Here is a 115,343-nt window from a genome sequence, read left to right as displayed (position 1 = left end):
AAGTAAGAAAAATCCAATCATATTCCAACTGCTCTCGTATAAAAATGTGGGATGATGATACTCTCCATCAATATTCATATTATCAATAATAAAATTAGGCAAATGTAACTTTTCTAAAAACGAACGACTCACTTCACCACCATATGCCTCTTGGTTCATAAAATTGCCCCAACGTCCAATAGACTGGGCAACTATGACACCTGGTGCTGCTACATCTAAAAATTTCCAAAAAGAAATATAACGAGAACGAGTAAAGAAATACATCACCAGTCCGCCAGCTAGCAAGCCACCATATATAGCTAAACCACCGTTTCTAATTGCTAATATTTCACTAGGGTGAGCTGCATAGTACTCCCACTCAAAAATAACATAATATAACCTTGCTCCAATAATAGAGAGCGGTAGTCCCCAGAACATAAAGTCAATAATATCGTCTTCTCTAAGACCCACACGTTTTGCTTCTCTTGTCGCTAGCCAAACAGCTAACACCATCCCTGTTACGATAATAATACCGTACCACTTGACTTCCAATCCAAATAGATTGAAAGCTACACCATTAACAGTTCCTAATATAGACATTCTTTACTCACCTTTCATTCATCCTTAGTCATTATCTGAATTATCTTGAATTAAGGCGGTTAAATTTTCTTCGAATTTTTTGGTTGCATCATATCCCATCGTTTTAGCACGGAAATTCATCGCCGCAACTTCCACGATAATTGCCACATTTCGACCAGTTTTAACTGGAATAGAAATTTTTGGAATTTCAACATTAGCAATCTCCATAGTTTCTGCCGCCCCACCAAGACGATCAAATTGTTTATCTTTTGTCCAATTTTCTAGGTAGACTACTAATTGAATTTGACCACTGGGACGAACAGCACTCGCCCCAAATAGATTCATAACATCAATAATCCCAATCCCACGAATTTCAATTAGATGTTCTAAAATTCGGGCAGGTTCTCCAATAACTGTACGTTCATCTTGTTGATAGACATCAACACGATCATCCGCAATTAAACGATGGCCTTTTTTTATTAGCTCAAGAGCTGTCTCGCTTTTACCAATCCCACTATCTCCTTGAATTAATACGCCCAAACCATAGACTTCTACTAGTACACCATGTACAGATGTTCTTGGTGCTAACTTACTTTCTAAAAAGTTAGAAACCATCCCAGAAATACGTGATGTTTTTAATGACGAACATAAGATTGGCGTATTATTTTCTTCTGCCGCTCTAATTAATTCTGATGGTGGCACTAAATCACGAGCAAAAATAATAGCTGGTGTTTCTTCATGGCACATGCGACGCATAACCATAGCGCGTTCTTCAGGCATCATTTTCTGTGAAAAGGTAGCTTCTTTTCTTCCGAATAATTGAACTCTATCTTGAGGATAATAATTGAAATATCCAGTTAACTCCAAACCAGGTCTCGAAATATCACTTGTTTCTATTTTTTTATCTAAATAGTCTTCACCTGAAACAACTTCTAGTTGTAAAGTGTTGACCAAATCTTGTACCGTTACAAATTCTGACATAATGGGCCTACTTTCCTATTTTTATGTTCTTATTTTATCATTTAAAGCGCTATATTTCTAGTTCTTAAGAAACAGAGTGACTTTTACTTCACTAATTTATTATAAATTTATACATTTTAGTTAAAGAAAAATCTTCTAAGCAGCTAACTGCTTAGAAGATTCTATTAATATCCTTTTGAACGCCATTTAATCGCGTGTTTTGTTGGATTAACAATTTCAACTACAAAGTCTTCTGCTAATGCTTTTTCAGAAGGAGCTATAGCTTCTGATTTTGTAAGTGGCATATTAGGAGCCACCTCATTTTTCAATACTTTATATTGTTTGTAAATTTTTTCTTTCCAGTTTTTCTTTGACATCATCTCTGTCTCCTCCAATCACTAAATAAACTTAATATGTTCTATTATAGCCTTTTTTAGAAATAATTTCACCTAATAACAGGAGTTTTGTATTTTTATTAACTAGAAAGTAGAAATAATTAAATTGATATTAAGTAATGTCAAAGCAATGGTCATAATCCATGCAACAGTCGTTAACAATTTGTTATTTTTAAATTCCCCCATCATTTTTTTACTACTCGTGAATAAAGTCAACGGTACCATCGATACAGGCAAAGCTACACTTAAAAACACTTGAGTATAAATTAATAATTTTTCAACTACCTCTTCTGTCCCACCAAATAATAAAATACAAATAACAACAGGAATTACTGCTAGCAATCGTGTAACCAAACGTCTTGCCCAAACTGGCATAGACATTTTTATAAAGCCTTCCATAACAATTTGACCAGTAAGTGTACCCGTAATTGTCGAATTTTGACCAGATGCTAGTAAAGCAACTGCGAACAAAACACTTAACATTGGTGAGGCAATCGATCCCACAATTGTATTATCTGACAAGGCACGATATAGAGAACCTAATGTATCTAAATGGTCACCATGTCCAAAAAACATCGATGCTCCTAATATTAGTAATAAACAGTTAATAACAAACGCAATAGATAACTGAATATTCGAATCTATTTTAGAAAAACGAATCGCTTCTTTCAATTCATCGCGGTCACTTCTATCGTATTGTCTCGCTTGTACAATTGAACTATGAAGATACAAGTTATGTGGCATAACTGTTGCTCCAACGATACCTAACGTTATAAACAAAGCATCTTTATCTAAAAAGACTTCTTTTTGTGGAATAAATCCTTTTATCATATCTCCCCATACAGGCTGAGCCAATAGCACCTCATATAAAAAGACTGCTAATATCGTAATAATTAATGCAATAACAATCGCTTCTATCTTTCTAAAGCCTAAGCGTGTCAACATTAGTAGTATAAAAACATCTAAAACAGTGATAATTACACCTAGTAACAACGGTAAACCAAAAAGTAAATTAATTGCAACAGCACTCCCGATAACCTCAGCAATATCAGTTGCCATAATAGCTAGTTCTGTAATTATCCATAAAAATATTCCCAACTTTTTACCTGACTTCATTCGTGTTGCTTGTGCTAAATCCATACCCGTCACAATACCTAGTTTAGCTGACATGTATTGTAAAATCATCGCAATAATATTTGAAACTAAAATAACTGATAATAGCAAATAACCAAATTGAGCACCACCTGCAATCGATGTTACCCAATTTCCAGGATCCATATAGCCCACTGCAACAAGAGCACCTGGCCCCGAATAAGCTATAAGTTTTTTCCAAAACCCTGCGTCTTTTGGTATCGTAACCGTATTATTAATTTCTGGTAAACTTAAACCATTTAATTTCTCTGTTAGAAAATGGTTGTGTTCATTTTTCTTTGACATCTACTGTCATCTCCTCAACCTGTAAGTCCATCTTAATTATGGCATGCCTAAACTTTATACTTATACCACCTAAAAATCAAGTGTTTTGAACAAAAAAAATAATTTATTTTTGTTCATTAAAAACCCTTTTAAAACAACCCGTTTTGCACTTTTTGTTATTTTCGTATATTAGAATAGCGTTTAAGCGGTTTGCGGCACTAAATTTTTATGCTATACTAAATTGAATTTAAAAGTTTATCCATTATTTTTAAGTATAAGGAGTTTCAAAATGAACCGTAAATTAGCCTTAATGCTTACTTTAGTACTTGCCTTTACATTTACTTTGGCTGGTTGCTCAAAAAAAGCAAATAGCATCCACGGCGAGTGGTATGCAGCAGATGCATTTAATAAAGAAATTAAAATGACCATCTCAAAAAATAGTATCGATATCAAGACAGATAAAAAAAATAAAAAAATGACTTTTCCTGACAGTCAAGTTGGTGTCGTTAGCGGCGTCCAATATTATAGTTTTGTTATTAATAAACAAAACTATTCACTAGTTTTCCCAGATATTCACGATCAAAATACCGCTCTATTCATCAAAACAACTAGTCCTGATGACCATTTTAATGGTGCATTAGTCTATACTATGAATCGAAAAGAAACACCAGATTACGAAACATACGGTCAACGTTACTTCAGTGATTAAAACAGCTAATTAAATTTAGCTGTTTTTTTTGTGGCGTTGTCTTTTTTTTTGTGATACACTGCTTAACACTATTATTTTTTTAGGAGAGAATTATGAAAACTATTAACAAAGCTACAATCATTTACAACTTGATCCAAATCATTTTTATCATTTTATTCATTTCTATCAGCACTGCACTTTTCGGACCACAGGAACAGTTAACTGCTGTCGCAGCAGTTACAGGCCTTTTGATGTTCTATTACGTTCCACTTCCTATAAATCCAAAGGCTGGCTCTTTACTAGTGAGTCTCCCTTGGCCTATAGTTGGATTAATCAGTTATCTTGCTAGTCTAAACAGTTGGATAGGTCTCGTTCTTAATTTTACAACCCTCTTTGTTCTAACTTTACTAATGGGAAAACCGTTTCATTTTAAATATTATATCGCCTACACCCTGCTTTATATATTTTCTGCTACATCAATCGAATCTAATTTTAACCTTTCAAAACGTTTAATTTACCTTAGTCTAGTCGGTATTATTAGTTTCATTACTTACTTCGTTAAACACCATCAAACACAAAATGATACACCTTTAAAAACAATGGTTACAGAGGCTCTAAACGATACAGCCCTTATTCACTTCTCAATAAAAATGTCATTGGGAATAAGTTTAGTTTTACTAATCGCTTCTTTAAACTTTTTTGACAAAAGCATGTGGATCTGTATGACAGTCATGTCTTTAACCCAATTAGATTCTAGTGTTATGAAAAAACGCATGCTTCATAGAACTTTTGGAACATTAATAGGTATCATCTGTTACTTAATACTTTTCCAATTTATAGTACCAACTCATTACGCCATATATCTAACGTTAATTTTAGGTTACGTCTACACCTTTACCGAAGCTTATTTCATACAGGTAATCTTTATCACTATGAATGCTTTATTTGCTGCTCAAACGATTTGGCCAACATCTGGTGCTGTCATTCATAGAATAAGTTTCATCCTCATTGGAGCGTGTTTAGTGGCCATTCTGCATTTTATTAGTCACAGCTTATTAAAAGTGTCTGAAAAGAAAACTATTTAACAAAAAAAGAAAGAGCAAGTCAAACTTGCCCTTTCTTTTTTAGTTTTTAGCTCTTACCATTGCATTAAATAAAGTCCGTGTTAAATCTAATGAATACTCCCAAAACATTATCCCACGCAGCTTGTTTTCTCTTACAAATTCAACCTTATCTGTAATTGACTGAACACTATCATACGAAATGAATTGATTACCGTCAAAATAATAAGAACTTTTTGCATTGTCATCAAAATAACAATTTTCTGGATACTGCTTAATCAACGTATCTAAAGCATTATAATCCATTGTTTTGTGGCCAGTTTCTCTAGCCTCTTCCATTAAACCATTATTAACCTTAGTATTAAACCCTTCCCAAATTCGTCCATAAAAAGCACTCCCTATTACCAATTTATCAGCAGGAATTCCCTTTTCCATTAAATAACGAACGGATAATTCCGCACTAACTGGAGAGTCTTCAGAATAACTCATCAAATTCGTATGATGTCCTGTTATATGGCTAAATGCTCCTCGCATATCATAAGTCATAATATTAATAAAATCCAAATACTCCGCATACTCATGTCATTTACTTGTTGCTGTTGTTTCAAGTAATTTAGGGGCTGCACCTACTGCAATAGTTAGTAAATAGTCTCGGTTATTTAAATTTCCCAAATCATTTAACTGAGCTCTTAATGATTTTAGTAATAGTAATAAGTTTTCAGAATCTTCTTCACGAGCTTTGATACCCGCTAAATCCAATTTGGGGTACTCCCAGTCTAAATCAATTCCATCAAAATCATACTGTTCAATATAATCCAACATACTGTCAATTAAAACTGTACGACTTTCCTCTGTCAAAACAGCATCAGAAAAACCATCTGCTGTCCAACCTCCAACACTGATACAAGTCCTTAAATGAGGATTTTCTTCCTTCAATTCATTTATAAGGTGTATTTTTTTTAACTGTCTGCTAATTTTACCTTCTACTATATCAGCGAAGGCGTAATTAATAATAGTTAAGTTTTTTGCATCGATGTCAGATTTTTCCCACTCACGATTGTCATCTACATAAGCTATTAGTTCCATTTTATCTCTCCTTACACATTTTAAAACGCTTTCTTAGATGATACGATACGTTTTAATGTAATGGAAGTCTTTTATAAAAATTGGATAAGATACTACATCAAAATAGACCTAAAATAAAAGATAACACATAAAAAAACACCTAAGATAACTTAGGTGTTTTAAGTAACTGGGCTAGCTGGATTCGAACCAACGAATGACAGAGTCAAAGTCTGTTGCCTTACCGCTTGGCGATAGCCCAAAAATAAAAAATGGAGGAAAGTGGATTCGAACCACTGAACCCTAAGGAACGGATTTACAGTCCGTCGCGTTTAGCCACTTCGCTATTCCTCCAAAATCAGATAACAATCCGACTTCAATATAATACTAAATATTCAGTTATATTGCAAGTCTTTTCTGAAACAATTATATGTTGTTTCAACTGGGCTAGCTGGATTCGAACCAACGAATGACAGAGTCAAAGTCTGTTGCCTTACCGCTTGGCGATAGCCCAAAAATAAAAAAATGGAGGAAAGTGGATTCGAACCACTGAACCCTAAGGAACGGATTTACAGTCCGTCGCGTTTAGCCACTTCGCTATTCCTCCAAAACCGAGTTAATTAACCCGACCTCAATATAATACAAAATTTAGCGACTCATTTCAAGTCTTTTTTGCGATTATTTTAATTTTATTGGAAAAGGTTCCAATGACTGATTAAAACTTCATACCCTTCGTCAAAAGACTTCACATATTTAGGGCCTTCGCCTTCTATTGATACCACAAATTTCTTTTCTTCTAATTTCTCAACTTCACCAATAATTTTTTTGCCAATAGCTAATTCTTGAACTTCTGCAGTTTTCCCTTGAGAGTTTTGTTTTTTCTCAGTAACTGTTACTTCAATATCTTTATTTTTTTTCAAAGTGACTTCCTCCTCATGTTTCTTATCTTATACAAGATACCATAAATTACACTAATTGTTAACTATCTTGTTGCATAAACTTCCATTTAGGATAATAATAAACTACTAGGAGGATTTTACATGCTAACTATCTTAATCAATGCCTTTGGTTTATTTTTAATTATTATTGCTGGCTTTACGATCAAACGAATCGGTTTAGTAGATAAAAAAGACGGCCAAATTTTATCAAAAATCATTTTAAACCTCACACTACCCGCTACTATTATTATCGGACTTAATCCTATTAAAGTAACAGGAGAGTTTTTAATTTTAACAGGATCTGCTATTTTTATAAATTTGATACTCGTACTATTCGCTAAAAAAATCTGGAATAAAAAAGAAGATTACCATCGTATTTTATTTATGTACTGTATCACAGGGTATAATATTGGAAACTTTACCTTACCTTTTATTCAAAGCTTCTATCCTGAAGCGAGCGCCTATCTTTTTATGTTTGATGTAGGAAACTGTATCATGCTCGCCGGTGGGACAAAAATGATTGTTACTAGCGCTATAAAGAAAGATGATGCCTCAACTGGTCTAAATACCCTTCTAACAACTTTAAAAGGGTCAGTCCCTTTCATTACCTATATCGTCATGTTACTTATTCGCTCACTTCACCTTGCGTTACCTGATGGTGCTATAAGCATCTTACAACTTTTTGCTAACGCTAATGGCTTCTTATCACTTTTAATGATTGGTATTTATCTCGAATTGGTCTTACCTAAAAAAGAATCCATCGTTGTAAGAAAAATTCTATTTTGGCGTTATAGTATTGGCGCAATTTTAGCAGCAGTTATCTTCTTTATAATACCTCTTCCTAATGAGTTGTTAAGACTTGTGTTAACTTTGATTTGTTTTGCACCTATTGCAACTTTTTCAGTTATTAATAGTGTCGAAGCAGGTGTTGAGGAAAGTGTAGCTGGTTTTATATCATCTGTTAGCATTCTAATAAGTCTAGCACTGATGACACTCGTAATGATATTAGCAACATAAAAAAAGTCTACTTAAGAAAGGGACTGACCCATAGGTTGAGACACATATAAAAACACCCCCGTTGAATTCATGTACAGTGTACAATGAAGAAAAATGGAGGTGTTTTTTGCTATGAAAAAAAGAGTTGCTTATCCAGTTGAAGTAAAAGAAGCGGCTATTCAAATGAAATTAGAAGGTAAAACAATACAAGAAATTATGGATATCCTAAACATTAAGTGTAAAACTCAAGTTAAAACGTGATGGAGATGGTATCGAAATGGAGAATCTTACCGATTCTCACAAGGAGTAGGTAAACAGTATAGTTACGGGAAAGATCACGAAGAACTCAGTCCACAAGAACAATTACGTCAAGAAAATAAGTATTTAAGACAGGAGATTGACGTTTTAAAAAAATACAAGGAATTGGAAAGGATGTGAAGAAAGAAACGTTTGTAAAATTAGTTAATACCTTTAAAAATAAATTATCTATCACATGGTTATGTGATTACTTTGGCGTAGCCAGAAGTACTTATTATCGCTGGACCAAGAGTTGCTGTAAAAAGGATGACAGAATAGATAAAATTAAACGATTGTGTGAAACCCATCGATTTACTTATGGCTATAGAAAAATTACCTATTTACTTCGTAAAGAACTTAAAATTAACCATAAAGTTGTTCAAAGAATTATGCAAACCTATGGTTTGTCTTGCAAAGTTAAAATCAAAAGAAGTAAACGTCCAGGTTCTCCTTATTTCAAAACAGATAATGTTGTTAATAGAGTATTTCAATCAGATAAGCCATTAGAGAAACTAACGACTGATATTACTTATCTTGACTATGGGCCTAAACGATTATATTTATCGAGTATTATGGACTTATTTAATGGTGAAATACTAGCCTACACAATTAGTGACAAACAAGACATTGCCTGTGTCTTAGATACATTACACCAATTACCTGACTTACCAAAAGATTGCTTATTACATTCTGATCAAGGTTCGGTCTATGCGTCATACGCTTATTATAAAGCCACAAAAGAAAAGAACATCACAGGAGTATGTCCCGCAATGGGACACCAGCTGATAATGCTCCAATAGAATCGTTTCATTCCACTCTAAAGACTGAAACGTTCGGAATACAAAGCGAGCTTGGAAGCTCTACATCTAGTGTAATTGAAACTGTACAAAATTTCATCACATATTATAATGAAAATAGAATTCAACAAAAATACGGCTACTTATCTCCGATAGATTATCGAAAACAAGTAACCGCATAGGTGTTTTTATTACTGTCTCATTTTAGGGGTTCAGTCCCGAAATTAAGTAGACTTTTTTTTAAGCTTGTTGCTGATAAAATGTGGCAACCGCACCTATTAAATTAGCATCATTATGAAACTCACACACTTTTATTACTGGGAAGAAATCCTTTATCTCATGTGCATCAAAAAGGATCTTTACACGTTTGTTAATCTCATCCAATAAACCAGGTTTAGCTGATACACCACCACCGATAACTATACATTCTGGATCCATTGTGAACTGAAGGCTAAATACACCTTGTGCCACATAATTATAAAACTTTTCTTCTTCTTCTTGAGCAATCTTATCACCAGCATCGGCAAAGGCAAATACTTCCTTACCTGAGTAGGTTCCTTTTGGTACATTGTTACGTACACAATAACGGTCAGACATCTTAACAGCCGTTCCTACGGCACTAAAACTATGTTTCTCATCCATATACATCAAACCAAATTCTCCGCCGTATAGGTGTGCTCCTGTTTGAACTTTCCCATCTTTTATGACAGCTCCACCTACACCAGTACCTAATACTAAGAAAAGAACATCTTTATACTCTTTAGCAGCGCCTTTCCATACTTCAGCAATCCCTGCTGCATTAGCATCATTTTCGAACGAAACTGGCAATTCAAAAAACGCTTCCAATTCTTTTTGAATAGGAAAATGATGAATATATGGAATTGCACTGATTCCCTCTATAATTCCTTTTTCACTATTAACTGCACCCGGCGAGCTAATCGCAACGCCTTCAAGTTCTTCATTTTTATGCGTTTCTTTAACTTCCTTCATCTTGTTTTTTAGCTCATCCCAAGTTGATGGTGTTGGGAAAATCCCTTGTTGTTCAACTTTTTCATTTTTCCAAAGAGCGTGCTTAATCCCTGTTCCGCCCCAATCAAAAACTAAAACTGACATAAAATCTCCTCATTTCATAAGTTATTTCATAAATAGTATACCTTTTCTATACCATTTTTTCTAGAATAACTTGATTTTTTAATAGAATCCCGTCTTCAAAAATAGGTTCACTATAATTTTCAATAAAATAATTTTCAATAACTTCTTTTATCTCAAACCCATTTTTTTTATAAAGTGCTAAGGCAGGCTTCGAAGTATCTCCTGTCTTAACCTGGACCTTACAGCAATCTTGAGTTGCATTTGATACAGTTGCTAAAGCCTCTTTAATCAACAGCGTACCAATTCCTTTACCTTGTTCTACTTCATCTACTGAAACATTCATAATCTCATATAAATCATCTCGCTGTTTTTTTAATACTAAAACACCGGTTAATCTACCTGAATTTTGGGACTGATAACCCCAAATAATTGCTTCTTCTAAATAATCTTCCACTAATTCTTTTTCTGGGTCTGCCTCTAAGAGTAGCTCCCATGGTAAGGCGTCATCATTTGATAATCTCTTAATCATCTCGTTTCTCCCTTTCATACGGACCAGCATATTCGCCACCTTCATTACGTCTTACTGTAAATTTTAGAGGAACATAATCTATTCCCCCCTTAACAAAAGGATGACATCTAAAAATACGGCCTATACCCATTATAAAGCCTTTAAAACCACCATGATAGTTAACAGCGTCAACCATATACTGAGAGCAGGTAGGATGATAACGACAGCGTCTAGGAAGCCCAGGTGAAATGTGCTTTTGGTAAAAATGTACGACACTTAAAATAATTTTTTTCATGATTACTCACTTTCTTTTATAAGTATGCTAAAAAAGCCATGGTTGCCCATGACTTTTTTAATTTAAAAATTTCGAGATATGAGACCAGGTTGCTTTATGAAACACATCAAACATATTTCCGTCTCCCACAACACCATAGCCAATCATTAGACCAATTGCTAATAGAACTAATGCTAACAATACAAATAACGCGATCGCTATTAATTTTCTCACAATATATCTAGTCGTACTACTCATTGTGGACTCTCCTTATTAAACAGATTTAACTGTTTCTTCTTGTGATTCTTTAGACGCAACAGGTTGGTTGATACGTTCAATATTAGCCCCTAATGCTTCTAATTTTTTATGGAAGTTATAGTAGCCACGATCTAAGTACTCTAAATGAGTTACTTTTGTTTGATCTTCAGCAACCAAACCAACTAATACTAGTGCTGCGGCTGCACGTAAATCAGTCGCTGCAACTTCCGCACCATGTAATTTAGATTTATCGTAAATATAGGCTACATTATTTTCAATCTTGAAGTTAGCGCCCATTTTTTCCATTTCCATTAAATGTTGGTAACGATTTTCAAAAACTGTTTCCGTTACAACACTTGTTCCCTCGGCAACAACTTGAAGTGCACTGATTTGCGCTTGCATGTCCGTAGGGAATCCTGGATGTGGTAATGTTTTAACATCTGTTGATTTAAGAACAGCAGGTCCAATAACACGAACACCCTCGTCTTCCTCTTTAATTAAAACACCCATCTCGCGTAATTTAGAAATTAATGGGCCATTATGTTCCATAATAGCTTCTTCAATTAAAATATCACCTTGTGTCATAGCAGCAGCTACCATAAATGTTCCCGCTTCAATACGGTCTTGAACAATACGGTGTTTTACACCATATAATTTATTAACACCTTCAATTTTCATTGTTTCAGTTCCAGCACCCGTAATTTTAGCACCCATTTTATTAAGGACCATTGCTAAATCAACAATCTCTGGTTCACGAGCAGCATTCTCAATAGTCGTTGTTCCTTCAGCTTTAACAGCAGCCATCATGATATTTTGAGTCGCTCCAACACTTGGAAAATCAAGATAGATACGCGCTCCTTTTAAGCCATTTGGAGCAGTTGCTTCAATATAACCTTCTTCTTGGTTAATAATAGCACCTAACGCTTCAAAACCTTTTAAATGAAGGTCAATCGGACGAGAACCAATCATACATCCGCCTGGCATTGCAACACGAGCGTGATGATTACGAGCTAAAAGTGGACCCATTACAACAATTGAAGCACGCATTTGACTAACATACTCATATGGCGCTTCATCTAATAATTGTTTTGTCGCATCAATAGTGACACAATTATTATCTTGATCAAATTTTATTTCTGTATTCAAATGATGAATGACTTCTTTCATCATAAATACGTCTGAAAGAATTGGAACATTATCTAATACAGATGTTCCTTCTTCCCCTAACAATCCAGCAGCTAAAATTGGTAACACAGCATTTTTAGCCCCTTCAATTTTAACTCTACCTTTTAGTTTATTTCCACCACGGACAATAATTTGATCCATCATGATACCTCCAAATATATTTTCAAGAAAATTTACATTTCAATTTTTATTTAACACTGTTATTATACTACAAACGCTACTTTATTCAACCCTTGACTTATAGAATAGTTAACATAAAGTTTCTTATTAAGGTCAAGCATTCCCAAAAGAACGTACTACTCAAATAACCTACTCCAATAGAAAAAAGGACTATAATCGTTCTGATTCTTGTTGGGTTACTGTGTTTAAAAAATACATCTATTTTTAAAGATTGGATCCCCCAAAAAGCTAAATAGACAAAGCTTAGATGACTTGCTAAACGAACTAAGGCATCTACACCAAACACTTGCATAACTTTACCTCTCTTATGACAGTATAGTTTCAATACTAGCCTAGTGTATCATAGTTAGAATATAAAAAAAAGCAAGAGAGTCAAACTCTCTTGCTTTTTACTATTTTTTAGAGACATTGATACGGTTAATTGCACGACTAAGGGCAACCTCAGCACGGCGTAAATTATCAATATTTTTCTCTTCTTTGGCTTTTGCAATTTTAGCCTCGGCACGTAATTTAGCACGTTCAGCACGAGGAACATCAATATCAGAAGATTCTTCCGCACTATCTGCTACTATGGTAACAAGATCATCACGGACTTCCATGATACCACCGTTAGTTGCTATAATGTCTTGCTCATCAGTATCACGTGCCACTTTTACTCTAACTTCATCTATAGTAAGTGGTGCAATAATTGGTGAGTGACCTGGCATGATACCCAAGTCTCCATCTACAGATCTAACAATGACTAATTTTGCTTTGTCATTTGAATAACTAAGACCATTTGGAGTAACTATCTCTACGTTTAAGTAAGTCATAGTACTACCCCCTATTCTAGTATCCTAAATTTTTAGCTTTTTCAATCACATCTTCAATACTACCTACACTACGGAAAGCTTCTTCCGGTAAATCATCATGTTTACCATCAAGAATTTCTCTGAATCCGCGAACTGTTTCTTTAACTGGTACATATGAACCTGGTTGACCAGTAAATTGTTCAGCTACGTGGAAGTTTTGTGATAAGAAGAATTGAATACGACGCGCACGTCCAACTAAAATTTTCTCTTCATCAGATAATTCATCCATCCCTAAGATAGCGATGATATCTTGTAACTCACGGTAACGTTGTAAGATATGTTGAACTTCTGTTGCCACTTTGTAGTGTCCTTCACCAACGATTTCAGGTGCTAATGCTCCTGAAGTAGATGCTAATGGATCAACGGCTGGATAGATACCCATTTCAGTTAAACGACGTTCCAAGTTAGTAGTAGCATCTAAATGGGCGAAAGCAGTTGCTGGCGCTGGATCGGTATAGTCATCCGCTGGTACATAAATCGCTTGGATAGACGTAATTGACCCTTTCTTAGTAGATGTAATACGTTCTTGTAATTGTCCCATTTCAGTAGCAAGAGTTGGTTGGTAACCAACGGCTGATGGCATACGACCTAGTAAGGCTGATACCTCTGAACCTGCTTGTGTGAAACGGAAAATGTTATCGATAAATAGTAGTACGTCTTGTCCTTCAACATCACGGAAATATTCAGCAATTGTTAAACCAGTTAAGGCAACACGCATACGCGCGCCTGGTGGCTCATTCATTTGCCCAAATACCATGGCTGTTTTCTCAATAACGCCTGATTCTTTCATTTCAAAGTAAAGGTCATTACCTTCACGAGTACGTTCACCAACACCAGAGAACACTGAAATACCACCATGCTCTTGGGCAATGTTGTTAATCAATTCTTGGATTAATACAGTTTTACCAACACCGGCACCACCGAATAGTCCAACTTTACCACCTTTTAAATAAGGGGCTAATAAATCGATTACTTTAATACCTGTTTCTAAGATTTCGGTACTTGTAGCTAATTCATCAAAAGTCGGTGCTTTTTTATGAATACTACTTTTCTCAATGTCTTCATTTAAAGGTTCGTCCAAATCAATTGTTTCACCAAGAACGTTAAATACACGTCCTAAAGTTTCTTTACCAACTGGTACAGAAATTGATGCTCCTGTATCAAGGACTTCCATCCCTCTTTGTAAGCCGTCAGTTGATTCCATAGCGATAGAGCGAATAACTCCATCACCAAGTTCTAAAGCAACTTCTAAAACAACTTTTTGTTTAGAGCCAGCTTTATAGACAACTAAGGCGTTATTAATATCTGGTAATGATTGATCTGAAGGAAATTCCACGTCGACAACGGGACCGATAACTTGAACAATCTTGCCTGAATTCATTTCACATTCCTCCCGTTATTACTCTAATGCCGCTGCTCCGCCAACAATCTCTGTAATTTCTTGAGTGATTGCTGCTTGACGGGCACGGTTATAGGAAATAGTTAAATCGTCAATAATAGTTTTAGCATTATCTGTTGCACTCTTCATTGCAGTCATACGCGCTGCGTGTTCTGCCGTTTTAGCATCTAAAATCGAACCATAAATCAAACTTTCAGCGTATTGAGGCAATAATTTATCAAGAATAGCATCTGCATTTGGTTCTAAGATGTATTCTAATTCATAAGTTTTTGCTTCACTTGAATCTAAGTCTGATACTGGTAACATTTTTTCAGCACGGAATTGAGAAGACAATGAGTTAACGTGATGGTTATAACACACGTATAATTCATCAAACACGTGATTATCATACATTTGAACAGCCGCTTTAACAATCTTACGAACTTCATCAAATGTTGGGTGATCACTTAATCCTCTTAATTCATAGGCAATTGTCATGCCACGCGTTTTGAAAAACTCAGCACCTGCACTTCCGATTGCCATCATAACATACTCGTCATCACTTTCATGATCCTCTGACAACATAGCCAGAGTTTGTTTGATAACAGAACTATTGTAACCACCAGCTAAACCTTTGTCTGCTGTAATGACAATATATCCTGTTTTCTTAACTGGACGAGAAAGTAACATACTATGGTAATCATCTGGGTTCAGGTCATCACTACCACCTGATGCAAAATCATTCTCCAAAGTTTCTAACTGAGTTGCCGCTAAATGTGTTACCATTTCACGGATTTTAGTTGAGTAACGTTGGAAATTACGTGATGATGATTCAGATTTATTTAGTTTTGAACCTGATACCATTTGCATCGCGCTCGTAATTTGACTGGTTTTCTTTGTAGAGGCAATTTTTCTTTTAATTTCAATTAATGATTCAGCCACACAAATTCACCATCCTTTTAAGCGTCAGCTGACGTCTCGCTTACAACAGAGTTTGTTGAAGCAAAGATATCTTTAAACTCATTGATTGCTTTATCCAAATCTGCTGATTCTGGTAAATTCTTAGTCTCACGAATATGAGCAAATAATTCTGGATAATTATCATCAATATGAGTGAATAATTCACTTTCAAATTTTAAGATATCATCAACAGGAATACTATCTAAGAAACCATGAGTTAAGGCATAAAGAATCGTTACTTGTTTTTCAACAGCTAACGGTTTATGTAAATCTTGTTTTAAGATTTCAACCGTACGACGACCACGGTTTAATTTTGCTTGAGTTGCCGCATCTAAATCAGAACCAAACTGAGTGAAGGCTTCTAATTCACGGTAACTTGCTAAATCAAGACGAAGTGTCCCTGCTACTTGTTTCATCGCTTTAATTTGCGCTGAACCCCCAACACGTGATACAGAAAGTCCCGCATCAACGGCTGGTCTAACACCTGAATGGAACAAGTTATCTTGTAAGAAAATTTGTCCATCTGTAATAGAAATAACGTTAGTTGGAATGTAAGCTGAGATATCTCCCGCTTGTGTTTCAACGAACGGTAACGCCGTCATAGAACCGCCACCTAAGTCTTCACTTAGTTTAGCTGAACGTTCTAATAAACGTGAATGTAAGTAGAATACATCCCCCGGATAAGCTTCACGACCTGGAGGACGTCTTAATAGTAATGATAACTCACGGTAAGCTGCTGCTTGTTTTGATAAGTCATCATAAACTACTAAAACATGTTTACCATTGTACATGAATTCTTCACCAATCGCTGCTCCCGCATAAGGCGCGATGTATAATAGCGGTGCTGGTTGAGAAGCACTTGCTGTTACAACGATAGTGTAGTCCATTGCACCATAACGTTTTAATGTTTCAACTTGGTTACGAACTGTTGATTCTTTTTGTCCAATCGCTACATAAATACAAATCATATCTTGATCTTTTTGGTTAATGATTGTATCAATCGCGATTGATGTTTTACCAGTTTTACGGTCACCGATAATTAATTCACGTTGACCACGGCCAATTGGAACTAATGCATCAATGGCTTTCAAACCCGTTTGTAATGGTTCTCCTACTGATTGACGTTGCATAACACCAGGTGCTGCCGCTTCAATCGGACGAGTGTTTGTTGTTTTAATTTCACCAAGACCATCAACAGGTTGTCCTAAAGGATTAATAACACGCCCGATCATGGCTTCCCCTACAGGAACATCCATGATTTTACCAGTACGTTTTACTTGATCTCCTTCACGAATAGTCTCAAAGTCACCAAGAATGATAATCCCAACATCGTTGGATTCCAGGTTTTGAGCCATCCCATATGAGCCATTTGAAAATTCTAATAACTCACCACTCATAGCGTTTTCTAAACCATAAGCACGCGCAATACCATCCCCAACATACGTTACAACACCGACTTCGTCTACGACAAGGGCGTCAGCATAATTGGCGATTTGTTGTTTAATGAGCGAACTAATCTCTTTTGCTTTAATGCTCATTGATTTTCACCTCTTTTTCTCATTTCCCTTACTTAAGTAGTTCTTTATGCATCGTTTCAAGTTGTTTTTTGACACTATTGTCAATCACTTTATGAGCCGCATTAACTATTAAGCCACCTAAAATATCAGGATCTACTTTGCTTCGTAAAATTACTTTTTCATAACCGAAGTTTTTAGCAATCTCAGATTCAACGTTTGTCACTTGTTCATCTGTAAGAGGAACAGCTGATGTTACGTCTGCTACTAAGATCCCTTTATTCTCGTAATATAAGAATTCAAATTCTTCGATAATTTGTGGCACTTCATCCATTCTTCCGTATTCATAAATAACACGTAAAAATTTTGAAATGGTCTCACTAAACTCTTTGTCTAATTCATGTAGAATGTCGACTTTTTCAAAAGGTTCCAAACGGTCATCACTAAGGATACGACCTAATTCGGGAACATCCTCATAAATCTCTCTAAGAGCAACTAGCTCGTCGTGAGTTTCGTCAAGATGTTTTTCTTCTTTTGCTGTTTCATAAAGAACACGACCATATCGTCTGTCAATCGTTAAATTTTCAGTCTTCATTTTGTGTTCCCAGCCCTTCAATATAAGAATTGATTAACTCTTTATGAGTATCAGCATTCAATTCTTTTTTCAATATTTTAGAAGCTATCTGAACTGATAAATCTGCTACTTCATGACGAGCAGATTCGATTAATTGTTCTCTTTCTAACGCCATGTCATGTTGCGCTTTTTCACGGTAATTAAGCGCTTCTGTACGAGCTTCTGTCACAATGCTTTGCGCACTGTTTTCTGCGTTATCTTTAGCTCGTTTAATGATGACTGCCGCTTCTTTTCTTGCAAGGGTTAATTCTTCTTCACTTTGTTGACGTAAAGCATCTGCTTCAATCTTAGCTTGTTCCGCACCGTCTAAATCACTAGAGATTTTATTAGCACGCTCGTCCATGATTGCCATGATGTTACCCCAAGCGAATTTTTTAATTAAGATAATTAAAATAAGAAAAGACAAACTGACAAAAGCCATCGTAGTAAAAACAGTAGTCGGTACACTACTTATAACTAGATTATTGATCATAATCGCTCGAACTTCCTCTCTCATTTATACTAGTTTCCTGATCTTCTTATAAAGTAACATTACTATAGAAGAAATTATTACTCACTAATCGACACACTGACTAGCATTTCTTAAAAATAGAAAGAAAGCAGAGACGGTTGTCCGATACGTTCGGCGTCCTGCCTTCGTGTATATTTTATAAGAAAATTAATAGTAAAGCGATAACCACACCTAGAATTGGCACGGCCTCGATTAAACCAACACCGATAAACATTGTTGATTTTAATTCACCAGACATTTCTGGTTGGCGAGCCATACACTCGATTGTTTTAGCGATTACTTTACCATTACCATAAGCGGCCGCGATTGCTGACCCAAAAACTGCGATAGATGCTGCGATATAATTCATATTATACTTCCTCCTAATTAATCCATATACTTTTTTTGTTACATGTTACTACATTTTTAGTGCTCTGTTGCTACTTTGTGAGATAAGTAAACCATTGACAAGGTTACAAACACATACGCTTGAATACCACCGATAAAGATTGAGAATCCTATCCAAATCATTTCTAATGGAATCGCAAGAACAAATGATACAGGACCATTAACAGCTAATTTACTTGAAATAAGTGTTAATAATACTTCACCTGCATAGATGTTACCGTATAGACGAAGACCTAACGTTAAAACGTTAGTAAATTCTTCCATCAATTTTACTGGCATTAAGAATTTAGCCGGTTGGGCAAAGCTGTGATCAAAGTAGCCTTTTCCACCAAATTTCTCAACTCCAAAATAATTGGTTAAAAGAATAACCAATGTTGCCAACGTTAGTGTTACTAACGGATCGGCTGTTGGACTCTTCCAAAAACTGATTTCTTCACCCTGAGTGTTATGAATACCGATTTTCGTCACCAAACCCAAGATGTTTGAAACAAGAACAAATAAGAACATAGTAAACGCTAATAAATGATAGTTATTCACTTCATTACCAGGCAAGTTACCTTTCAAGATCCCTTTAACGAAATCAATGATCCATTCTAAAAAGTTTTGTTTCCCTGTTGGTTTCAGTTGAAGATTTCTTGAACAGTACATCACAAATCCGAAAATTATCAGACATGTTAGCAAAACCATCATACATACCGTTGCGTCAAAATCAAAACCCGCAATAGTAACAATCCAGGATTTTTCTTCCATTTTACTTCACCTCTTTTCCAAAGAGAAGATTTAAAATAACAAAAATAATAACTGAGCAATGTGTTATAAGTAAAAAATTATAGCTCTATTACTTATTGCTATTCAACACAAATTATAATACCACCATTGATTGCAAAATACAAAGTTTTTCATGAAAATAATTGATAAAAAACGATAATTTTTAAAATTAGCAAAATAACAACTGTTTTCTACTTTCTTTTGAATCATTTGCTTTTTCAATTTTTGGTAATCTCTCAATCATTACTCTTCGAATCTTCTTTCTCCTCTCATTCAAAATAGTCTATTACATCCTCTATCCTATCAAAGTTTTCACTAATTTTAAAGGATTATGTGAATTATTTCGCCACTAACAGTTCTATACTTTAAACTAAAACAGTAAAACCTCACAAATACTGATATTTCAAGGTTTTTTTTATGCCATTTTTATAAAAAAAAGAGAAAAACTTTGGTATTTGGTATAAACGCTCACATACCTCACAAAGTTCTTCTCTTTTATCTATTCTTTAATGTCCGTTCAATCTCACGATTAATGTCACGGCGTTTTAAGTCTTCACGTTTATCATAACTTTTCTTACCTTTACATACACCAATCAATACTTTGGCGTAACCATTTTTGATATAAACTTTTAAAGGTACCAATGTTATACCCGCATTTTTAGTTTCACCAATCAATCGCTCGATTTGTTTTTTCTTCATCAGTAGCTTTCTAGTTCTCAATGGTTCGTGATTAAATAAATTCCCTTGTTCATAGGGACTGATATGGACATTATGTAAGAAAACTTCTCCATTTCTCACTCTCGCAAATCCATCTTTTAAATTCATACGACCATTTCTAATCGCTTTAATTTCAGTCCCTTGAAGCACCATACCTGCTTCAATTGTATCAATAACAGTATAATCATGACGCGCTTTTCTATTTTGAGCAATTAGTTTTCCTTCACCTTTAGGCATTTTCATTCCCCCAACTCTTAACTACTTTTTCTTTTTACCTTTTTTCTTTGCTACCTCTTTATAAAAAGGTTTTTTACTTTTTTTCTTCTTAGATTTACTATATTTTTCATCTCTATCAGTGTGTGCTTTTGGTTTGCTATTTAATTTAACCTTTAATTGTTTCGTATCTCGACCTTGCTTACGACCTGATGGTTTACCTTTACCTCTAGATTGTCTATCACGTTCTCGTCCACCACGCTCACGACCTCCGCCACGTCTCTCGCGTTTCTGTATATCGACTTTATCTTTTTCAGCTAACTCTTCAGCTGATATCAATTCAAAATCGATTTCTCGTGTGACAGGGTCAGCTTTGGTTACTTTGATGACCACTTTTTGACCAATACGGTAAGTTGTTCTAGAACGTTCTCCTACAAGCGCTAAATGACTTTCTACAAATTGGAAGTACTCTGGTAACTTACTAATGTGAATTAAACCTTCCACTGTATTAGCCAACTCAATGAACATACCGAACTTAGTAATTGAACCAATGACACCTTCGAATTCTTGACCTACTTTATCCACCATGTATTCTGCTTTCTTAAGTGAATCGGTATCGCGTTCAGCATCTACTGCACGGCGCTCCATTTGCGAGCTATGTAAGGCAATATCTGGTAAATGTTCTTGCCACTTCTCTTTTGTTTCATCAGAGATTGGTTTTGTTTGATACGACTTAATCAAACGGTGAACAATCAAATCAGGATAACGGCGAATTGGTGATGTAAAGTGAGTGTAATCATCAGCAGCTAAGCCATAATGCCCCACTGGGTCTTCACTATATTTAGCTTGTTGCATACTTCTTAGTAACATTTTATTAATAACAGCTTCTTCTGGCTTATCTTTCACCTGATTTAAAGCACTCTGTAATTCTTTCGGTGAAATATCTTCTTTTGTTCCTTTAACCATAATACCAAAATTTGTAGCAAATTCGAAGAAACGTTGCATTTTATCTTCTTTGGGTTGCTCATGAATACGGTAAATGAATGGTAATTTTTGAGAATTAAAATGTTTAGCCACTGTTTCATTAGCCATTAACATAAATGACTCAATTAAACGTTCGCCTAATCCGCGATCTCTTAGCTGGATTTCAACCGGATTTCCGATTTCATCAACTAAAATTTTAGCTTCTTTATCCTCAAATGAAATCGCACCACGCTCAGTTCTCATTCCTTCAAGAATTTTATGTAACTCTCCCATTTCCTTAAACATAGGAACTAGCTCTTTATATTGATTAATTGTTTCAGGCTTTTCTTCTTCTAAAATTTCATTAACAGCTGTATACGTCATCCGCTCAGCTGTTTGAATAACACTTTCAAAGATATCGTAACTTACAACATGCCCTGTTTCATCAATCTCCATCTCACAACTCATTGCAAGTCTTGGGACTTTAGGATTAAGTGAACAAATACCATTTGATAAACGATGAGGAATCATCGGAATCACACGGTCGGTCAAGTATACACTTGTAGCACGTTCGTAAGCTTCAATGTCCATAGGGCTACCTTCAGTAACATAATGAGAAACATCTGCAATATGGACACCTAAAAAGTAGTTGCCGTTTTGTAAACGACGTACTGTAACGGCATCATCTAAATCTTTTGCATCTGCCCCGTCAATCGTAACGAGAACTTGCTCTCGACAATCACGACGTTTTTTTATATCTTCTTCAGAAATAGTATCAGGAACGCTATCAGCATGGGTTAATACGTCATCCGGGAATTTTGTTGGAATACCATGTTGCATCACAATGCTTAAAATATCCATCCCAGGGTCATTTTTATGCCCTACTGTTTGTTTAACTAATCCTTCTAACGCTGTTGGAAATTCTGGTTCAGGATAATGTGTTACTTCAACAACTACAATCGTTCCTTCAACAGGTTTAATACCTTCTGCTGGGATGAAGATTTTATAGTTAGACATTTTTTTATCTTGCGGTTTAACATATCCATATAAATCTGTTTCTTGTGATTTTTCCTCGGTAAACGGAATAAACTCTCCGACCACTTGTGTTAAAGCACGTTCTACAATCTCAACAATTTTACCTTCTGCTGTTTTATCTTCAATATGATTAGCAGGTTGCAGGATGTCGATTTTAACTGTATCCCCATTTAACGCAAAACCAGTATGGTCTTTTGAAATGTAGACATCACTTTCTTCACCTTCAATTGATACAAAACCGAAACCACGTTCATTCGCTCTGAATAAACCTTCTACTAATACTTCTTTAGGCGGTAATTTAATTTTACCTTTTTTGGTAAACATAATCGTTTTTTCACGTTCCATAGTAGCAACGGTTTGGACAAGGACTTTAAAGTCTTCTCCTTTTGCAAAACCTAAAAGTTCTGCTAGTTCTTCCATCGAAAAACTTTTTTTATCACTTGCTTTTATAGCTGCAAGTATCTTATCTTTTATTGTTTCTTTCATGTGTTCTCCTTGGGGTGCTTCTTCAACAACCTATTCTAATTAGGTTGGCACCAATTTAAATTATTTATGAATGATAGGACATCTTCTTGTAATTGTTTTTTTTCGGGTCCTACAGTAATAACATGCCCACTTTCTGGGTACCACTTCACAACAGAAGGAGAGGCCTTAAGTTGTTTTTCAACCTCATACACATCATTCGGATTAATCATTTTATCTTTTGCTGCTTGGACGAGTAATGTTGGTTGCGTTACATAGGGTAGCTGATTGAAGACTTTAGAACTAAATTCTTTTATCTCACCAAGCTGTTTAGGTAATAGCTTTTCTATATCCATTAGACGGCGATTAATTTCTGCTTCTCCACATCCTGCTTTTTTCATAACCGTCTTAGCATAGTATAAAAATGTTGGGAAAATGTTAGTTTCATTCTCTGGGGTAATCGGCGAGCAAAATTCGCCTCCTCCAATTATCTGTTCCGTACTATCAGTTACCGCACTCATGGCAAATAATCCACCAAGCGATAAACCAAAAACAGCAACCTCATTGTAACCATTAGCTTGGAATTCTTGCAAATAATCGTTAAGTTGTCTTTTCCAGATACCTGGACCCGCTTCTAATATATCTTCTGGACGAGTTGTACCATGTCCTTCAAATAAAGGCATCAACACCGTGTAGCCTTGATTATTTAGATATCGTCCTAATGATCTAACATCATTTGGTGTACCCGTATAAGCATGCATTAAAATAACCGCACGTTTCCCCCCTCTGAAAAATACAGTTTTGGGTAATGTTTGTTTAATAGTCACTTATTCTTCACTCCGCTCATATTATCTATTAGTCATTCTTATACTACCATTGTACCTAAAAAAGCCCCCTGTTCAAAACAGGAGGCCTTCGTTTTTTTACTTAGATGATAAGTAGGCTAATACTAAAGCTAGTAAAACCCAAACAACACCTAATACAGCTGTTGCTTTTTGCATAACTGCTTCAAACCCACGCGCTTTTTGTTTCCCAAATAATTGGTCTGCGCCACCAGTAAAAGCACTTGCTGCACTATTTTGCTTACTTGGTTGCATCATTACGGCAATGATGATTAAAATTGAAACGGCGATCATAACGCCTAATAGAAAATTACTCACGTGTTGAAACCTCCCTATTCTGTCCATATTACTCTTTTATGATTTTATCACACTTTTTTATATAAAACTAGTTATTATTAACTTTAATATTTTGAAAAATAACATCTAAAAATAAAAATTATTTAGAAAACAGCTCTATTATCCGATGCTCTACTCTGATTCGACTAGACAATCTGGACGATACTCTTTAACAATTGTCTTCAGTTCATCGTGCGGCAAAGCATAATAAGTATTACCATTACGACCTACTAAATCCTCAGCTGCAAACAACGCATTTAAAATCGCTTCTTCCACCGATTGAACAACCGCATTATACAATGGATCAATCAAATCATCACCTAATACATCAGCTGTACTTGTAGATGGGGTATATGCTTTTTCATTGGCAGTAGAGAACGCTAAGAAAATATCACCAGAACCATTTTCACACCCCGCACCTAATTCTCCTAAGCCTATTGGAACTCTTTTGCATAGTTTAGTAAGCTGTGTTGGAGAAAGGGGAGCATCTGTTGCTAATACTACAATAATAGAGCCAGACCCAGGTTTTGGTGCATCTGTATTCAAGACTGCTTGATGGCCTTCAATTAATTTTCCAATTGGCAGACCATACAATTTAAATTTATCTCTTGGACCATGATTAGCTTGAACAAAAGCTCCTACTGTATAGCCCCCCTCTTCTTGTGGTAAGACACGAGAAGAGGTGCCAGATCCACCTTTGAACCCATGACACTTCATCCCAGTTCCCCCACCAACATTACCTTCTGCAGGCGTACCAGATTTAGCATTTCTTAAAGCTTCCATAACATGCTTTTCTTCTACATGGAAACCGTTCGTATCGTTTAACATTCCGTCCCACGTCTCACCTACAACGGGATAAAAGAAACTACAATTTTCAACTGGTTTGCCATTCATAATTAATGGGTAATAAAACTTATTTTGGACCATCCATTTTGCGATACTATCTCTTACGATTCCAACACTATGAGTATTTGTAATACCAATAGGACCGTGTAGAAATCCTGAATCATCAATCCAATGAGAGCCGGTCATTTCACCATTCCCATTCAAATCAAAGCGACCCGCATAAACAGCACTTCTTTTTTTACCCCTAGGTAAAATCGTCGTCACACCTGTCCTAGCAAAATCAGAGAAGTCACCTTTATAGTCAGAAGGCTCTCCCAACCAAACAGTGCTATAACCAACTTCAACACCTTTTACGTCTGTAATTGCATTATATATTCCCGGTACACCATCTAATTTGAAACCTTCTTCTCTAAATCGTTTTTTCACCAATAAAATCACTCCCACGTTAAGAATTATGTCATCAACTTTAGCACGACTCCTATCGTTTCTCTAAACAAAACGATGAATCTGTCTACCTTCAATTAGATATATAATATCACAAATCTCCGTCAAATCCTTCTCATGAGGGCTTGTCACAGCCATTGTATAGTGATTTTGCATCATTTTTATTATAAGGCTCTTTATTTCAATTTTCGAAAACGTATCTAAACCGTAAAAAGGTTCATCAAATATCACCAATTCTCTATTAAATAAAATTGCTTTAGCAATCAAAACTTTTTTCTTATTCATATCTGAATAATCGCAGAGCGGTATTAAACTGTTACCATCAAGCCCCACTTCTTCCAATACTTGAAACAAGTCCCTTGTGTTTTCCTCTTTATCTAACTCTATAATAGACTCAAAATAAGATTGAATTGTTTCTGAAGAGCTCAATTCTTCTTTCCCATCAACCAACCCAACTGATGTAGCACACTCCCTTATAATTTCACCCTCATACTCTATATCTAAACCTGCCAACATATGACATAAGACAGTTTTTCCAGCATTATTTTTCCCTAAAAAGCCTAAAATTTTTTTTTCAGGAATCTTTAAATTTATATTTATAAAATAATAACTAAATCCTACTTTTTTAGTAAGATTTCTCATCTCCAACTGAGCCATACTATTCTCCTACTCTTCTTTTATATCTTAAAGCATACCTTAACTTTGTCTTTTAAATTATTTTTTTCGCTGATTAGCTTCCTTATTTTTCTAAATTATTCCAAAAAACAAGGAATATTTGTAATTATACACCTTTTATGAACGAACGTGAATACTTTTTCATAAAAATTAAGTTTAATGCATAAAAACCAATTATATATATTTTTTTATTTCTATATTAAATTTTTGTTTAAATACAAAAAAAGCCTGCTAACAATAAAAGTTAACAGGTCTTTTTGTGTTTTATTTTAAATTACTCTTTTTTGTCTGAATGCTTTACGTGATCGATTGTATCATTTACTTTATGAGAAATATCGTCAACTAATTCCTCGCCTTTTTCTTTCAATTTTCCTAATCCTTCTTGGAGTTTACCTTCTAATTCCTTAGAACCATCATCAGTTACTTTACCGACTCCTTCTTTAGCTTTTCCTAATAATTCATCTTTATTCACCATGATATTACCTCCTTCTTAAGTATATGTCTATTATGTCATAATACGTGTTATTTGAAAAGAGAAAAGATTTTTAAATAAAACAGCTATAAAAGACCGTGTCTTTTATACTCTATGTCAAATGCTGTGAATAGCTAAGATCTTATCTATATAGTTAATAATTAAGCAGTTTTACCATATTAGGTAAAACTGCCTCTTTGTATGACGTTAAAATTAATCATAATACGATATTCTAAATTAAAAAAATTGCGATAACCGCAAGCAATTCGCTTGATAACCTTTATTTTATTAACGCTGCCTTCAAGAGGACCATAGTTATAAGCCAGATAATCAAAAGCATGTTGGATGCGTGACAAGTAACTTGAAAGTCTTTATAAAGAAATCACCATATAAGACGAAAACAAAGATTTCGACTTAAGTACACAGTCTTAAAATCAAGCGTATTAGAATCTTTTAAAAATAACCGCCAATAGCGTTTGAGTTTTCTAGACTTTTTTTGATCCTCATATTTTGAGGTCTTAAATTGAGTCATAATTTTAATTCACGTTTGATTAAGAGTGCGTGCAATTAATTGAATCAAATAAAAGCGATCGATGATAACTTTAGCATTAGCATTAGGAAAAAAACTCGCAAGCCATCATGAAAGAAGCTGCATTCATATCAACACCAAATTTTTTTACCGATAAACAACTGGTTAAAGAATAGCGTAAAAAATACTGGCGTAAGGCATCAAACGTCTATCTGGCAATATTTAACGGAAAATAGATTAGAAATAAACCACTCAGAATACTAAACTATCCTTACCAAACGGAAGCCATGATGATTGATCGTCTACTGGGTTATTCTGCACCTTTAAAGAATGTCTATCATTACGTTCAAGATATCATGGACGCTTTTAGAATAAAGGAGCACCGTCTATTTTTCGACCCTTAACAAAATTAACACAAACATTAAATTCTGAGATTCGTAAGAAGCTTCAAGACCACTTAATGTATGAAGTAGGCATTAGAGATTCGATGATTCCCCCCTATTTAAATGGGAAGATGAAAATACACATCTAAAAACTTTAAAGCGCGTATCATATGTATTTAAATCATTTGAGAATATGAAGTTAACACTATTTATGATGAATCAACTAATAAAAATAGCAAAACAAAAAACTATGAAAGAAAGGATAAGCTTTCTCTCATAGTTCATTATTAATTTAACTCATCAGTCCTTATTAACAAAGAGCCAAATTATATTGCCATCTATCATAGTCCTTTCTTTATTTAAATACTTTTTCAACAATATGTTTAGAACTATCTCCGTTATATTTCGAAGTAAATTCTTCATAATTAGGGAGAAAATTAGGCAATAACTTTTCACTATTCAAAATGGCATCACCCAATTTTTCTTGCTCTTTTACAACTTGCCCTAAAGGTTTTGCCTCTATGTCATAATAAAAACCTCGTAAATCATTTTTGTAAAGCTCTAAATCGTCCATAAATAGAATAATAGGGCGTTTCAATAGAGAAAAATCATACATAGTACTAGAATAATCAGTAATAAGAACATCACTAATTAAATACAAATCACTAGTTTCAGGATAATCTGAAACATCATAACAAAATTCTTCATAGTGACCTGTTGCAACTCTATCTCTGACCAAATAATGGAATCTTGTCAATAATACATAGTCCTCACCTAACGTTTGTCGCATTTGGTACAAACTAAATGGAAGTCTGAAATTTTTAGTGTCTCTCCATGTAGGAGCATACAAGACCACTTTTTTATTCTGTGGAATGTTAAGTTCCTCTTTAATTCGATTTATTTCATCAGGTGTATTTCTTAAAAACAAGTCATCATTTCTAGGATACCCGTACTCTAGTATCTCTGCTTTGTAATCAAAACAACTTTCAAAAATTGGTGTTGAATATTTATTTGGTGAAATCAAGTAATCCCAACGAGATGTTTCTTCTAAAAACTCAGATATGTATGTTTCTGGGTCCATATTTACAATATTTACAACTTCCATATCATTCGCTAGTCTCTTCAATGGTGTTCCATGCCATGTCTGTAAATATACTGTTTTATGTGGTTTATGCATCTCAAGAGGTAATCGAGCGTTACTTACCCAATAACCAGAGGTCAACATTGCTTTAACCCACTTAAAAGAACCTATCTTCACTTTTTCTATATGATCTGGAAAATTATCTTGATAGCCATTATGATAGCCCCAAACTACAGTATGTTCTGGATAATGCTCTTGAATATACTCTGATATTTTACGAGGACTATCACTATAATATCTCCCTGAAAAAGAACAACAGTAAACCTGCTTCTTTTTAACTGGTAAGACTAAAGACAATAGTGATGTTTTAAATTTTGAAATTTCCATCTAATCTAACTCCTGTTCATTCTTTAATAATTCCATGATCGTATGAGAGATAGAAGTCATACTTTTTGGACGATACTTATCTAATTCAGACGACTCGATTGTCGTCCTTCGATTGATCACTTCAGCTAAGTTTCTCTCATTATCGACTGAAATTTTTTCAAATGTTTTCAAATCTCCCTCATACATCCCTCTAATTTTAGAGTAGTACTCAAAATCTTTCATAATCAAATAAAACGGTTTATCAACGTTTATTGCATCGAATAATACAGATGAGTAATCTGTTACTAACAAATCACACGCAAGTACGTATTTTTCAATTGCCTCTGAACCTTCTATAAGAATATCAGGCTTATTATTGTCTCCTAATTTATCCATCGGATGTGGTTTCATAACAAAAATATAATCTTCAGGATTTTCCATATTTTCTTTCAACCTATTAAAATCAACCATATAGTCATTATTAATAGCAGCTAGATTCTTTTTAAAATTATAATCCCTCCAAGTTGGAACATATAATACCATTTTTTTATCATCACTAATACCTAACTCTGTTCGTACAGCTTGTTTGAGTTCTGCATTATCTTTATTTTCTATCATCCACTTGGTTTTGGGTTGTGGTGCACGAACTAATTTTTCCAATGGAATATTAAAAGAAGAGGCATATTTCAAATCCATATCTCTGTGTTCAGATAATAAAAAATGCCATTTAGAAATCATTTTTGACTTCTGAACTTTTTGCTTTTTGTTCCATCTGTCCACTTCAGTTTCAGGACTATCAAACAACATTTTTTTAAATGGATTACCATGCCACAATTGAATTAAATAACGGCCTTCTTTTTCGTTTAAATTAACCCATGATTCTGCAACTACAACCTTAGCTGTCGCTAGATACTTTTTATATTCTTGACTATGCGGTGTTAATGTATAAGCTTGTAACAAATGACTATCATCTTCTGGTTGCTCTTTACACGCAAATTTCAGATGATTATAGTCGTAGTATTTTGATAACTCGTTAAATAAGTGCATCGAGTTCCCATTATATTTATAGTCAAAACCTAGTAATAGGATTTTATCATCTAATTCAGGTTTCGAAGAATCTTCTACTGTAATAGCATCTGCATTAGAAGTGCGTTTAGGAGGAAATAAATTTACTCTTATTTGAGTTGCTTTATTTAACATCTTCACTATTTTTTTATTTCTTATTGTTTTATTCCATCTTGTAACTAGATTCAATGTTGGTCTAGTCATTTTATACCTCAACATCTTATTAATATTAATCATATTTTTAACTTGATTATTTTGGAAGTAACCAGATTTGAATATCATATACTCAAGATTAGTCCCAACCTTCTTAGGTACTCTAAATCGTTCAAAACTTTCCCATGATTTTATTTCATTAATAAATTCTTTAAGATATTCTATTTGTTCTTTTTTATTCAAGCTAGAGCGTTCTTCTGAATAATGAAGTGCTCTGTTTATATAATATTTAACAATCGGATAGGGATTATACTCAAACTCCATTGATTTGATTTTTTTAAAAGAAGTCAACAAGTCATCCGTATGCTTAGTCGTGTCATAGTTAGTTGCCGTCACCGAATGATCATTTAATCGAATATTATAGAAGCTATTTTGTAATACCACCACTTCATCAGCTAAAATTACATTCTTTATATAGAACTCAATGTCTTCATATAAGTAGCCTTCCCCATAAAAGATATTATTTGAGATTAAAAATTCTTTTCTATACACTTTATTAACCGTAAAGAATATGGGGTGATTTAATAGCAAATTGGTTTCTTTTCCAATTAACTTCCCTACCTCTTCTGAACCAAAATTAACATTTCTAAAATAAGGAGTATAACTTTCTCTCTTACGTTTTGTAACTTGAGAGGCATCATAACTATAATTAAAATACAGAAAATCAGCATTCGGGTTTTTTACCATATTATCGTAGCATAGTTCTAAAGTCTTGATATTTATCGAATCATCTGAATCGATAAACATCAACCACTCAGCCTTTGCTCTCATGATGCCTTGGTTTCTTCTAGTACCTTGTTTTAAATTTTGGCCATCAGCAATAATTTCAATATCGATATTTGGTTTAGATGAGAAATAATGGTCATTCAACTCTTTTAATTTTTCTAGAGTCCCATCTTGTGACCCATCATCTATAAACAAACATTCAAATCTACCTTCAAAGGTTTGTCCTGCGATAGACTGTATCAAATGTTCTATTGTATCCTCAGCATTATATACTGGTATTATTAAAGAAAAAATACATTCGCTCATATTATATTTCTCACTCTTTCTTTTTTATTTGAAATTTAATAACACTTATCTCACACAGATAAGTTTTTTCAAACTATTCATCGTCTGGACCTTTACATACCAAAGGCAACAATTACTCATACTTATCCATTATATTATTAAATTATCCAAATTACAAATATACTTATCCCAGTAATTACATAGCTTTTTAAATTAAATCATGCACTTATTTTAGACTAATTCATTACTTTTATCTACTGGATACTTTATGCCATTTTTCACGATTTTATTGCGTACTATTTCCTTCACGTCTAAATTCAAATCGTCTGCCAGCATCATTAAATAAATGTAAACATCAGCAATCTCATCCTTGATATTTTCCATATCCGCTTCTACGGCTTGCTTGTCATTCTTCCATTGAAAATTTTCTAATAATTCAGAAGCTTCTAAGCATACTGAAATAGCTAAATCTTTATGAGTATGAAATGGTCGCCAGTTCCGTTCATCTCTAAATTCATTTATTTCTTTCATTAATTCTTCCATTACGCTCATCTCCATTTTTTATAATGCTTTTATTATAACGCAGTCTCTCAAAACAACAAAACACTTCACCTATTTTAGTGAAGTGCTTTGAGTGATTACATTGTAATCGTATCGCTTTTCGTTACTTTCATGAATAATAATAACGACGCTACTGTTATAGCCGTTAAAATTGTAGAGAGTGCTGCTGCAATTCCGTAATTCCCTCTAATAACTTCTGTATATATAGCTACTGGCATTGTCTTCGTATTAACATTATACAGTAGAATAGATGTTGATAGTTCTGAAATCATGGTAATCCAACTTAAAATAGCTCCTGAAACAATTCCTGAGACCATCATCGGAACTGTTATTTTACAGAACGTATTTATCTTACTACTCCCTAAACTTGATGCCGCTTCTTCAATAGAGTCAGGAATTTGACCCAATGTCGCAACTGATGACCGTATTGTATATGGCAAACGTCTAACAGTTAACGAAATAACTATGATTAAAGCGGTCCCTGTAATAGCTAAGAAACCTGATCCACCAATTCCCGTGTTAAAGGCCGCTAAGAAAGCAATTCCTAGCACCGTTCCAGGTACAATATAAGGAACCATACTTAGAATATCAATCGCTGAAGTTAAAATATTTTTCTTTTTAACAGTCAAATAAGAAATAAATACTGCAAATATAACAACTATAACAAGAGCCATTAGCGGAATCCTAATAGTGTTAAAAATGGCTGACCCCATTCGATTAAATGCTTCTGTATAACTGTTTAATGAATAACCTGACACAAAGACCATTCCTTTTGTGTTTTGGAAAGATGTATACATTAAATAAAGCTGTGGTAAAATGGCAAGAAAAACAACGCCATAAGATACGACATAAATAATCCCACGCTTAAGTCCAGATACTTTTCTTTCTGCCACTGGATGTAAAGAACTCATCGTAAACGTATTTTTATTTGACACATATTTTTGTATCAAGAAAATAGTTAGCGCGATGATGATTGCAATAACCGCAAGTGATGAAGCAAAGGAAGCATTTCCTCCAACTTCACTCATAAATTCTGTATAAATCAAAACTGGGAAAGTTCGGTAGCCTTCACCAATCAACATCGGCGTCCCAAAATCAGAGAATGCACGCATAAAGACTAGTAATGCCCCTGCTAAGATAGTTGGGAGTAGCAATGGTAAAATAACTTTAAAGAAACGTGCCAAACCACTGCAGCCCATACTCTCTGAAGCTTCTAATAAGGAATTATCAATACTTTTAAAAGCACCACTAACATATAAGAAAATAAGTGGGAATAATTGTAAAGTAAAGACCAAAGTAATTCCTTTAAATCCATATATATCTGGCATCACAACTCCAAATGTTTGAGATAAGAATGTTGTAATAATACCACTGCGTCCCAAAAGTAATATCCATGAATAAGCCCCAACAAAAGGAGCAGACATTGACGCAATGATAATTAGGATTTGTAAAACCTTTTTTCCTTTAAATTCATACATAGCAAACAAATAAGCTAAAAGTATCCCCACGATTAAGGCACAAACCGTTGCCGTAAGAGACACTTTAAAACTATTAATCAACGTTTCAGAGTAATAGGTCTTAGAAAAGAACGTAACGAAATTTTCAAATGACACACTGCCAGAAACGATAATCGCTTGTTTTAATAGACTTCCTAGAGGATAGACTAAAAAAATTAAATATGTTGCCAATATAAACAATGAGGACCCATTCCAAATGTCCCATTTAAATTTTTTCTTTCCCATCCTACTCACCACCTAGTAAATTCTGACTGCCATCCTCATTGAAGACATTAATTTTTTGCGTATTAATTTCAAGATAAATACGGTCACCTGTTGTTAAATCTTCTTCAAATGTCGACTCTTCTGTGACTTGAATTTTTTGATTGCCACCTAAATTTAGATAGTACTCTGTATTCAACCCCAGATAAATACTATCAATAACATCCGCTGCTATACCATGATCCCCTGTTCTGACAAATTCTTCTGGACGAATACTGATTTTAACCTTCTGCTCATCTACATGACTAAGTTGAGGAAATGGCAATTCGTAGTTATTAGGAAAAATAAGAACAGCCTCTCCTCCTTTTTTCACTAATCTACCTTCAATCACGTTTGTTCTGCCAATGAATGAGGCCACAAAGATGTTACTTGGACGGTGATATAATTCTTTCGGACGACCGACTTGTTGAATTTTGCCATCTTTAAGTACAGCAATTTTATCAGATATCGCCATGGCTTCTTCTTGGTCATGCGTGACATAAACGGTTGTAATCCCAACTTCTTTTTGAATTTCACGAATAGCTTGACGCATATCAATTCGCAATTTAGCGTCCAAGTTACTTAAAGGTTCATCCATAAGTAACACATCAGGACTAATCGCAATCGCTCTGGCTAAGGCCACACGCTGTTGTTGTCCACCACTCAATTGGTCTGGTTTACGATCTTGATATTGATCGATCTGCATTAATTTTAAATAAGTATCTGTCTTTTCTTTAATTTCTGTTTTTGAAAGTTGGCGTTGTTTCAAACCAAATTCAACATTTTGACGAACTGTTAAGTTAGGGAAAATAGCATAATTTTGGAATACCATTCCGATATTACGTTTACTAGGCTCTTTATCATTAATTCGTTCATCATTGAAATAAAAGTCGCCACCTTCGATTGAATTAAAGCCAGCAATCATTCTAAGTAAGGTGGTTTTACCACATCCTGATGGGCCTAATAGAGTAAAGAGAGACCCATCTGGAATATCAACAGATAAATCTGGAATAACTTCCAATCCGTTGTATATTTTTTTAGCATGATTTATAGTAATTTTACTCATTTTGACTACTCCTCTATTTATTAGATTGGATGTCTACATAAACATCACTGTATTTTTTAACAATATCTTGTTTATTTTTAATAACATATTCTTGGTCTTCTTCGATTGTTTTAATATCAGATAACGGTTTCATATTTTCACTAGTTTTAGCATCTTTTCTAACAGGACGATTTGTTGTTGTTGTTCCTAAAATATCTTGAACTTCTTTAGAAATAACATAATCAACAAATTTCTTCGCGTTCTCTTCATGAACTGCATTTTTTATAATCGCTGCACTTGCCGGTAGGAAAACGGTTCCTTCTTCAGGATAAATGATTTCGACATCTGCACCATCATTTAACAACTTCACACTAGGATCTTCATAAGTTAAACCAATTGTCATTTCGCCGTCCGCCACTGTTTTATAAACATTACTTGAGCTTGATGAAATTTTGCCATCCACTAACGTAAAGACATCCTTAACATAATCCCAAGCTTTTTCATTCTCATAACCACCTTCTGCTAATAACATATTGGTTAACTGCGCAAACGCACTTGATGAGTTTGCTGGGTCTGCTGTAGAAATTTTTCCTTTAAATGACTCATCTAATAAATCACCATAGCCTTTTATTTTTTTATCACCAATCAGTTTTTTATTAGCTAAAATAACACTTCCATCGATAGTGTATGGTGTATAATATCCTGTTTTGTTTTGATAGTCTTCTACTACATTTTCATTCTCTTTAGATGTATACTTTTCAAATAAATCTGTGCTCTCTGCATATTGAGAATAGGCCCCACCCCAAATAACATCAGCAACAGGAGCTTCCTTCTCAGTCTCTAGTTTTTTGAATAACTCACCTGTTCCCGCTTGAACGAGTTCCACTTTAATTCCATATTTTTCCTCAAAACCTGGAATAACAGCATCACTTAGCCCTTCTGAGTTGGGTGAATAAATAACAATTTTCTTCTCATTAGACTTGCCACTTGCTTTATCCTCATTTTTAGTAGAACATCCCACTAATAAGGCCGCTGACGCAACTAAAATACCTAAACCTAAATAGATTTTTTTCATTACAATACCCCTTTTCTGTAGTTGATACACACATTGTAAGCGTATACTTAAATTAAAACTATCCAAAAATAATTTGATTTCGGGAAAAATAATCGCAAAAAAAAATGCTTCCTTACTCAATTAAGGAAGCAAAATCTGATACGCACATACCCGTATACTTATTAAACACTTTATTAAAATACTTATATTCCTTAAACCCACAGGCTGATGCAATCTCATAAACTTTATGTTTATTCTTTATCATCTCAACAGCTTTTTGAATACGATAACGGTTCACAAACTCATTGAATGTATAATGTGTCGCTTTTTTAAAACGTGCTTGCAAGACGGACTTGCTGTAATTCAACTCCTGTTCTAATTCTTCTAGCGTTATTTTTTCACCGTAATGCTTCTCAATGTAATGAATCATCTCTAACGCCAGATTATCTGACATCTCATCCTTTTTAAAAACCAATACCTCTTTGGATAGAGTACAATTTGTCGCATTCATCTGTTCTTGGTAAAGTCTCTGCATCTCTTTATGCTCTATTGCTTTTTTTATAGAGAGAGCCATTTTATCCATATCCAACGGTTTTAATAAAAACTCTGTCACTCCATATTTTATCGCTTCTTGAGCCATTTTAAACTCGTTTACACCAGAAATAATAATAGTACTATAAACCATGTCTCGTGTTGCTTCTAACATATCAAATGCATTTTTTACCGGCATATTTATATCACTAATCACAATATCTGGTTCCAATTCCCTAATCATCTCAATGCCAGCTTGACCATCTGAAGCCTCTCCAACCACAAAACAGTCATATTTAGCATAATCAAATCCATAAACAATCCCTTTACGTATTATTTTTTCATCTTCTACTACTAGAACCTTATACATGACTCTCTACCCCCTGTTTCAATAACCATTTCTACCACTGTTTGAATGCCCGCTCGGTAAATTGTAAACGTACTACCTGGATACATCAGTTCTAATCGTCTTTTACAGTTAATTAACCCATGATGATTTTGATTGTTTTGAGGCATTTTCAGATTGTGTAATAATCGCTCAATATCCTCTGGGCTCATAACCCCTCCATCATCCATATAAGTGATTTGTATTTGTTCAGTGTTCAATGCCTTAATACTAATAGAAACTGATAATTGTGATTTATCTCTGAAGCCATATTTCAAACTATTTTCTATTAAAGGTAAAACTAATAATTTAGGTACTATAAGCTTTTCGGACTTGGAATCACACGCTATCTTATATGAAAAATCATCAAATCTAATAGAAGCAATCTCTAAATACTTTTCAATATACGTTAGGTCATCCACTAATAATGGCGTCGTAATAGTCTCATCAATACTGTATCTCAAAATATCATTTAATAATAAAATCAAACGATTAGTTAAGGCTGTATCATAAAAGCAGCTACTTCTAATGACCTCAAGTGTGTTATATAAAAAATGAGGATTAAATTGTGCCTCTAATTTTTTTCGTTCAAATATCAAATTTTCGTTGGCTAATCTTATATTTTGATCATATGAGTGATTTAACCTTGCAAGCATTTTATTAATGGCTTCCGCAATATCAGAAAACTCGTCCTTTCCTTCTATTTCAATAACATGTGTAGAATCACTCATAATTTTTTCCATCTCTGATTTTAACCTATACACCGACTCTGAATTATTTTGAGAAAATCGTTTAACAAAATAAATAGCAAATAAAAGCATTATGACAAATAGCGGGGCCATATAGTAAAAAACCCGTTTTACAACAAGTCCAAAAGGCTCGTGCTCAGTAAATGTTACAACATTCATTCCTTTAGCTAAGGTTAATTTATGCGAACTATATTGGTTTCCCTGATACTCAAAATGTTCTGCTAGGAAATGAGCATTCACCTTCTTTAAACTTGATTCAATAAATTGTGTTGATGACGAAGCCAGTACATTATCAAAATCATCGTAAATAATATAATTAGCTCCTACTCGATTCAACTTATTTTCCAGCTCTCTTTGATCAATCATTTCTACTATAAACCCTTTATTTTCTAGACCTCTGATTAGTAGTAAATAACGATTTCGTTCCATATCTGTAAATGTTTTGAATCGTAGCTTTTCAGAATTTTGAGTTTTATTAAGGACTAAACTCAAATAATAACTTAAACGCGGGTCGTCTAAAAATTTGCCTGAGGTTGTAAACGCTACGTCATCATTTGACGTTAGTAAAATTAAATCACTTTTTATAGACTGATGACTTTGAAAAACTGAGAATTGATAATAAACAGCTGCATCTTCTATCTTATTAGCTAAATATTTTTGGTAAAGTCCTTTATTACCATCATACAGACGATTAAAATCTGTTTCTAATGAAGAAAACACACCTGAAATCTCTGTTTCTTGCTTCGTTAATAATTTTCTAGAAGTTGTTAAATCATAATAATAAAGTCCGATTCCTAAACCAATAGTAGAGAGTATAATCAACATTACGCTATAAATAAACATTTCTTTTTTTAATTTTTTCTGAAATGTCATGTTTTAAAAAACCTCCATTAGTAAACGTTTTCATTTTTGTAATACCTTCAAAACACTTAAACAATACCAATCTTACTCAATGATGTCAAAAAAAAAAAGCATTCCATATCGAATACTTTTATAAGACACACATTATAATATCAACTAAACCTTCTATTACCGTTAAGGATAATGCTTTTACTGTCGAATGATTTGCTTTTTTTCTCCTAAAATAATCTCTATACGACTTAAACGATAAGATGACAATGACTGGAAGTATTATTAAGGCAAGTATAAATAAACATACTGATATCATTAACCTCACTTTGTAACCTCCTCCCTAACCAATTAGGATACTTTCTTGAGGATATTTGACTTTCCCCGTTGCATTCTTATCTTCTTTTCTGACAAGTGTAAATAACACCGTATAAATCCCAACTCTTCCAATAAACATCAAAATTATCATTACAATTTTACCTACTGTTGTTAATTCCGCAGTTAAACCGCCACTCAATCCTACAGTCGCTAAAGCTGATACTACTTCAAAAATAATGTAATCCATTCCCTTATCTGCAGGAATAGTTTCCGTTAATAATAAAATAAAACTTGTAACAGCGATTAAGCTAATTCCAATAAAGAAAATAACAAAGGCTTTCCTAACGACTTGCTCTGAAATACGTCTCTCTTGAAATTCTACATCCTTACGTCCTCTTAAAATACTTCTAACAACTAGAATCAAAACACCAAAAGTCGTTGTCTTAATCCCTCCTGCAGTCGAACCCGATGTCCCACCAATAAACATTAAGAAAATTGTGACAAATAAACCAGCGTAACTCAACATGCCATAATCAATTGTTGCAAAGCCTGCTGTACGAGGGGTCACACTTAAAAAGAGATAGTTGATAAATTGAGTGAATTTATTCCCATTATTAAATACTAAAGCACCATTAGAAAGGTCTGTTAAGTAAAAGAAAACTGTTCCAAGTACTAACAAAGAAACCGTAATGATAAGCGATAATTTTGTATGAATCGTCAATTTTTTTCTCTTTGGAAAACTCAAGAGGTCTGACCACACTAGAAAGCCTAATCCCCCTGAGATAATCAAGAAACTAAACACTACTAAAATATAAGGTGATTCTTGAAAGCTCATTAAACTATCACCAAATAAATCAAATCCTGCATTACAAAAGGCTGAAACCGAGTGAAAAACACTGTAGAATCCTCCCCTTAACCAACCATATTCAGGAATCCATATAAATGAAAAAAGTATAGCTCCAATCCCTTGAATAATAAGAGCAGATTTTAAGACAAATAGCATTAAGCTAACCAAACCAGCTAAAGAGTCAACATTTAAACTATCTCGTAAGACCATTCTAGACTTAAATGATAATTTTTTTCTTAACGCTATCGCTAGCATCACGCCAACTGACATAAATCCTAAGCCACCAATTTCAATCAAACACATAATAATAAATTGGCCCAAAGTATTAAATTGATCAGCCACCGAAACTGTAGCAAGTCCTGTCACGCACACAGCCGACGTGGCAATGAACAACGCATCTAAAAATGACGTTTCATTACCAGCTCGTGTAGTTATAGGTAAAGCTAATAAACACGCTCCTAATAGGATTAACACGATAAAACCAATTGTTATTTTTTTTACTGTATCCAGTTCCTTAAACCGTTTCTTTATAGTCATTCGTACGTTCCTTTACATTTCTAATTTTAGTGTCAGTATACACCTTTTTAATAAATTCTAACAGAGAAAAAAGACTACTTAATTAATAAGCAGTCTTTTCTTTACTCTTTAAAAATTCCTCTAATGTAAGAAATACCTCATCTTCACCTAACGCTTGCGATAACTTTACCACACTTGGTGCTTCTAAATAAGCATCTTCTAAAGTCTCAGACTGACTGAAGACGATTTTGACACTATCATCTAATAAGATACGCCCTTTTTTCATCACAACAGCACGGTCAAAGGTTTCTGCAACAAAATCCATATCATGTAGAATGGCGATAACTAATTTCCCCTCTGCTTGTAAGTTCTTAATCACTTTTTTTATGAGTTGCTTGCCTTTATGGTCCTGAGCAATCGTTGGTTCATCTAGAATGACTACTTTTGTATCCATCGCTAAAATTGATGCGATACTTATCAACTTTCGTTCTGACAACCCTAAGTCATATGGATTTTTATCAGCTAATTCAGAAATGCCTAATAACGCCATTGCATCATTAGCTAACTTAGTTGTTTCCTCTTTACTTTTCCCAATATTTAGAGGCCCAAACTCTATTTCATCACGGACTTTATTTTTAAAAATTTGATCGTTAGGATTTTGAAATACCAAACCAATTTCTTTCGCAATTTCAGAAACCTTTAAATTTTTAGTTTCTTTCCCTAGTATCTCAATTGAACCTTGTTGACACTCTAGTAATCCTTTGATTAACTTAACGAGAGTTGTTTTACCTGTTCCGTTTTGACCAATGATAGCTGTTGTTCTCGTATCAAAGTCCAGAGAGATATCATGTAAAACTGGTACATCCGGTGTGTAAGAAAAGGTAACATTCTTAATCGTTAACATTTATCTCTCTCCCTTCATTAGTTGACTTAATTCATCAACTGTCACAGGATTTAGGCCATTCTCAAGTGTAATCCCCAGCCCTTTTGCCACTTGCGTATAGACTGGTTCAATCACACCATAATCTTGGATATCATCCCTAGAAAAAATCTCATGAGGTGTCGCAAAATCAATAATTTTTCCGTTAGACATTAACATCACTCTATCAGAATAAGCTGCTATTTTTTCCATTTTGTGTTCGACCATAATAATAGTCATACCACTTTCACTTAATTTTTGAACCGCTTTAAACACTTCTTCAGAGCCTTTTGGATCTAATTGAGACGTTGGCTCATCTAAAATAATGACATCTGGTTTCATCGCAATAACACCCGCTAAAGCCACACGTTGCATCTGACCACCTGATAAATCGAAAGGGTTACGATCACGATACTCTGAAATACCTAGTAATTCTAGAGCTTCTGTTACCCTTTTGGACATCTCATCTCTTGGAATCCCTAAATTTTCCAATCCAAAAGCGACTTCCTCATAGACAGTAACCTTTGCTCCAGTTACTTGAGTAAAGGGATTTTGAAAAGCTAAGCCTACATTTTCTGATAAGTCACTAACTGATGACTCTCTGACATTTTTACCACAAATCATAACTTTACCGTCATATAAGCCTTTATAAAAATGAGGAACTAAACCTACTAACGCCTGACATAAGGTTGACTTGCCTGCATTATTCTCCCCGATAACCCCAATAAATTCTCCTTCAGAAATAGTAAAACTGACATCATCTAAAGCATTAGTATCCGTTAAAGGATAACGGTATTTTAAGTTCTCAACTTCTATCCTTTCCATAGGAAAAACCTCCAAACAATAACAGCAATTAGTACTAATACAATCACAATACGAATAAACAGACTACTCTTATGAAAAACAGGCTCATTAATATATGTTCGTTCTTTAGTCGAATTAAATGCTCTTACTTCTAAAGCCATTGAACGTTCTCTTGTATTAGTCAAAGAACTCATAACAACTGGTCCCATTAACGGTATAAAAGCTTTTATACGAGTCATCAAGCTTCCTTCCGTCTCCATACCACGAGAGCGCTGAGCATCTGTGATAGTTGCCATTGTTGCACTCATTTGAGGGATAATTTGTAAAACTGACAATAACACATAACCGATTTTGGGTGACAAGCCTTTTTTTACTAACGACTCCACTAAATCAGAGGGTTTCGTCGTTAAAATCAAAACTGAAAAAGCTAGAATAATAACAATTATTCGTAAACATAATAACGTCGCATATAACGTTCCCTCTTTGTAAAAAACAACAGGACCCATCTCTAATAAAGGTGTTTCATTTCCTCCATAAAACAACCCTTGGATTAAAGCTATTGAAACAAGTACCAACGCACTCACACTTAAAAGCGGCACTGTTTTTCTTAATACTTTTGCAAGTAATAGAACCCCTATACAACTAAGTAATGTTACGATACCTCCTGTAATGGTAGGAATAAGATACGTGATTGCAATGATACTTACTACAAAAATAATCTTAGTAATCGGATCGATTTTATAAATATAATTATCATTGTCATGATATAAACTTAATGAGTTCATATTCTCTCCTTATGAATTAGAAACTTTGAATGTCTTGATCATCATACATTAAAGTTAATTTTTGAGGTAAGCCTTTGTAAATCAGGTAGCACACAATGACTGTTACAATTTTATCTGGAATATCTACCACAATCTCATCAACTAATGAAGATAACCACACACTTTGACCTTTGGCTTGCATCGCAGCAAAAGCCGCATCGCCCCAAATATTACCCGTTTGACCACCCCAAAAGATAATGTTTAACGGTGTTGAAATCACAACCGCTACTAACCCTATTAAAAGACCTGCAATTATAGATGTTTGCAAATTCTTGATATACCCTTTTTTAGCTAAAACACCTGCTACTACACCAATCCCTACTTGTGTTATCGCATAAACGAATGAAATAGGTGATTGTGTTAACCCATGAATAATATTATTAATTAATCCTACTAAAGCCCCTACAACCGGTCCAGCTAACATACTTGCTAAAATAGTTCCGATAGAGTCTAACCATAACGGTAATTTAAGAACTCCTGCGAATGTTTTTCCAATATAGTTAATTCCTACTGCTGCTGGTATCAATACAAGTGCTGCCGTACTTAACTTAAAACTCCACATACTTTTCTTTTCATTAAATGACATTTTCTACTCTCCTCAAATGATTTCATTTTATTTTTATTCGTTATTTAATTGTATTACGTTGAAATTCTTCTGTAGATTTAATACTCTTACTAATTAAAATACACTTCAAAAAATTACGTATAGTAAAGAACCTCTCCCCCTTATAAATTAATCAGTAAAGATACATATAACCCTTTCCATTAATTATATAATACTTCGTATAATAAACCATCATTTTCTTGTTAGGATTAATAATTTTTAACCTAAATTTGTAATTCTAGTACAAACGAAACATTTTTCACGAAGTACGGAGTTATCTAATTGCAAATAAAAATTTCCACACATTTTTTAATAGACATTTTAATTAGAGCAAATAACGTGTTTAATAATTGATGTGTAGCTTATTTTAACACTATTTTCAACTATCATGATTCTATTTTAACCCACAAAACGAACAAGAAATCCTACAACATAGATGCTACTTCTATTAGGTCAATCTTTACTCAATCTCACGCAATTTGTGAATAGAAAGAAACCGTTTTACTTGATATGATTTTTACAGAGTTAATTAAAGAGGAGAGACAATAATGAAAAAGATGAAAAAAAGTTTAGTAGCATTAGGGGCAATATTGGTTATAGGAACTGGAGGCGGTGTTATAGCTTCTCAATTGATTAATTGGGGTGGTGAAGACACTATTGATGAAATTTATCAAGCAGTCGATGCGCTTGATAGCCAATTAACAGTGAAGAAACGTGATTTAGCTACTGCGAAAAGTGACGCACGTTCTGCTAAATCTAATTTAGAAAAAGCTAAAGAAGACCATAAGAATGCCTTAGAAGAGCTTAACTCAATCAATTCAGAAATGAAGGAATATGTGGATACACTAACGGTACTACAGGAAGATTTGAAAGCTACTCAAGCTCAAGTAGGCGAACGAGATGTTTTACTTCAAGAAAAACAAGCAAAACTAAATGAGTACGTTGCTCTTCTGACACAATATTCTGAGAATAATAAACAGACTCTTATCGACGCCCAAAAACGTATTGATGCATCTGAGGCAACAATAACTGAATTAGAGCAAGATATTATAACTAAAGAAGAACAAACAAAAATAGCACGTACTCAAGTTGAAGCCTTAACACAAGAAAAAAATTCATTAGAAACAGAAAACACATCACTAAAAGAAAGTAATTCTGATACACAAGCTAAATTAGATAAAGCGTTAAATGATGTCGCTAATCTAAGAGACTACGCCGAAAATAAAGTCTATGAACAAGAACAAACACCTGTTACTGAGGTATTAGTGACAGAAGAAACTTCTTTCGTAGAATAAAAAAATACCATCCTATTTAATAGGATGGTATTTTCTATTTAACTCGTACTGCAAAATCTGGTAAGAATGATGCCATTGGCAATTCTTTAACAAAATCGCCTGGTTCTGGTGCCATAATCATTTGACCATTTCCACTGTACATAGCAACATGGTACGTGCTTCCTCTAGCTCCCCAGAATAATAAATCCCCTTCAGCAACGTCTGCTAAATCAATCATTTGACCCGCAAACTCTTGATTCCACGTAACTCGAGGTAAATTAATTCCTAGACGATTATATACATATTGTGTTAAACCTGAACAATCGAATCCTTGAGGTGTTGTTCCACCCCATACATAAGGAACTCCAATATACTCACGAGCAATCGTTACAGCTTCAGATTTACTAGATTTTGATACTGAATAACGTTTTACTTTTTTCAAAATAACTTTTGTACCTTTTGGTAATTTTGAATCTTCTTTTAGTTCTTTATTAAGTTTTTTTAGATCACCTAACTTAATACCCATTTTTTTAGCAACATCTACTAAAGTTTCTTCATGGTTAGCGATATAGATACGCTCTTTATAATTATCAAATTCTGTTAAATTATAAGCGTTGATTAAACCGTTTAATTTTTTATCATAACTTGTATCAGTTGCATACTTACCGGTTAAGAATTTTGTTGCATGCTTAAATGTCGGTGCATTTTTCTTCCATGTTCCATTATAAAAATTAGAATTTCCTGCAATGCCACTTTTTAGTAACTTTGCGTAATCCTCTAATGATTCTTTATAAGAAGGGTATTTTCTAAAGCCTGCATTGATTTGGTACATACTACCTGTTCCGTTATCTTCAAGAGTTGCAAACGAAACAGACTTGCCTTCATAACTGCCTTTAATCCCAAATAGATTATAATTTGGAGCAGTGGCTAAGGAACTATTCCCAAACCCACTTTCTAGTGCAGCTTGTGCAATCATAACCGAAGCATAGATACCGTACTCTTCTGCTACTTCTTCTGCTAAAGGAGCAATCTTGTCAATGAACTCTTTAGCTGTTTGAGTCACATGATAGTTAAAGCTAGCCCCTAATGCATTTGAAACGTTGGGTGAATAATTAGGTAAAACGCCGTTAACACCACTCGTACCTGTTTGAATTTGAGGTACTTTCACCGACGGTTGAGTAGGTCCAACCGGTTTAACTGGTTTAACTGGTTTAACTGGTTTATTTGGTTTAACCGGTTTTTCTGGTTTGTTTGGTTTAACTGGCTTACTAGGTTTAGTTGGCTTATTTGGCTTGTTAGGTTTTTCCGGTGCCGTCGACGTTTGTGTTTCCTCTGGTACTGTCGACGTTTGCGTTTCCTCCGGCACTGTCGACGTTTGTGTTTCCTCTGGTACTGTCGACGTTTGCGTTTCCTCTGGTACTGTCGACGTTTGTGTTTCCTCTGGTACTGTCGACGTTTGTGTTTCCTCTGGTACTGTCGATGTTTGTGTTTCCTCTGGTACTTTCGATGTTTGTGTTTCCTCTGGTACTTTCGATGTTTGTGTTTCCTCTGGTACTTTCGATGTTTGTGTTTCCTCTGGTATAACTGAAGTTTCAACTTCTTCAGGCATCTCTGAGGCTGCTGTTTCACTACTATTGTTAGTTTCCGTTACATTAATAGTTTCTAATCCTGGATTACTTAAATCCATACTGTCTGCAAAAGAAACGATTGGTTGTGATAATAGACTTGAAAATAATAGACCCACTATTATTTTAGATGTAATTTTTTTCAACTTGTCCCTCCTACTAATTAAACTTTTTATATTCTATTAAATGACAGTTACTAGTATACACAAAATCCATTAAAAACACCAATAAAAAAAACGTCTACGAGAGACGTCGATTAAAAACATAACATACACGATATAATTAAAAATAATTTAACGTTCATAATTAATCCGTTAAAAAGTGTTGTATTCTTTAATATATATTTTCCCTATCCCACCCTCACTAAAAGAACTGCTACTGGTTGTAATGAATCATTTGTTAAGTGTAGACATGTTAGCTGTTGAGGCCTCACTTATTATCTAAGGAATCGAACCTTAAAGGACTAGCCCATCGTCCTACCATGCAATGTGACTATTCAGGTTAGTCAGCAAACCTTTGTAGGCCACTTTCTTTTAGCTACCATCTCTTCTTTTTATAACTCTACTGTCCAGTTTTTACCTTGCAACTCGGTGTCCAACTGACGGTACTCTTTTGATAGCACATCAATTTTTGATTGTAACTCTTTTACAGATAACGTTACTGTCATTTTAATTTCCGCACGACTCACACGGTAATCTTGTTCACTTGCACGACCAACAAGATTTGCCAAAATACGTCGTTCTTTTAATAATGCTTCTCTATCTACTAGAGCATCAGATAATGTTCGTCCATCTGATAGCGTTTCACGAGCATTACAGTTGTTAATCATTTTAACCAAATCTGTTAATTTTTTATTAGTTTCTTCCATTTCATTTAACAATAGACTTGGATCCTCATTTGGGATATCACCTTCTTGCATTTTCAAATTCGAAAGTAATCTACTTTGCAAATTTTCTAATTTTGTCTGATACTCAGCTCTGAGTAATAAGCCCTCTGCTAATTTCATTCAAACTTCCTCCTATATCACTCTATCTATTAATTCACTACTACTTTACGTGTTAGACCTCTAAATCCATGTTTTAAAGTCAGTACAGGATGCTTGAACAACATTCGTGGACCCGAATAACGCATGACTTGTTTCATTTGTTCTTTATATCTAGGTTGATAACAATGGACCGGACACTTTTGACACGTCGTCTTTTTTTCACCAAATTGACAATACTGCAGTCGTTTCATTGCATAAGTCAACATTCTATTTTCTTCCACATCAGCAATTGACGCATTCTTACTATAATAAAGCTTAATCATGACTTCTATCATTTGCATTTCTTCTAAAATAAGCGGTCCCTCATTTTTCACTCGTGCCATACTATCCCTCCGATAACTTCTGACTTCTTAATATCAGAGTATCAGATTGTGAGAGGTTCTACAATCCATTTTTTACATTCCTTCTTCTAAAAATAAGGCAAGTAAAATATAAACTAATACCGCTCCTGTCACAACGAAAATTGCACGTACTAAATTACTTGAAATACCAAAAAAACGACCAATCCCACCACACACTCCTGTTAACACTCTATCTGATTGACTTTTTCTTAATGAACGCATTTTATTTTCCTCCTGAATTGATTATACACTGAGTTTAACACCCCACCTATAGTTAGCCATCAGTCGGTAGTCTGATGTTTCCCTACACCCTTGACCCTAGCTGAAAAAAGCGTTATGATAATATAGTTCGCTTGCGAACTAATTAGGAGGAGACTTATGACAGAAGATAAAAATTTACAACTCAAAACACTTTTACTTTCTTTTAGAGAGGTTCATCAAAAAACACGACATATTTTAAATGCCGCTGCGATGGAAAAAGAGATTACAATCGTCCAACTTTTAATCGCAGATATTATTAAGCACTCACCAGGTATTCATTCTCAGGATGTAGCCAAAGAGATGAAACTCGCCAAAAGTACCGTTTCAGGTACAATCAATCGAATGATTACAGCTGGATTTATTACAACAACAGAACATCCAACAGACAAACGTTGCCATCAATTGCATGTTACTGATTGTGGGCTTAAGAAAATTAGAGAAACCTATGATATTTATTTAGAAAATCTTGCCTCTCTACTTGATATTGGTCCTGAAAAAATCGAAACTTTACTTTCAATCCACGATGACCTATTAACTAAAATCGATGAGGTGACCATCTAATGACTGCCTCTTCTAAAAAAAATACAACAATTTTAGCTGTACTCTTAATGGGAACGTTCCTATGTAATATTAATCAAACTTTACTTAACGTTGCTTTACCTAAAATAATGGAAGATTTCCAAATAAGCGCTAGTCTTGGACAGTGGCTTTCTACCGGCTATATGTTGGTGAGTGGCTTAATGATACCTATCACAGCCTTTTTAATTGAACGCTTTAAGACACGCCCGCTGTATATCTTTTCGATTACTATGTTTTTACTAGGGAGTGCTATATCAGGGTTTGCACCTAACTTTATCATCTTGGTTGCAGGACGAATGGTACAAGCTATTGGAGCGGGTATTATTATGCCACTTATGACGGTTACTTTAATGACAATTTACCCACCTCATAAAATTGGAAGTGTTATGGGCCTTGTTGGACTGGCAATGAATTTTGCACCAGGCATCGCCCCTACACTTGCCGGATGGGTCGTTCAAGATTACCACTGGCGTTATCTTTTTTATGGATTACTGCCTTTTGCAGGACTTAATCTTATTCTCGCTATTTTCTTCTTAACCAATGTAGGGAAACAAAAAATGCTTAAATTCAACGTTCTTGGTGTTATCTTATCAAGTTTAGGTTTAGGCTCATTACTACTTGGTTTCAGTAATGCTGGTGAAAATCCCTGGTTAAGTTTCAAAGTACTAGGTGTCATTACAATTGGATTAATTTTAACTTACTTGTTTATCAAACAACAGTTAGGTCAAAAAATTCCAATGCTTAATTTCTTAGTCTTTAAAAGTAAAATGTTCACGATGACGACCATTATCAATTTTATTATTATCATGGCCTTGTATGGTGGAATGTTATTACTTCCCATGTTCTTACAAAATGTTAGAGGGGTATCGCCTTTTCTTTCTGGTATTATCATGCTCCCTGGAGCTTTCTTTATGGCGATTCTTTCGCCTTTATCTGGACGATTATTTGACCGTTATGGTGCGAAACCTGTAACATTTGTGGGGTTAATTATTTTGATTATCGGAACAGTAATGTTCGCATCTCTGAATGAAACAACTACCGTTTCATTTGCCTGTCTTGCACAGACTATTCGTTCCATAGGACTTGTACTTATCCTAATGCCTTTACAGACAGAAGCACTTAAATCATTACCTATCGAAATCGTGGCACATGGTACAGCTATGTTTCAAACCACTAGACAGATTGCAGGTTCTATCGGGACCTCATTATTAATCACGGCTATGAGTATGGCTTCCACTTATCATGATACCCATCTTCTAGCCACATCTAGTGGGACTGCGCAGGAAAGCTTACTTTACGGCATACGAGTCGCATACATTATCACGACACTACTTTGTATCTTGGCGTTATTACTTACGACACGATTAAAGAAACAAGCCGCAATGCCTGCGACGCACTTCATAAAATAACAAAAGAACATGCCTCCTCCGGCATGTTCTTTTTAGTTGGTTAATTTTTTAAAACTACCCTCTAGATAATTTTTGTCTAACCCTTTTCCAATAAAAACTAATTTTGTCGGAGTATCTTCTGCTAAATGAGGAGTCAGGTTTAACTCATAGTGAGTTACCACACCTTGTAAAGCGCCCATCAACTCACGGTCTTCTATGCGAATTAACCCTTTATAACGGTATAACGTTCCTTCAAAATGTAGGACTACTTCATCTAACCAACGAACCAATTTATTTTCTGGCAGGTAGTCAGTTGTTGTAAGGACTACTGATTCAAAATTATTTTGTCCATGTCCACCGCAACTATGACATGAACAAGACGTGTCATGAGTGTGAGCATGGTCCTCTGAAGTTAGTCCCTCAATTTCTTTTACTGCATCAAATAATTCCAAATTAAAGAAATCTTGCGTTGGAAATAGTTCTTCCCTCTTAAAATAGCGAACATCTGCTAAAGGATTAACGCTAGTAAGGTGCGTTAATAGCTCTTGCTTTTTATCATTAGCTAGCTTGTCTGATTTAGTTAGAATAAAACGGTCAGCATAAGCTAATTGTTGCTTTACTTCTGATACGTGCTCACTATTTTTCATCACATTGATACCATCTACCACTGAGATAACACTATCTAATCTGACATATGGACGTAAGTATGGAGACGTTTGGACGGCTCTAATAATTGGCAATGGGTCAGCAACACCTGTTGTCTCTATTATGATTGATTCTAGTTTTTTAGCCTCTGGTTGTTTGACACTCTCTAGTAAACAACTGACTAAATCTTCTCTCAAATTACAACACACACAACCGTTATTAAGCTGAACTATCTTCTCACTTGATGTTTGTAATAAATCATGGTCTACTCCCACTTCACCAAATTCATTCACAATAACTAAAATCTTTTCATTTGAATGATTGACTTGATTTAATACATTATTAATTAAAGTTGTTTTACCAGACCCTAAAAATCCAGTCACAACTGTTATTGGGATTATCATAAGTTATCTCCTTATTCTTTTTAAATTCTACCTTATAAGTTTAGCGTTCGTCTTTACATTCGTCAACTATACAAAAAAGAGATGAGTCATCACACTCATCCCTTTTCTATGAATTACTCTATTTTAGACGTAACATATTTTTATCAACAAGCTTTGCGATATCACCAATCGCCTGCTCACTATAATCATCGCCATACCCTACTGTCATGATGGTCATATAGTAAGGTCTCTCTTTATCAAAAACAAGCGAAATATCATTGCTTACTTTATACATTGGCATCCAACCCGTTTTATGGGCTACATCAACACCAGGTAAGCCTATTTCTACCCCATCATCAAAGGTACTATTTTGTATCCAGTTATACAACAATTTCATATTATCACTTTTCTCTTGTTTTTTGTGAACATACTCCATTGATTTACTTAAAATACGAGCAGTTGAAAATACTCGATTAGGAGGAGAGGCAGGATCTAGTTCCGCTAAAAATTGAATAAAGTTAGCTTCTCCCACAAAATTTAATAGCATAATATACGCCACATTGTCACTGTGACGAATAACTAATTCAGCTAATTCTTTAACCGTATATTGCGAACCGAATGGCTCAAATTGAATGATACCTGTTCCGTCTAGCTTAAAGTTAGCTGTATAAGTTAACACCGTATCTAAATCAACCAACCCACTATCAACTAATGTCATAAGATAACTAATAAATGGTAGTTTAATACTACTCGCCGTTCGCTTTACTTCATCTCCATAAAAATTATAGGCGAATTTATTATCTGTGGTTTCAACGTGAACACTAATGTCTCCTCCTTTTTCTGCTAAAAAAGAAGCTAAATCAGCATCTAATTTCTCTTTAAATTCACCTGATGAGAAAGTAGGCTTTCGCTTAGACTCACGTTTCTCTATATAGGTTTCTCTTTTTTTCAAAACACTTTTTTCAACAAACCCTTTTTTAGGATCACTTTCTATTTCAACCCAATCTGAATTCCCTTCAATAGGCTTAACAGAAACTAATGTTCCTATTGGCAAAACATCTTGTCCAAGAGTCTCATCTTCCATCGATAATCTTGGAAAATATGGTTCAGTAACAACATAGTCATTACTAAATGCTTTATTTTTTTTAGCAGGTTCACTTATTGAATCTGTGATTGTTATGCCTTTACCTACTTCAGCTTGGCTGCTATTTCTTTCCATCTTAATACTAATAACCGATAGCATCAATACTACTCCTGTCAACCCTAATACAGCTACTACTCTTTTATCCATACCAAAAATTCTCCACTTCTTTATACTTTCACTCTTCATTATTAAAAACTCTTTCGCAATTTAAAGCGTATCCATTTCAAAGTATATCATAAAAAATAAAGCTTTTGGACCTGTTCGGACAAATTCCGAGTCGGAAATGCTTGACTTCTGTTCATTAAAATGTCCATAAAAAAATACTACATTTCTAAAGAAATGTAGTATTTTTTCATAATTTATTTTCTACGTCTTTTAAGACCTACTAATGCTAATAACGACACAAGCATACCACTGCCTGCTAAAGCAATGTTTGATTCTTCTTCTCCTGTTTGAGGTAAAATCGGTTGACCTGGTTTAGGAGTTGGCGTGTGCGGTACTGTTGGTTTATTCGGGATGACCGGTTTCCCTGGAATAATTGGTTTATTAGGAATAACTGGTTTCCCTGGAATAATTGGTTTATTAGGAATAACTGGTTTTCCTGGGATAATTGGTTTTGGTTTTAAGACAGGTTTCTTAGGTTCTTCTGGTTTATCCATTTCTCCTACATCACCTGGTTTCACAGGCGCTTCACCAATTTCAATATCTTCAACATCTGTTGGAGTCCCTGGTTCAACTGGTTCTTCTAACTCATTTTCCCACTTCTCAACTGATTCTGGGTCTGTTACTGTTTCTGGCTCGATAATTTCTGATGGCGCTGGAGCGATTTCTGATGGTTTTTCAACTTCATTAGGCTCTTCAACCTCACCTGGTTCTGTTGGTGCTTCTGGTTTAGTAATTTCTGAAGGATTTCCTTCTGGTGCGACTGGTTTTTCCACTTCACCTGGTCCTTCGATTCCTTCTGGTGTTTCTGAAGGTGGTGTAACCTCACCGATATTACCTGGTTTGTTTGCTACCTCAGGTGCTACAGGAGCATCTAATTTAGATTTTAAAACAGGTACTACTGGTACTTCAGGTTCTGAAACCGTTCCAACTATTAAGTCAACTTTCTCAATATTAGTTGGCACAGTTGGTTCAATTGGTTTTTCAGGAACATTAATCACTTTACCTTTAGGTTTATTTAGAGTGACTTTTACGGCAGAGATAGGGGGAACATCTTTTCCTTTAAATTCAAATTCAAAGATGATATCGCCATTCTCGGCATATTCTGGATAATCACGAATCGTGACTTGTTCTTCTGCCCAGTTAGTTGGACGCTTTTTAAACATGAAATAGTACAATCTATCATCTTCAGTCCACCCTCGATCGGGTGTGTTTGAATCAGAAATAAAATCATCCATTTTTTTGTCACTTACCTTACCCTTAACATCAGCTTGGGCTTTTTCTAAATTACTCTTATTTTTATTTGTTTGGTTATTTAAGGCGTTTAATTTGGAGTCTGTATTATCTACATCTAGATTTAATTCCAATTCTAACGCGTCTCGCATTTGGTCAAAATAATCGTAAATATTAGTAGTCTCATCCGTCACATCTAGTTTTTTAATGTTAGCATCTGGGTCTAATGTTAATATTTTTTCAATAACTGCATTATATTTATCGACTTGTTCGGTTAATCTTGCCATTTGATCAATGACTTTTTGTCTATAGGTCCTAACCACATCTTCAAAAAACGGCATATCCCCATCCAAATGTTTCTTCAGTTCATTCATACGACGGGTTATTTCTTCTATGGTTTCATTCTCGAAAGGCTGTAATTTATATTCTTTACTAACTTTATTATAATATTCTTGTCGTTCGTTGATCTCATCTGAAAAATCATTTGTAATACCCGTTAAATTAATTGTGGCTTTTTCTAATTCACTTTTAAGCTCTTGAGCTTGTTTTTCTAAGTCCTCAACTGTCTTAATTGCCTCTCTATTCGCATCATAAGTATCTGATGCTTCTTTATACCAAGCGTCTGTCTCTGTAAAGAATTGATTAATCTGTTCAACATAATCTGATGGATTTGCTGCATTTTTAGGTGAATCTGTCGCACTGCTACCAGAATTATTAAACGTCTCTAAAGCTGTTTGGTACTCTGCAATTGCAGAGGCAATGGCTTCCTTAGCTGTTTCCGCTTCAGTACGAATGCCTGGGAATTTAGCATCAAACGCTTCGCGTTCTGTTGTAATACTAGTATCCCCTTTACTCTCTTCCATCGGGTATTCTGTCATGACTTGCTCTAACGCTTTGATTTTACCTTGGTTATCTGTAATTGCTTTTTGAGCTTTTTCAAAAGCTGCTTTTACAGTCGCTAAATCTTTTTCAGCTTGTTCTTTATCTTTCTGAGCTTGTTCGTGTTGTTCAAGTGCTTTTTCATACTCATCTTGTAATAATAAATACTCATTGTTTAATTTCTCATACTGTGCCGAAACACTCGCATAATCTTTAGCTAATTCAGCTATTTCATCTTTAAGCGGTTGTTCTTGACCTTTAACCCCATCATACTTCACTTTAATATCGTTATATTTTTTAAGAGTATTGTCATAAGCCTCTTTGACTTTCTTATATTCAGCTTCCATATTTTTGAAGTGTTCTGTCGCTTTTTCAAATTTAGCAAGTAACTCTTTGTACTGAGCAAATACTATATCATATTTTTTTTGTAACTCCGCATGTGCAGCTTCTGTCTTAGTTTTTTCTTTTTCTAAATCAGATTTTTTAGTCTCTAAATCTGCTAATTTAGCTGCAACGTCTTTCGCTTTCGCCGATGTTTCTTCGAATAATTGATTTGTTTTATCGTACTCACTTGCTACTTCATTACGTTCTGTTTCTAACTTGTCTGCTGCTTCTGTTAGTTCCGCAACTTTATCTTTTAAATCCGCTGATTTATCTTTAATATCTTGTGCGTTTTTGGAAGCTTTATTGAACACATCTTCAACTTTTTCAAGCTCAACTAACGTTGCATCGTATTGTTTTTTTACTTCGATGCGTTTTTGTTTGATTAAATCATAATCTTCTTTTAACGCTTGACGTTCTTCTTTTAGCTTTTCATAGCTTGCTACTGTTTCATCATAGCTTGCTTTTAATTTGTCATAGTCTGCTTTTACAGTATCGTATTCTTTCTTAGCTGCATCATATTTCACTTTAATATTAGCATATTCAGCTTTAGCTTCTTCTGCTTTTACTTTTGTTTCATCATACGCTTTTACTGTTTCTTCATACTTCACTTGTAATGACTCATAGCTTTGTTTCGCTGTTTCTAATTCAGCCTTAACTTTTTCTACCTCTGTTTTTAGTTGATTAGAGGCTTCAAGTGTCGTTTTATAGCTTGCTTTAGCTTCTTCAAATTTTGTTTTAGCTTGATTATATTGTGCTAATAATGGTTGATACTCATTTTTTAAAGCCTCATAAGCTGTTTTAACTTCTGCCTCTTGAATTTTTAACGTTTGTTGCTTTTCTTTAGTGGCAGTGTAGATCATCATTAATTTGTCATACTCAGCTTTAGTCACATTGTATTCTGCTAAAACTTTACGGTATTCTTCTGTATCCGTTTGATTTGTTTTTTCATACTCTGCTAATTGTTTTTGATAAGCTGCTAATTTACCTTCATACTCTGCTTTTTTACCTTCATATGATGATAGTGTGCCATTGATTAACGATAACTGACCTTCAAAATCTGACAATTGCTTTTCATAAGCTTTAGCTTTTTCATCATAAGCTTCTTTTTGACCTTCAAAACTTTGAACTAATGTTTCATATTCTTTAACACTCGCTTCATGTGTAGCTAATTGTTCATCATATGATGCTAATTTTTCATTGTAAGATACCAAGCTACCTTCATAATCTTTGATTTGAGCTTTTGTTTGCTCTAATTGTGCAGTGTACTCTGCTTTTTTCGCCTCATAGTTTTGTAAATCAGCTTCATAAGCCTTCACTTTTTCACCAAATGCATCTAATTCTTTTTTGTAGTCTGTTGCTGTTTTTTCGTAGGCTTCTAATTTTGGTTGATAGTCAGCTAATTTATCTTCAAAATCTTTAAGGACTGGTTTATACTCGGCTAATTCTTTTTCAAATTGTTCTAATTTAGGTTTGTACTCTTTTAATGTTGCTTCATACTCATCTAATTGTGATGAATAAGAGGTTAATGCTTTATTATATGTTTCTAAAGCCTTGTTATACTCCACAACTGTAATTGTTTCATAGTCATTTAATTCTTTTTCAAAAGCATCTCGCTCAGCATTATACGCATTAATATCTTTTTTATAACCTTCTAGTTTTTTATCGAATTCTGCTAATTGAGCTTGATAGTTTACTTTAGCCTCATTATATTTTACTAACATGTCTTCATAAGTCGCTAATAATTTTTTATAGTCTACAGAATCTTTATCGTATTCGCCTAGTAATTTGTCATAGCCTTCTAATACTTTTTTATAGTCTGCCAGTTGTGTTTTATAGCCTTCTATCTTACCTTCGTACTCTTTTAACTTTGGCTCATACTCCGCCACATACTTATCATAGACATCTGCAAAATCTGTGTTGTACTTGTTCAACTCTTCTTTGTATGTTGCTAATTCCGTAGCATATTTTTCTTTTAAGTCTTTATACTCTTTTTGTTGGTTTTGTAACCCTGTTAATTTGACTTTTAAAGTCTCTTCTAATTGCTTATAGTTATCTTTTTGTTCATTAAATTTTATTAACTCTTTCTCATAACTCGCTAAATCGTAACCACTAAATTTCGGCGACGTCACATTTAAACTACTAACTTTATTTTCATTAATAGCATTAGCGCGCGCAAGTGCTGGAAGTGCTGGTGTCATAACATTTGCAATCGTAATAGCTGTCATACTCCCTGTTACTAAATTTCGCTTACTCCAATTTTTTATAATTTGTTTTTTTGTTTTACTCATTTTTTTATACACCCTTTTATATTGTTTTTTTGTCTTAAATTATAAATTCCTTAATGGTGCAACTTATACATCCATTTTTTTAACTATAAAACGACTAACCATCCACCAATTCACGTTCATTATATCAGTGTAAAGTGTACAAAAACACATTTTTTTCATTTTTTTTATTATTTTTTCTTAAAAAACGAAAAAAATGTTGGAATTTTCATAAAAACGTCAATTTCACAAAAAAACGAGCTGCTTTTTCATGGCAGTTTAACATTTATTATACAATTTAATTTATCGAATCTTAAAACAATACCTTTTAAAATCAAAAAAAACGTCACTCTAAGGCTTCTCATAAAGAGAATAGCTTCGAGTAACGTCTTTTATTCTTTGTGAAATTTCGTTCAAAAAAATAGTTACGGATAATAAGAAAATAAATTATAACTTTAATTTATTTTCTACGTCTTCTCAGACCTACTAATGCTAATAATGATACAAGCATACCACTACCTGCTAAAGCAAAACTTGATTTCTTCTCACCTGTTTGAGGTAAAGTTGTCTGTTTTGTATTTACTGTCGTGTTTGATTTATACGTTGCGTCATAGCTCGGACTATACGTTGAGTTATAACTTGGTTTATAAGTCGTATTATAGCTTGGTCTGTCTTTGGGTTTTGGTTCTGGTTTTGGTTCTGGTTCTGGTTTTGGCTCTGGTTTTGGCTCTGGTTTTGGCTCTGGTTTTGGTTCTGGATTTGGCTCTGGTTTTGGTTCTGGTTTTGGTTCTGGTTTTGGTGTCGGGATCCCAGGTTCAATTGGTGTCCACGGAATCTTTGGCTCTTCTGGATCCACAGGGATCCCCGGCTCAATCGGTGTCGGTTTTAATACAGGTTTACCTGGTTCTTCTGGTTCCTCAATCTCGCCTACTTCACCTGGTTCAACAGGCGCTTCACCTAATTCAGTATCATTGACATCAGAAGGTGTCCCTGGTTTGACAGGTTCTTCTAATTCTGTTTCCCATTTATCAATAGGATCTGGATCTTTGACTTCACCTGGTTCAATAATTTCTGATGGTCCAGGTACCATCTCTGATGGTTTATCCACCTCATTTGGAGCATCAATATCCCCTGGTCCTGTTGGACCTTCTGGTTTGATAATCTCAGACGGCTTGCCTTCTGGAGTACTTGGCCCACCCACTACTCCAGGTCCATTAATTTCTTCTGGATTTTCTGAAGGCAGTGGTGTAACCTCATGGATTTGACCAAGTTCTTCTAATTTTTCAGGTGTCTCTGGTGTTAACATCAATGATTTTAATGTTGGAGCGTCAGGTTCTCTTGTTTCTGTCACTGTTCCCACACTCATTTCGACCGGTTCAACACGATCAGGCAGGACTGGTTTATCTGGTACCTCTGGTATTACGATATTTTTCACTAGAGGTTCATTTAAATCAGAAGTCGACCCTTTTATATGTTCAATCCCTTTGAATTCATATTTGAATGTGACATCCAACGTATTATCTTCTGTGAACGAAGGCATGCCTTTAGGGGAAAATTGTTTTTGGTCCCACTCTGAACTTGAGTACAAAAATAATAAAACATACAGCTTGTCTTCTTCTGTCCACTCTCCTGTATGCCCCTTACCACCCCATTCTTCATAAATTGATAGGTCTCCTGACGCATCTAGCTCTTTCTTTGTCTCTAGTGCATTATCATAGTTATCTTTATTATTCTTTAATATCTCTAGGGTTTTAAAGATATTTGTTTTTTTATTCCCCTCATCCAGAGAGAATAAATTATCAAATAAGGTGCTCTTTAATGATTTATAGTATGTAGCAAATCTTGATTTACCGTTCATATCAAGTTCCATGAGCTTTTCTTCAGGTCCAAGTGCATTAATTTTTCTAATGGTGTCGTTATATCTCGCCACATCATCGTCTATCTTTTGCTTGATAGCAGTTGCCTGGCCATTGTATTTTTCAAACATAGCTCTAGCAGCATCTATATCATGAGCAGTAAGGTCCTGAACTTTGTGTACAATCTCGAAAGCCTCTTCTTTGGTTACCTGAGTAAATCCCTTACCTGCATATACAGAAATCTTCTCATATTCGGCAAGCATTGCATTAGATTCCGCTCTATAAGCTTCAATTAGTTTAGAGACGTCAATTTTAATACCCTTCATATCTTTAAGAAGTTCCTCAGCTTGTCTCTTTCTGTCTTTAGCCAGTTGGATACTGTCATGATTGTCTTGATAAATTTTTGAGGACTTTTCATACCACTTATTAGTAGCTTCCATAAACTGTGACAGACTTTCTAAATAACCAGGTTCAGTCAGAGCTTCTGAAGGTGAACCTTCTTCTTTTCCTTGAGACTTATCAAAGGCATTAAGAGCAGTTTGATAGTCAGTAACAGCTTTTACGATAGCTTCTTTAGCTATCGTTGCTTCTTTTACTAATTCTTCAAAGTGTGTATTAAACTTATCTCTTTCTGTTGTAATACCTGAGAGATTTTCACTCTCTTTGATTGGGTAAGTCAGCATGAACTCTTCTAATTCTTTAATTTTAGTTTGATTTGTTTTGACTACTTCTGAAGCCGTTTTATAGGCAGATTGAATTGTTTTAACATCTTCTGTCGCTTTCACCGCTTCATCATGCTCTTTTACTTTTTGTTCGTATTCTTTAGTAGCTGACTCGAATTCAGTTTTTAAGAGATTATACTGTTTCGTTACTTCTGTATACTTATTTTTTAATTTTTTAATCTCATCACCTAATCGTAATGCTTCTTTATCAGTAGCGTTAAACTCCTTATTAACTTCGTTATATCTTTCTAAGGTTTTATCGTAGGCCTCTTTAACACGTCTGTATTCTATTTCCATGTTTTTGTAATGCGCTGTGGCTTTTTCGACGATATCAAGTAATGAGTTATATCCCTTTTCAACTTCCTTATACTCTGTTTCGATTACTTCAAGCTCTTTTTCAGTCTTTTCTTTTTTTTCTGTTAACTCAGGTATTTGTCCCTGTATATCACCTAATTTTTTAGTGATTTCTTCGGATTTATCTAATGTTTCTTTATATAAATCATTTGTTTTTGTAAAATTATCAGCAACAACTTGACGTTTTTCTAATAAATCAGTTTTTGTTTTGTTTAAACCGCCAATTTTATTTTTTAATCCCGCTAACTTATCTTCGATTTTACCAGCCGCATCTGTCGCTTTTTTAAATTCTTCTTGTAACTCTTTTGACTTAGCAGAGGTTTTATTATAATTAGACTCAACGTCTAGGCGCTCTTTTGCAATTAAGCCGTACTCTTCATTTAAAGCATCACGCTCTGTTTTTAATTTATCATAAGAGCCAACTGTTGCATCATACTCTTTTTGTAATTTATCATACTCTGCCTTAACAGTTTCAAATTCTTCATTAGCCGTATCATACTTTTCTTTTATAATCTTATATTCTTTTTTAGTCGCGTCAGCTTTTACTTGTGTGTCATCAAAGACTTTAACCGTCTCATCATACTTAACTTGTAACTCATCATACAACTTCTCAGCATTTTCTAACTTAATTACCAATTGATCGTACTCGACTTGAGTTTCCTTAGCTACGGCTAGCGTCGACTCATATGTTCCTTTTACTTCTAAATATTTAGCCTGTGCCTCATTATATTGACCGCTAAGAACTTGGTAGTCTTTATTTAAGGTCTCATAAGCTTGTTTAACCGTTGTTTCTTGTGTCAAAATTTCTTGTTGCTTTTGCTTAGTTGCATTATACGTCACCATTAATTGTTCTAAATCAGCCATAGTCTTAGTGTATGCCGCTAAAACTTTTTTATAAGCCTCTGTATCAGTTTGACCTGTTTGTTCATACTCAGCCAATTGCTTCTTGTAAGCTTCAAGCTGAGAGTCATACGTTGCTTTTTGAGTATCATAAGAAGCTAAAGCTCCATTAATAGAGCTTAACTCCGTTGTAAAGCCATTTAATTGTTCTTGATAACTCTTTAGTTGCGTTTCATACGGTGCTTTTTTATCCTCAAAATCTTTTACAATAGCCTCGTATTCTTTCACACTTGCTTCATGTTTGTTTAATTGCTCATCTAAAGATGCTAATTTTTCTTTATAAGTTGTTAATCCTTTGCCATACTCAGCAATTTCCTCTTTAGTCTGTTTCATTTGGTTATCATACGCTACTTTTTGAGCCTTATAAGTTTCCAAATCCGTTTCATAGGCTGTTAATTTTTCACTATAGTTCTCAAGTTCAGCACGGTAATCTGTCGCTATTTTTTCATAGGCTGCTAATTTTGGTTTATAATCTGCTAGTTTGTCTTCTAATTTTTCTAAAGTAGGTTTGTAATCTTTTAATTGCTCTTCAAATTTATCTAATCTAGGCTTATACTCTTTTAATTTTCCATCGTATTCAGCTAATTGGGCTTTATAAGCTGTTAAGGCTTCATTGTATGCTGCTAATCCTTTTTTATACTCTACGACGGTTACTGTCTCATACTCATTCAATTCATTTTTGAACGCGGTATACTCTTCATTGTACTTATCTAAATCACCTTGATAAACGTTAAGCTTATTATCAAACTCCGTTAACTGCGCGTTATATGTATCCTTTTTTTCGTTATAAATTGCTAGCATTTCATCATACTTAGCTAATAAGCTCTCATACTCTTTTGAGTCTTTATTATATTTTGACAATAAGTCATCATAATCTTTTAATACCACTTTATAGTCAGCTAATTGCTTTTTATACTTCTCTAATCTACCTTGATACTCTTTAAGTTCAGGCTCATATTGCTTCACATAATTTGCATAAATATCAGCAAACTCACTATTATAAGTCGCTAATTCATTATCGTAAGTTGTTAACTCACTTTCGTAGCCCTCTTTTAATTTGTCATAAGCAGCTTGTTTCTCCGTAAGCTTTGTTAATTCACCATTTAAAGAATCTGTCATAAGTTTGTAATCCTCTTTAAGTGTATTAAACTTCTTAAGTTGCTCTTCATAACTACTTAAACTAAACCCATCTAATACTGGTGAAGAAACCACTAAACCTGATGCTTTAGTTTCTTCAATTGTTGCCGCACGTGCCAAAGCAGGAAGTGCCGGCGTCATAACATTAGCAATCGTAATTGCAGTCATACTACCTGTTATTAAATTACGTTTACTCCACTTTTTTATAATTTGTTTCTTTTTATCATTTCTCATGTAAACACCTCTTATATTATATAGTTTGACGAAATAAGTCTATTTTATTTATTTGTTTTTATCTGGTAATAGTTACATATTTATCAATAAGTTTTATCCTTCAATATTTCTTATGTAATATATAAAATAATACATTTATTGTCACTTAGGACCATTTTCAGATAACACTTTTACTTAATAAGACAAATTCCCTCATTATTATCTATTCTTATTATATCACCCTTATTTATGAACAATATTCATATTTTGTATTTTTAATAATAAATAATATAACACAAAACAAGACATATACATAAAATCATATCATTTTTTTTATATAATGCTAAAAACAGACTTTAGTTCATTTAATGTTCATTAATAATCAAAAGTGGTTATTTCAATATTTTGTATTATAAAGATACAAATTTATTTTTTATACATTTTTCTATGTATTCATACTTATTCGGATAAATGACATTTTTTTGACAATATTTTATCAAAAAAATACGATATTTTGATCACCTATAAAATAAAAACCATTATCCCAAAAATCAAAACCACCCTTTATTGAACGAAAATAGAAATACTTTTATAAAAAATAACACTCTTATCTCCTCGTGTTTTCAGAAAATTATTAATCTATAATTTCTAACCATTCTTTAATTTTTCTTGTTTTTTTCTAATAAACTACTAGTTTTACTTGATTCATAATCTTTAACTGTGCATCATTGGTCATCAATTCATCCCAAAATATTTTAAGTTGTTTTCAAAAACTGCTTTTTATAAGCAGAACTGTTATCTCTAAATTCAACCTACCCAAAAATATTTATTTTTTTACTACTATAATATATAATTCAACTGTAATAACAAAAAATTAAGGAGGCTTTTTCATGCCCAGATTTATATTTAAAAATATTCCAGTTGACGAGGTCAAAAAATTATCACAAGAACTTGTAGCAAAAAGTGCAGAAATTATCGACTGTCCAGAAGATTGGATTACTTTTGAACACATAGAGAATAAAATCTTTTTTCAACAAACAGAGGTAACTTCTGACAGTATCTTTCTTGAAATTAGTTGGTTCAAACGTAGCCAAGACGTACAAGATAAACTAGCAACCTACCTGTACAACACCTTAAACACAACCTATAATCAAGAAAAAGAAATCACTCTTATCTTCAATACGTTAGAAGAAGCAAACTACTATGAAGATGGTAAAAACTTTATCTAAAAAAAGCTCAACCCTTAAAAAGGTTGAGCTTTTACTATTATCTAGCTTAATCACGTTCTGGTTGATGAAAAATAACTAATAGAACAGAAAATAAAATTGAAAGCCACATAGCAATAGGTTGTCCATTCCACGAAGGAGATAACCACATTTTAAACCATTCCCCACCAATATCAATAAAACCAAAGAACCAAATAAGTAACGTGAATATAAACGTTAAGTAACCCCAAAGTTTCGCTTTAAAAAAGGCATCATTATCTTTATTTAAAGCTCTTAAGAGTCTAATTAACGCGTATACGCCAATAAAGAAGGTCGCTGTTTCAAAACAAATCAAAAGGGTATAGGCGGTCTTCCAAATCATTGGACTATCAAAATTACGCCAATCCACAACACTATTGACCGTATCCATTGACATCACATGCTTAACAAACTGAAAATTATCATCCCAAGCAAAAAATATATTATCAATAATAACAAAAAAAGTAAAAGAAGTTGGCATAAGGACAGTAAAAATCTTTAAGAGACGGTCGACTTTTCTTTCATTTAACACCATAATAAACTCTCCTCTCATTTACACACTCTTAGTGTACCACTAGATTACTTAATAAATTCCAGTTATAAAAACTTTATTTTGAACTACTTATTACTATTTTTTTACTACTCCTAACAAAAAAACCTCACCCAAAATAGGATGAGGTTAACAATCAAAATTGATTATTTATTTTTTAAGTTGTAGAAAGATTTAAGACCTTTATATTGAGCAGTATCGCCTAATTGATCTTCAATTCTTAATAATTGGTTGTATTTAGCAATACGGTCAGTACGGCTTAATGAACCAGTTTTGATTTGACCAGCATTTGTCGCAACAGCGATGTCAGCGATAGTCGCATCTTCAGTTTCACCAGAACGGTGAGAAACAACTGCAGTGTAGCCAGCTTCTTTAGCCATTTCGATAGCTTCAAAAGTTTCTGTTAAAGTACCGATTTGGTTAACTTTGATTAGGATTGAGTTAGCGATACCTTTTTCGATACCTTCAGCTAATTTAGTTGTGTTTGTTACGAATAAATCGTCACCAACTAATTGTACTTTGTCGCCTAATACTTCAGTTAATTTTTTGAAACCATCCCAGTCATTTTCATCTAATCCATCTTCGATTGAGATTAATGGGTATTTTTCGCAAAGGTCAGCATATAATGCAACCATTTCTTCAGTAGTTTTTTCGCCTTCGCCTGAATCAGCTAAAACGTAAACACCTTTTTCTTTATCGTAGAATTCTGATGAAGCAGCATCCATAGCTAATACTACGTCAGTTCCTGGTTTGTAGCCAGCAGCTTCGATAGCTTCCATGATTACTTCGAATCCTTCTTCGTTTGAACCTAAGTTAGGAGCAAATCCACCTTCGTCACCTACAGCTGTAGATAAACCTTTAGATTTAAGAATTTTAGCTAATGCGTGGAATACTTCAGCACCCATACGTAAAGCTTCTTTGAATGTTGGAGCGCCAACTGGCATAATCATGAATTCTTGGAAATCAATACTGTTATCAGCATGTGATCCACCGTTGATGATGTTCATCATTGGAGTTGGTAATACTTTAGTGTTGAATCCGCCTAAGTAGTGGTATAAAGGCATTTCTAAGAAGTCAGCAGCAGCGCGAGCACATGCAATTGACACACCTAAAATAGCGTTAGCACCTAATTTAGCTTTGTTTGGAGTACCGTCTAATTCGATCATTAATTTGTCGATATCCATTTGATCTCTAACATCGAAACCGATAAGAGCTTCAGCAATAACATTGTTTACGTTATCTACTGCTTGAGAAACACCTTTACCTAAGTAACGGTCTTTATCGCCATCACGTAATTCAACTGCTTCGTATTCACCAGTTGAAGCGCCTGAAGGAACCATTCCACGGCCGAAAGCTCCGCTTTCTGTGTAAACTTCTACTTCGATTGTTGGGTTACCACGTGAGTCTAGGACTTCGCGTGCGTATACGTCTGTAATAATTGACATGTTTGTGTCTCTCCTTTTGGGTTTTAAATTTATATCTAAATTGGAATAAGTCAGACTTACTCCAACATAGTTTACTACTCTATCATAAGCTTTTTTTACTAAACTTGCAATTTTTCACTGTTATTTTCAAGTGTTTTCAAGTTTATTTTTTAATTAATGATTCACCAGTCATTTCAGCTGGTTTTTCAACGCCTAATAAATCTAACATTGTTGGTGCTACGTCAGCTAAACGTCCGTCTGTACGTAATTCAACACCTTTTTTAGTAACAATCACAGGAACTGGCACAGTTGTATGTGCAGTATGTGGATTACCTTCTGGTGTTGACATTGTTTCAGAGTTACCGTGGTCAGCGAAGATAATCGCATAACCATCTTTAGCTAAGATACCATCTACAACACGACCTAAGTTTTCATCAACCGCTTCAATAGCTTTAATAGTCGGCTCTAACATACCAGAGTGACCAACCATATCAGGGTTAGCGAAGTTTAAGATGATAGCATCGAATTTATCGTTTTCGATATCAGCAACTAATGAATCCGTTACTTCATAAGCACTCATCTCAGGTTTTAAATCGTATGTTTCAACTTTAGGTGAGTTGATTAGTGTACGGCTTTCTCCTTCAAATTCCTCATTACGTCCACCATTCATAAAGAAAGTAACGTGAGGGTATTTTTCAGTTTCAGCAATACGTAATTGTTTTAAGCCATTGTTAGACAAGACTTCACCAATAACATTTTTCATTTCCATTGGAGGGTAAGCAACTTCTGCTACAATACTTGGATTGTATAATGTCATTGTTACAAACTTGATGTTTGCTAAATGATTTTTACGTTCAAAGTTATCCCATTCAACGTCAGTAAATGCATTTGATAATTGGATCGCACGGTCAGGACGGAAGTTAAAGAAGATAACAGCATCATTATCGCTAACTTTCGCTACAGGCTCTCCGTCTTTAACAATAACAGTCGGAATGAAGAATTCGTCATTAACGCCTTCAGCGTATGAAGCTTCGATAGCAGCTACTGGATCAGTTGCTTGATTACCTTCACCTAATACTAAAGCGTTGTATGCTTTTTCAACACGTTCCCAACGTTTGTCACGGTCCATTGCATAGAAACGACCTGATACAGTTGCAATTTCACCATAGTTTAATTCTTCCATTTTAGCAACTAATGCTTTCATGAAATCTAAACCAGATGTTGGCGCAACGTCACGGCCATCTAAGAATGCGTGTACGTATGTTTTCTTAACACCTTTTGCTTTAGCTGTTTCAAGTAAAGCATAAAGGTGATTTTGGTGACTGTGAACACCACCGTCAGATAATAACCCGAATAAATGAAGTGCAGAATCATTTTTAATAGCATGATCCATAGCATTAACTAATGCTTCATTTTCAGGGAATTCTCCGTCAGCGATTGATTTATCAATTCTTGTTAAGCTTTGATAAACAATACGTCCAGCCCCAATATTTGAATGACCTACTTCAGAGTTACCCATTTGGCCTTCTGGAAGACCTACGTCTAAACCAGCAGCTTTAAGCGAGCTAGTTGGAAACTCATTCCAGTAACGGTCGAAGTTTGGTTTGTTGGCTTGTGCCACAGCATTTCCGACAGTTTCGTCACGTAGACCAAAACCATCAAGAATGATGATTGCTACAGGTGCTTTACTCATACTATTTTACAGCCTCCAATAAAGCTAAGAATGAATCAGCTTCTAAAGCTGCTCCACCTACTAAAGCTCCATCAATATGTTCTTCAGCCATGTACTCTTTAATGTTTTCAGGTTTTACGCTACCGCCGTATTGAATACGTACTTTATCGGCAACTTCTTGACCAAATTTATTAGCAATTGTTTCACGAACAACGCCACATGTTTCGTTTGCATCAGCAGCTGATGATGATTTACCAGTACCGATAGCCCAGATTGGTTCGTAAGCTACAACTAAGTTAGCGACTTGCTCGTTAGTTAAACCATCTAATCCATTTTCAACTTGACCTTTAATCCATGCAGCTGTTTCGCCAGCTTCACGTTGTTCTAATGTTTCACCACAACATACGATTGGAGTCATGCCGTTAGCAATGATAGCTTTAGCTTTTTTGTTGATATCTTCATCAGTTTCGTGGAAGTACTCACGACGTTCTGAATGTCCGATAATAACATATTGTACACCTAAATCAGCAATTGCTGCAGGTGAGTTTTCACCAGTGAATGCACCAGCATTTTCGAAGTAGCAGTTTTGAGCTGAAACTTTTAATTCAGTTCCTTTAGCTGCTTCAGCTAAACTTTGTAAGAATAAAGCAGGTGATCCTACTACTGAATCTACTGCTGAGTTAGCAGGGATGTTATTTTTAACAGCTTCAACGAAAGCAATTGCTTCTGAAGCAGTTTTGTTCATTTTCCAGTTTCCGGCAATAATTGGTTTACGCATTTATATGATCTCCCTTTATATAGCCATAGCCCTAAAAGTTAAGATAACTTATAGGACAATGGTCTATTATTTAGTGTCGTTTACTTTTCAGTTAACGCAGTTAAACCTGGTAATTCTTTACCTTCTAATAATTCTAGAGAAGCTCCGCCACCAGTTGAAATCCATGAGAATTTATCAGCACGGCCTAAGTTGATTGCAGCAGCTGCTGAATCTCCTCCACCGATGATTGATGTTGCACCTTCTTGAGCTGCAATAGCATCCATAACTGAGATTGTTCCTTTAGCAAAATCTTCGTTTTCGAATACGCCCATAGGACCATTCCAAACAACAGTTTTAGCACCTTCGATTGTTTTTTCAAACAATTCGATAGATTTAGGACCGATATCTAAGCCTAAGAATCCTTTGTCTACAGCTTCACCTTCAGTTGCTTTAACTTCAGTGTAGCCAGCAAACGCGTTAGCTTCGATTGAATCTACTGGTAATACTAATTTATCGCCAGCTTTTTCGATTAATGTTTTAGCTAATTCTACTTTATCTAATTCAACTAATGAATCACCAATTTCGATACCTTTAGCAGCGAAGAATGTATAAGTCATTCCTCCACCAACGATAACTTTATCAGCTTTTTCGATTAAGTTTTCAATAACACCAATTTTATCTGATACTTTTGAACCACCTAAGATCGCTACGAATGGGCGAACTGGCGCTTCAACAGCTTCTTTGATAAATTTGATTTCATTTTCCATTAAGAAACCTGCTGCTGCTTGAGAAACGTTTGATGAAATACCAACGTTTGAAGCGTGAGCACGGTGAGCTGTTCCGAAAGCGTCATTGACAAAGATGTCATCGCCTAAAGAAGCCCAGTATTTTCCTAATTCAGAATCATTTTTAGATTCTTTTTTACCATCAACGTCTTCAAAACGTGTGTTTTCAACTAATAAAACGCCACCTTCTGGTAAGTTGTTGATTGCAGTTTCTAAAGCTTCTCCACGAGTTACGCCTGGTACGAAAACAACTTCTTTACCTAATTTATCAGATAATGCTTTCGCAACTGGTGCAAGTGATTTACCTTCTTTGTCAGCTTCTTCTTTAACACGACCTAAATGTGAGAATAAAATTGCTTTCCCACCCTCAGTAGTGATGTGTTGGATTGTTGGAAGTGCTGCTGAAATACGGTTATCATTTGTGATTACGCCATCTTTTAAAGGTACGTTGAAGTCCACACGAACTAAAACTTTTTTACCTTTTAAGGCTAAATCTTTAACAGTTAATTTTGCCATAGTTGTTTTCCTCCTCATGTCTATCATTGAAATAAAAAAGCGAGGAAGCGCGATGCTTCCCCGCCTTATGTAGTAAATTAATTACAATTCGTTAGAACAGTTAATTAACCTAATTTAGCAAAGTATTCTAAAGTACGAACTAATTGAGCAGTGTATGACATTTCGTTATCATACCAAGCAACAGTTTTAACTAATTGTTGATCGCCAACAGACATAACTTTAGTTTGTGTTTCGTCGAATAATGATCCGTAAGTCATACCTACGATATCTGAAGAAACGATTGGGTCAGCTGTGTAACCGTAAGATTCGTTAGCTGCTGCTTTCATAGCTGCATTAACTTCCTCAACTGTTACTTTTTTGTCTAAGATAGTTACTAATTCAGTTAATGAACCAGTTGCTACAGGAACACGTTGAGCTGCTCCGTCTAATTTACCGTTTAATTCTGGGATTACTAAGCCGATAGCTTTAGCAGCACCAGTTGTGTTAGGAATGATGTTTTCAGCTGCTGCACGGGCACGACGTAAGTCTCCGCCTTTGTGAGGAGCATCTAAAGTATTTTGGTCACCTGTGTAAGCGTGGATAGTTGTCATTAAACCTTCAACAACACCAAATTCTTTGTTTAAAACGTCAGCCATAGGAGCTAAACAGTTAGTAGTACATGAAGCACCTGAGATAACTGTTTCTTCACCTGTTAAGATGTCGTGGTTAGTATTGAATACTACTGTTGGTACGTCGTTTCCGCCTGGTGCTGAGATAACAACACGTTTAGCTCCACCTTGTAAGTGAGCTTCAGCTTTTTCTTTAGAAGTAAAGAATCCAGTACATTCTAAAACGATATCAACACCTAGCTCGCCCCATGGTAATTCTGCTGGGTTAGCATTAGCTAATGTTTTAACTTCTTTTCCGTTAACTAAGAAATGATCTTCTTTAACTTCAACTTCACCGTTGAAACGGCCTTGAGTTGTATCATATTTTAATAAGTGAGCTAATTGTTTAGCGTCTGTTAAATCGTTGATTGCTACTACTTCAATACCTTCTACTTCTTGGATACGACGGAAAGCTAAGCGTCCGATACGTCCAAATCCATTAATCCCTACTGTTACTGTCATGTGAGATTTCCTCCTTATGAAAATCAAAATTATTTTTATTTTAAAGAGTTTCCTCTTTTAAAATCTCATTTGCGGCACTTTCATCTGTAATGAGCCATGTTTGTTTCGGTGCATGTTTCATATAAGCTTTTATCGCACGGGATTTTTTAGCGCCACCTGCAACTGCTAGAATATAAGGAACTTTTTCCAAATCATCTAGTTGTAAGCCGATACGTGGAATCTTATAAACAACTTTTCCTTCTTTATCGAAGAAATAGCCAAATGACTCCCCAACTGCTCCAGATTCTTTTAACATCACAAATTCTTCTTCAGACATGCCTCTTCTTTCGGCCATGTGTAACGCTCGACCTATACTATGAATCACACACGTTGATTCATCAATCAATCCTAATACTTGTTGAACAAATGGTTCTTGTAAAAGTGATTGATACGTTTCTTTACTTACCCGTTCTGGTACGTAAAGCGGTCGTGATGTGCCACCTGTTTTAGCAGCCATCGTAGAACTGACTGAGTTCGCTTGAATACCAACCGACTCTCCAATCCCTCCGCGCGCTGGCACGAAAATATTGTTACTAAGTTTATGATCCAGGACGGTCATGTTTTCTGCAACTGCTGCCATCGTTGTGCCACCCATAACGGCAATGACATTCTCTTTATCTGGCAGTATCGTTCGAAGTGACTCTGAAACCATCAAACCAAAACTTGCTAGCACCTTGTCTTCTTCATCACTGTTACCAGCAACAATCACACATTTTTCAATGCCAAAGTAATCTGCAACTTGTCGTTCTTTTTGTTTCATTCCTGAATATTGGCCCATTAGCGATTCTAATCCTAACATCACGCTTTTACCTTTCGGGGTAATCGTCATGCCACTCTTAGAGGCATCAATAAGACCTAAGTTTTTAAGTAAGTCTGTTTCAGTCCGTAATACACGTTCTGTTAAACCTAATTTCAAAGCTAAGGTTCTTCTGCCAACAGGAGCCATCCAATCGATATTCTTTAAAACAAGATACCGTTCTTGTACGACTTGCATCGTATCCGGGGCAATTGCTTCAATTAATTCTAGTTGGTTTTCCATTACTATACTCCTTCATGGGACTTAAAACGACCCAGTGTGTCATTCAGCGACCCATCAACTTTAAAAAAAAGGGCGAAATCGAATCATTTGTTTAATAATTCGCTCTCAACTAACTTACACATATAGTTTAACACCCTTTTTAATTTTTAGCAAGAAAAAACAACAAGCCTTATTCAGACTTGTCGTTCTATATTATTCTTTGTGAAATAATCGGTTGTTACTTAAAAGTAAAAACAACCTAAAATTCTTTAATCATCAAACCGTTTACGTTTACTTGATGAGGCAATACCTAATGCATCACGATACTTTGCCACTGTTCTCCTAGAAATTTCTATTCCTTCTTCTCTTAAAAGGTCAACTAATTTCTGGTCTGATAATGGCTTAGCTTTATTTTCGTTTTTTATCAATTGATCAATCAACATTTTCGCATCTGAAGCAGATACATCCTCTCCACCTCTTTGATCATTTAATCCTGTTGTGAAGAATGAACGTAATTCAAAAATTCCAAAAGATGTCTCTAAATATTTGCCATTTACAGACCGACTAATTGTAGATTCGTGCACATTCAGCGCTTGCGCGATTTCTTTTAACATTAGCGGTTTTAATCGTTTGCCTTCTTCTAAGAAAAAGTCCCTTTGGCGATTTACAATCTCTATCCCCACTTTTAAAATAGTATCTCCACGTTGAGCAACACTTTTTTTTATCCATTCAAACTCTGCTTTTTTTTCTTTTAGGTAGGTATTAACCTCTTGGTCACCCGTTTGCTTCATTCTGTCAAAATACTGTTGTTGAAAATTAACTATAGGGAAAGCAGTACGCGTTGAACTGACTTCTAACCCATCTTCTATTTTTTTTACAATCAGATCTGGTCGAATGTATTGTTGGATAGTTTCACCATATGCAGCGCCTGGGTTAGGACTTAATAACTGAACAAAATCGTAGATTTCCTGGATAGCGGCTAAACTCACCTCGTATTTTTTTGCAATAATTTGCCATTTACGATTAGCAAAATTTTCAAACTCTTCTTCAATCACTAGATAAGCCAAGTTCGGAGCTTCATTATCTCTTTCTATTTGTAACAATAAACACTCCTGCAAGCTTCTAGCTGCTATTCCTGGTGGATCCAATTGTTGTAACAAGGTCAATGCATCTACAACTTGAATATACGAGACTCCAGTTGCGCTTGCAACGTCATTTAAATCTATCATCAAATATCCATTTACATCAATAAACTCTGCTAAATAGATCATTGTCTGTCTAATTGGAGTATCTCGATAATTCAAATGTATTTGCTCTAATAATGACTCAAATAAAGAAAGCGTGTTGTCTGGAATTTGATTCAAATAATTTGTTTCCTCTGTTTGATTTGATACCTTAGAAGATGTCTTTATCGGCTGTTCATAAAAATCTCCCTCAACTACCACGTCAATTAACGGGTTTTCTAACGCTTTATTTTCTAAAAAATGTTGAAGTTCATCCGAATTATATTGCAACATTTGAATGGATTGTTGCATTTGCTGAGTCATAGCCATTTTTTGAGTTTGAGATTGTTTTTGGGTCATCCCTTGTGATAATTTCATACTGATCTCCTTTCAGTAAATTAATATACGTGATTCTTGTTCTCTATAAATCCTTGCTATTTCATTTAATATTCGCTAAAATGGTCACTGTACTTGCACCCTTAGTGTAGTGGATATCACACAAGATTCCGGTTCTTGAGACAGGGGTTCGATTCCCTTAGGGTGTATTTTTATTATAATAGTAAAAACTAGTCGACTCATGCCGGCTAGTTTTTTATGTTTCATAATGTTATTTTAACACAAAGTTAGCATTTCCCCTACTTTTACTCTCAACTTACTACTTTCGTTAAACAGGTATTATTTAGGTCTTTTTTTTCGATTTATTGTTTAGTTTTACTCAACAAGTTATAATTAACACAGAAAGACGGAAGGACGGATAATAATATGATTTATAAAGATAATGATTATACACATCACATGGCTCATTTAACATCAAGTATGTGTAAAAAACAATTAGGTAATAACAAACCGTTATTTTTTGTTGGAGAAACTATTATTTCAGGATTTGTTGTTCCAGACGATGATCCAAAACTAGTAGCAGATAAAGATTCAGACAACAGTAACCCTCTATTTGATATCGCTGCAGCAAGCATTAACATCCGTACAAAAGATGCTAAAGAAGAACTTTCAGTTGAAGAAATTTTTACAATCGAACCTACTTACTTATATTTAGAAGATGTCACAATCAAATCGTTAGCTAGTGGCAATAAAACAAGCCTAGCTGCATTTGCTTTACGCATCTCATCAATCGATGGCTTATCTGCTGGCTCTTTAGACTAAAACCTAAACTTCGCTTTAGGTTTTTTATTTTTCGAAAAAAGTTCATATATTTAAACGTTAAATATGCTATCATGGATAAGTATGAATAGTAACTATAAAACAATTTTATGACTTGGGGAGATTAACATGAACAAATTATTTTTAGTATTGAGTTTAAGTTTTGTATTATTTCTAACTGGCTGTGGGATAATTCCTACTGAAAAAAAAATTTACTTATCTGAGGACAAAATACAAACTATTAATTCTTTTGAGAATAAAAGTGATATTATCCAAAACCTTGGAAAACCCTCTAAAGAAATTACAGAACCAAAAAAACTAACTAAAAAGTTGAATAAAGCGATAGACCTACTTGAATCACAAAAGCAAGACGCTTTTAGTAAACAAGATAATCAGACTATTGATGAGTTGTCCAATATAACTGACAATTGCACTATCTTACTAGAAAAACTTACTAATGGCGAAAAAGTAGAATGTCTTATTTATTATTGGAAAACAAATGATGGCTCTAAAATGAAAAAAGAAGTTTATATATACGATAACACACTCCAATTTACTATCAATCAATAAAAAAACTCTTAAGAATGGTCCTAGAAGACTTTTTCTTAAGAGTTTTTTCATTACTTTAACAATTCTATAATTGTTCTGTAAACAACCTCGGGTGTTACATTAAATGAATAATTTGTTTCTACACGTTCAGTATATTTGTGAGCATCTTTCCCAAATGGACCTATATCCAATACAGGGACATTTAATTTCTGCATCTCTTCAATCGGCATTATATATTTCGATCCAAAACCAGGCATATTTCCTTTGAGATTTTCTACTACATTCGCATCTTGAGGAGCCGAAGCAAAACTTATATCTGCAATATACGGAAAAAACTTTTTTAATACTAATGGGTAATCCGTTACTGTTTCTGCCATTGCTTTTTCAACAGCTTTCAACATGTTTTTCTCTTTTTTATTTTTCCCTTCAACCAAAATATGAGGGTAATAAGGAGGTGTAAAGTAAACAACAATAACAGGATCTCGATAAGACCATAAAGTATGAATCTTTTCAACCATCGCTAATGAAAAATCACGTTCATCTAAGTTTTTCTCTTTCAAAAGGTCACCTTCAATTTTTCTCCTAACCTCTTCAAATTCAACCTCGCCAATCTCTAATCGAACTTCTTTAATTAAATCATCATATGATATAACTTTTGTCTTCCATGGTAACCCTTGATTCTCTATGTTAGATAGATTGCAAAACATTTCATAGCGCTCTGATAAAGTTTCTAACACTTCATCCATGCACTTTTCCGCAGCAGCTAACATCTTCTCCAATACTTGATCAGGTGTGCTACAATGCGTGGCATAGTTAAAGAATACCGTTGCCGTTTTGGCAATCTGAACTGAATACTCTGGTTTCAAATCACGTTGTTTCAGTGTAACAGGAGGTAACGTCACCTGCCCTTCTGCTATATCACAATAGGCAGGATTTAAATTAATTTCTCTAGTTAATTCTGCTACAATCTGATTTGGATCTAAGCCATTAAAAGATTCACCTACATGTGTTTCACTCCCCACAACATAGAATGAAGGCATTAACTTTCCTACTGTACCTATATAAATATATTTAGAATCATCACCTTCATAGTCATTCGTCATATAATCTGTATCAATTAATCCTTGTATATCCCATTCATTTAGCTTAGCGAGTTTGTTTAATTCCGGCACTGCCGCAAACATCCCTGTAGAATTTGTTTCTTCATCGCATACTGCCATATAAATAAGATTACCATCAAAATTTTCAACATCCATAGTGATAGCTTCAATTAAAGCCATTATAACTGCATTACCACTCTTCATATCAAAAATACCTCTGCCAAACAAATAATCTTCGTCTTTAGCTTCAATATCTATTTGAACCGATTGAGGTAAATTATCTTTGATTTCAGCCATTTTTTCAGTCAATTCATATGGAGTAGTACATAATGATGCTAAATTACCATAATCAGAGATTCCAACAGTATCTGTATGTCCTAACAAAGCTACTGCTTTATTTGAAGTCGACTTTCCTTTTACAATAGCTATAACATTTTTTCGACCAAATTTATCTGTCGGAATATCTTGAATGTAAAGATTTTCAGGATTTTCTTGGTAATAAGGTAGCCTGTTCAAAAGTTCATACACTTTTTTACTTACTTCAATTTCCCCTTTTGTCTCTGTCACACTTAAAACTTCAGTTAATTCTATTGTTAATTCTTCAATTCTTTTAGCAATAGACGTTTGCTCCCATAAATTTTGATACATCACAACAACTTCCTCTCCTTAGAAAAAACACCTTATAAACTAGGATAACCTAGCTTATAAAGTGCTTTATTTAGTATCTTCTGGTGTGTTAGCAACCAAGAATATATCATATACTTGTAAAACTTGCCTTAACGCAACTAATTCTACTTCTTTTAATTCCCGACTTTCAGAACCTTCTCTACCTTTGTAATGTAAACTGACATGTTTAGAACTCGCCATATCTCTCAACATTTCGAGTTTGTCTGAATTAGGTGAAAATTCTACCCATTCCCAAGTCGAACCATCTGCTTCAGGTTTCGTTTCTTCTGTCTCATCAATTTCTTTAGGTAACCCTAGATCACGATCAACCCTAACATCATACGCATCCATCGTATACTCCATCGTATCCGTTTGGATTGTAAATTTTTGTAGGTCCAGTGCATCTTCACCTGCATATGAATATCTAATCCATAAATTCATAGTTAAATCTTCCATATCATCTCGTCTTGATGTAACTAAATACGGATATACCTGATTAGAACGATGGTTATCTTCTAAATATGAGCTTGAGTATCTCAAGTGCCCATTAACATCATCTTTTTCTAAATTATCTATTTTTTTTGACAATAATTGATAAAGTTCTTTTTTCTGTTTCTTTTCATCGATAGGCTTCTTGTGCCCCACTTCTTTCGAAGTATCAGTCACAACCTTTGTTTTCTCGGTCTTCGTTTCTGTTTCTTTCTTTACTTCTTCCGCAATCTCTTTTTCTAACTTAGGTGTTTGCCCAGTTATTTTTCTTTCCACACTACTTGCCATTTTGGTTAACTCACCTGTCGTTGCCAAAGTAATAATAGCGATAAGAAGCAAAATAGCATTTGAAGGTCTCAACCTAGTATTTGTTACTTTACCAATAACAAATGGATTAATTGTATTGATTATCCCCACTAGAGACGTTACTAACATAATTATAGCTGCTTTATTTGAAAACAAACCAGAATCAGTCATTAAACTTTTAGCGATGGTAAATGTACTCATAAAAAACACAAAAAACAACACACGGTTAACTATTATTTTAAAGTAACGCATATCAGAACCTCCATTTTTGCTTATAAGCTATTTTATTATCCGACCTTCTTATGAACATTTTAACACAATTCATTACATTAAAACTATATTTATTACGTTTATATTACATTTTTTATCAAAGGTTCGTTATATGAAACTTTTTATAACAAAATATATATTAATGTAATATTAATTATTGCATAAAAGTATAAATGTGGTCAAGTTTCGGGCTTTATGTTAGAATAAATAAGAGTTTAGAGAACGATTAAGTAGGAGGAAAACACATGAATTTAATTCCAACAGTCATTGAACAATCATCTCGTGGTGAACGTTCTTATGACATTTATTCAAGATTATTAAAAGATAGAATCATTATGCTAAGTGGTGGTATTGATGATAACGTTGCTAATGCCGTTATTGCACAACTACTTTTCTTAGATGCACAAGATTCTGAAAAAGATATCTACCTTTATATCAATTCACCAGGTGGAAGTGTATCTGCCGGTTTAGCTATTTACGACACAATGAATTTCGTTAAAGCAGATGTTCAAACTATTGTACTTGGTATGGCTGCATCTATGGGTAGTTTCTTATTAACTGCTGGTGCTAAAGGAAAACGTTTTGCTCTTCCAAATGCAGAGATTATGATTCACCAACCTCTAGGAGGCGCACAAGGTCAAGCAACTGAGATTGAAATTGCGGCTCGCCACATTCTAAATACACGTGAGCGTTTAAATGCGATTTTAGCAGAACGAACAGGACAACCTATTGAAAAGATTGCCCAAGATACTGATCGTGATAACTTTATGTCAGCAGAACAAGCGAAAGAATATGGCTTAATTGATGATGTAATGGTTAACCGTTAATCAAAAAACAACTTAGAATTTTCTAAGTTGTTTTTTTCTCACTAAATTAAAGGATGTGACACATGGATACATCAAGTATGAATGCAACATTTTTAAACCATACTACAGGGATTGTAGTAGGACAAGATACAGCACCGATTAAACTCATTGAACTCATTAATGTACGCTGTCCTTTTTGCAAAAAATGGCATGAAGATACAAATACACTATTAATGAAGCTTGTTTTAGAAGGTAAATTACAACGTTGTATTAAACTTTATGACAAAGATAAACCAGGACTAGACAAAGGGAATATCATGCATCGTTTTATTTCAAAGACTGATGGCCCACTTGCTATAGAACAACTTACTAGCATATACAATACGCAAGATATTTGGGGTAACTTAGAAACATTCGACGCTATCAGTAACTACGCCAAAAATGAATTGAAATTAGAAGAAGATTATCGTAAAAACTTTAGTTCAACCATCCAACAAGAAGCAACCGCGGCGAATATTCCATTCGTCCCAACAATGGTTATCAATAATTATATCTTCGATCAAAGTATCTCTCTTGAAGATTTACTTGATTTATTAGACAAATAAAAAGCTTAGCCTCGCCGGGCTAAGCTTTTTATTTTATAGCTTATTTTCTCTTAATTTTTCTGCATACTCATTTAATTTACGAATACGATGATTTATGCCTGATTTTGAAATAGCTCCTGAAGGTACCATCTCCCCTAGTTCTTTCAAACTAATTTCTGGATGTTCCAAACGTAATTCTGCTATCTCTTGTAATTTTTGCGGTAAATGATTCAAACCAACTGTCTGATCTATATACTCAATGTTATCAATCTGTTTTTGAGCTGCATTAATCGTTTTACTAAGATTGGCTGTTTCACAGTTAACCATACGATTAACTGAATTTCTCATATCTCTAACAATGCGAATATCTTCAAATTTAAGCATACTGGTTGTTGCCCCAATTAAAGTTAAAAAATCAGCAATATCTTCCGCACCTTTTAAATAGGTAATATACCCATTGCGACGTTCAAGTGTTCTCGCATTTAAATCATAATAAACCATCATCTCACAGATATCCTTACTATGTTGCTCATATAACGAATAAATTTCAAGATGATAGCGACTTGTCTCAGGATTATTAACTGAACCTCCTGCTAAAAATGCGCCACGTAAATAGGAACGCATCTTTTGAGCATTCCCCATAATACTAGGAGATACCGTATCAGTGAACATTGAATTCTCTACAATCTCTAAATCATTCAAAATACGCTCTGTATCTTGTTTTAATCGAACAATATAGATATTATTTTTCTTCAATTTCATTTTACGACGAACTAATAATTCACTCTGAACATCATAATGCTCTTTTAATAACGAATAAATTCGTCTAGCCGTAGCAGCATTTTCAGTTTGAACATTTAAAACAAAGTGGCGATTTGATAAAGTCAACGCCCCATTCATTCTGATAATCGCAGCCAACTCAGCTTTTGCGTGTTCTTTATGAACTTCAAGTGTCGTTAATTCTTTTTTTACGTCTGCTGCATATGACACGTTGCTACCTCATTTCCTCATTTTACATAGTCTACTAATATAACAATCTAAACACTTCATCTACTACTTTGTCACGGTCATGGAAGACACCACCATCACGTAATTTTAAGAAATCAGTAGAGATTACACGACAGCCTTCTTCTCGTAATCCTTGGAAATCATGACTAACTTGTACCAAATATTCATCATAAATCTCAGGATCCATATAATCTTCAGGTACATTCTCAATATTAACTAAAACAGTATCAATAAATTGTCGATCCAGATGTTCGTGTAATACCTTCACATGATCAGCATCAGAAAAATGTTCCGTTTCACCTTTTTGAGTCATAATATTACAAATATATACAACTTCACCTTTTGCATTCGCTAAGGCATCTCCTATATCTTTAATCATAATATTAGGAAGAATACTTGTATATAAACTTCCAGGCCCTAAAATAATCATATCAGCTTCTTCGATAGCTTTAATCACTTTTCGAGCTGCTTGTGGTTCTTCTGGATTATTGGTATTTGTTACATACACATGATCAATTTTTTTACGATGTTTCGTAATTTTAGATTCTCCAGACTCTTCTGTCCCATCTTCAAAAACCGCATGTAATGTCAAAGGTTCTTCCGATGCAGGATAGACCGCTCCTTCAATATGCATAATTGTCGACAGCAGTTGGATAGCTTCATAACTACTGCCTTTCATTTCAGCAAGAGCGACTATAATTAAATTTCCTAACGAATGATTAGCTAAAAATTTATCTTCTTTATTAAAACGATATTGGAACAAATCTTCATATAATTTTGGCATGTCAGAAAGCGACACTAAAACATTTCTTAGGTCCCCTGGTGGTGCCACATTTATAGTAGAACGAAGTGAACCACTACTGCCTCCATCATCAGCAACTGTTACGACTGCTGTAATATCCGCACTTTCATCACGTAATCCTTTCAATATAACCGGTAGGCCTGTCCCACCCCCGATAACAACAATCTTAGGTTTTCTTATACGATAGGTTTTCATGAGCGGTTCACCGACTCTTTGCGTTTATCTTTATCACGGTGAGTTGTATTAACAGGATAGTCAACAGCTAAAGCTTTCCCTACTCTTTCAGTTAAAGCAACCGAACGATGTTGTCCTCCTGTACAGCCAATAGCAATCGTTAAACTAGTTTTACCTTCTTTTTTATAGCCCGGTAAAATACTGCTTACTAAATCATAAAATTTAGTATAAAATTCTTCTGTTTCAGGGAAGCTCATGACATAGTCATAAACCGGTTGATCCATCCCAGTTTGCGGACGAAGTTCATCAATATAATGTGGATTCGGTAAGAAACGAACATCCATTACGATATCCGCATCAATTGGAAGTCCATATTTGAAACCAAATGACACCATTTCAACACGAAACATTTTTGTTTCTGTAGTTTTATACTCTTTAATTAACATTTCTCTTAATTGGCGTGGACTAAGGTCAGTCGTATCAATAACAAGTTGAGCATCACCTTTAATTTCCTCTAACAAGCCTCTTTCTTTACGGATACCTTCTGTAACAAGTCCGTCCATCGCAAGGGGATGTGTACGTCGTGTTTCTTTATAACGAGAAACTAACTCCTCATCTGTCGAATCTAAGAAGATAACACTTGTATCAACCATTTTTGTATTTTCAATTTCGACTAACATATCTTGAATTTCTTCAAAAAACGCACGTGAACGTAAATCAATAACTAAAGCAATTTTTGTTACTTTTCCTGATTCCTTAATTAACTCCCAAAATTTAGGTATTAAACGTGGTGGTAAGTTGTCGATACAGAAAAAGCCCATATCCTCAAAACTTTGCATAGCCACAGTTTTACCTGCTCCACTCATACCAGTAATGATGACTAACTGTAAACTCTCAACCATTTGACCATCTCCCTTTTCTTTATCTAGACAATTATATCATACCGGGCGTATCGACTCAATCTATTGCCCTATCAAAAAAAGAGGGGTTCTTATAATAAGAACCCACCCTCTTAATCTAATACTGCTTTTAAATAATGACCTGTATAACTTTCTTCAACCTTGGCAATTTTTTCTGGTGTTCCAGTTGCAAGGATTGTTCCACCACCATCGCCACCTTCTGGACCTAAGTCAATCAGATGATCTGCTGTTTTTATTACGTCTAAATTATGCTCAATAACTAATACCGTGTTACCCGCATCTGCAAGTCTATTCAACACTTCTAATAATCTCGCGATATCATCAGTGTGTAATCCTGTTGTCGGCTCATCTAAAATATAGAAACTATTACCTGTTGAACGTTTATGAAGCTCACTCGCAAGTTTCATACGCTGCGCTTCCCCACCTGATAATGTCGTAGCAGGTTGGCCTAATGTAACATAACCTAATCCTACATCTACTATCGTTTGAATTTTTCTATTAATTTTAGGAATATGTTCAAAGAACTCAACTGCATCGTCACACGTCATATCTAGTATATCTGAAATATTTTTACCTTTGTATGTTACCTCTAATGTTTCAGAGTTATAACGTTTACCATGACACACTTCGCATGGTACATACACATCAGGTAAAAAGTGCATCTCTATTTTAATAATACCGTCACCACGGCAGGCTTCACAACGTCCACCTTTAACATTGAAACTAAAACGGCCTTTCTTATAACCGCGAACCTTAGCTTCTGTCGTTTGAGCAAATAAATCACGGATATCATCAAACACACTTGTATAAGTTGCTGGATTACTACGCGGCGTACGGCCAATCGGACTTTGATCAATGCTGATCATTTTATCGACTGACTCATACCCTGTCATTTTTTTGAATTTGCCAGGCTTAGCTGAATTACGGTTAATCTTTTGCGCCAACGCTTTCTTCAATATCTGATTGACCAGTGTACTTTTCCCAGAACCTGAAACGCCTGTCACTGCGACGAATTTACCTAATGGAAACTCAACGGATACGTTTTTAAGATTGTTTTCTGATGCACCTGTAATTTTTAATTTTTCGCCATTTCCTTTACGTCGCTCTTTAGGAACTAAAATTTTCTTCTTACCTGATAAGTATTGTCCTGTTAGTGAGTTAGGGTCTTTTTCAACTTCTTCTGGTGTTCCAGCAGAAACAATTTCTCCACCTCTAGCTCCTGCTCCTGGTCCGATATCGATTAAATAATCAGCAGCACGCATCGTGTCTTCATCATGTTCGACAACAATTAAAGTATTCCCCAAATCACGCATTTTTTTCAATGATTCTATTAATCGATCATTATCTCGTTGGTGTAAACCAATTGAAGGTTCATCTAAGATGTAAAGGACACCAGATAAATTAGACCCAATTTGAGTCGCTAGACGAATACGTTGCGCTTCCCCACCTGATAATGTACCTGAAGCACGACTTAACGTTAAGTAATTAAGCCCTACATTTTCCAAGAAACTCAAACGGTCTCTCACTTCTTTTAGGATGGGTTTAGCTATCGCTGTTTCTTGCTCATTTAATTCCAAATTCTTGAAAAATGCTAAAGCATTTGAAATTGAATACTTACTAATTTCACCAATATGCTTGCCTTCTATTTTTATAGAAAGAGCTTGAGGATTTAAACGGTTCCCTTTACATGAGGTACATGGTAATTCTGTCATATACGTTCTCATTTGTTCACGAACATAATCACTATTCGTTTCATGGAAACGACGTTTAATATTTTTCAAAATCCCTTCAAATGGTACTTCTACATCTCTTACGCCACCAAAATCATTTTCATAGTGAAAATGGAAGGTCTTACCATCTGAACCATTTAGTAATAAATTCTTTTGATCTTTAGTTAACGTTTCATACGGTACAGTCATATCAATTTCAAATTGTTTACATGCTTGCTCTAACATCTGTGGGTAATAATTAGACGTCACTGGATTCCAAGGCGTAATCGCCCCTTCACTCAAGCTTAACCCTTGGTCAGGAACAACCAAATCCTCATCTACCTCTAGTTTCATACCTAATCCATCACAGTCAGAACACGCTCCGTACGGCGCATTAAAAGAGAATAATCTAGGCTCAAGCTCACCTACCGTAAAGCCACAATGCGGGCAAGCGTAGTGTTCACTAAATAACAGTTCTTCTTGACCTATAACATCAACTAAAGCATACCCTTCTGCTAAACGTAATGACGCTTCAAAAGAATCGAATAAACGTGAGCGAATGCCCTCTTTAACTACAATACGGTCAACAACTATCTCAATGTCATGTTTTTTATTTTTTTCAAGCTCAGGTACTTCTGTTATATCGTATAATTCGCCATCAATTCTAACACGAACGTATCCTTCACGTTTGACAGTTTCAAATACTTTTTTATGCTGTCCTTTTTTTCCTTTTACTAACGGTGCTAAAATTTGAATTTTTGTTCGCTCGGGTAACTCTAATACTCTATCCACCATCTGTTCAACAGACTGGCTTGATATTTCTGTACCATCATTTGGACATATCGGATGACCGACACGTGCAAAGAGCAAACGTAAATAATCATTAATTTCTGTCACAGTCCCTACTGTAGAACGAGGGTTTTTACTTGTTGTTTTTTGGTCAATCGAAATAGCTGGACTTAATCCTTCAATACTATCTACATCCGGTTTATCCATTTGTCCTAAAAACTGTCTCGCATATGCTGATAAACTCTCAACATAACGACGTTGTCCTTCAGCATATAACGTATCAAATGCTAACGAACTCTTTCCAGAACCTGATAATCCTGTTACAACTACAAATTTATCACGTGGAATAGTTACATCCACATTTTTTAAGTTATGAGCACGTGCTCCACGAATTACTATTTTGTCATTTGCCACAATCTAACCTCCACTACTTGTTTCCCGCTTTTAGTTCGAGTACGGTATCTCGTAACGTTGCTGCTCGTTCAAAGTCAAGACTCTTAGCAGCTTCTCTCATCTCATGTTCAAGCTTCATAATAACATCAGCTTTTTCTTTCTTGGATAACTCATCGTATTGCTCTGATACACTAATCTTACCACCCTTACCATTCTTGTCGGCTGGTTTAGAAATACTAATTAAGTCACGAATTTCTTTGATAATTGTTTTCGGAACAATACCATGCTCTTTATTATAAGCTTCTTGGATGCCACGGCGACGAGCTGTTTCCGACATCGCTTTTTCCATAGAATCTGTAATCTTATCTGCATATAAAATAACTTTACCTTCTGAGTTACGAGCCGCACGTCCAATTGTCTGAACAAGAGAACGCTCACTACGTAAGAATCCTTCTTTATCCGCATCTAATATCGCAACTAAGGATACTTCTGGAACATCAATTCCTTCACGAAGTAAGTTTATCCCCACAAGAACATCAAATTCTCCTAAACGTAAATCACGAATAATTTCTGTTCGTTCCATCGTCTTAATGTCACTATGAAGATACTTGACTTTAATTCCAATTTCTTTCAGATAATCTGTTAAATCTTCTGACATTTTCTTAGTTAACGTTGTGATAAAGACGCGTTCATTTTTCTCGATACGCTCATTAATTTCACCGACTAAATCATCAATCTGTCCCATAATTGGGCGAACTTCAACAATCGGATCAAGCAAGCCTGTTGGACGTATAATTTGTTGAATGATGCGGTCTGTTCGTTCTTGTTCATATGGTCCTGGTGTCGCAGACACGTATATGATTTGATTAACATGCTCTTCAAATTCCTCTAATTTTAAAGGTCTATTATCTAACGCACTTGGTAAACGGAAACCATAATCGACAAGCATTTGCTTACGTGCTCTATCCCCATTGTACATCCCACGGATTTGCGGAAGCGACACATGTGATTCATCTGCAACAATTAAGAAATCATCTGGGAAGAAGTCTAATAAGGTATAAGGTGCTTCACCTGGCTGTCTGCCGTCCATAAACCTTGAATAGTTTTCAATCCCTGAGCAATACCCCATCTCACGCATCATCTCTATGTCATAATTTGTACGTTGCTCTAACCGCTGTGCTTCGATTAACTCATCATTTTCTCTTAGCTCAGTCAAACGACCCTCTAATTCTTTTTGAATCGCTTCAATTGCTACTTCCATCTGCTCTTCGTTAGTTACGAAATGTTTAGCTGGGAATATGGCAACATGTTCTCTTTCGCCAACAATCTCACCTGTTAAAGCATCGACTTCACGAATACGTTCAACTTCATCTCCAAAGAACTCAATTCGCATAGCATGTTCATCCCTAGAAGCCGGAAAAACTTCAACAACATCACCGCGAACTCTAAAACGACCACGCTGAAAATCAATGTCATTACGTTCGAACTGAATATTAACAAGCCCTTCTATTAATTGGGCACGGTCCATTTCCATTCCTTCTCGAATCGAAAAAACTTGATCTTGGTATTCATTAGGATTTCCTAAGCCATAAATACATGATACTGAAGCCACCACAATAACATCGTTACGTTCTAATAATGAACTAGTAGCGGAATGTCGTAGTTTATCAATCTCATCATTTATACTGGCATCTTTTTCAATATAGGTATCACTAGACGGAACATACGCTTCAGGTTGATAATAATCATAGTAACTGACAAAATACTCAACCGCATTATTAGGAAAAAATTCTTTTAACTCACTATATAGCTGTCCTGCTAATGTTTTATTATGTGCTAAAACAAGGGTCGGCTTATTCACTTCTTTAATCACATTAGAAATTGTAAAAGTTTTACCTGTTCCTGTCGCCCCTAGTAGAATTTGTTCTTTCTTCCCACTATTTAAACCGTCTACTAACTGCTTAATCGCTTCCGGTTGGTCCCCTGCTGGCTCATATTTTGAAACTAAATCAAACTGCTTTTGGTCGTCACGTTCTATCATTAAAATCCCCCTTGCCTGTTCTTACTCATTGTCTCTATTTTAACATACCGAACATACTTTCGCTATTGTGAATCACTTTCACCTGCTAACATTTCTTGATAACCCCTTATGATTTTATCAACTTCTTGACTAAAATCACGGGTATTAATCATTCGTGCTTTTCTTAGATACTCTCTACCTTCAACGAATAACATCATGACAGGAACTGTTAAAACATTAAAAACCTCTGCTACCTCTGGTACTTCTAAAGCATCTAATTCAACCAAGCTCACACCTTCATATTTTTCCATTATAGTTTCAACTTGTGGTTTTAAGCCATGACAAACACTGCAGTTTTCTTGCCCTATATAAATGAACGCTAAGTTATTTTCTTCTATATTTTTTTGAACCTCTTCTATTGTTGTTAGTTTTTTCATCTTCTATTCCCCCTATTGATTTCTCTATACTCTCTATTTTAGACTACTTATTTTTTATTGAACAGAAGTTAGCCTACAAAAAAACGATTGAGAACTAGTCCTCAATCGTTTTACTTTTTTATTTAGTATTTTCTGTTAACCAAGCAATCGCACTTGCGGCATATGCTGCTGCACCATATGGCAAAGCATCTTCTGATAAAACAAGTTTAGGGTGATGAACAGGATACGGGTGTGAGACTCTTGCATCTGCTGCACATAACCCTAGCATTAATACCGGAATTTGTTGACTGACATAGGCAAAGTCTTCTGATCCCATATTGGCAGACATCCCTGGCATATCAGCTAAATTAAACGCTTTATCTTTTCCAATAAAATCAGCTAAGTGTTTCGCAATCGGCTCAATAACACTGCTATCACTTACTAATGTCGGACAACCGTTTGTAAAGACACATTCCCCTTCACATCTAAAGGCTGCTGCAACATGTTGGGTAATCTCTTCCATACGTTTTTTCACTTGCTCACGGACATCTAAATCTAAAGTACGCAGAGTACCTTTCATCACGACATTTTCAGGGATAACATTTGACGTATTCCCACCATGAATTTCTCCTACTGTCAAAACAACCATAGCATCTGCTGGTAATTCACGACTATGAATTTCATGTAACGCTGTATGGACGTGACAGGCTGCTGTAATTGGATCAACTGCATTATGAGGCATTGAACCATGCCCACCTTGTCCTTTAATTTTAATCTCAAACCAATCTGCTGATGACTGTGTAATACCTGGTTGTGAGATCACAACTGTCCCATTATCAGCAGGTACACCAGGAGCTACGTGAATCATAAGTCCCGCATCTACTTTTGGATTTTCTAAAAGCCCATCTGCTATCATGTCTTTCGCACCCTCTAGAATTTCTTCTGCAGGTTGGAACATTAATTTAACTTGTCCTGGTAATTCAGATTCGTGATTTTTTAAAATCTTAGCTGCCGCAAGTAACATAGTCGTATGAAAATCATGGCCACACGCATGCATAAACTCATTTGTTGATTTAAACTCTAATTCTGTTTCTTCTACAATCGGTAGAGCGTCCATGTCTCCACGAAGTAAAAATACTTTTCCTGTATCAGGTCCAACTAAAGCAGTTATCCCAGATTTTCCACATTTTTGTGGTTCATAACCCATCTCACTTAATTTTGTTTCTACAAAATTAACGGTATCTTTTAAATTAAATTCTGTTTCAGGATTTTCGTGTAACACACGGCGATTGGCGATTATCTCGTCTTTCATTTCTAAAGCTTCTTTTAAAATATTATCTTTCAATTTTTCAATCATAGCAATCTCTCCTTTTATATTCTTTTATTATACGCTCATAAAATAAAAAAATATAGTTGAGATTAAAAAAAGAGCATCGAAATATTAAATTTCAATGCTCCTTTTTAACGTAATACACCAACAAACCTTCCTATAATCAGATAAAATAAGGTCCATATAAAGGCTGCTATAATACCTACTGTTAAATATTTTTTTAAAGAGTAGCGTGTCATTCCACAAAAATAAAACGTCATATGGCGAAAACCTGGGATGAAAAACCCCATGATAATTGTTAAGAATCCGTATTTATCCATCCACCGTTCTATCTTATCAAATTTACTTTGCTTAATACCTAACCATTTAAACAAACCGGTTAAAGCCTTTCCCCCAATATATCTCCCAATAAAATAGCTTAATGTCATACCAAGAACAGTCCCAATTACAGCAACACACAACGCCATAGCAAAATTTATCTTATCTGTGTTAGAGTAATAACCAATAATACTCATCAACACTTCATCAGGTATCGGTAAGCCGACTAACCCAAGAATCAAGGATAAAAAAATGGTGATGTAACCATAATTAATGATGTAAAATTCAAACTTTTCCGATACCACGCTATTACCCCCTATCAAAGATAATTGTTGCTATGTCGTCTCCTAAATTAATAGACTTTTCTTTTTCAATATCCTTTGACCACTCTATTGTTTTATTCATAAAGAAAAGAACAACAGTCGAACCAAAATTAAAGTAGCCTAGTTCTTCTCCTGCAGCTAAGGTCATTCCGTTTTCAAACGTTTCTTGAATCGAATTTATATTCAAAGCTCCTACAGGTACATAGAAATCATCATTCATCTGATAAACACCACGATGATTTTTGGTAAACAATCCGTCAATATACGTTGTAGCTGCATCATTTACAGGATACGAACTTTTACCCAACTTACGTAACATGCTATATTGTCCAGTAATAGGTGCATGAAAACGATGATAATTTTTAGGACTCAAATATAAAATAATAAAATGGCTATTGCTAGTGTCCAATGTATCATCGCCTAATAGCTCTATTAAAGAATAGTAATTGTCTTTAATAAAAAATTTCTTATCCGGAGTAATTTCTCCGAAATCTTTAACCTTTGCTTCTACTGGACTTATATATAAATTATCCTTTTGTTTAAATTCGATACTAGATAAATCCATTTTACGTGTAAAAAAATCTTGTAGCGAGTTGTACTCTGCAAGAGGACGATTAATTGTGGTCTCAGAAACTTGATAATGCTTAATATACCATGGAATTAATTTAGAACTCCATTTCGAACCGGTTAACTTATCCGCACATTTCGCAAAAAATGACATCTTTAAAACAGAGGTCCAACTTTTATAAACTATTTTTTTTAACATCAACAAACTACTTACTCCTCATCCGGTTCTATATTTTTAAAATTAGGTAATCTTAAATTACTCACCATTAAAATGCCTAAAGCAATAACGATAATATAGTAAACTAATAAACGATTGACTTCAAAATAGGCCAACAAACTCAATAAGGCTGCTCCTGGAACTGGTAAACCAATAAATACTTTCAGCTTACTTTGTTCTGAATTAAACCTTGCTAAACGGATCGCTGCGCAACTTAAATAAATAATAGCTACAAATAATTTGACTAATGGATGACCTGCTGTCGTCAATAACATAATCATTGGTGCTGTCCCGAAAGTCACGATATCCGCTAATGAATCTAATTCCTTACCAAAATCTGATGAATTACCAACTCGTCTTGCTGCTCTACCATCAACAGCATCAAAAGATGCTCCTAGTAAAATAAATACAGCCGCTAGGTCTAAATTACCTTCCATTGTAAATATAATCGATAGTAACCCACTTGTTAAGTTTAACAAAGTCAGTATGTTGGGTAATTGTTTCATGTTATCCTCTCCAAACCCTTTAATATAAATCTACTTACTAGCTGACTCTATTAAACAAGCCTCTGCCAAAAAGTATTCCTATAAACTATATCATATAACTGATTATTTTTGCTATTTACATTTTATTTTAGCTAAACTTTAATAATAGATTGATATTTATAAAAAAAAAGACCGTAAACGATCTTTTTTCCTTACTATTATAACTCTACATTGTGGTGAACTTTTTGAACATCGTCTAAATCTTCTAACACATCGATTAATTTTTCAAATTTTTCTAAATCTTCACCTTCAAGACTAACTTCATTTTGAGCTAACATTTCTAATTCAGCTACTGTAAATTCTTTTACGCCATTTTCTTGTAAAGCGTTACGAACATTATTGAAATCTTCTGGTTCAGCATAAATGATAACTTGACCTGCTTCTGCCATAACGTCGCGTACTTCGATGTCTGCTTCTAATAACGTTTCAAACATTTCATCTGCATTATCACCTTCGTAAGCGAAAACTGCTGTATTATCAAACATGTAAGCAACCGCACCACTCACACCCATGTTACCGCCATTTTTACCATACGCTGCACGAACATCTGATGCTGTACGGTTAGCATTGTTTGTAAGAGCATCAACAATAATCATTGAGCCGTTTGGTCCGAAACCTTCATAACGTAACTCTGAGAATGTTTCATCACTTGAACCTTTCGCTTTATCGATAGCACGATCAATAACGTGTTTTGGCACATTGTATGTTTTAGCACGATCAATAACTGACTGTAACTTTTGGTTTAGAGCCGGATCTGGTTCCCCTTGTTTTGCAGCAACGTAAATCTCTACGCCAAATTTTGCATATATCTTACTATTAGCTGAATCTTTTCCAGCTTTTTTTTCTTTAATATTTTCCCACTTACGACCCATTATATTCATCTCTTTCCTAGTTCAATTTTTATACTTGTTCATTATACTAAGTATTCCGCTATTTGTTAAGGATTATTTATATTTTATTCTGAACGACATAAAAGAAATTCTCTTTAAATATGTTATTTTTCATTTTAAAATTAAACTAATTGACCTTTTTCTTTCGCTTCTAAAAAAAATTAAGCAAGGCGGAAGGATGTCATTTTTTCTAATATCATTGCAACACTTGTTACACCATCATTAGGCTTCATCCACTTTGTATAGGCAAACCCCATAAAAATATTTCCTGCACTGATCTTTTCAAATGTACTTTATCTCTTATACATGCTCACTTAACCACATCCAATACGGATAATAATAGCACGCCCTTATGAGCGTGCCAATGAAGTATCTTATTTTTTGATATGTGGTATTCTATAAAAATCTTGTTTGTTATTTTTTCCAGTTATTAATTCATACACTAATCCTGCTCTAATATCCAATTCTGCAATCTTCTGATGCTCTTTTTTCAAATTACTGATGACAGGAGAGCTAACCATTTTACGTTGTTGCTTCATGAATACTTGCCCTACTTTATTAAATCCCAAAATCCTTAAATAAGGTTGTTCCCAACTTTGTGTTACTTCTGCTTCGGTTAATTGTAAGAGTACATAAACACATAAGCGCTGAATTCTAGTCCAAGTAAATCGTTTGGTTTTAACTAATGTTACAAATTCTTCAAACGAATTAGCTTTTAATACCATCTCTTTTAAACGATATTCTATGCCTTCAACCATCTGATAAATTGATCTTAGTTCCTCTTCTGAGTTGACCATCAACTGATACTTTAAGAACGGCCAAGCTTTTTCCCAGTCAATCGGATCGTTCCCCTTTAGGTCGTTAAGTGTTTCGACTGGTATCACATCAGCTAAATCCTCAAATTTATCAGCTAATACAGCTTCTCGAATAGCCGTAGCACTTGCAAACTTGGTGCCATTCAGTTCTTTATCGTGATAGTTAGAGACTTGGCGTTTTATTGGAAACAGTGACATAGGTTTAGCATATTTTTGATTTTCTTTAGCATAACTCATCCCTAATATATGATTAGGTGATTGATTTGACACCGGCCAATCTGGTAGCAACAGTCGGTACACTTCATTCATTTGTTGCGGATAACTTAATCCTAGATGATTCAGCGACTGAAAGGTTTCATTAATTTCATTTTGATTTTCTTCATTAAAGCGTGCAAATTGATCATAGTCTAATTCCTCTTCACTATCCGTCCCAAAGCATAGTGAGGACACGCCTAGTTCATGCAGCACTCTAACTGCTCCTTTGGCAAAATAATCTGCAGACTGAACAGCTGAAGCGACTGGTAATTCAATAACCAAGTCAGCACCGTTTTCAATAGCTTCCTTTGCTCTTGTCCATTTATCAAGTATTGCTGGTTCCCCTCTTTGTAAAAAATTTCCACTCATAACAGCCACTACTACATCTGCTTGACTTGCTTCATGCGCCATTTCTAAATGATACTGATGACCATTATGAAAAGGATTATACTCCACAATAACACCACAACTTTTCAACATATTTTTCACCTCTTTTTAGTCCTCTTTAATGATTAATTTAGGCCATCTAATCTGCCAATCCTTCGACACTACTCTCTTTTTATAATACGCTAAATGAGTTAAGGACTCACTAAAACTAGGTGTTGGTCGCACTATCCCTGTTATATTATCTTCCCATCCAAATGGTGCTATTAATTGTAACCTACCATTTTTGAGATACGCTCCAACAGCTGTACATCGTTCTGGAAAATTAGATATTGCATCTTCAACTGACTTGTAAGGAGTTTGGTTTGGATGATGAACGTGCATATACACTTGATTTTTTAATTCCCATTGATAGTTAGGAGTATTACTATTTAATTCTTTCTCTCGCTTCAGCGTCTCATCGTAACTCATCTCTGGATCAAAGAAAATAACATCCACATCAGTCAAAATCTTTGAGCCTTTTGAGTCCTCGAACAACTCTTGCCAAATTAAATTCCGAATAGTGCCTGCGCACAAGCATCCTTCTTTTAAATTTAACTCTTCGATAATCGTTAACACGTCCATGATTTCTTGATTATTTTCTATAATTTCTCTTACTTTAGTTTCAAACATGCTTCATCACACACCTCATCAAAAAAAGACTTGAACTTTTGTCCAAGTCTTTCTATAAGTTTCCTGATTAAAAGTTATGTTTAGTTTAACACGATTAATCGTTTAACGCTTCAATATATTTGTAGACTTCTTGTCCTGCAATACTACCATCTCCAACAGCTGTTGCGATTTGGCGTAATACTGTTGCACGAACATCTCCAATAGCATAAATCCCAGGAACTGATGTTGCCATTGTAGCATCTGTCTCAATCCAACCTTCTTCATTAGTAATCCCTAATGATTTGAATGGCTCTGATAATGGGTCTAGTCCTACATAAATGAAGACACCATCTGCATCCATCTCAGTGACATCGCCTGTCTCAACATTTTTCAAACGTAGTCCTGTCACTTGGCGGTCATTTCCTACAATTTCTTCTACCGTTGTATTCCAGATAAATTCCATTTTTTCGTTATTAAACGCACGCTCTTGTAAAAGTTTTTGTGCTCTTAATTTATCACGGCGGTGAATAACGGTTACTTTAGAAGCCACTTGAGTTAAATAGCTCCCTTCTTCGACCGCTGAATCTCCTCCACCAATCACAATTAAGTGTTTGTTACGGAAGAATGGGCCATCACAAACCGCACAGTAAGAAACACCACGTCCGCCAAATTCTTCTTCACCAGGAACGCCTAATTTACGATGTTCTGAACCAGTTGCAATGATAACTGTTTTTGTATCATAGCGTGCATCATCAGTTACAACAGTTTTATAATCGCCGTGGTCTTCAATTCCTGTGACAAAGCCATAAGCATGCTCTGCACCAAAGTTACTTGAATCTTCTAACATTTTACTTGCTAATTCAGGTCCTTGTACAACCCCAACACCTGGGTAGTTTTCAACTTCTGCAGTGTTATTCATTTGTCCACCTGGGATACCGCCTTCAAGTACCATTACAGATAACTCAGCACGAGAAGCATATAACGCGGCAGTCATCCCACCAGGTCCTGCTCCAATAATAATTACGTCACGCATTTAGACACATCCTTTAAGTTAATTTCTTCTATTACTTTAACGTTATCCTCCTACTTTGTCTACACTTCTGCCTACATTTATAACTGACAGAGTTAATAATTTTTCTGTCACTTTGACCAAATTTCTTTTTTTCTTCCATATCCCTCAGATACTATTGACTTTGAAAGCTATTACTATAAAATTACACTTAGTAGTTTTTAAAGTTATCAATTTATGAACACAAATAAAACAACCTATTATAAAGGGAGGAATTCTATGCCATCTAAATTCAAACTAAATATTTCAGATAAAGAATTGATATTTCTAAGCTGGCCAATTTTCGTAGAGATTTTTCTACGTGTTATTATCGGTAATATCAATGTCTTTATGATTTCCAGTCACTCTGAACCTGCCGTTGCGGCCGTTGGAGCAGCGAACCAGCTGCTTAACTTGTCCGTTTTTGTCTACGGCTTTATCACCGTCGGAACTCAAATCATCATCGCTCAATTAATAGGAGCGAAACGTCGAGGGGAAATTCCAACGGTTATCACAACTGCTCTATTCGGTTCCGTTGCAATTGGTGCGACAATCAGTTTAGTCTTTATCCTATTCCCTAGTCAGTTGCTTCAATTTATGAACCTTGATGCTGATTTGGTTAACATCGGAAAAGGCTACATTCAAGTCTACGGCGGAAGCTTATTCATCTCTTCGATTACTGCGACAATAGTTGCTGTTTTAAGAAGTCATGGGCTAACTCGTCCAGCTTTACTGATTCCAATGACATCAAGTATCTTAGCTGTTATTGGAAATTACTTTGCCTTGTACAGCCCATTCGGCTTACCAAACTTTGGTGTAAATGGCTTAGCTTGGGCAAGTGTTTTCGGGAATACAATGGGCTTAATCATTGCTTCTCGTTTACTTATCAAGCATGTTAAATACAACATTTTAAAAACGCATCCGAAATTATTCTCAGTCCCTTATATTAAGAGTATCCTAACACTAGGTCTGCCTTCATCAGGTGAGGCTTTCTCTTACCAAGCTGCTCAAATCGTCGTAACGATGATTGTGGCATCTCTTGGTCAAAGTGTTCTCGTTGCTAAATCATACATCACGGCGATTACACAATTTGTCTACCTGATTGCCAATTCATTAGCACAAGGGAATCAAATCATGATTGGACGTAAAGTTGGGGCGCGTGAATTAGATGATGCATACACACGTGGGATTCGTACGATTGTCATCGCCACATGTTGCTCACTTGTGATTAGTATTTTAACATTCATCTTCATTGAACCAATCATGGGAATCTTTACTACCAACCCTGAAGTTATCGAAATTGCAAAATGGGTCTTCTTAGTAGATATTCTGCTTGAAGCAGCTCGCTCAATTAACATGGTGATGGTAAATGCACTTAATGCCTCTGGCGATGTCAAATTCCCATTATTCGCAAGTTTAATGGTCCTTTGGGTAATTAGCTTACCATTCTCTTATGGTCTAGCTATCAAAGCTGGTCTTGGTTTAGTTGGTGTATGGATTGCCTACTCTATCGATGAAATACTCCGGAGTTTCTTAATGATTTACCGGTGGAAATCAGGTGTCTGGCGTACCAAATCAACTATCGTTCAAAAATAAAAAAAGTGTTCCCTAACGGGAACACTTTTTTTATTCGCTTTTTTGTAGACGATACATATCGTAGTACAATCCCTCTTGTTCAATCAATTCATCATGATTACCACGTTCTACGATTGAGCCTTTTTCTAAGACTAAAATCAACTCCGCATCACGAATAGTTGAAAGACGGTGAGCAATCGCTAAAGTTGTCCGACCTTTACGCATTCGTTTCAATCCTTCTTGAATTAAACTTTCGGTCTCTGTATCAATATTAGCTGTTGCTTCATCTAAAACTAAAATCTTAGGATCCGTTACAATCGTTCTAGCAAATGAAATCAATTGACGTTGCCCACTAGAATAACTGGCACCACGCTCAATAACTTTCGCATGATAGCCTCCCGGTAATGATTCAATAAATTTATCTGCTTGAACAAATTCCGCAGCTGCTTTAATTTCCTCATCTGTAATAGTTTTATCTAACAACCGAATATTGCCAGAGATATCACCGTAAAACATAAAGGCATCTTGTAAAACTAACCCCATCTTACGACGAAGCTCCTCCATTGGGTACTCTCTAATATCACGGTCATCAATTAAAATCTGACCTTCATAGAATTCATAAAAACGCATCATCACATTTATAATCGAACTTTTACCACTTCCTGTATGACCTACTAAGGCCACTGTTTCACCTGGATTTGCGACAAAGCTAATGTTATTTAAGACGTTATGTTTGCCATCATAAGAAAAGCTCACATTACGAAATTCAATTTTACCTTCTACTATTTCTTCACTTGCATCAGGATTTTGACTTGGTGCTAATTCGTCATAATCCATAATTTTAAGGATACGGCTTCCTGCTACCATTCCATCTTGAAAGACACTTAGAGAATCCATCATATTAATCATCGGTTGGAAAAACGCACGAACATAAGAAATAAAGACAAAAATCAGCCCGACTTCTAATGGTTGAGTCAGAGATGAATACCCAAAATAACCAAGTACCATCGCAATCGCTAACGCAACTAATAAGTTGATAATCGGTGCTAAAAGCAATGAATTGGTCTTAATCATTTGGAAACGCGTTTTTAAATACTCATCATTTGTCTTTTCAAACTCTTCTTCTAAACGTTTCTCTTGTCTAAACTGCTGAATAATACTCATACCTGAAATCGATTCGTTTAACTTAGTATTCAACTGACTTAACTTTTCACGCATATTACGGTAAACACGTGAGCTGAATTTTTGGTAAAACCAAATCACTAATATTAAAACAGGTAAAAATAACAGGGCTAGTCCAGCTAGCGTTGGACTAATCGTGTACATTGCAATAACAGATGTTGTCACACTGAAAATTCCAGTTAAGACGTATAAGAAAACGTACCAGAAATCAAATAACGACTCGGTATCATTCGTTACTCTAGACACTATTGAACCAGCTGGCGTTTGGTCAAAGTAACGCATTCCCATTGACTGAACTTTTTTAAACAACTGACTTCTAATATGTTGGAAAGTATTTGTCGATGCCACAGAATACAAGTACAGTTGAAAGAACCAAATAAAAGCTTTAACCATAGTTGCAACCAAGTATAACAAGGCAAAATATAACACAATTTGTGCCGTTGCACTCTGTGGTTTTAGATAGCCATCTATTAAGACTTGGATGATTTTAGGCATCATAATATTAACAATTGACAATACAATAGATAATACAATAGAGGTTATAAATTGCCATTTAAAAGGAGTCGCATAGTGTAATAATCGTTTGACAATCGTCACTTGTTCTTTGACTGGTATTGATTTAGACCAGGCATTTTCATTTGTCTGATTTTGATTACTCATCGGCGCTACCTCCTTCAATTTTATTTTCTAATTGCTGTTGTTCATACATTTTCGTGTACCAGCCGTTTAATGCTAGTAGCTCTTGATGAGTCCCACGTTCAATGATTGTTCCCTCATCAATCACAATAATTTCTTCTGCATGCATCACACTACTTAAACGGTGAGCTGCAATGATTGTCGTTTTATTTTGACGTTCTTCTTTTAGATGACGTAAGATTTTTTCTTCTGTTTTTGCATCTACAGCTGACAGTGCATCATCTAAAATTAGTAGTTCTGGTTCTGTAATAACAGCTCTCGCGATAGATAAACGCTGTTTTTGTCCCCCAGATAATGAGACACCACGCTCTCCTACCATCGTATCGTAACCTTCTGGCATTCCTTTAATATCCGAATGAACTGCCGTTAACTCTGCAGCAGCTTCCACTTGGGCTTGCGTGGCTCTAGGTTCACCAAAACGAATGTTATCACGAATGGTCATTGAGAATAGGAAATGATCTTGTGGGACATACCCAACAGCATTTAAAATCGAATCAAATGAATACTGTCTGATATCCGTCTCGCCAAAAGTAATGTTTCCTTTATACTGGTCATATTCACGCATAATTAATTTAAGAAGTGTGGTCTTCCCTGCACCGGTCTTACCTACAACTCCTAAAGTGTGACCTTCTGATAAATGAATTGCGATGTCTTTTAATGTCGCATGCTCTGACTTATCATAGCTAAATCTGTCAATATTAATCGCTAAATCACCTTTAGCTGGTGCTTTAATCGCATTATCAGGCTCAATAATAGTTGAACGTTCTGAAAGTAATTCTTGAACACGGTCGTAACTCGCATTCCCTTTTTCCATAACATTAAACAAACGACCTATGGCAAACATTGGCCAAATTAACATTGAAATATAATCAATAAATGTAACTAGCTGTCCGATTGTAATATCACCAGACATAATAAAACTACTCCCTACAATAATCGTTAAAATATAAGATAACCCAATAATTAATGTAATAAGCGGGTCAAATAGTGAATCTAAACGCATAACTTTTTTTATCTTACCAATAGCGTCATTAATTTTTGAATCAAACTCTTCGATATCTTCTTTTTCTTGACCAAATGTTTTAATGACTTTAATGCCCGTGATACTTTCTTGGGCCTTATCGTTGATACTTGAAAAAGCCTCTTGTTGCACTTTAAAAGCATCGTGTAATTTACTACCTAATTTTCTAGAAGTAAACGCTAGTAAGGGCAGTGGGATTAAAGCAATTAGCGTTAAACGCCAATCGACAAAGAAAATCATTGCTAAGATGGTTACTCCGCCATTCACCATTGAATCAGCAAATGTTAAAATACCTGCTCCTGCTACATTTTGAATAGCCGTCAGGTCATTGGTCGCATGAGCCATCAAATCTCCTGTACGGTATTTTTGATAAAACTGATTGTCCATCTCTGTAAAATGATGGAACAATTGGCGTCTCATATTTTTTTCGAGCTTAGCTGCACTTCCCCAAATATTTGTACGCCAGATATAACGTAATAAATACTGTAGAATACCGACGACAACTAATAATCCAATCCACATCGCCAGTCGTTTAACGGTCAACTTTCCAGTACTGATTTCATCAATAACTAAACCAATTACACGTGGCGAAATGATTTGTAGAAAAGAAACTAAAATCAATGACGTGACACCAATAATGTAAGCTTTTCGTTCTTGTTTAAAGAACCAGCCTAATTTTTTGAAAATACTCATTCTATCTTTCACTCCTTTACCTGTTTTTAGGATAAAGAAAAAACGGATAGACGTAATCTACCCGTTTTTTAATCTACTAAACTAAGCCAACTATTTTTTAGTTGGTTTAGAGGCTTGATTTTTCATACTTTGTGCCATTTGACGAATTTTTTTCTCAGATGGTTTTTGTCCCATTTGCATCATCATCATACGCAACATATCCTCATTAACGGGAGGATTTTTTTTCAAATAGTCTTCCATATATTTACGTGCAAGGAAGAATCCTGCTACTGCACCAATAATTAACGCTAAGATAACTAATAAAATAACTAAACCTGTGCTCATTTCTTTTACTCTCCTTCCTTTAAACTCATTGTGACTTACTAATTAATTGTACTAAAAAAGCCACCAAATGGAAAGTTAAAACTTATAAATTATAACATTGTTTTTTACTTCATTAGTCGTTAGCAATATCTTCTAACAGATTTTCATTGAACACACCTGAACGTAACATCGCGATTTCATGTTTGTAGGGTGCTTTAGCTGTTTTTTTGTCCTCACCAACATAAGGCGTTTCAAGAATTTTTGGTAAATTCTCTAATTTAGGATGATGAACGATTTTATTCAATGCCTCGAAACCAATTTCACCAAACCCGATATTAGCATGACGGTCTTTATGCGCTCCTCGAACATTTTTAGAATCATTAACATGAATAACTTTCAATTTATCCAAACCGATTATACGGTCGAATTCATCTAAAACAGCATCAAAGTCTGTCACATCATACCCTGCATCATGAATATGGCACGTATCTAGTGTTACCGATAATTTATCTTTAAGAGTAACGCCTTCAATAATAGCCGCAATTTCTTCAAACGTACGCCCAATTTCAGTTCCTTTTCCTGCCATTGTTTCAAGAGCGATTTGTGGAATTTGGTCTTCGGTTAGAACTTCATTTAAGCCCTTAACAATTTGAGCAATCCCAGCTTCCGGGCCCGCTCCCACGTGTGCACCTGGATGCATTGTGATTTGTGTTGCACCTAAAGCTTCAGCGCGTTGAATTTCTTCTCTTAGAAATTGAGTGGCAAAAGGGAAGTTTTCTGGCTTGATTGTATTTCCTAAGTTAATAATATAAGGCGCATGAACGACCATATCTGAAAGTCCAGCTTCTTTCATCATTAATTGACCTTTTTCAATATTCATATCTTCTATTGCTTTACGTCTTGTATTTTGAGGTGCCCCTGTATAAATCATAAACGTACTTGATTCATAACTCGCTGCTTGTTCAGCTGCACCTAATAACATTTTTTTACCACTCATACTTACGTGTGATCCTATTAACATTTTATTTCCTCCGATACACTCTATATTTAAACTTATTATCGATTAGTATTACCCTACAACTTTAAGCTATTTTCTACTACAGAACAACCTTATTGCCTACTATTTTTGCACAATTTATTAAGTTTTTATGTAATATCCTTCTATTATCAAACAGAACAACTACAAATACTAGGAATGACTGGTATTTTTTGCTATAATTAACTAATATATTTTAGATTTCGAGGTGGAAAATTCGTGTCAATGTTTAAAAGACGTTCAATAAATCGACAACAAGACAAACAGTCTCAAAAAGTAGCAGTGATTGATTCCCCTGCAACACTCTTTAATGTTATATTTGGGGTTTTAAAATCTCTTATTTTCTTCTTTATCTGTATCTTTGTATTATTAGGTGTATTAGGTATTGGTATTGGTGCAGGTTATTTTGCTTTCCTAGTATCAGATACCAACGTCCCAACAAAATCTGAATTAATTTCAAAGATTAATAATTCCGCTCAGATTTCAAAAATCACTTACCAAAATGATGAAAAAGTATCTGATATTAAATCTGACCTACTCAGAACGAAGGCAGCATCAAAAGAAATATCACCTTTAGTTAAACAAGCTTTAATCTCTACAGAGGATGAAAATTTCGAACGACATGAAGGTGTCGTACCCAAAGCAATAATTCGTGCACTCGTATCTGACTTAACAGGTTTTGGTGGCGCATCTGGTGGTTCAACAATCACTCAACAATTAATCAAACAACAAGTATTAACCAATGAAACATCATACAAACGTAAAGCCAATGAAATATTACTAGCATTAAAAGCAGAAAAATATTTTACCAAAGATGAAATAATTACCGCCTACCTGAATGTTTCACCTTTTGGTAGAAATAACTCCGGACAAAATATTGCAGGGATTCAAGAAGCAGCATTTGGTATTTTTAATAAAAAAGCAGCTGATTTGAATCTACCTCAAGCCGCATTTATCGCTGGCCTACCTCAAAGTCCAATTGTCTACAGTCCATTTGATGGTGCTGGTGATATTAAAGAGGAAGACAATCTATCTTTTGGTTTAAAACGTAAAAATCATGTGCTGTTTAACATGTATAAAGAAGGGTTTATCAAACGTGGTGAATATGAAGAGGCACTTTCATATGACATCACCAAAGACTTTAAACCTCAAGAAAATATTCAAGCTAATACAAGTAGTTTCTTATACCAATATGCGTTTCACGAAGCTGCATTAAAATTAATGCCCATCTATTATGAAGCCGATGGTTTTAAACGTAAAGAAGTAGAAGAAAATGAAGCTAAATTCCAGCGCTATTACGATATTGCAACACAAGAATTACGAAATGGTGGTGTTACTGTAAAAACTACGATTGATCAAAAAGTATACACTGCACTTCAGGAGGCTGAAGCAACCTATGCACCGAAAATCGATGACGGCCGTGGAACTATTCAAAATGGTAGTGCAATGATTGATAATCAAACAGGACGAGTAATCGCCTTCGTAGGTGGTCGTGATTTTAAATCAAATCAAAACAATCACGCTACTCAAACAAGACGTTCACCTGGTTCAACAATTAAACCACTCATTGCTTATGCACCTGCTATTGATGTAGGTTTAATTGGTAGCGAATCAATGTTATCCAATAACTCTAGAAAATACCGTGATGGACACCAACTTAGAAACTACTCTGGTAAGAAAACCACTGGTTTTGAAACAGTTCGCGAAGCCCTACGTGTTTCTGATAACGTGCCTGTCGTAGAACTTTACCAAGAGTTACTTAAAGTAGCGAATCCAAAAGATTATTACGATAAAATGAATATGGTTATGGATGAAAAAGAATTTAAATACGAATCTATTCCCGTAGGTGGAACAGATTATGGACCTACCGTTTTGGAACAGACCAATGCATTTGCTACTTTAGCTAATGAAGGAAAATACGCTGAAAATTACGTGATCGATAAAATCATAGATAGTGAAGGTAATACTTTATATGAACATAAAGTAAAACCTGTTGAGGTATACTCGAAAGCAACTGCCTCTATTATGAATGATATGATGAGAGACGTTGTTAATAAAGGAACTGGTGTGGATGCCAAGAAATATATGGAAGAAATGGCAAGCGGTGCTCATAAAGGCGACTGGGTTGGTAAAACTGGTACATCTCAAGAATTCAGAGACTATTGGTTTATCGCTTCAACACCTGGTGTCACAATCAGCTCATGGATAGGTTACGATGATAATACCCCTCTTTATAAAGAATGGGATAAACGTAATAAAGAGCTTTGGGCCCGTCTAACAACTGCTGCCTATATGGCAAATCCTGACCTATTTAAAATTGATAAAAAATTCAAACTAGATACAACTGTAAAAAAAGAAAAAGTTTCTAGTTTTACTGGCCAAAAACCTGGTAAAGTAAAAGCAAACGGCTATACACAACAAACGCCTGGTAAGGAGATTGACTCACTTTGGGCCAAAAAAGGACCTGAAAAATCTACCTTTAGATTTGGTATTGGGGGTACTGATCAAGACTACAAAGATGCATGGAATAATCCCTATGGTTCCGTTACTTCCACACCGCCTGTAGCTTCACCTGCTCCTACACCAGCACCAGCACCAGCTCCGGCTCCAGCTCCAGCTCCGGTTCAAAATTATAATAATGGCTACACGAATTATAACAATTATAATACCTACAATAATGGCTACACGAACTATAACAATAACTATAGACGTTAAAAAAAAGCTTGAGGATTTCTCCTCAAGCTTTTTTATTTAGTTGAACCACGTTTTACAATATTATGTGGCAACACAATTGTTTTTTCTTCTACATCTTCTTTATTCATTAATTTAGTCAAAAGACGCATTGATACAGCACCCATATCATATAATGGTTGACTAATACTCGTTAAGCGAGGTCTCGCCATGTCAGTTAATACAGTATTATTACTTGTAATAATTTCAAACTCTTCTGGTACTTTAACACCCTTATCTTGTAAGCCATTCATAATTCCTACTGCTAATTCATCATCTACAATATAAGCTGCAGTTGCCCCGCTATTGATAATACGCTCGGCAAGTTTTTCTCCTGCTTTATATTCATAAGGTGTTTCAAAAACTAACCCTTCAGTAAATGTTAGTTTTGCTTCTTTCAAAGCTTTTTTATATCCTGCTAAGCGATCTTGACCGTTAATTGGATCAACTAATGCGCCACTGATAAAGGCAATTTTTTCATGTCCATTTTCTGCTAAAACAGCTGTTGCTTCTTTAGAGGCAGCATGGTAATCAATATTAACTGATCCAACTTGTTTATCCGGATCAATTGAACCTGCAAGTACAACAGGTGTCTTAGAACGTGAAAATTCGGCTCTGATTGAATCTGTAATATGATGACCCATGAAAATAATTCCATCTACTTGTTTTGCTAGCAGGTTATTTAAAACATTTACTTCTTTTTCATCATTACCATCTGAATTAGCTAATATAATATTATACTTATACATTGTAGCAACATCATCAATACCACGTGCTAATGATGAGAAATAAATATTACTTACATCAGGAATAATAACTCCTACCGTTGTAGTTTTTTTACTTGCTAAACCACGAGCTACTGCATTAGGACGATAATCAAGACGATCAATTACCTCTAATACTTTTTTACGCGTTGCTGGTTTTACATTTGGATTACCATTGACAACACGAGAAACTGTCGCCATTGAGACATTTGCTTCACGCGCAACGTCATAAATTGTAATTGTTTGTTTTTCCATAATAATTCTCCTTTAATTTAGCAATAAAATTCCAAAAATCTAGTTTATGAAAACGTCTCTTTTTTTCTGAAAAATCTATTTACATTTCTTTAAACTAAGATTAACAAATTTCCATCACCATTGCAAGCGTTTTTATTCATATTTTCATGAAACTTTATGTTTTCTTTCAATAAAGAAAAAAAGAAAACCATTATTAAGAATAATGGTTTTCTTTTAAGCTATAAAATCTGATTAATAAACATAATAGGATTATTCGTTCCTTTAATCTTCTTTTGTTACATCTTCTAATATTTCATCAACTGTATCAGAAACTTCTTCAGCATCCTCTGCTACTTCTTCAGTTGTTTCAGACAAATCAATAATAATATCTTCTTCTTTTTCCTCTAATTCACGGTCCATCAGATCCATCGCTTCTTCAAACGACATCATATCCTCATCTGTTGATGGTTTAACTTTTTTAGCAAGCTCAGAAGATTGATTTTTAATAGTTGTAAAAGCATCATTAGATGTTTTTACCGCTTTATCTTTCAATGTAGACGCCTTACTAATTGCCTGATTGACGAACTCTGGATTATTTTCATTAGAAGTAAAGTCATTCGTTTTTTCTGTTAACTCATCTCTTAAATCTTTACCTGATTTTGGTGCAAATAATAAAGCTGCTGCGGCTGCCGCTGCTCCCCCGATTATTAAACCTGATAAAAAGCCATTTGATTTTTTACTCATCCTAATTCCTCCTAAGACTTATTTTTTGAATGTTTTCCATGCTGTACGACTTAATTTTGTTGCAAGAGAAGCTTTTGCTGCATTAGAACCAATAACACCAACTTTACTTGCGACATTACGACTTGATTCATTTAAATCTGATACGCTAGTACTTAAATCGGCCACTGCTGTAAATAACGGATCAATTGTTTCTACTTTTTGATTAACATCTGCTAATAATGTATTGCTCTTCATCAATAAATCTTCTACTTGAATTGTTAAAACATTAACATCTTTTGTTACTGATTGAATTGTTGTATTTGTTTCATCAATCATTACCGTCGCCTTTTCAATAGCTTCATTTGTTGACGTAATTGTCTTAACAATTTTTGGTAATGTCATAACACAACATATTATGATTACGATAACTAAAATTACAAACGCAATTGCTGCGATTAATGCTGCGATTTCTCCACCTGTCATAGTTATAATCCTTTCTCTACGTTCTATGTCTATTTTTCATTATTAGCATACCACCTATGGTAAAATATCTCAATTAAAAAAAGAATAAAGCTCCTATTTTAGAATTTTTCTTTTTTCTGATACAATAAAAATAAGGAGTGATTATATGAATCTATCTAATTATTATTTATTAAATTTTGTGGTCTATGGTGAAACAACTTCCAATGATACTACAGAAAAAATTTCAAATCTAAAAAGGGTATGGCAATCTATTGATTGGGATAACTTTATTTCTCTCTCTCTTTCTAAAGGCTTTAGCTTAATCCTTGCACTATTTATCATTGCACTCATTATGAAACTCGGAATCCGCCTCATCAAAAAAGGATTTGCTAAATATAAAAAAAGAGACATCTATAGTGCAAGCCGAGTTGATACTCTAGAGAAACTAACCACTAATGCCTATCAATACACACTCTATTTTGTACTACTTTATACTATTTTATCCATCTTTGGAGTTCCTGTCGCCTCATTAATTGCTGGTGCTGGTATCGCTGGTATAGCAATTGGGCTTGGAGCACAAGGATTTATTAATGACCTATTAACTGGCTTCTTTATTATTTTGGAACGCCAAATAGATGTTGGTGACCATGTCATCATTGGAGAAATAGAGGGCTTTGTTCAGGCTGTTGGTCTGAGAACAACACAAGTCAAAGGTGCAGATGGTACCCTTCATTATATTCCAAATGGACAGATTACTATTGTAAGTAACTTGTCTCGTGAGAACATGCTAGCGCTCATTAAGCTACGTATAAAACCTGATACTGATATACAAAAAGTATCTGACATTATCGCTAAAGTTAACGATGAACTTCTACCTCGCTATCCAGAGATTAAAGAAGGCCCTATCAACAAAGGGCTCGTTGACCTTGGAAATGGGAACTTTGCGATTAAAATTATTATCTATACTCTTAATGGGAGTCAATTTAAAGTTCAAGCTGATTTCTTAGAGGCTTATCTAGAAGCTTTAACTGAGGCTGGTATTGAATTACCACAATCGCCACTTCCTCTTACCCCAATTTAAAAACACCTGCCAAATGGCAGGTGTTTTATTTTTCAACTAATTCATAAGTACTTTCAAGTGAATGGGCTAAATGGTTAACCGATTTTAAAATTTCACGTCTTGTCACAATTCCCGCAAAACAGTTCTCATCATCAACGACCGGTACAAATGGGTGATCCACTAGTAAATGCATAATATATTCAATATCATACGGTAACGAGATAGTTTTGATAGTAGTATCCATCACATCTTTTACCAAGCGATCATTTAAGTTATCCGGATCAATTTCTGTTAAATCAAACATAGCATCCATTATGTGAGATAAACCAATTAAACCAACTATCTCACCTTTTCTATTTAGAACTGGAATTCTGCTATAACTCACTTTCGACAAAACAAGTAAGGCATGGTTTAAAGGATTTTCATCCATGACATGCGCCACTTTTTCATCTGGAATTAAAAAACAGTCCTCATTTTCTAGCAGTAACTCTTTAACTTTATTTCCAATCATGAAAAATCCTCCTTAACCACTTTAGAACTCCTCTTAATTTTAACTTATATCAGTAATAGTTCCATTATTTTCACTATTCCTTAAGACAATTTAATCTTTTCGAAAGTTTCGTGACAATTCTTCAATACATTTATGATTTCGTTCATAATACGACACACTATATCCTTGTTCTGTCGTCTCTACAATCGCATAAGTCTTATATGAATACATCCCTCTCGGCTGTGAGATACTTCCAGGGTTTAAGATTAAGACATCATCTATACGTTCCACACCTAATTTATGAGTATGACCATAGAAAGCAACTGTAGCACCGACTTCTTTTGCACGGTAAACAAGATTATTTAATGTTTGATTAACATTAAGTAGATGACCATGAGCAATAAAAATTTTGTCTTCTTTCATATCAACTAACTGTTCTTTTTTGAAGCGAGGGTCAAAATCACAGTTACCAGTCACAACAATAAAATCTTGCCACAATTCATCTGTCGGTTCTAGTTCCGAATCCCCACAGTGAAACATGCCATCAACCTTACCTCTATAGGTATTAGCTAAATCAACTAAACAATCACGATCGCCGTGGTTATCACTTACCACTAAATACTTCATATCTTAAACTCCTTTATACCACTCATCCCAAGCACTATCTAATGCTTTAATAGCTTGTGCTCTATGACTGATTTTATTTTTTTCAGAACCTGATAATTCTGCCATTGTTTTATTTAAAGAAGGCACTAAAAATAACGGGTCATACCCAAAACCATTATCGCCACGAGGAATAGCTAAAATTTCACCTTTAACTTCTCCTTCAACCACTAAACTCTCTTTACCTGGAGCTGCCACAGCAAGTGTACAGTGGAATTTAGCTATTCGTTCTGTTTGTGGGATATCTGTTAGCTCATGCATTAATTTGGCATTATTGGCAGCATCACTTTTCAATTTACCCGCATATCGTGCTGAATAAATACCTGGTTGCCCATTTAAAGCATCGACCATCAAACCTGAATCATCTGCCAAAACTAAACAATTAAACTGTCTAGAGATTGTTTCTGCTTTAAGTAATGCATTTTCTGCGAATGTTTTGCCTGTTTCTTCTACTTCAGGTACATTTGGGAAATCTAATAAGGTTTTGACATCCAAACCTTTTTCCTTGAAGATAGCTTCAAATTCTTTTGCTTTTCCTTTATTTCCTGTAGCGATTAAAATAACAGATTCATCTCCAGCTTCCATATCTGTTGATTGAGGAGCTAATACTTCTTTTTGTTTAGCAATTAATTCTTTTATCCCTAAATCTCCAACTTGTAAGAGTTGATTTAATTCTGCTACTGTAAACGTTGATTCTTCTCCAGTTCCTTGAATCTCTACAAACTCTCCAGATTCTGTCATAACAAGGTTCATATCCACCGCTGCAGCTGAATCTTCAACGTAGTCTAAATCTAGCACTACTTCTTTCGTGGGAAGTACCCCAACACTAACAGCTGCCAAGTGTTCTTTTATTGGATTTTCTGTTAACTCACCTGATTCAATCAATTTTTCAATAGCTAATGACAAAGCGACGAATGCTCCAGTAATACTCGCAGTACGAGTTCCACCATCCGCTTGGATAACATCACAATCGACGATGATTGAACGTTCACCTAATTTTTCTAAATCAACAACACTACGAAGTGAACGGCCGATTAGACGTTGGATTTCCATCGTACGCCCTGTAAGCTTCCCTTTCGCGCTCTCACGTCTGTTACGCGTATTAGTCGCGCGTGGTAACATGCTGTACTCTGCCGTCACCCATCCGCTACCTTGCCCTCTTAAAAAAGGAGGGACTCTGTCTTCTAACGTCGCCGCACAAAAAACCTTTGTATCTCCAAAAGAAATTAAAACAGAACCTTCCGGGTGTTTTAATACATCTTTTTCAATTGTTACTTTTCTCAATTCATTATAATCGCGACCATCATGTCTCATTGATAATTCCCCTTTTTAATCTTGCTCTATTTTTGCTTTTTTAACTTCAACGTTTGATAATCCTAGCCAATCGGCAGCAATTTCTTCAAACATTGACACTGAACCTGTGGCATAAAATTCATGTGACAGGTCATTGCGTTTAGCTGGTGCTGCTATTTCAAAATAATCTAACAACATACTTATATGATCCACAGTCTCTGCTCCAGAATCAATTAGAGAAACACCACTTCCCATGACATTTTGAACCAATGGACGTAATAACGGGTAATGTGTACAGCCTAAAACTAAGCAATCAACCTTTTTTTCTTTTAAAGGTTTCAATGTTTCTGCTACCACCATTTTAGCAAGTGGTGTGTCATATTTTTTACTCTCTACAATAGGAACAAACTTAGGACAAGCTAGCTCTATTACTTCTGTATCAGGGGACTTCCCGTTTATAGTATTCCCGTAGGCATGGCTTGCTACCGTTCCTTCTGTACCGATAACTGCAATCCTATTATTTGAAGTACGTTTTATCGCTTCACTGCTACCAGGTAAAATTACTCCAATTACCGGTATATCAATTTCTTTTCTTAAAATATCAAGAGCCACTGCTGTTGCCGTATTACAGGCAATCACTAACATCTTAATATTTTTTTCTAATAAAAACTGCGTCATTTCACGCGTATATTGAATCACTTGTTCTACAGGTCTAGGTCCATAAGGGCAACGAGCCGTATCGCCTAAATAAATGACTTTTTCATTCGGTAATTGACGTAACGATTCTTTAACTACTGTTAAGCCACCTACTCCCGAATCAATAAATCCAATAGCATCAAGATTAGACATACTATTCCCTCATTTCTTTTTATTCTAACTACTCTATTTTCCCTTTTTTTGGCTGAGTTTTCAAGTGATTTGGCTAGTAATTAACAAACTATTAGACTTTATCATCTTGAACATCTAGCAATTAACTGTTATTTAATATAAAATAATAAGTAACTTAAAAATATGGAGGGTATTTCATTGAAAAATATGATTAATCAACTACAAAAATTCACATTACTTAGAATTTTAATCTTTATTGTCATTGGTTTTTTAGTTGTTTTAAAACCAAAACTAGTCTTTACAAGTATTATCTATACATTAGCCGCCTATTTACTTTTGATTGGGATTTTAAATCTCATTCAAGCAATTAAAGCATCAAAAGTCACACATACAATTTTAGGGCCTGAGTTTATTACAGCGTGCATGTACTTTTTATTTACTGTGATCGTACTTATTTTCTCAAAAGTCATTATTAGTATGCTGCCTTTTGTACTCGGTATTTTAATTGTTCTAAATGGTTTAGTTCAACTAACTACTGATCAAACTATTAAAGAAGTTAATCCTAGATATAGACTTGGTCATAATATCTATAGTGTCATTATTATTATTGCCGGCGTCTTACTTATATTCAATCCATTCTCAAGTATTATTCTGTTATTCAGAGTCTTCGGAGGAATCCTAATATTTATCGGTGTATCTGAAGCTGTAAGACTTTTAATGCAAAACAAGCAAAACTACTAGAACAAAAAAGATGGAAGATTATTCTTCCATCTTTTTTGTTCTAGTTTTTTAAAATAAAAAAACAACTAAACCGAAGTTTAGTTGTTTAAATTAGTAAAGTTATGGAATTAAGCTTTAACGATGTTAGTAGCTTGTAATCCACGTTGACCTTCTTCAACGTCGAAAGTCACTGCTTGACCTTCTTCTAAAGTTTTGAATCCTTCACCTTGGATAGCTGAGAAGTGTGCGAACACGTCTGAACCGTCTTCTTGAGTGATGAAACCGAAACCTTTGTCTGCGTTAAACCATTTTACTGTTCCTTGAGCCATTGTTGTTTCCTCCTGTTGCGCATAGCGCGTTTTATTGCAATAAATATCGATGCTACAAAAGAGGTGTCTCAAAACAATAAATGTTTAGCAACCTGCATGTGTATCTAACTTATTACATACTTAGTATACCTCACATTTATTAATAAGTAAAGGACTAAATAACATTAAATGAAAACATTATTTTCATTTCGTTCAAATACCTACTCTATCAACTGTTTCCGTAACTAAATATATTTTTTTAATTGGAGTTGAGAATTGACTTTGTTAAAACAATAGTCGGTTAGTGCCTGGGTTACAAGATCCGCTTCATCGAAATTACTCCATGTTATACTAATTTCACCGTATTTTTTATTAAGAGTTGATAAGGCTTGTTCTATATACAAAGTTGGTAATCTAAACTGGCGTATAATCAATGATTTTTTTCCTTCTTTATCAGAAGCTTCGTCTAAAACAAGTTCGCCTATTTTTTTATGGTTTAAAATAAAATCAAAACTTTCATTAAATACATTTCTATTTTGCCATGGTGTATCTTGGGGCTCCAATTGATCTTTACTCATTTCAATGTAAATATCAGATTTATTAAATTTAGAAACACTACCTTGATAGATACCTAAATCAGTCATAATAGAATAGCCACTGGCCATGTATAATTTCTTCGCTTTTGAATTCTCTGACAATACTTCAAATTTAATAACTTCTACCCCACAAGCTTTTGCTCTCTCTTCCATTTCAGTAAGCATCGCTTTAGCAACCCCTGACTGTCTTTCTGAAGGCCTAACACCCATTCCACCGACCCAAGCTGTCACAATACCATCAAACTCTCTAACTCCTATTAAAATAAGCCCTAGAAGCTTTTCTTCATCTTTCATAATAAAAGATAGTTCTTCTGATAATCCAAACTTGTTAAATCTAGCTTTAAGTGTTTCACTTGTCATTACCATAGGAGTTGGATAATCACTAAAACAATCATTCCACAATTCCACACTCTCTATGAGACTTACCTCATTAAAATTAATAGCTTTCATAGTCACTACACTCCCTTGTCATATATAAATAAAAAGAAAAGACTAACCCACTTGGCTAGCCTTCTATCTGTCAGATAATAAGTGATCTAATTTATCATTTATTGTCTCTAATTGTCTTTGTGTTGCACGCTCCATTTTTTGAGCTGCCTCAAGACGTCTCTTTTCATCTTCTAATGCTCTCATTTCTGCTTCTAAACGTCTTTTTTCCTCAAGTGTTTTTCGCGATTGCCCCAACTCTAATTCATATTTCAAATCTAAACAATTCATAAAGAAATCAGAGAGTATCGGAATCAGATTCAGTACTAGAGGTAATAATACATATACCAATTTCGAATCCAAATCACCCTTAAAAAATTGAGCATTAAAAACTGTCAATAAAACTGAAATTATTGATAGAAAATTCTTTAGTACTTTTTTAAAGGTCGATGAATTCAATTGAGAGTTATACATATATAATAATAAGCCTGCTACTACAACTGCTACACACCCAAATAAAATTTTTACAGATAATGTCGCACTATTAATAATTTGAGAAAAACAAACATACTCAAAGCCAATTATCACAACTACAACAAACACAAGTTGAATAATTGTATCTCTTACTTTTCTTAAATTGTCGTCCATATCCAAGATAACAGTCCCTCCAAACATTTACTTAACATTTCTATTATAACAAAAATAATCATCCCAAGATAGTATCTAACTACTTCTATTAGATACTTATTAATGGAGTGATTTTTTTCAAAAAATAATTTCGTTAACTGTTTATTAATATCTTATCTCTTAATATATATACTACGACCATTCTTTAAATAATTCTATTGCTTGAGCACGCGCTACTTTATGATTCACAATAGGCTCAGGATAATCACTCCCTATCACACACTTGTACTTATATTGATCAGAAAGAGTCATCTTTTGCGGCTCATGAATATAATTATCAGGAATATTTTTCAATTCAGGTAAGTATGCTCTGATAAAACTTCCCTTTTCATCAAATTTTTTCCCCTGTGTTGTTGGATTAAAAATTCTAAAATAAGGCACCGCATCTGTGCCTGTCGAGGCGGCCCATTGCCATCCTCCGACATTACTTGCAGAATCATAATCTATTAATTGTTTTGAAAAATACTCTTCACCTAAACGCCAATCTATCAATAAATCTTTTGTTAAAAATGAAGCGACTAGCATCCGCAATCGATTATGCATCCAGCCCGTTTGGTTTAATTGACGCATCGCCGCATCAATAATAGGGTAGCCAGTCTGTCCTTTTTTCCATGCTTCAAATTCTAAACACCCCTGGTTCCATGGAAAATTCTTATACTTTTCTTTCAATTCAGTATTGTGTTGATGAGGATTTTCAGCTGAAATCATATTATAAAAATCACGCCAACATAACTCCTTCAGAAAACTTTCTTTTCCAGCACTATCTTCCATGTTCCAGGCTGTGTGCCAAACTTTTCGAATTGAAATTTCCCCTGAACGAAGATATGATGATAATTTACTTGTACCTGATAATGAAGGAATATCTCGATTCTCATCATAATCATTCATCTTTTTTAATATAAAGTCATTTAAGTATAATTCAGCCTGTTTAGAACCTACTTTATCTGAAAAATCATGTTGACTATTAAGAAGAAGTTTTTCAAAGTATTCTGATCCAGCTAAAAAATCAGTAGGATTAACAATAACTCTATCTTTAAAATTTTCAACTTTTAATTTAGAATAGACATTCTTTTGTAATTTACACCACTGCTTATAATAAGGTGTAAACATCTTATAAGAACTGCCATCTTTTTTCTTTATTTCAAATGCTCCATGTAAATGGGCATCCAATGTACTATTTATTTCAATGTTTTCTGAGTGAAAATACTCCATCATAATCTGATCCCTTTTAAACCCTTTCCCCCTCTCATCGCGATTGAAATAAACTTTACTCCAACTGGGATATTTTCTTTTAAGAGAACGAAATGACTCTAACGGTTCCCCGAATATAAAATGAATTGGGAATCCTTTATCTTTAGAACAATTAGCAAATTTTTGTAAAGCAGTAAAGAAATAATCATGATTCATCGTTCCGACTTTGAATTGGTCAGGATTAAGTTGAAACATACATAGTAGTTCATCATTATTTGTTAATTCTGCTAATGCCAATTTTAAAGCCGTATTATCATCCAAACGTAAATCTTTTCTAAACCACATAACTGATAATCCCATAAATTCCCTCCTTACTATTTTATCTTACTAAAGATTTTATAATAATAACAAGTTACGTGCTTACCCCTTTCTATTCTCTTTAATCAATAGCTACTAAGTGTGAAATATAGTTCTAAACGACTTGGACATGCAAATATATCTATACCACTGAACATATACTCTCACATCATAGAAAAGAATGAAAAAAGAAACTGATGCTATTAATCGACTTCTTCTAGATAGCTATAATGAATGCACCAATATTTTGAAAACATCTAAATAGTCTTAAATACACAAAAAAAAGAAACCTCTCGAAACGCTGTTATATCAACGTCTTGAGAGGTTTCTCTTTACTTTTAGGAAGTCCTGAAAGTACTTGTAATACCGGTGGCCGGGGTCGAACCGGCACGACCTTGCGGTCACAGGATTTTGAGTCCAGCGCGTCTGCCAATTCCGCCACACCGGCAAATTAAAAGGCGGTAACCGGATTTGAACCGATGATAAAGGTTTTGCAGACCTCTGCCTTACCACTTGGCTATACCGCCGTAAATATAAAAAAACTGGGCTAGCTGGATTCGAACCAACGAATGACAGAGTCAAAGTCTGTTGCCTTACCGCTTGGCGATAGCCCAAAAATAAAATAGGCGGATGATGGGAATCGAACCCACGCGTGTCGGAACCACAATCCGATGTGTTAACCACTTCACCACATCCGCCATATTAATATTTAATAATAAAAAGGGGCGGATGATGGGAATCGAACCCACGCATGTCGGAACCACAATCCGATGTGTTAACCACTTCACCACATCCGCCATATTTAATATTTAAAACAGGGGTAGTAGGAATCGAACCCACGCTGACGGTTTTGGAGACCGTAGTTCTACCGCTAAACTATACCCCTAACATGTAATGGAGGAAAGTGGATTCGAACCACTGAACCCTAAGGAACGGATTTACAGTCCGTCGCGTTTAGCCACTTCGCTATTCCTCCAAATGGTGGCTTGAGACAGAATCGAACTGCCGACACCTTGAGCTTCAATCAAGTGCTCTACCAACTGAGCTATCAAGCCTAATATAAAAACGGTCTGGACGGGACTCGAACCCGCGACCTCCTGCGTGACAGGCAGGCATTCTAACCAGCTGAACTACCAAACCATTATATATAAGTTTAATATATTTCTATATTAATGACCCGTACGGGAATCGAACCCGTGATACCGCCGTGAAAGGGCGGTGTCTTAACCGCTTGACCAACGGGCCTTAAGACACTATTTACTTTAAAACGGAGAGTAAGGGATTCGAACCCTTGAGACAGTTTCCCGCCTACACGCTTTCCAAGCGTGCTCCTTCGGCCTCTCGGACAACTCTCCAGGTTGATCTTACTTAAATCTATTTTAAAGTTACTCCGGCAGTAGGACTCGAACCTACGACATCATGATTAACAGTCATGCGCTACTACCAACTGAGCTATGCCGGAATAATAATATCTAAGCGTGGCAACGTCCTACTCTCACAGGGGGAAACCCCCAACTACCATCGGCGCTAAGAAGCTTAACTTCTGTGTTCGGCATGGGAACAGGTGTATCCTTCTTGCCATCGCCACCACACTTT

At 34.8% G+C, this 115,343-nt stretch carries 102 protein-coding genes, 17 tRNA genes, 1 rRNA gene and 2 pseudogenes (1 of these 122 running past the window's edge); 17 read left to right on the top strand and 105 right to left on the bottom strand.

Annotated elements, in window-relative coordinates:
• The 4 genes from lgt to CBF31_RS00600 form a co-directional block, all read right to left on the bottom strand.
• Positions 1-573, bottom strand: partial view of a prolipoprotein diacylglyceryl transferase gene (lgt, locus tag CBF31_RS00615; protein ID WP_170167875.1) — the 5' portion only. It extends 246 nt beyond the left edge of the window; the window shows 573 of its 819 coding nt (coding positions 1-573); it begins with the start codon at positions 571-573; its stop codon lies beyond the left edge, outside the window.
• A 30-nt stretch (positions 574-603) separates the two neighbouring features.
• The gene (gene hprK, locus CBF31_RS00610; RefSeq protein WP_126829925.1) at positions 604-1,539 is read right to left on the bottom strand and encodes an HPr(Ser) kinase/phosphatase; all 936 of its coding nucleotides are present in this window, start codon (positions 1,537-1,539) and stop codon (positions 604-606) included.
• Between the two features lie 164 nt (positions 1,540-1,703).
• The gene (locus CBF31_RS00605; RefSeq protein ID WP_126829923.1) at positions 1,704-1,898 is read right to left on the bottom strand and encodes a hypothetical protein; all 195 of its coding nucleotides are present in this window, start codon (positions 1,896-1,898) and stop codon (positions 1,704-1,706) included.
• A 99-nt stretch (positions 1,899-1,997) separates the two neighbouring features.
• Complete coding sequence (locus tag CBF31_RS00600; RefSeq protein WP_126829921.1) at positions 1,998-3,350, bottom strand: Nramp family divalent metal transporter; 1,353 nt, start codon at positions 3,348-3,350, stop codon at positions 1,998-2,000.
• 268 nt (positions 3,351-3,618) lie between these two features.
• On the opposite strand from CBF31_RS00600, the gene CBF31_RS00595 reads away from it, so the two are divergent.
• Positions 3,619-4,038, top strand: coding sequence for a hypothetical protein (locus CBF31_RS00595; RefSeq protein WP_126829919.1), 420 nt, complete (start codon positions 3,619-3,621; stop codon positions 4,036-4,038).
• A gap of 92 nt (positions 4,039-4,130) precedes the next feature.
• Positions 4,131-5,102 carry an FUSC family protein gene (locus tag CBF31_RS00590; protein ID WP_126829917.1) on the top strand — a complete coding sequence of 324 codons (972 nt, stop codon included), beginning with the start codon at positions 4,131-4,133 and terminating at the stop codon, positions 5,100-5,102.
• 39 nt (positions 5,103-5,141) lie between these two features.
• On the opposite strand, the pseudogene CBF31_RS11155 reads toward CBF31_RS00590, so the two are convergent.
• The 6 genes and pseudogenes from CBF31_RS11155 to CBF31_RS00555 all read right to left on the bottom strand — a co-directional run bounded on the left by CBF31_RS11155 (position 5,142) and on the right by CBF31_RS00555 (position 7,060).
• Positions 5,142-6,164: pseudogene (locus CBF31_RS11155) on the bottom strand (glycoside hydrolase family 18 protein).
• Positions 6,165-6,330: 166 nt separating this feature from the next.
• Positions 6,331-6,402: transfer RNA gene (locus CBF31_RS00575), tRNA-Gln, on the bottom strand.
• Positions 6,403-6,413: 11 nt separating this feature from the next.
• A tRNA-Tyr gene (locus CBF31_RS00570) sits at positions 6,414-6,494 on the bottom strand.
• 88 nt (positions 6,495-6,582) lie between these two features.
• Positions 6,583-6,654 (bottom strand) — tRNA-Gln (locus tag CBF31_RS00565).
• 12 nt (positions 6,655-6,666) lie between these two features.
• Positions 6,667-6,747 (bottom strand) — tRNA-Tyr (locus CBF31_RS00560).
• 82 nt (positions 6,748-6,829) lie between these two features.
• Positions 6,830-7,060, bottom strand: a complete 231-nt coding sequence (locus tag CBF31_RS00555; protein WP_126829911.1) for a DUF2969 family protein — start codon at positions 7,058-7,060, stop codon at positions 6,830-6,832.
• A gap of 120 nt (positions 7,061-7,180) precedes the next feature.
• On the opposite strand from CBF31_RS00555, the gene CBF31_RS00550 reads away from it, so the two are divergent.
• Both CBF31_RS00550 and CBF31_RS00545 read left to right on the top strand, forming a co-directional pair.
• Positions 7,181-8,095, top strand: a complete 915-nt coding sequence (locus CBF31_RS00550; RefSeq protein ID WP_126829909.1) for an AEC family transporter — start codon at positions 7,181-7,183, stop codon at positions 8,093-8,095.
• 111 nt (positions 8,096-8,206) lie between these two features.
• Positions 8,207-9,350, top strand: a pseudogene (locus tag CBF31_RS00545) (IS3 family transposase).
• A 58-nt stretch (positions 9,351-9,408) separates the two neighbouring features.
• Here CBF31_RS00545 and CBF31_RS00540 read toward each other — a convergent pair.
• The 35 genes from CBF31_RS00540 to CBF31_RS00370 all read right to left on the bottom strand — a co-directional run bounded on the left by CBF31_RS00540 (position 9,409) and on the right by CBF31_RS00370 (position 43,066).
• Positions 9,409-10,281: an ROK family protein gene (locus CBF31_RS00540; RefSeq protein WP_126829907.1), complete on the bottom strand. Its 873-nt coding sequence runs from the start codon at positions 10,279-10,281 to the stop codon at positions 9,409-9,411.
• A 46-nt stretch (positions 10,282-10,327) separates the two neighbouring features.
• Positions 10,328-10,789, bottom strand: a complete 462-nt coding sequence (locus CBF31_RS00535; protein ID WP_170167827.1) for a GNAT family N-acetyltransferase — start codon at positions 10,787-10,789, stop codon at positions 10,328-10,330.
• The gene (gene yidD / locus CBF31_RS00530; protein ID WP_126829903.1) at positions 10,782-11,063 is read right to left on the bottom strand and encodes a membrane protein insertion efficiency factor YidD; all 282 of its coding nucleotides are present in this window, start codon (positions 11,061-11,063) and stop codon (positions 10,782-10,784) included. Before yidD ends, CBF31_RS00535 begins: the two co-directional genes overlap by 8 nt.
• 57 nt (positions 11,064-11,120) lie before the next feature.
• Positions 11,121-11,300 carry a DNA-directed RNA polymerase subunit beta gene (locus tag CBF31_RS00525; RefSeq protein ID WP_126829901.1) on the bottom strand — a complete coding sequence of 60 codons (180 nt, stop codon included), beginning with the start codon at positions 11,298-11,300 and terminating at the stop codon, positions 11,121-11,123.
• A gap of 15 nt (positions 11,301-11,315) precedes the next feature.
• Positions 11,316-12,626 (bottom strand): UDP-N-acetylglucosamine 1-carboxyvinyltransferase, encoded by a 1,311-nt coding sequence (murA, locus tag CBF31_RS00520; protein WP_126829899.1) that lies wholly within the window; start codon positions 12,624-12,626, stop codon positions 11,316-11,318.
• 97 nt (positions 12,627-12,723) lie between these two features.
• The gene (locus CBF31_RS00515; protein ID WP_126829897.1) at positions 12,724-12,957 is read right to left on the bottom strand and encodes a DUF1146 family protein; all 234 of its coding nucleotides are present in this window, start codon (positions 12,955-12,957) and stop codon (positions 12,724-12,726) included.
• 100 nt (positions 12,958-13,057) lie between these two features.
• On the bottom strand, positions 13,058-13,477 hold the full coding sequence (locus CBF31_RS00510; RefSeq protein ID WP_126829895.1) for a F0F1 ATP synthase subunit epsilon: 420 nt from the start codon (positions 13,475-13,477) through the stop codon (positions 13,058-13,060).
• A gap of 16 nt (positions 13,478-13,493) precedes the next feature.
• Positions 13,494-14,897 carry a F0F1 ATP synthase subunit beta gene (gene atpD, locus CBF31_RS00505; protein WP_126829893.1) on the bottom strand — a complete coding sequence of 468 codons (1,404 nt, stop codon included), beginning with the start codon at positions 14,895-14,897 and terminating at the stop codon, positions 13,494-13,496.
• An 18-nt stretch (positions 14,898-14,915) separates the two neighbouring features.
• On the bottom strand, positions 14,916-15,836 hold the full coding sequence (locus tag CBF31_RS00500; protein ID WP_126829891.1) for a F0F1 ATP synthase subunit gamma: 921 nt from the start codon (positions 15,834-15,836) through the stop codon (positions 14,916-14,918).
• A gap of 17 nt (positions 15,837-15,853) precedes the next feature.
• Positions 15,854-17,392, bottom strand: a complete 1,539-nt coding sequence (atpA, locus tag CBF31_RS00495) for a F0F1 ATP synthase subunit alpha (protein ID WP_126829889.1) — start codon at positions 17,390-17,392, stop codon at positions 15,854-15,856.
• 28 nt (positions 17,393-17,420) lie between these two features.
• Positions 17,421-17,963 carry an ATP synthase F1 subunit delta gene (gene atpH / locus CBF31_RS00490; RefSeq protein ID WP_126829887.1) on the bottom strand — a complete coding sequence of 181 codons (543 nt, stop codon included), beginning with the start codon at positions 17,961-17,963 and terminating at the stop codon, positions 17,421-17,423.
• Complete coding sequence (atpF, locus tag CBF31_RS00485; protein ID WP_126829885.1) at positions 17,953-18,498, bottom strand: F0F1 ATP synthase subunit B; 546 nt, start codon at positions 18,496-18,498, stop codon at positions 17,953-17,955. The genes atpH and atpF overlap by 11 nt, the downstream gene beginning before the upstream one ends.
• Before the next feature lie 151 nt (positions 18,499-18,649).
• Positions 18,650-18,862 (bottom strand): F0F1 ATP synthase subunit C, encoded by a 213-nt coding sequence (gene atpE, locus CBF31_RS00480; protein WP_126829883.1) that lies wholly within the window; start codon positions 18,860-18,862, stop codon positions 18,650-18,652.
• Positions 18,863-18,918: 56 nt separating this feature from the next.
• Positions 18,919-19,650, bottom strand: coding sequence for a F0F1 ATP synthase subunit A (atpB, locus tag CBF31_RS00475; protein ID WP_126829881.1), 732 nt, complete (start codon positions 19,648-19,650; stop codon positions 18,919-18,921).
• 513 nt (positions 19,651-20,163) lie between these two features.
• The gene (gene smpB, locus CBF31_RS00470) at positions 20,164-20,622 is read right to left on the bottom strand and encodes an SsrA-binding protein SmpB (RefSeq protein ID WP_126829879.1); all 459 of its coding nucleotides are present in this window, start codon (positions 20,620-20,622) and stop codon (positions 20,164-20,166) included.
• A 21-nt stretch (positions 20,623-20,643) separates the two neighbouring features.
• Positions 20,644-23,082: a ribonuclease R gene (gene rnr, locus CBF31_RS00465; RefSeq protein WP_126829877.1), complete on the bottom strand. Its 2,439-nt coding sequence runs from the start codon at positions 23,080-23,082 to the stop codon at positions 20,644-20,646.
• Positions 23,083-23,117: 35 nt separating this feature from the next.
• Positions 23,118-23,885 carry an alpha/beta hydrolase gene (locus CBF31_RS00460; protein WP_126829875.1) on the bottom strand — a complete coding sequence of 256 codons (768 nt, stop codon included), beginning with the start codon at positions 23,883-23,885 and terminating at the stop codon, positions 23,118-23,120.
• A 96-nt stretch (positions 23,886-23,981) separates the two neighbouring features.
• Positions 23,982-24,218, bottom strand: coding sequence for a preprotein translocase subunit SecG (gene secG, locus CBF31_RS00455; RefSeq protein WP_126829873.1), 237 nt, complete (start codon positions 24,216-24,218; stop codon positions 23,982-23,984).
• Positions 24,219-24,368: 150 nt separating this feature from the next.
• Positions 24,369-25,508 carry a DmpA family aminopeptidase gene (locus tag CBF31_RS00450; protein ID WP_170167826.1) on the bottom strand — a complete coding sequence of 380 codons (1,140 nt, stop codon included), beginning with the start codon at positions 25,506-25,508 and terminating at the stop codon, positions 24,369-24,371.
• A 63-nt stretch (positions 25,509-25,571) separates the two neighbouring features.
• Positions 25,572-26,183: an ATP-binding cassette domain-containing protein gene (locus tag CBF31_RS00445; protein WP_126829869.1), complete on the bottom strand. Its 612-nt coding sequence runs from the start codon at positions 26,181-26,183 to the stop codon at positions 25,572-25,574.
• Between the two features lie 292 nt (positions 26,184-26,475).
• A complete protein-coding gene (locus CBF31_RS00440) occupies positions 26,476-26,676 on the bottom strand; it encodes a CsbD family protein (protein ID WP_126829867.1) in 201 nt (66 codons plus the stop codon).
• A gap of 176 nt (positions 26,677-26,852) precedes the next feature.
• A complete protein-coding gene (locus CBF31_RS00435; protein WP_126829865.1) occupies positions 26,853-27,029 on the bottom strand; it encodes a transposase in 177 nt (58 codons plus the stop codon).
• Between the two features lie 911 nt (positions 27,030-27,940).
• A complete protein-coding gene (locus CBF31_RS00430; protein WP_126829863.1) occupies positions 27,941-29,053 on the bottom strand; it encodes a CDP-glycerol glycerophosphotransferase family protein in 1,113 nt (370 codons plus the stop codon).
• Positions 29,054-31,342 carry a bifunctional glycosyltransferase/CDP-glycerol:glycerophosphate glycerophosphotransferase gene (locus tag CBF31_RS00425; protein ID WP_126829861.1) on the bottom strand — a complete coding sequence of 763 codons (2,289 nt, stop codon included), beginning with the start codon at positions 31,340-31,342 and terminating at the stop codon, positions 29,054-29,056. It abuts the gene before it with no gap.
• A 210-nt stretch (positions 31,343-31,552) separates the two neighbouring features.
• Positions 31,553-31,864 (bottom strand): nucleotide pyrophosphohydrolase, encoded by a 312-nt coding sequence (locus tag CBF31_RS00420; protein ID WP_126829859.1) that lies wholly within the window; start codon positions 31,862-31,864, stop codon positions 31,553-31,555.
• Between the two features lie 95 nt (positions 31,865-31,959).
• Positions 31,960-33,624 carry an ABC transporter permease gene (locus CBF31_RS00415; protein ID WP_126829857.1) on the bottom strand — a complete coding sequence of 555 codons (1,665 nt, stop codon included), beginning with the start codon at positions 33,622-33,624 and terminating at the stop codon, positions 31,960-31,962.
• A 1-nt stretch (position 33,625) separates the two neighbouring features.
• Positions 33,626-34,705, bottom strand: a complete 1,080-nt coding sequence (locus CBF31_RS00410) for an ABC transporter ATP-binding protein (RefSeq protein WP_126829855.1) — start codon at positions 34,703-34,705, stop codon at positions 33,626-33,628.
• Positions 34,706-34,718: 13 nt separating this feature from the next.
• Positions 34,719-35,759 carry an extracellular solute-binding protein gene (locus CBF31_RS00405; RefSeq protein ID WP_126829853.1) on the bottom strand — a complete coding sequence of 347 codons (1,041 nt, stop codon included), beginning with the start codon at positions 35,757-35,759 and terminating at the stop codon, positions 34,719-34,721.
• A gap of 112 nt (positions 35,760-35,871) precedes the next feature.
• On the bottom strand, positions 35,872-36,639 hold the full coding sequence (locus CBF31_RS00400) for a response regulator transcription factor (RefSeq protein ID WP_126829851.1): 768 nt from the start codon (positions 36,637-36,639) through the stop codon (positions 35,872-35,874).
• Entirely contained in the window at positions 36,624-38,276 is a 1,653-nt protein-coding gene (locus CBF31_RS00395; RefSeq protein WP_126829849.1) for a sensor histidine kinase, read from the bottom strand. Before CBF31_RS00395 ends, CBF31_RS00400 begins: the two co-directional genes overlap by 16 nt.
• Before the next feature lie 319 nt (positions 38,277-38,595).
• Entirely contained in the window at positions 38,596-39,954 is a 1,359-nt protein-coding gene (locus tag CBF31_RS00390) for a TrkH family potassium uptake protein (RefSeq protein ID WP_126829847.1), read from the bottom strand.
• Positions 39,955-40,036: 82 nt separating this feature from the next.
• Positions 40,037-40,837, bottom strand: a complete 801-nt coding sequence (locus CBF31_RS00385; RefSeq protein WP_126829845.1) for an energy-coupling factor ABC transporter ATP-binding protein — start codon at positions 40,835-40,837, stop codon at positions 40,037-40,039.
• The gene (locus CBF31_RS00380; protein WP_126829843.1) at positions 40,838-41,677 is read right to left on the bottom strand and encodes an energy-coupling factor ABC transporter ATP-binding protein; all 840 of its coding nucleotides are present in this window, start codon (positions 41,675-41,677) and stop codon (positions 40,838-40,840) included.
• Positions 41,665-42,441: an energy-coupling factor transporter transmembrane component T family protein gene (locus CBF31_RS00375; RefSeq protein ID WP_126829841.1), complete on the bottom strand. Its 777-nt coding sequence runs from the start codon at positions 42,439-42,441 to the stop codon at positions 41,665-41,667. Before CBF31_RS00375 ends, CBF31_RS00380 begins: the two co-directional genes overlap by 13 nt.
• 16 nt (positions 42,442-42,457) lie before the next feature.
• Entirely contained in the window at positions 42,458-43,066 is a 609-nt protein-coding gene (locus CBF31_RS00370; RefSeq protein WP_126829839.1) for an ECF transporter S component, read from the bottom strand.
• Between the two features lie 566 nt (positions 43,067-43,632).
• On the opposite strand from CBF31_RS00370, the gene CBF31_RS00365 reads away from it, so the two are divergent.
• Positions 43,633-44,379 (top strand): hypothetical protein, encoded by a 747-nt coding sequence (locus CBF31_RS00365; RefSeq protein ID WP_126829837.1) that lies wholly within the window; start codon positions 43,633-43,635, stop codon positions 44,377-44,379.
• Positions 44,380-44,413: 34 nt separating this feature from the next.
• Here CBF31_RS00365 and CBF31_RS11240 read toward each other — a convergent pair whose 3' ends face one another.
• The 4 genes from CBF31_RS11240 to CBF31_RS00345 form a co-directional block, all read right to left on the bottom strand.
• Positions 44,414-46,129, bottom strand: coding sequence for a glucosaminidase domain-containing protein (locus tag CBF31_RS11240; protein ID WP_126829836.1), 1,716 nt, complete (start codon positions 46,127-46,129; stop codon positions 44,414-44,416).
• A 407-nt stretch (positions 46,130-46,536) separates the two neighbouring features.
• The gene (locus CBF31_RS00355) at positions 46,537-46,989 is read right to left on the bottom strand and encodes a DIP1984 family protein (RefSeq protein WP_126829834.1); all 453 of its coding nucleotides are present in this window, start codon (positions 46,987-46,989) and stop codon (positions 46,537-46,539) included.
• Between the two features lie 29 nt (positions 46,990-47,018).
• Positions 47,019-47,351, bottom strand: coding sequence for a nitrous oxide-stimulated promoter family protein (locus CBF31_RS00350; RefSeq protein WP_126829831.1), 333 nt, complete (start codon positions 47,349-47,351; stop codon positions 47,019-47,021).
• Between the two features lie 72 nt (positions 47,352-47,423).
• Positions 47,424-47,591, bottom strand: a complete 168-nt coding sequence (locus tag CBF31_RS00345; RefSeq protein ID WP_126829829.1) for a PspC domain-containing protein — start codon at positions 47,589-47,591, stop codon at positions 47,424-47,426.
• A 156-nt stretch (positions 47,592-47,747) separates the two neighbouring features.
• On the opposite strand from CBF31_RS00345, the gene CBF31_RS00340 reads away from it, so the two are divergent.
• Together CBF31_RS00340 and CBF31_RS00335 are read left to right on the top strand one after the other, a co-directional pair.
• On the top strand, positions 47,748-48,191 hold the full coding sequence (locus tag CBF31_RS00340; RefSeq protein ID WP_126829827.1) for a MarR family winged helix-turn-helix transcriptional regulator: 444 nt from the start codon (positions 47,748-47,750) through the stop codon (positions 48,189-48,191).
• Positions 48,191-49,618: an MDR family MFS transporter gene (locus CBF31_RS00335; protein WP_126829825.1), complete on the top strand. Its 1,428-nt coding sequence runs from the start codon at positions 48,191-48,193 to the stop codon at positions 49,616-49,618. Before CBF31_RS00340 ends, CBF31_RS00335 begins: the two co-directional genes overlap by 1 nt.
• Before the next feature lie 32 nt (positions 49,619-49,650).
• Here the strand turns inward: CBF31_RS00335 and CBF31_RS00330 are convergent, their stop codons facing one another.
• From CBF31_RS00330 to CBF31_RS00315, 4 genes are all read right to left on the bottom strand, one after another.
• Positions 49,651-50,646 carry a CobW family GTP-binding protein gene (locus CBF31_RS00330; protein WP_126829823.1) on the bottom strand — a complete coding sequence of 332 codons (996 nt, stop codon included), beginning with the start codon at positions 50,644-50,646 and terminating at the stop codon, positions 49,651-49,653.
• A gap of 118 nt (positions 50,647-50,764) precedes the next feature.
• The gene (locus CBF31_RS00325; protein WP_170167825.1) at positions 50,765-51,916 is read right to left on the bottom strand and encodes a serine hydrolase; all 1,152 of its coding nucleotides are present in this window, start codon (positions 51,914-51,916) and stop codon (positions 50,765-50,767) included.
• A gap of 212 nt (positions 51,917-52,128) precedes the next feature.
• Positions 52,129-56,715: an LPXTG cell wall anchor domain-containing protein gene (locus CBF31_RS11235; RefSeq protein WP_211330801.1), complete on the bottom strand. Its 4,587-nt coding sequence runs from the start codon at positions 56,713-56,715 to the stop codon at positions 52,129-52,131.
• A 436-nt stretch (positions 56,716-57,151) separates the two neighbouring features.
• Positions 57,152-61,894, bottom strand: coding sequence for an LPXTG cell wall anchor domain-containing protein (locus tag CBF31_RS00315; RefSeq protein ID WP_126829819.1), 4,743 nt, complete (start codon positions 61,892-61,894; stop codon positions 57,152-57,154).
• Positions 61,895-62,763: 869 nt separating this feature from the next.
• Here CBF31_RS00315 and CBF31_RS00310 point away from each other — a divergent pair.
• Entirely contained in the window at positions 62,764-63,102 is a 339-nt protein-coding gene (locus CBF31_RS00310; protein ID WP_126829817.1) for a DUF1904 family protein, read from the top strand.
• Positions 63,103-63,148: 46 nt separating this feature from the next.
• Here the strand turns inward: CBF31_RS00310 and CBF31_RS00305 are convergent, their stop codons facing one another.
• The 8 genes from CBF31_RS00305 to rpoN form a co-directional block, all read right to left on the bottom strand.
• Positions 63,149-63,652 carry a DUF2165 domain-containing protein gene (locus CBF31_RS00305; RefSeq protein ID WP_170167824.1) on the bottom strand — a complete coding sequence of 168 codons (504 nt, stop codon included), beginning with the start codon at positions 63,650-63,652 and terminating at the stop codon, positions 63,149-63,151.
• Between the two features lie 161 nt (positions 63,653-63,813).
• The gene (gene eno / locus CBF31_RS00300; RefSeq protein ID WP_126829813.1) at positions 63,814-65,112 is read right to left on the bottom strand and encodes a phosphopyruvate hydratase; all 1,299 of its coding nucleotides are present in this window, start codon (positions 65,110-65,112) and stop codon (positions 63,814-63,816) included.
• Between the two features lie 142 nt (positions 65,113-65,254).
• Positions 65,255-66,784: a 2,3-bisphosphoglycerate-independent phosphoglycerate mutase gene (gpmI, locus tag CBF31_RS00295; protein ID WP_126829811.1), complete on the bottom strand. Its 1,530-nt coding sequence runs from the start codon at positions 66,782-66,784 to the stop codon at positions 65,255-65,257.
• 1 nt (position 66,785) lies between these two features.
• Positions 66,786-67,541, bottom strand: a complete 756-nt coding sequence (tpiA, locus tag CBF31_RS00290) for a triose-phosphate isomerase (RefSeq protein ID WP_126829809.1) — start codon at positions 67,539-67,541, stop codon at positions 66,786-66,788.
• 80 nt (positions 67,542-67,621) lie between these two features.
• Complete coding sequence (locus CBF31_RS00285; RefSeq protein WP_126829807.1) at positions 67,622-68,821, bottom strand: phosphoglycerate kinase; 1,200 nt, start codon at positions 68,819-68,821, stop codon at positions 67,622-67,624.
• Positions 68,822-68,925: 104 nt separating this feature from the next.
• Complete coding sequence (gap, locus tag CBF31_RS00280; RefSeq protein WP_126829805.1) at positions 68,926-69,930, bottom strand: type I glyceraldehyde-3-phosphate dehydrogenase; 1,005 nt, start codon at positions 69,928-69,930, stop codon at positions 68,926-68,928.
• Between the two features lie 40 nt (positions 69,931-69,970).
• Positions 69,971-71,008, bottom strand: a complete 1,038-nt coding sequence (locus CBF31_RS00275; protein ID WP_126829803.1) for a sugar-binding transcriptional regulator — start codon at positions 71,006-71,008, stop codon at positions 69,971-69,973.
• A gap of 248 nt (positions 71,009-71,256) precedes the next feature.
• A complete protein-coding gene (gene rpoN, locus CBF31_RS00270) occupies positions 71,257-72,588 on the bottom strand; it encodes an RNA polymerase factor sigma-54 (RefSeq protein WP_126829801.1) in 1,332 nt (443 codons plus the stop codon).
• A 95-nt stretch (positions 72,589-72,683) separates the two neighbouring features.
• Between rpoN and CBF31_RS00265 the strand changes: the two genes are divergently transcribed.
• From CBF31_RS00265 to CBF31_RS00255, 3 genes are all read left to right on the top strand, one after another.
• Positions 72,684-72,755: transfer RNA gene (locus tag CBF31_RS00265), tRNA-Arg, on the top strand.
• A gap of 217 nt (positions 72,756-72,972) precedes the next feature.
• A complete protein-coding gene (locus CBF31_RS00260; protein WP_126829799.1) occupies positions 72,973-73,368 on the top strand; it encodes a hypothetical protein in 396 nt (131 codons plus the stop codon).
• Positions 73,369-73,494: 126 nt separating this feature from the next.
• Positions 73,495-73,935, top strand: a complete 441-nt coding sequence (locus tag CBF31_RS00255; RefSeq protein WP_126829796.1) for a hypothetical protein — start codon at positions 73,495-73,497, stop codon at positions 73,933-73,935.
• Between the two features lie 50 nt (positions 73,936-73,985).
• Here CBF31_RS00255 and CBF31_RS00250 read toward each other — a convergent pair whose 3' ends face one another.
• Positions 73,986-75,662, bottom strand: coding sequence for a M20/M25/M40 family metallo-hydrolase (locus tag CBF31_RS00250; RefSeq protein ID WP_126831151.1), 1,677 nt, complete (start codon positions 75,660-75,662; stop codon positions 73,986-73,988).
• Between the two features lie 66 nt (positions 75,663-75,728).
• Positions 75,729-76,727, bottom strand: coding sequence for a hypothetical protein (locus tag CBF31_RS00245; RefSeq protein ID WP_126829793.1), 999 nt, complete (start codon positions 76,725-76,727; stop codon positions 75,729-75,731).
• 263 nt (positions 76,728-76,990) lie between these two features.
• Here CBF31_RS00245 and clpP point away from each other — a divergent pair, with 263 nt between their 5' ends.
• Together clpP and CBF31_RS00235 are read left to right on the top strand one after the other, a co-directional pair.
• Complete coding sequence (gene clpP, locus CBF31_RS00240) at positions 76,991-77,572, top strand: ATP-dependent Clp endopeptidase proteolytic subunit ClpP (RefSeq protein WP_126829791.1); 582 nt, start codon at positions 76,991-76,993, stop codon at positions 77,570-77,572.
• A 62-nt stretch (positions 77,573-77,634) separates the two neighbouring features.
• Positions 77,635-78,156 (top strand): thioredoxin domain-containing protein, encoded by a 522-nt coding sequence (locus tag CBF31_RS00235; protein ID WP_126829789.1) that lies wholly within the window; start codon positions 77,635-77,637, stop codon positions 78,154-78,156.
• A gap of 33 nt (positions 78,157-78,189) precedes the next feature.
• Here CBF31_RS00235 and whiA read toward each other — a convergent pair whose 3' ends face one another.
• The 14 genes from whiA to trxB form a co-directional block, all read right to left on the bottom strand.
• Entirely contained in the window at positions 78,190-79,125 is a 936-nt protein-coding gene (gene whiA / locus CBF31_RS00230) for a DNA-binding protein WhiA (protein WP_126829787.1), read from the bottom strand.
• A 34-nt stretch (positions 79,126-79,159) separates the two neighbouring features.
• Entirely contained in the window at positions 79,160-80,140 is a 981-nt protein-coding gene (locus CBF31_RS00225; protein WP_126829785.1) for a gluconeogenesis factor YvcK family protein, read from the bottom strand.
• The gene (rapZ, locus tag CBF31_RS00220; protein WP_126829783.1) at positions 80,137-81,021 is read right to left on the bottom strand and encodes an RNase adapter RapZ; all 885 of its coding nucleotides are present in this window, start codon (positions 81,019-81,021) and stop codon (positions 80,137-80,139) included. The genes CBF31_RS00225 and rapZ overlap by 4 nt, the downstream gene beginning before the upstream one ends.
• 110 nt (positions 81,022-81,131) lie before the next feature.
• On the bottom strand, positions 81,132-83,951 hold the full coding sequence (uvrA, locus tag CBF31_RS00215; protein ID WP_126829781.1) for an excinuclease ABC subunit UvrA: 2,820 nt from the start codon (positions 83,949-83,951) through the stop codon (positions 81,132-81,134).
• Positions 83,952-83,964: 13 nt separating this feature from the next.
• A complete protein-coding gene (uvrB, locus tag CBF31_RS00210) occupies positions 83,965-85,971 on the bottom strand; it encodes an excinuclease ABC subunit UvrB (protein WP_126829779.1) in 2,007 nt (668 codons plus the stop codon).
• A 62-nt stretch (positions 85,972-86,033) separates the two neighbouring features.
• Positions 86,034-86,387 (bottom strand): thioredoxin family protein, encoded by a 354-nt coding sequence (locus tag CBF31_RS00205; RefSeq protein ID WP_126829777.1) that lies wholly within the window; start codon positions 86,385-86,387, stop codon positions 86,034-86,036.
• A 118-nt stretch (positions 86,388-86,505) separates the two neighbouring features.
• Positions 86,506-87,723, bottom strand: coding sequence for a M20 metallopeptidase family protein (locus CBF31_RS00200; protein WP_126829775.1), 1,218 nt, complete (start codon positions 87,721-87,723; stop codon positions 86,506-86,508).
• A gap of 104 nt (positions 87,724-87,827) precedes the next feature.
• Entirely contained in the window at positions 87,828-88,319 is a 492-nt protein-coding gene (locus CBF31_RS00195; RefSeq protein WP_126829773.1) for a DedA family protein, read from the bottom strand.
• Positions 88,320-88,323: 4 nt separating this feature from the next.
• A complete protein-coding gene (asd, locus tag CBF31_RS00190; protein WP_245977912.1) occupies positions 88,324-89,103 on the bottom strand; it encodes an archaetidylserine decarboxylase in 780 nt (259 codons plus the stop codon).
• Between the two features lie 11 nt (positions 89,104-89,114).
• On the bottom strand, positions 89,115-89,627 hold the full coding sequence (gene pssA / locus CBF31_RS00185; RefSeq protein ID WP_126829769.1) for a CDP-diacylglycerol--serine O-phosphatidyltransferase: 513 nt from the start codon (positions 89,625-89,627) through the stop codon (positions 89,115-89,117).
• 197 nt (positions 89,628-89,824) lie between these two features.
• Positions 89,825-90,538, bottom strand: coding sequence for a YebC/PmpR family DNA-binding transcriptional regulator (locus tag CBF31_RS00180; protein ID WP_126829767.1), 714 nt, complete (start codon positions 90,536-90,538; stop codon positions 89,825-89,827).
• Positions 90,539-90,930: 392 nt separating this feature from the next.
• Positions 90,931-92,103, bottom strand: a complete 1,173-nt coding sequence (locus tag CBF31_RS00175) for a nucleotidyltransferase (protein WP_126831150.1) — start codon at positions 92,101-92,103, stop codon at positions 90,931-90,933.
• 18 nt (positions 92,104-92,121) lie between these two features.
• On the bottom strand, positions 92,122-92,682 hold the full coding sequence (locus CBF31_RS00170) for a nucleotidyltransferase family protein (RefSeq protein ID WP_126829765.1): 561 nt from the start codon (positions 92,680-92,682) through the stop codon (positions 92,122-92,124).
• Positions 92,683-92,776: 94 nt separating this feature from the next.
• On the bottom strand, positions 92,777-93,694 hold the full coding sequence (trxB, locus tag CBF31_RS00165) for a thioredoxin-disulfide reductase (protein ID WP_126829763.1): 918 nt from the start codon (positions 93,692-93,694) through the stop codon (positions 92,777-92,779).
• A 255-nt stretch (positions 93,695-93,949) separates the two neighbouring features.
• On the opposite strand from trxB, the gene CBF31_RS00160 reads away from it, so the two are divergent.
• Entirely contained in the window at positions 93,950-95,305 is a 1,356-nt protein-coding gene (locus CBF31_RS00160; RefSeq protein WP_126829761.1) for an MATE family efflux transporter, read from the top strand.
• A gap of 30 nt (positions 95,306-95,335) precedes the next feature.
• Here the strand turns inward: CBF31_RS00160 and CBF31_RS00155 are convergent, their stop codons facing one another.
• The 4 genes from CBF31_RS00155 to CBF31_RS00140 form a co-directional block, all read right to left on the bottom strand.
• Complete coding sequence (locus CBF31_RS00155) at positions 95,336-97,126, bottom strand: ABC transporter ATP-binding protein (RefSeq protein ID WP_126829759.1); 1,791 nt, start codon at positions 97,124-97,126, stop codon at positions 95,336-95,338.
• Positions 97,119-98,876 carry an ABC transporter ATP-binding protein gene (locus CBF31_RS00150; protein ID WP_126829757.1) on the bottom strand — a complete coding sequence of 586 codons (1,758 nt, stop codon included), beginning with the start codon at positions 98,874-98,876 and terminating at the stop codon, positions 97,119-97,121. The genes CBF31_RS00155 and CBF31_RS00150 overlap by 8 nt, the downstream gene beginning before the upstream one ends.
• A gap of 90 nt (positions 98,877-98,966) precedes the next feature.
• Positions 98,967-99,200, bottom strand: coding sequence for a YneF family protein (locus CBF31_RS00145; protein WP_126829755.1), 234 nt, complete (start codon positions 99,198-99,200; stop codon positions 98,967-98,969).
• Positions 99,201-99,312: 112 nt separating this feature from the next.
• Positions 99,313-100,200, bottom strand: coding sequence for a deoxyribonuclease IV (locus tag CBF31_RS00140; RefSeq protein ID WP_126829753.1), 888 nt, complete (start codon positions 100,198-100,200; stop codon positions 99,313-99,315).
• A gap of 240 nt (positions 100,201-100,440) precedes the next feature.
• On the opposite strand from CBF31_RS00140, the gene CBF31_RS00135 reads away from it, so the two are divergent.
• Positions 100,441-102,930 (top strand): transglycosylase domain-containing protein, encoded by a 2,490-nt coding sequence (locus CBF31_RS00135; protein ID WP_126831149.1) that lies wholly within the window; start codon positions 100,441-100,443, stop codon positions 102,928-102,930.
• 32 nt (positions 102,931-102,962) lie between these two features.
• Here the strand turns inward: CBF31_RS00135 and ccpA are convergent, their stop codons facing one another.
• The 3 genes from ccpA to CBF31_RS00120 all read right to left on the bottom strand — a co-directional run bounded on the left by ccpA (position 102,963) and on the right by CBF31_RS00120 (position 105,149).
• Positions 102,963-103,964, bottom strand: a complete 1,002-nt coding sequence (ccpA, locus tag CBF31_RS00130; RefSeq protein WP_126829751.1) for a catabolite control protein A — start codon at positions 103,962-103,964, stop codon at positions 102,963-102,965.
• Positions 103,965-104,225: 261 nt separating this feature from the next.
• Positions 104,226-104,687 carry a YtxH domain-containing protein gene (locus CBF31_RS00125; RefSeq protein ID WP_126829749.1) on the bottom strand — a complete coding sequence of 154 codons (462 nt, stop codon included), beginning with the start codon at positions 104,685-104,687 and terminating at the stop codon, positions 104,226-104,228.
• A gap of 18 nt (positions 104,688-104,705) precedes the next feature.
• Complete coding sequence (locus CBF31_RS00120) at positions 104,706-105,149, bottom strand: DUF948 domain-containing protein (protein ID WP_126829747.1); 444 nt, start codon at positions 105,147-105,149, stop codon at positions 104,706-104,708.
• A 145-nt stretch (positions 105,150-105,294) separates the two neighbouring features.
• Between CBF31_RS00120 and CBF31_RS00115 the strand changes: the two genes are divergently transcribed.
• Complete coding sequence (locus CBF31_RS00115) at positions 105,295-106,209, top strand: mechanosensitive ion channel family protein (RefSeq protein ID WP_126829745.1); 915 nt, start codon at positions 105,295-105,297, stop codon at positions 106,207-106,209.
• A 25-nt stretch (positions 106,210-106,234) separates the two neighbouring features.
• Here CBF31_RS00115 and cbpB read toward each other — a convergent pair whose 3' ends face one another.
• From cbpB to racE, 4 genes are all read right to left on the bottom strand, one after another.
• Positions 106,235-106,699 (bottom strand): cyclic-di-AMP-binding protein CbpB, encoded by a 465-nt coding sequence (cbpB, locus tag CBF31_RS00110; protein WP_126829743.1) that lies wholly within the window; start codon positions 106,697-106,699, stop codon positions 106,235-106,237.
• Positions 106,700-106,789: 90 nt separating this feature from the next.
• Entirely contained in the window at positions 106,790-107,305 is a 516-nt protein-coding gene (locus CBF31_RS00105) for a metallophosphoesterase (RefSeq protein ID WP_126829741.1), read from the bottom strand.
• A 3-nt stretch (positions 107,306-107,308) separates the two neighbouring features.
• Positions 107,309-108,655, bottom strand: a complete 1,347-nt coding sequence (gene rph, locus CBF31_RS00100; protein ID WP_126829739.1) for a ribonuclease PH — start codon at positions 108,653-108,655, stop codon at positions 107,309-107,311.
• A 15-nt stretch (positions 108,656-108,670) separates the two neighbouring features.
• A complete protein-coding gene (gene racE, locus CBF31_RS00095) occupies positions 108,671-109,483 on the bottom strand; it encodes a glutamate racemase (protein WP_126829737.1) in 813 nt (270 codons plus the stop codon).
• Between the two features lie 186 nt (positions 109,484-109,669).
• On the opposite strand from racE, the gene CBF31_RS00090 reads away from it, so the two are divergent.
• Positions 109,670-110,203, top strand: a complete 534-nt coding sequence (locus tag CBF31_RS00090) for a DUF308 domain-containing protein (protein WP_245977911.1) — start codon at positions 109,670-109,672, stop codon at positions 110,201-110,203.
• A gap of 107 nt (positions 110,204-110,310) precedes the next feature.
• Here the strand turns inward: CBF31_RS00090 and CBF31_RS00085 are convergent, their stop codons facing one another.
• The 17 genes from CBF31_RS00085 to rrf all read right to left on the bottom strand — a co-directional run bounded on the left by CBF31_RS00085 (position 110,311) and on the right by rrf (position 115,339).
• A complete protein-coding gene (locus CBF31_RS00085; RefSeq protein ID WP_126829733.1) occupies positions 110,311-110,511 on the bottom strand; it encodes a cold-shock protein in 201 nt (66 codons plus the stop codon).
• Positions 110,512-110,735: 224 nt separating this feature from the next.
• Positions 110,736-111,536: a GNAT family N-acetyltransferase gene (locus CBF31_RS00080; protein WP_126829731.1), complete on the bottom strand. Its 801-nt coding sequence runs from the start codon at positions 111,534-111,536 to the stop codon at positions 110,736-110,738.
• 63 nt (positions 111,537-111,599) lie between these two features.
• Entirely contained in the window at positions 111,600-112,166 is a 567-nt protein-coding gene (locus tag CBF31_RS00075; protein ID WP_126829729.1) for a hypothetical protein, read from the bottom strand.
• A 165-nt stretch (positions 112,167-112,331) separates the two neighbouring features.
• Positions 112,332-113,750 carry a cryptochrome/photolyase family protein gene (locus tag CBF31_RS00070; RefSeq protein WP_126829727.1) on the bottom strand — a complete coding sequence of 473 codons (1,419 nt, stop codon included), beginning with the start codon at positions 113,748-113,750 and terminating at the stop codon, positions 112,332-112,334.
• 361 nt (positions 113,751-114,111) lie between these two features.
• Positions 114,112-114,195 (bottom strand) — tRNA-Leu (locus CBF31_RS00065).
• 8 nt (positions 114,196-114,203) lie between these two features.
• Positions 114,204-114,274: transfer RNA gene (locus tag CBF31_RS00060), tRNA-Cys, on the bottom strand.
• Between the two features lie 15 nt (positions 114,275-114,289).
• Positions 114,290-114,361: transfer RNA gene (locus CBF31_RS00055), tRNA-Gln, on the bottom strand.
• A gap of 11 nt (positions 114,362-114,372) precedes the next feature.
• A tRNA-His gene (locus CBF31_RS00050) sits at positions 114,373-114,445 on the bottom strand.
• 26 nt (positions 114,446-114,471) lie between these two features.
• Positions 114,472-114,544, bottom strand: a tRNA-His gene (locus CBF31_RS00045).
• Positions 114,545-114,562: 18 nt separating this feature from the next.
• Positions 114,563-114,633: transfer RNA gene (locus CBF31_RS00040), tRNA-Trp, on the bottom strand.
• A 9-nt stretch (positions 114,634-114,642) separates the two neighbouring features.
• Positions 114,643-114,723 (bottom strand) — tRNA-Tyr (locus CBF31_RS00035).
• Positions 114,724-114,726: 3 nt separating this feature from the next.
• Positions 114,727-114,802, bottom strand: a tRNA-Phe gene (locus CBF31_RS00030).
• An 11-nt stretch (positions 114,803-114,813) separates the two neighbouring features.
• A tRNA-Asp gene (locus tag CBF31_RS00025) sits at positions 114,814-114,887 on the bottom strand.
• Between the two features lie 33 nt (positions 114,888-114,920).
• Positions 114,921-114,992: transfer RNA gene (locus CBF31_RS00020), tRNA-Glu, on the bottom strand.
• 23 nt (positions 114,993-115,015) lie between these two features.
• Positions 115,016-115,102: transfer RNA gene (locus CBF31_RS00015), tRNA-Ser, on the bottom strand.
• Between the two features lie 33 nt (positions 115,103-115,135).
• Positions 115,136-115,209 (bottom strand) — tRNA-Asn (locus tag CBF31_RS00010).
• A 14-nt stretch (positions 115,210-115,223) separates the two neighbouring features.
• Positions 115,224-115,339 (bottom strand): 5S ribosomal RNA (gene rrf, locus CBF31_RS00005).
• Between the last annotated feature and the right edge of the window lie 4 nt (positions 115,340-115,343).

Source organism: Vagococcus fessus (assembly GCF_003987565.1).
Classification (GTDB): domain Bacteria; phylum Bacillota; class Bacilli; order Lactobacillales; family Vagococcaceae; genus Vagococcus_D; species Vagococcus_D fessus.
Note: the sequence above shows the minus strand (reverse complement) of the source record. Positions and strands in the feature narration are given on the sequence as shown.

What these genes read in the sequence shown, in the direction of transcription:
- hprK (WP_126829925.1), bottom strand. Translation starts at nt 1,539, where the DNA reads ATGTCAGAATTTGTAACGGTACAAGATTTGGTCAACACTTTACAACTA.
- CBF31_RS00605 (WP_126829923.1), bottom strand. Translation starts at nt 1,898, where the DNA reads ATGATGTCAAAGAAAAACTGGAAAGAAAAAATTTACAAACAATATAAA.
- CBF31_RS00600 (WP_126829921.1), bottom strand. Translation starts at nt 3,350, where the DNA reads ATGTCAAAGAAAAATGAACACAACCATTTTCTAACAGAGAAATTAAAT.
- CBF31_RS00595 (WP_126829919.1), top strand. Translation starts at nt 3,619, where the DNA reads ATGAACCGTAAATTAGCCTTAATGCTTACTTTAGTACTTGCCTTTACA.
- CBF31_RS00590 (WP_126829917.1), top strand. Translation starts at nt 4,131, where the DNA reads ATGAAAACTATTAACAAAGCTACAATCATTTACAACTTGATCCAAATC.
- CBF31_RS00550 (WP_126829909.1), top strand. Translation starts at nt 7,181, where the DNA reads ATGCTAACTATCTTAATCAATGCCTTTGGTTTATTTTTAATTATTATT.
- CBF31_RS00540 (WP_126829907.1), bottom strand. Translation starts at nt 10,281, where the DNA reads ATGTCAGTTTTAGTTTTTGATTGGGGCGGAACAGGGATTAAGCACGCT.
- CBF31_RS00535 (WP_170167827.1), bottom strand. Translation starts at nt 10,789, where the DNA reads ATGATTAAGAGATTATCAAATGATGACGCCTTACCATGGGAGCTACTC.
- yidD (WP_126829903.1), bottom strand. Translation starts at nt 11,063, where the DNA reads ATGAAAAAAATTATTTTAAGTGTCGTACATTTTTACCAAAAGCACATT.
- CBF31_RS00525 (WP_126829901.1), bottom strand. Translation starts at nt 11,300, where the DNA reads ATGAGTAGTACGACTAGATATATTGTGAGAAAATTAATAGCGATCGCG.
- murA (WP_126829899.1), bottom strand. Translation starts at nt 12,626, where the DNA reads ATGGATCAAATTATTGTCCGTGGTGGAAATAAACTAAAAGGTAGAGTT.
- CBF31_RS00515 (WP_126829897.1), bottom strand. Translation starts at nt 12,957, where the DNA reads ATGCAAGTGTTTGGTGTAGATGCCTTAGTTCGTTTAGCAAGTCATCTA.
- CBF31_RS00510 (WP_126829895.1), bottom strand. Translation starts at nt 13,477, where the DNA reads ATGACTTACTTAAACGTAGAGATAGTTACTCCAAATGGTCTTAGTTAT.
- atpD (WP_126829893.1), bottom strand. Translation starts at nt 14,897, where the DNA reads ATGAATTCAGGCAAGATTGTTCAAGTTATCGGTCCCGTTGTCGACGTG.
- atpA (WP_126829889.1), bottom strand. Translation starts at nt 17,392, where the DNA reads ATGAGCATTAAAGCAAAAGAGATTAGTTCGCTCATTAAACAACAAATC.
- atpH (WP_126829887.1), bottom strand. Translation starts at nt 17,963, where the DNA reads ATGAAGACTGAAAATTTAACGATTGACAGACGATATGGTCGTGTTCTT.
- atpF (WP_126829885.1), bottom strand. Translation starts at nt 18,498, where the DNA reads ATGAGAGAGGAAGTTCGAGCGATTATGATCAATAATCTAGTTATAAGT.
- atpE (WP_126829883.1), bottom strand. Translation starts at nt 18,862, where the DNA reads ATGAATTATATCGCAGCATCTATCGCAGTTTTTGGGTCAGCAATCGCG.
- atpB (WP_126829881.1), bottom strand. Translation starts at nt 19,650, where the DNA reads ATGGAAGAAAAATCCTGGATTGTTACTATTGCGGGTTTTGATTTTGAC.
- smpB (WP_126829879.1), bottom strand. Translation starts at nt 20,622, where the DNA reads ATGCCTAAAGGTGAAGGAAAACTAATTGCTCAAAATAGAAAAGCGCGT.
- rnr (WP_126829877.1), bottom strand. Translation starts at nt 23,082, where the DNA reads ATGAAAGAAACAATAAAAGATAAGATACTTGCAGCTATAAAAGCAAGT.
- CBF31_RS00445 (WP_126829869.1), bottom strand. Translation starts at nt 26,183, where the DNA reads ATGGCTCAGTTGGAGATGAGAAATCTTACTAAAAAAGTAGGATTTAGT.
- CBF31_RS00440 (WP_126829867.1), bottom strand. Translation starts at nt 26,676, where the DNA reads ATGGTGAATAAAGATGAATTATTAGGAAAAGCTAAAGAAGGAGTCGGT.
- CBF31_RS00430 (WP_126829863.1), bottom strand. Translation starts at nt 29,053, where the DNA reads ATGGAAATTTCAAAATTTAAAACATCACTATTGTCTTTAGTCTTACCA.
- CBF31_RS00425 (WP_126829861.1), bottom strand. Translation starts at nt 31,342, where the DNA reads ATGAGCGAATGTATTTTTTCTTTAATAATACCAGTATATAATGCTGAG.
- CBF31_RS00420 (WP_126829859.1), bottom strand. Translation starts at nt 31,864, where the DNA reads ATGGAAGAATTAATGAAAGAAATAAATGAATTTAGAGATGAACGGAAC.
- CBF31_RS00415 (WP_126829857.1), bottom strand. Translation starts at nt 33,624, where the DNA reads ATGGGAAAGAAAAAATTTAAATGGGACATTTGGAATGGGTCCTCATTG.
- CBF31_RS00410 (WP_126829855.1), bottom strand. Translation starts at nt 34,705, where the DNA reads ATGAGTAAAATTACTATAAATCATGCTAAAAAAATATACAACGGATTG.
- CBF31_RS00405 (WP_126829853.1), bottom strand. Translation starts at nt 35,759, where the DNA reads ATGAAAAAAATCTATTTAGGTTTAGGTATTTTAGTTGCGTCAGCGGCC.
- CBF31_RS00400 (WP_126829851.1), bottom strand. Translation starts at nt 36,639, where the DNA reads ATGTATAAGGTTCTAGTAGTAGAAGATGAAAAAATAATACGTAAAGGG.
- CBF31_RS00395 (WP_126829849.1), bottom strand. Translation starts at nt 38,276, where the DNA reads ATGACATTTCAGAAAAAATTAAAAAAAGAAATGTTTATTTATAGCGTA.
- CBF31_RS00390 (WP_126829847.1), bottom strand. Translation starts at nt 39,954, where the DNA reads ATGACTATAAAGAAACGGTTTAAGGAACTGGATACAGTAAAAAAAATA.
- CBF31_RS00385 (WP_126829845.1), bottom strand. Translation starts at nt 40,837, where the DNA reads ATGTTAACGATTAAGAATGTTACCTTTTCTTACACACCGGATGTACCA.
- CBF31_RS00380 (WP_126829843.1), bottom strand. Translation starts at nt 41,677, where the DNA reads ATGGAAAGGATAGAAGTTGAGAACTTAAAATACCGTTATCCTTTAACG.
- CBF31_RS00375 (WP_126829841.1), bottom strand. Translation starts at nt 42,441, where the DNA reads ATGAACTCATTAAGTTTATATCATGACAATGATAATTATATTTATAAA.
- CBF31_RS00370 (WP_126829839.1), bottom strand. Translation starts at nt 43,066, where the DNA reads ATGTCATTTAATGAAAAGAAAAGTATGTGGAGTTTTAAGTTAAGTACG.
- CBF31_RS00365 (WP_126829837.1), top strand. Translation starts at nt 43,633, where the DNA reads ATGAAAAAGATGAAAAAAAGTTTAGTAGCATTAGGGGCAATATTGGTT.
- CBF31_RS00355 (WP_126829834.1), bottom strand. Translation starts at nt 46,989, where the DNA reads ATGAAATTAGCAGAGGGCTTATTACTCAGAGCTGAGTATCAGACAAAA.
- CBF31_RS00350 (WP_126829831.1), bottom strand. Translation starts at nt 47,351, where the DNA reads ATGGCACGAGTGAAAAATGAGGGACCGCTTATTTTAGAAGAAATGCAA.
- CBF31_RS00345 (WP_126829829.1), bottom strand. Translation starts at nt 47,591, where the DNA reads ATGCGTTCATTAAGAAAAAGTCAATCAGATAGAGTGTTAACAGGAGTG.
- CBF31_RS00340 (WP_126829827.1), top strand. Translation starts at nt 47,748, where the DNA reads ATGACAGAAGATAAAAATTTACAACTCAAAACACTTTTACTTTCTTTT.
- CBF31_RS00335 (WP_126829825.1), top strand. Translation starts at nt 48,191, where the DNA reads ATGACTGCCTCTTCTAAAAAAAATACAACAATTTTAGCTGTACTCTTA.
- CBF31_RS00330 (WP_126829823.1), bottom strand. Translation starts at nt 50,646, where the DNA reads ATGATAATCCCAATAACAGTTGTGACTGGATTTTTAGGGTCTGGTAAA.
- CBF31_RS00325 (WP_170167825.1), bottom strand. Translation starts at nt 51,916, where the DNA reads ATGGATAAAAGAGTAGTAGCTGTATTAGGGTTGACAGGAGTAGTATTG.
- CBF31_RS11235 (WP_211330801.1), bottom strand. Translation starts at nt 56,715, where the DNA reads ATGAGTAAAACAAAAAAACAAATTATAAAAAATTGGAGTAAGCGAAAT.
- CBF31_RS00315 (WP_126829819.1), bottom strand. Translation starts at nt 61,894, where the DNA reads ATGAGAAATGATAAAAAGAAACAAATTATAAAAAAGTGGAGTAAACGT.
- CBF31_RS00310 (WP_126829817.1), top strand. Translation starts at nt 62,764, where the DNA reads ATGCCCAGATTTATATTTAAAAATATTCCAGTTGACGAGGTCAAAAAA.
- CBF31_RS00305 (WP_170167824.1), bottom strand. Translation starts at nt 63,652, where the DNA reads ATGGTGTTAAATGAAAGAAAAGTCGACCGTCTCTTAAAGATTTTTACT.
- eno (WP_126829813.1), bottom strand. Translation starts at nt 65,112, where the DNA reads ATGTCAATTATTACAGACGTATACGCACGCGAAGTCCTAGACTCACGT.
- gpmI (WP_126829811.1), bottom strand. Translation starts at nt 66,784, where the DNA reads ATGAGTAAAGCACCTGTAGCAATCATCATTCTTGATGGTTTTGGTCTA.
- tpiA (WP_126829809.1), bottom strand. Translation starts at nt 67,541, where the DNA reads ATGCGTAAACCAATTATTGCCGGAAACTGGAAAATGAACAAAACTGCT.
- CBF31_RS00285 (WP_126829807.1), bottom strand. Translation starts at nt 68,821, where the DNA reads ATGGCAAAATTAACTGTTAAAGATTTAGCCTTAAAAGGTAAAAAAGTT.
- gap (WP_126829805.1), bottom strand. Translation starts at nt 69,930, where the DNA reads ATGACAGTAACAGTAGGGATTAATGGATTTGGACGTATCGGACGCTTA.
- CBF31_RS00275 (WP_126829803.1), bottom strand. Translation starts at nt 71,008, where the DNA reads ATGGAAAACCAACTAGAATTAATTGAAGCAATTGCCCCGGATACGATG.
- rpoN (WP_126829801.1), bottom strand. Translation starts at nt 72,588, where the DNA reads ATGAAATTATCACAAGGGATGACCCAAAAACAATCTCAAACTCAAAAA.
- CBF31_RS00260 (WP_126829799.1), top strand. Translation starts at nt 72,973, where the DNA reads ATGATTTATAAAGATAATGATTATACACATCACATGGCTCATTTAACA.
- CBF31_RS00255 (WP_126829796.1), top strand. Translation starts at nt 73,495, where the DNA reads ATGAACAAATTATTTTTAGTATTGAGTTTAAGTTTTGTATTATTTCTA.
- CBF31_RS00250 (WP_126831151.1), bottom strand. Translation starts at nt 75,662, where the DNA reads ATGTATCAAAATTTATGGGAGCAAACGTCTATTGCTAAAAGAATTGAA.
- CBF31_RS00245 (WP_126829793.1), bottom strand. Translation starts at nt 76,727, where the DNA reads ATGCGTTACTTTAAAATAATAGTTAACCGTGTGTTGTTTTTTGTGTTT.
- clpP (WP_126829791.1), top strand. Translation starts at nt 76,991, where the DNA reads ATGAATTTAATTCCAACAGTCATTGAACAATCATCTCGTGGTGAACGT.
- CBF31_RS00235 (WP_126829789.1), top strand. Translation starts at nt 77,635, where the DNA reads ATGGATACATCAAGTATGAATGCAACATTTTTAAACCATACTACAGGG.
- CBF31_RS00225 (WP_126829785.1), bottom strand. Translation starts at nt 80,140, where the DNA reads ATGAAAACCTATCGTATAAGAAAACCTAAGATTGTTGTTATCGGGGGT.
- rapZ (WP_126829783.1), bottom strand. Translation starts at nt 81,021, where the DNA reads ATGGTTGAGAGTTTACAGTTAGTCATCATTACTGGTATGAGTGGAGCA.
- uvrB (WP_126829779.1), bottom strand. Translation starts at nt 85,971, where the DNA reads ATGATAGAACGTGACGACCAAAAGCAGTTTGATTTAGTTTCAAAATAT.
- CBF31_RS00205 (WP_126829777.1), bottom strand. Translation starts at nt 86,387, where the DNA reads ATGAAAAAACTAACAACAATAGAAGAGGTTCAAAAAAATATAGAAGAA.
- CBF31_RS00200 (WP_126829775.1), bottom strand. Translation starts at nt 87,723, where the DNA reads ATGATTGAAAAATTGAAAGATAATATTTTAAAAGAAGCTTTAGAAATG.
- asd (WP_245977912.1), bottom strand. Translation starts at nt 89,103, where the DNA reads ATGTTAAAAAAAATAGTTTATAAAAGTTGGACCTCTGTTTTAAAGATG.
- pssA (WP_126829769.1), bottom strand. Translation starts at nt 89,627, where the DNA reads ATGAAACAATTACCCAACATACTGACTTTGTTAAACTTAACAAGTGGG.
- CBF31_RS00180 (WP_126829767.1), bottom strand. Translation starts at nt 90,538, where the DNA reads ATGGGTCGTAAGTGGGAAAATATTAAAGAAAAAAAAGCTGGAAAAGAT.
- CBF31_RS00170 (WP_126829765.1), bottom strand. Translation starts at nt 92,682, where the DNA reads ATGTTTGAAACTAAAGTAAGAGAAATTATAGAAAATAATCAAGAAATC.
- trxB (WP_126829763.1), bottom strand. Translation starts at nt 93,694, where the DNA reads ATGCGTGACGTAATTATTATTGGAGCAGGACCTGGTGGGATGACTGCC.
- CBF31_RS00160 (WP_126829761.1), top strand. Translation starts at nt 93,950, where the DNA reads ATGCCATCTAAATTCAAACTAAATATTTCAGATAAAGAATTGATATTT.
- CBF31_RS00155 (WP_126829759.1), bottom strand. Translation starts at nt 97,126, where the DNA reads ATGAGTAATCAAAATCAGACAAATGAAAATGCCTGGTCTAAATCAATA.
- CBF31_RS00150 (WP_126829757.1), bottom strand. Translation starts at nt 98,876, where the DNA reads ATGAGTATTTTCAAAAAATTAGGCTGGTTCTTTAAACAAGAACGAAAA.
- CBF31_RS00145 (WP_126829755.1), bottom strand. Translation starts at nt 99,200, where the DNA reads ATGAGCACAGGTTTAGTTATTTTATTAGTTATCTTAGCGTTAATTATT.
- CBF31_RS00140 (WP_126829753.1), bottom strand. Translation starts at nt 100,200, where the DNA reads ATGTTAATAGGATCACACGTAAGTATGAGTGGTAAAAAAATGTTATTA.
- CBF31_RS00135 (WP_126831149.1), top strand. Translation starts at nt 100,441, where the DNA reads ATGTTTAAAAGACGTTCAATAAATCGACAACAAGACAAACAGTCTCAA.
- ccpA (WP_126829751.1), bottom strand. Translation starts at nt 103,964, where the DNA reads ATGGAAAAACAAACAATTACAATTTATGACGTTGCGCGTGAAGCAAAT.
- CBF31_RS00125 (WP_126829749.1), bottom strand. Translation starts at nt 104,687, where the DNA reads ATGAGTAAAAAATCAAATGGCTTTTTATCAGGTTTAATAATCGGGGGA.
- CBF31_RS00120 (WP_126829747.1), bottom strand. Translation starts at nt 105,149, where the DNA reads ATGACAGGTGGAGAAATCGCAGCATTAATCGCAGCAATTGCGTTTGTA.
- CBF31_RS00115 (WP_126829745.1), top strand. Translation starts at nt 105,295, where the DNA reads ATGAATCTATCTAATTATTATTTATTAAATTTTGTGGTCTATGGTGAA.
- cbpB (WP_126829743.1), bottom strand. Translation starts at nt 106,699, where the DNA reads ATGATTGGAAATAAAGTTAAAGAGTTACTGCTAGAAAATGAGGACTGT.
- CBF31_RS00105 (WP_126829741.1), bottom strand. Translation starts at nt 107,305, where the DNA reads ATGAAGTATTTAGTGGTAAGTGATAACCACGGCGATCGTGATTGTTTA.
- rph (WP_126829739.1), bottom strand. Translation starts at nt 108,655, where the DNA reads ATGAGACATGATGGTCGCGATTATAATGAATTGAGAAAAGTAACAATT.
- racE (WP_126829737.1), bottom strand. Translation starts at nt 109,483, where the DNA reads ATGTCTAATCTTGATGCTATTGGATTTATTGATTCGGGAGTAGGTGGC.
- CBF31_RS00090 (WP_245977911.1), top strand. Translation starts at nt 109,670, where the DNA reads ATGATTAATCAACTACAAAAATTCACATTACTTAGAATTTTAATCTTT.
- CBF31_RS00085 (WP_126829733.1), bottom strand. Translation starts at nt 110,511, where the DNA reads ATGGCTCAAGGAACAGTAAAATGGTTTAACGCAGACAAAGGTTTCGGT.
- CBF31_RS00080 (WP_126829731.1), bottom strand. Translation starts at nt 111,536, where the DNA reads ATGAAAGCTATTAATTTTAATGAGGTAAGTCTCATAGAGAGTGTGGAA.
- CBF31_RS00070 (WP_126829727.1), bottom strand. Translation starts at nt 113,750, where the DNA reads ATGGGATTATCAGTTATGTGGTTTAGAAAAGATTTACGTTTGGATGAT.